We start from the raw sequence: 112,562 nt of genomic DNA, 5'->3' as shown, positions 1-112,562 counted from the left end.
AGGCGAACGCGGCCAGCGTCAGGTTGTAGTGCATCAGCACGCCGTAGATCAAGGCCGTGGGCACCATCAGGATCGCCATCATCAGGAACCAGCCCATGCGGCCGTGGCGTGGGTGGCCCGCGTTGAACCAGGTTTCCATCCGCATCGCCAGACTCTTGATCTCGGCGTAGATCGGGTTATCCGCACGCAGCGGTTTCATCTGTTCGATCAGCAGCGCGCAGAGTATGGAAAGAAAAGTCATCAAACGTCCTTTGTGTCAGCAATGCCGTAATGCCCGCTACGATAACGCAGTGCAGTGCCGGAATCAAACTTATTGCAAGATTGCCCCGCGGGTCAGGCGCGCAGGAAATGGAACAGGTTGCGCAACATGCCCGCCGTGGCGCCCCAGATGAAGAAGCGCTCGTACGGCATGGCGTAGAAGCTGCGCGCGCCACCGGGCAGTTGCACGGACAGGCGCTGGTGGTTGCGGCCATCCATCAGGAATTGCAGCGGTACTTCGAAGATCTCGGCCACCTCGGACGGGTCGGCCGTCAGCTCGAACGGCGGCAGCACCAGGCCCACCACGGGCGTGACGCGGTAGCCGGTGCCGGTCAGGTAGTCGGGCAAGGCGCCCAGCACGTCCACGTGGCGCCGGTGCAGGCCGATCTCCTCCTCCGATTCGCGCAGCGCCGTGGCCACGGCGTCGGCGTCGTAGTCCTCGGCGCGGCCACCGGGGAAGCTGATCTGGCCGGCATGGTCGGTCAGGTGGGCCGTGCGCTGGGTCAGCAGCAAGGTCAGGCCATCGTCGCGCTGCACCAGCGGCACCAGCACCGACGCTGGCGTGGGCTGAGGCCGGGCGATCAGCGATTCCTGCGCCGTCTCGGGCGTCCACACGGGCGGCGCGGCGAAGCGTGCGCGCAGCCACTGCGGCGACAGGCGCTCGGACGCGACGGCTGGCTCGCCGGCCACGCTGTCGACGGGCAGTTGCTGGGGATCGAACGGAAGCTGGGCCAAGAATCTTACCTCCACATGCAAAAAAGGGGCACCAGCGGCGCCCCTTCCATCCAAACACAAACGCGATTAAGCGTCTGCTTTCGCCGCTGCTGGGCGACGGTTTGGCAGTTTTTCCTTGATACGTGCCGATTTACCGGAACGATCACGCAGGTAGTACAGTTTAGCGCGACGTACGTCACCGCGGCGTTTCACTTCGATCGAAGCGATCAGCGGCGAGTACAGCTGGAAGGTACGCTCGACGCCTTCGCCGGACGAGATCTTGCGAACGATGAAGTTCGAGTTCAGGCCACGGTTGCGACGGGAGATCACGACGCCTTCGTAAGCCTGGGCGCGCTTGCGGGTGCCTTCGACTACGTTAACGTTGACGACCACGGTGTCACCAGGGGCGAAGTCAGGGATGCTCTTGCCCAGGCGAGCGATTTCTTCTTGCTCGAGTTGTTGAATCAGATCCATTTTAAACTCCAAAAACCATCGTGCTGGCGCGCAATGAGTGCTGTTCAGACACTCGCCCAGTAGAGGATGGGGTTAAACATGCGGGCAACATGCCCGCTAGCTACTTGCTACTACTTACTACTGCAGGTTTACAAACCTGCCAAAAACTGTTCGTCCTGCTTGCTCAGCAATCCTGCCGCGCGCGCGCGGACCAGCAATTCGGGGCGCTTGCGCGCCGTCGCCTCCAGCATGCGCTGGCGGCGCCATTTTTCGATCTCGGCGTGATTGCCGCCCAACAGCACGGCGGGCACCGTCACGCCTTCATACGTTTCCGGCCGCGTGTAATGCGGCGAATCGAGCAAGCCATTGACGAAGCTGTCCTCGACGGCCGACGCGTCCGTGTTGAGCACGCCGGGCAACTGGCGCACCACGGCATCCATCAGGGCCATGGCCGGCAACTCGCCACCGGACAGCACGAAGTCGCCCAGGCTGATCTCCTCATCGACGCAACGGTCGATCAGGCGCTGGTCGACCGCCTCGTAGCGGCCGCACAGGATCACCAGACCCGGCTCGGCTTTGAGCTGCATGACGCGCTCGTGCGTCAACGGCTTGCCCTGGGGCGACATGAACACCACGCGCGGCGCGGGCAGGCCGGCATCGGTCTGGCGCTGCCTGGCGGCGTTGATGGTCGCTTCCAGGGGTTTGGCCAGCATCACCATGCCGGGGCCGCCGCCATAGGGGCGGTCATCCACGGTGCGGTGATTGTCGGTCGTGAAATCACGGGGATTCCACAACGTCAGGCCCCACTTCTGTTGTTCAAACGCGCGCCGGGTCACGCCCGACTGCGTCAGCGCGGCAAACATTTCGGGGAACAGGGTCACGACATCAAATTGCATGGACCGTCCCTTCCGACTGTACCGTATGTACCGTATTGCACAGGTGAGTCTTAATAGTCCAGGCCCCAGTCGACGGTGATGCGCTTGGCGGCCTTGTCCACCGTGATCACATAGTGATCGACAAATGGAATCAGGCGCTCTTGCGCCGCTTCATCGTCGGGAGCGCTGTCGGCGGCGGTGGCCGGCGTGATGCGCAAGATCGACTGCGGACCATTGCTCATCATGTCGGTGACCTGCCCCAGGTGCTCACCCTGCAAGTTCACTACTTCCAAGCCGATCAGATCGGCCCAGTAAAATTCGTCGGTCGACAAGGCCGGGAAACGACTGCGCGGCACCGAGACGGCAGCGCCCTTGAGCGCTTCGGCCACGTTGCGATCGCTCACTCCCACCAACTGGGCAACGACGTCGCCGCCATGCAGTTTGACCTGCTTGACGTCCACGTCATGCACATTCGGCTTGTCGAGCCACCAGGTTTTCACCTTCAGCAATGCATCCGCATCTTCCGAGAAAGGTCTTACCCTCACCCAGCCAGCAACGCCATACGCGCCGTAGACAAAGCCCACTTGCGCCAAGTCGTCGGGGACTTTCACCCCGGATGCATGCTTATCGGTCAAACCAGAAACCAGACTTAGGCTGCTTTGTTAGCGGCAGCGACCAGACGGGCCACGGCAGGCGACAGTTGCGCGCCCACGGACTCCCAGTGCGCCAGGCGGTCAGCGGTAATGCGGAACGGCACTTCGCCACCAGCTGCCATCGGATTGTAGAAACCGATGCGCTCGATGAAACGGCCATCGCGACGATTGCGCGAGTCGGTTGCAACGATGTTGTAGAACGGACGCTTCTTGGCGCCTCCACGAGCTAAACGAATAACGACCATAATATTTCCAAAAAGTGTGCTGAGACGGAAAAAGCCGCAAATTATAGCGCGCCTTGCCACGTAGCAGCAAGCATTAATGCACATAATTGGGCGGGTTGGGGCAATCGATGATTATCCCCCGTTCCGGCGAACTGGGCAAGTGCCACGCGATCTCAAAAAAGATCCGCCGGGGGCCGTATTATGACCGATACTGCGTGCTTTCCCGCAATTTGTTAGCAAACCCATGGCCAATTTGCATCAAACGCAACACCATCCCCACAAGAACAAGACCGTGGCCACGCTGCTGGCCAGCGTGCTGGGCGGACTGGGCGGGCACCGGCTCTACCTGCGCGGCGCGCGCGACCGCTGGCTGTGGGTCCACCTGGCCAGCGTGCCGGCCGCCGCCGTGGTCGCGGCCGCCGCACCAGGCGCCGACTGGTTCTACAAGATCTTGCCGCTGGTGATCTCGGCGCTGGTTGGATTCCTCGAAGCGCTGGTGCTGGGCCTGATGCCGGACGAGAAATGGGATGCGCTCTACAACGCCCAATCGGGCCGGCAATCGGCCTCCCACTGGCCGCTGGCCCTGCTGCTGGTCCTCACCCTGATGGTGGGCGCAGGCATGCTCATCGCAACAATTTCCCGCCTGTTTGACTTGCTGTACACTGGCGGTGCGTATGGCTGATAAATAACTTTAGGAGAACACCATGACGAGTCGTCCCCTGATCCTGGCCCTGAGCCTGGCTGGCCTGATGAGCAGCGCCTGGGCCCAGGCGCCCGTGAGCGCGAAAGAACAGTACGCGATCGACAGCAAGCACGCTGCCACCCGCTACGCCGATGACAAGAAGCTGTGCTCCGAGGAGACTGATTCCAGCACCCGCATGCAATGCATGCGCGACGCCAAGTCCGAATACGACAAGAGCATCGCCCAGGCCAAGGCCGCGATGAAAGCCTCGCCCGCCAAGACTGGCGCCTGCATGAACGAGTGCGGCAAGGTGGTCAACGTCACCGTTACCGAAAAAGCCGGTGAAGGCAGCGCGCTGGGCCTGATCGCCGGCGGCGTGGCTGGCGCCCTGCTGGGCAACCAGGTGGGCAGCGGCCATGGCCGCGAACTGGCCACCGTGGCCGGCGCCGCCGGCGGCGCCTATGCGGGCAAGCAGATCGAGCAGAAAGCCAAGTCCACCAAGGTGTGGACCGTGGAAGTGCAATACAACAACGGCCAGCACGCCAGCTTCAACTTCGACCACGACCCCGGCCTGCTCGCTGGCGACCAGGTCCGCAACGCCAACGGCACCGTCGTGCGCAACTGAACACCCGCGGCGCGAAGACCGCACCGGCATCCCGGCAATGCCGTTCAGCGAGACTGAACGGCATTTTTTTTGGATGTCAGTTGCGGGCATCCTTCGGCCGGTCGCCCTTGGGCCAGTCCTTGGCCTTGCCGGCATAGACGGGACGTGGCTGGTGGGTGAAATATTCCGCCACATCGACCGCGTCCTGATCCGACAGCGTGCCACCCTGCCCCAACGGCATGTTGTACTTGACGAAGGCAGCCGCCGTGTAAGTGCGCGCCATGCCGGCGCCGTCATTGAACGAAGCCGGCCCCCACAGCGGCGGGAACGCATAGGCGGCGCCGTTCTTCAAGCCTTCGCCGCTGGCGCCATGACAACTGGCGCATTTCTCCCCATAGACCTGCTTGCCGTGCGTGCTGTCGGGCACCAGCTTCTGGTCGATCGGGCCGAAGCCGCGGCCCTTGACGCTGACGCCCGTCGGCACCCCGGCCGACAGCCATTGCATGTAGGCGAGGATGTTGTTCATCTCGTCGGAATTGAAGGCCAGCGGCTTGCCATTCATGGACCGCTCAAAGCAATCGTTGACGCGCTCCTGCAAGGAAATCAGGCGCCCGCTGCGCGCGCGGTATTCGGGGAACACGCCCCAGATACCCACCCATGGCGAAGCTTGCGCAATGGTGCCTCCCGTCATGTGGCAATTGGTGCAAGTGAGGCCATTACCCACGTTGCCGGGCAAACGCTGGTGGGTTTCACTCAACAGCAGCTTGCCGGCCGCGATGGCCGCGCCGCGCGGCCCCGATGGCATGCTCGCTTCCGATGGCGGCTTGAGCTCCGGCGCCGTCTGCGCACTGGCTGCACCGGCAGCCCACAGGGCGGCGAAAAGTATCGAACAACGCTGCGGCTTCATGTTGATCCCTCCTGGTGGATGGCCCGCCCTGGCCGGCGAGCGATGCAATCATTCTAGACCTGCCGGCGACTACATCCCTCGCAATTGTGGCGGCGGCTTGATTCCGTGGCCGTTCCCCGCTTCTTTCCCGGTTTCTTCATACGTAGCCGGTGGCCAGTGCGCGTGCCCAGTCCGTGCGGCCGTTGCGGCGCGCCAGGTCGGCCATGGCCGCGTGGCCGTACGGCACGGCGATCAAGTCGCACTGCCAGCCGCCATCGGCCTGTTCCACGATGGCGTAACGGGCGTCCGGCGAGCCATTCTGGATCACGTGGAAACAGGGGCGATGGTCGTCGTAGGCCGGCAAGCCCACGCTGCCCGGATTGACGATCAGCTGGCCCGTCGCCGAGCGCATGGCCCGTGGCACGTGGGTGTGGCCGCACACGATCAGCTCGGCGTCGCAGCCGGCCAGCCGGTCGTCGATCTCGGCCAGCGTGGCGGCCCGCACATGGGTGGGCTCGACGGACTCCAGGAAGTATTCGAAATCGCTGCGCGGCGTGCCATGGCACAGTTGCACTTGCGCGTCGAGCCGCAAGGCCGGCTCCAGCGTGGCCAGCCAGTCCAGCTCCGCCTGCCCCAGTTGGGCAAAAGCGAACGCATCCGACGCTTCGCGCCCGCGCGGCGTGCGCAACTGGCGCTCGTGGTTGCCCCCCAGGTGGATCCAGTCCCGCCGCGCCATCAGGAACTGGGCCGTCTCCTGCGGCAGCAAGGGGCCGGACACGCAATCGCCCAGGTTGATCACCCGGTCCACGCCGCGCCGCGCAATGTCGCGCACCACCGCCTGCAGGGCCGGCAAATTGCCGTGAATATCGGAAACGATGGCATAACGCATGGCGCAATCTCCCGTGCGGAAAAGGAGTCCCAGTGTAGCGCACCAGCGCCAGTTGTCGCATCGGCAAAAAAAAGGTGCCGGACGAAAAAACTGGCCACTTCGACAGTATTGTGAAAATACAACAAATTAATTTACATGCAGATTTTTCGCTGAATTACGAGCGCATGCTCGGTTTTTACACTTGATTTTGCAATACATTTAAGCGTAGTCCGCATTCCACAGAGACGCAGTCCACACATATAACCACACCAAGGAGACACTGCATGCCTACCCGTATTCGCCACTCGCTACGCACCCTGCTACCCCTGCTCGCCCTGCTCGCCGCCGGCGCCGAAGCGTCGGCCAGCACCCTGAACCAGAACGCCTCGTGGACCATCGACCGCGCCAACACCAGCACCAAGTACCGCGTGGTGGCCTACGGCGATTCCATCTATGCCGGCTATAACGGCTCCATCACCAGCGCCGCCAAGTACTCGGCGCCGACGGTGGACGCGGAATACATGTCCGCCCTGTGGGGCGCCGACATCGAGAGCGTGCGCCGCACCAAGTCCGGCGCCGTCGCTTCGGACGTGTACAACAACAAGATCGTGGCCGAGCGTTCCTACATGCAGGCCAGCAGCACGCGCGTGGTGACGTTCGAAATGTGCGGCAACGATGGCCTGCAGGCGCGCACCAGCTTCAAGAGCCAGAGCGGCACCTGCGACTACACGGTGCTCGACAACGCCGAAGCGAGCTGCAAGACCTACGTGGCGGCGGCCATGGACTACATCAACGCCAACGCCTATCCCGGCGTGAAGCTGAAGGTGATCTCCAACCTGCACTACCCTGGCTACGCGGCCGACAACGTGCAAAGCTCGTGCACCGACGCCAGCACCGGCCAGACCGTCAAGATGCAGGACCGCTTCCTGCTCTCGCTGGCGCGCATGAACTACATGATGTGCGACACGGCGCGCCAGAAAGGCTTCACCTGCGCCGACAACTTCGCGCAGTACATGGGCGGCGACTATGACAGCAACGGCGACGGCCAGATCGACTCCGACGCGCTGCGCTACGTGGCCGGCGAGAGCCAGGACAGCTACGTGAACCGCATCACCACCGCGCTGCGCTCCACCATCCGCGACGCCAACACGCACTTCGTCTCGTCGGGCAGCAGCTACGACTACATCCAGTCCGACGACACCCACCCGACCTACACCGGCAGCACCATCACCTCCGGCCTGTTCGGCTCTACCACGGGCAGCGGCGCGCCGCGCTACACCTCCTTCACCGGCGGCAAGAGCCCGATCTGGAACCAGTACGGCCATGAACGCATGGGCTGGGCCGTCTCGACCTTCAATCCGGCGACGCCTTAAGCACCAGAGCCGGACTGGCTCCGACCAGCGTTGACGATGCCACGTCGAACCGCGCCGACACCGGCCGGCGCCCGCCGCAACGGCGCCGGCCGCGCGCGGCAGCATGCGCGCGGCCACTTCAACATTGCGCTCCTGCTTGCGGTGGCGGGCCTCGCCTTGCTGTGCGGGCTGTGGTGGTGGTCAGCTTCGTCGGCCGCGCCGGACGAGCATGGCGGCGATGCGGGCTCGCCCGCGCCGCCATCCGGCGCCGGCGCCAAGCCGGCCTGGCTGGCGGCCCTGCCGGGCATGTCGTCCGCGCCGGAGCCGGAGCAGGCGCGCGCCCCCGAAGGCGACGCCGATCCCACGCGCGACCTGAAAAGCTACATTCCCCGTGGCGCCAATCCCGGCATGGCCGAAGTGATCGAGCGCCTGCACGAGCGCGGCATCTTCAGCGGGCTCGGTGCGTTCTCGCCGCCCGGCACCCGCCCGCCGCTGGTCGGCCTGGCCGTACCCGAAGACTTCGCGCTGCCCCAAGGTTATGTGCGCCACCATCAGGTCACTGACGACGGCCAGAGCATCGAAGCGATCCTCATGTTCGCACCCGACTTCCAGCTGTACGACGCGAACAACCAGCCAGTCGCCATGCCCAAGGACCGCGTCGTTCCGCCGGAACTGGCGCCGCCCGGATTGCCGCAGCGGCGCATCACCCTCCCCGCACCACGAGAGCCGGCAAGACCCGGCCAATAGAGACATGACCCTGACCCTTCCTGAAAAAATGCGCGTGCCGGCGGCGATCCTCGCCAGCGCGCTGATGTCCGCCCTGTATGCGCGCGGCGGCGCCGGCTGGCTGCTCGGCTTCGTACTGCTGGCGCCCTGCCTGCGCGCGCTCGACACCTGCCCCACGGTCACACGCGCCCTGCTGCGCGGCTGGGCCATGACCATCGGCTACACGGCCGGCGCCTTCGCCTGGTTCGGCATCGCCTTCGGCCACTACACGCAGATCGGCGGCGCGGCCGGGCTGGCGATCCTGCTGCTGGCCGCGCCGCTGTTCCAGCCGCAGTTCCTCAGCTTCGCCCTGGTGCGCCACCTCACGCGCCAGCGCTACGGCGCCGCACCCGGCGCGCTGGCCGGCGCGGCGGCCTGGGTGGCGACGGAATGGTTGCTGCCCAAATTCCTCGGCGATACGCTGGGCTATGGCCTCTATCCCTCCGTGCCGCTGCGCCAGGGCGCCGCTGTGGTGGGCACGGCCGGCCTGACACTGCTGCTGTTACTGGCCAACGAAGGCGTGGCGGCCGCAATGGCGCTGCGCACGGCGGGCCTGCGCGCCAGCGCCCGCCCGCTGGCGCTGGCCGCGCTGGCGCCGCTGCTGCTGGCCGGCCATGGCCAGTTCGCGCTGTCGTCCAGCCCCGCGCCGGACGGCAAGCCGTTGCGCGTGGGCCTGATCCAGTCCAACATCATCGACTACGAACGCCAGCGCCAGGAAAAAGGCACGGCGGCCTTCGTGCGCGAAGTGCTCGATACCCACTACGCGATGAGCTACGACGCCGTCGAGCGCCAGCACGTGGACGCGGTGCTGTGGTCGGAAACCGTCTACCCCACCACCTTCGGCCATCCGAAAAGCGCGGCCGGCGCGGCGCTCGATCGCGAGATCGTCGGCATCGTCAACGCGGCCGGCGTGCCGTTCGTGTTCGGCACCTACGACCGCGACGGCGCCGGCGAATACAACGCGGCCGCCTTCGTGCAACCGGGCGCCGGCCTGCTGGGCTTCTACCGCAAGACGCGCCTGTTCCCGTTCACGGAATACGTGCCCGCATGGCTGGACGGCCCGCTGCTGCGGCGTTTGCTGCCGTGGACCGGCAACTGGCAGCCCGGTAATGGCGCGCGCGTACTGCCGCTGCGGCTGGCCGATGGCCGCGAGATTCCCGTGCAGCCGCTGATCTGCTTCGACGACATGGATACCAGTCTCGCCATCGACGGCGTGCGCCTGGGCGCGCAAGCCATCCTCACCATGTCCAACGATTCCTGGTTCACGGCCGATCCGCTGGGCGCGCGATTGCACCAGGCGGCGGCCGCGTTCCGCAGCATCGAGACGCGGCTGCCGCAATTTCGCGTCACCAGCAACGGCTACAGCGGCGTGATCGACGCTACCGGCGCCATCCTCGCGGGCACGCGCATGGGTGAGCAGACGCTGGTAGTGGGCGCCCTGCCCGTACGCGCGCCCGCGCCCACGTTGATCGTGCGCTGGGGCGACTGGGTAGGCCGCATGGCGGCGGCATCGCTGGTGCTGCTGGGCGTGATGTCAGCCTTCCCGGCGTGGCGCACGACGCATGCGGGTGAAACGGCGGCCGAAGCGCCAGCCATCAGCCTGGCGGCGGCCTTGCCGGCCAGGGTAGCCGTACTGTCGCCAGCCACGCGCTTGCTGGCGGGCCTGTTGCGCACGTTTGCGCGCGGCAGCCTGCTGTGGATGTGCCTCGCCCTGCTGCTCAACGAGGCGCTGCGCACCAACACGCTGGCGCAGATCCGTCTGTTCTCGAGCATGTTCCTGCTGCCGGAAGCGGCCGCGTGGTGCGTGCTGGCCTTATGCTCAGCCCAGGCCATGGTCGTCGATGGCAAGCTGGCGCTCACACGCGGCGGGCGCCGGCGCGAACTGAAACTGAGCGAGATCGCGGAAGTGCAACTGTGGCGCCTGCCCATCCCCGGGCCCGGCCTGTCGCTGCGATTGCATACGGGCCGGCGCTGGCGCTACGGCCTGGCGCTGACCAATGCCGATGCGCGCGCCGCCGCGCGGGCCGCCACCGCGGGCCGCCCGGTTCAACAGAGCCTGCGCGCCGTGCCGCAGGTGTATGCGCAAACCAGCCTGGCGATCCGCCGTTCGCGGCTCGACCATCCGCTGCCCAAGTATATTTTGCTGCCGCTGGCGCTGGCGCTGCCGGCCTTCCACCTGTACCAGCACATCGCCTACGGCAGCGCGTTCGGCGAGTACTACAGTTTCGGCTTGAAAGCCTACCTGAGCGCGTTCGCCCTGTGGTGGGCTGCATGGTCGATTGGTGTCGTGTTGACTGAGACATTGGTGCGGGCAGCGATCAGCATCGCCACCTTGCTGGCGGCGCTGCTGCGCCCCGCGCGCGCGATCGCCATCCGGCGCTGGCTGGAACGGGCCGGCCACGTGGCGCTCTACCTGGGCATGCCGGGCTGGCTGCTGCTGACCATCTACCGCGCATAAAAAAAAGGACGTAACACAGTTGAATACCGTGTTACGTCCTCATTTGCCACCCAGCAAAACCGTGTTACGTCCCCGATTTTGCTGGGCAGAAAAATCGGGGACGTAACACGGTTTTTCCTGCGGCCATGTTGTGCCCCGATTCTTCGTTGTGGCGATGCTTAGAACTGGTCTTCCGTCAGTGCCAGCACGCCGGCGCTGCCTTCCACGATGGCGCTGCGCAGGCCGGAAGCTTGCGACAGGATGTGGTCGGCGAAGAAGCGCGCGGTGACGATCTTGGCCTGGTAGAAGCTGGCGTCGCCTTCGTTGGCGTCCAGTTTCTGCTTGGCGATCAGCGCGGCGCGCGCCATCTGCCAGCCCGCCACCACGATGCCGGCCAGCTTCAGGTACAGCACGCTGCCAGCGAACACGCCCTTGATGTCGCTCTTCATGTTGGCGACCACGTAGTCAACCACGGCTTCCAGGTCCTTGCTGCCAGCCGCCAGGTGCTTGGCGATGGCCTGGAATTCCGCGCCGCCCTGCGCCGTCAGTTGCGCTTCCGTGGCGCGGATCTGGGCGATGATGGCCTTGGCCACGGCGCCGCCGTCACGCACGGTCTTGCGGCCCACCAGGTCGTTGGCCTGGATGGCGGTGGTGCCTTCGTAGATGGTCAGGATCTTGACGTCGCGGTAGTGCTGGGCAGCGCCCGTCTCCTCGATGAAGCCCATGCCGCCGTGCACTTGCACGCCGTCGCGGGTCACGTCCTGCGCCATCTCCGTCGACCAGCCCTTGATCAGCGGGACCAGGAATTCGTAGGTGGCCAGGTTGGCGGCGCGCACGGCCGCATCCGGGTGGGTGTGGGCGATGTCGCTCAGGCCCGCGCCCACGTAGGCCAGCGCGCGCGCCGCCTCGATCTGGGAGCGCATCGACATCAGCATGCGGCGCACGTCCGGATGGTGGATGATCGAAACTGGACCGGCCGAACCGGCCAGGTCGCGCGACTGCACGCGGTCCTTGGCGAAGGCCACGGCGCGCTGGTACGAGCGCTCGGCCACGCCGATGCCCTGCAGGCCGACGCCGAAGCGGGCCGCGTTCATCATGATGAACATGTATTCCAGGCCGCGGTTCTCTTCGCCCACCAGGGTGCCGATGGCGCCGCCGTGGTCGCCGAATTGCAGCACGGCCGTGGGGCTGGCCTTGATGCCCAGCTTGTGCTCGATCGACACGCAGTGCGCGTCGTTGCGCGCGCCCAGCGAACCGTCGGCGTTGACCAGGAACTTGGGCACGATGAACAGCGAGATGCCTTTCACGCCCGGTGGCGCGTCCGGCGTGCGGGCCAGCACCAGGTGGATGATGTTCTCGGCCATGTCGTGCTCACCGTAGGTGATGAAGATCTTGGTGCCGAAAATCTTGTAGGTGCCGTCGCCTTGCGGCACGGCACGGCTGCGCACGGCGGCCAGGTCGGAACCGGCTTGCGGCTCGGTCAGGTTCATGGTGCCGGTCCATTTGCCCGACACCAGGTTTTCCAGGTAGATGGCTTTCTGCTCATCGCTGCCGGCCGTCAGCAGCGCTTCGATGGCGCCATCGGTCAGCAGCGGGCACAGGGCGAACGACACGTTCGACGAATTCAGCATCTCGATGCAAGGGGTCGCCAGCAGCTTGGGCAGGCCCTGGCCGCCGAATTCCACCGGGTGCTGCACGCCTTGCCAGCCGGCTTCGGCGAAGGCCTTGAAGGCTTCCTTGAAACCTTTGGAGGTCGTGACCTGGCCATCGTGCCAGTAGCTGGGCTCTTTGTCGGCGGGATTGTTCAGGGGGGCGACCACGTTGGCGCAGAACTTCGCGTTCTCTTCCAGCACGGCTTCGGCCGTGTCCGGGGTGGCGTCTTCATTGCCGGGCAGTGCGTTCACGGCGGCCAGGTCGGCCAGTTCGTTCATCACGAACAGCATGTCTTTTACGGGGGCTTGATACGGCATTCTCTATTCTCCAAGAAAAAAGCCACGTTGGACCGGCTATTGTGCCGGAACCAGCGTGGCTTGTAATTCAACTAGGCGCTAAACGGTTCAGCCCAGTTCTGCGACCAGTTGTGGTACCACTTCGAACAGGTCGCCCACGATGCCGTAGTCGGCCACCGAGAAGATCGGTGCTTCCGGATCCTTGTTGATGGCGACGATGGTCTTCGAGTCCTTCATACCAGCCAAGTGCTGGATGGCGCCCGAGATACCGACGGCGATGTACAGGGTAGGCGCGACGATCTTGCCGGTCTGGCCAACCTGCCAGTCGTTGGGCACGTAGCCTGCATCGACGGCGGCGCGCGAAGCACCCATGGCGGCGCCCAGCTTGTCGGCCAGCGGTTCCAGGATCTTGAACGCTTCGCCCGAGCCCATGCCACGGCCACCGGAGACGATGACTTTGGCGGCGGTCAGTTCAGGACGGTCCGACTTGGCCAGTTCGCGGCCCACGAAGGCCGACTTGCCCAGGTCGCCCACGGCGGCCACGGTTTCGGTGGCGGCCGAACCGCCGGTGGCGGCGGCGGCGTCGAAGCCGGTGGTACGCACGGTGATCACTTTGACCTTGTCGCCCGACTGCACGGTGGCGATGGCGTTACCGGCGTAGATGGGACGCTCGAAGGTGTCGGGCGAATCGACCTTGGTGATTTCCGAAATCTGGGCCACGTCCAGCTTGGCGGCCACGCGCGGGGCGATGTTCTTGCCGTAGGCGGTGGCGGGAGCCAGGATGTGGCTGTACGAACCGGCCAGGGCCAACACCTGCTCGGCCACGTTTTCGGCCAGGCCGTCGGCGAAGTGCGGCGCGTCGGCCAGGATCACTTTCGATACGCCGGCGATCTGCGCGGCGGCGGCGGCGGCAGCAGCGGCGTTGGCGCCGGCGACCAGGACGTGTACGTCACCACCGCACTGGGCGGCTGCGGTGACGGTGTGGTGGGTGCTGCCTTTCAGGCTAGCGTTGTCGTGTTCAGCGATAACTAATGCGACCATGATTCTTCCTCAAAAATGTGAACGGCCAGGCCGCGCTTAGATGACTTTGGCTTCGGTGCGCAGTTTTGCGACCAGGGTGGCGACGTCCGGAACCTTGATGCCGGCCGAACGCTTGGCTGGCTCGGCCACTTTCAGGGTCTTCAGACGCGGTGCCACGTCCACGCCCAGGTCTTCCGGCTTGACGGTGTCCAGCGGCTTCTTCTTGGCCTTCATGATGTTCGGCAGCGTCACATAGCGCGGCTCGTTCAGGCGCAGGTCGGTGGTGACGATCGCTGGCAGGGTCAGCGACAGGGTTTCCAGGCCGCCGTCCACTTCACGGGTCACGATGGCTTTGCCGTCTTCCAGCACCACTTTCGAGGCGAAGGTGGCTTGTGGCCAGCCCAGCAGGGCAGCCAGCATCTGGCCGGTCTGGTTGGAATCGTCGTCGATGGCTTGCTTGCCCAGGATGATCAGTTGTGGCTGTTCCTTGTCGGCCAGCGCCTTGAGCAGCTTGGCCACGCCCAGCGGTTCCAGCTCAACGCCCGTCTCCACCAGGATGCCGCGGTCAGCGCCGATGGCCATGCCGGTACGCAGGGTTTCCTGGCACTGGGTCACGCCGCACGACACGGCCACCACTTCGGTGACTTTGCCCGCTTCCTTCAGGCGCACGGCCTCTTCGATAGCGATCTCGTCGAATGGGTTCATCGACATTTTGACGTTGGCGATATCGACGCCGCTGCCGTCGGACTTGACGCGCACTTTGACGTTGTAGTCGACCACGCGTTTGACGGGTACCAAGACTTTCATAGCTGTGCCTTTGGGAAAAATAAAGAGTAACGGAACCTAAGTAGGGGAAGATTATATGAGAAATTTTCCGCCTACAAGAAATTTAAGCACGATCGTGCGATTTTTTGTTAGTGCAAAACACCTAAAAAAGACATTTACTGCCAAAACATTTCCAGGGGAGTAAGCACCGGGACGGGATTGCTGCCCCGGTTGCATAGGATACAAGGAATTACTTACGGCGCATCAAGAACACGAATTCCCGGCCATTCTGCACATGCGACAGCAAGGCGTTGCCGGTCTGCTTGGCGAAAGCCTGGAAATCCCGCACCGAACCAGGATCAGTCGCCATGATACGCAAAACTTCACCACTTTGCAGCTCGGCCAGTGCCTTCTTGGCTTTCAGGATCGGCAGCGGGCAATTGAGGCCCCGCGCGTCGAGCTCTTTGTGAAATTCCATGATTTCGTTGTCAAGTAGTGTGTCTGTCATCGCGATCCCGCTTCCAAATGTTCCGCTGGTTTCAGACATACTACCCCAAAATAGTGCGTTTGACGCGCTGCACCAAAATAGTTCATATATCGTTGTATGCTCACAACGAGAAATTCAGCGTGGTAACGGCCTGCACCGGGGCGCAGGCCGCACAGGCGCTTATTATGCCCGTTGTGCCACCCATGCTGCAACGCCCGCAAGCGCACCCGGCAGCGCCGCAGCATCCGTACCACCCGCCTGCGCCATATCGGGGCGTCCGCCACCCTTGCCGCCCACCTGCTGGGCCACAAAGTTGACCAGCTCGCCCGCCTTGACCTTGGACGTGGCGTCGGCCGTCACGCCGGCGATCAGGCTGACCTTGCCGTCGGCCACGCTGGCCAGCACGATGGCGGCCGTCTTCAGCTTGTCCTTGAGCTTGTCCATGGTTTCGCGCAGGCCGGCCACGTCGGCGCCTTCCAGGGTCGCGGCCAGCACCTTGATGCCATTCACGTCCACGGCCTGGGTGGCCAGTTCATCGCCCTGGCCGGCGGCCAGTTTCGATTTCAGGGCCGCCAGTTCCTTCTCCAGCGCCTTGGCGTTGTCCTGCATCTGCACGATGCGGGCCGTCAGTTCGTCCGGGGTCGCCTTCAGGGCTGCCGCTGCCTCCAGCAGGCGGCGGTTCATCGCTTGCACCAATGCCAGCGCGCCCTCGCCCGTCACCGCCTCGATACGGCGGATACCGGCCGCCACGCCGCCTTCGGCGACGATCTTGAACAGGCCGATGTCGCCGGTGCGGTGCACGTGCACGCCGCCGCACAGTTCCTTGGACGAGCCGATGTCCATCACCCGCACCACATCGCCGTACTTCTCGCCGAACAGCGCCATGGCGCCATGCTTGACGGCGTCGTCGAACGACATATTGTGCGACTGGGTGGCCACGTTGGCCAGGATTTCGCGGTTGACGATGGCTTCCACTTGCGCGATCTGCTCGGCCGTCACGGGCGCGTTGTGGCTGAAGTCGAAGCGGGCCTTGTCTGGATCAACCAGCGAGCCTTTCTGCGCCACGTGGGAACCGAGCACTTCGCGCAGGGCCTTGTGCATCAGGTGGGTGGCCGAGTGGTTGCGGATGGTGCGGCCGCGCAGGTGCTGGTCCACTTCCGCGCCCACGGCGTCGCCCACTTTCAGCACGCCGGAAGCGAGCACGCCGTGGTGGCCGAACACGTCCGCCTGGATCTTGAGCGTGTCTTCCACTTCGAACCTGGCGGTGGCGCCCTGGATCAGGCCCTGGTCGCCCACCTGGCCGCCCGACTCGGCGTAGAACGGCGTGGTGTCGAGCACCACGATGCCCTGCTCGCCGGCCTTCAGTTCCGTCACTGGCGCGCCGTTGGCGTACAGCGCGATCACTTTCGAGTTGTGCTGCAACTGGTCGTAGCCGACGAACTTGTTCTTCTCGCCGCTGTATTCGACGTTGGCGGCCATCTTGAACTTGCCGGCCGCGCGCGCGATCTTCTTCTGGTTTTCCATCGCCGCGTGGAAGCCTTCCTCATCCAGCGTCACGTTGCGTTCGCGGCAGATGTCGGCCGTCAGGTCCAGCGGGAAGCCGTAGGTGTCGTACAGCGTGAAGGCGGTGCCGCCGTCCAGGCGCGAAGCGTCCTTGGCCAGCTGCGCTTCCAGGATCTTCATGCCGTGTTCCAGCGTTTCGCCAAAGCGTTCTTCTTCGGCCTTCAGCGTCTGGGCCACGCGCTCCATGGCTTCCGTCAGTTCCGGATAGGCCGCGCCCATCTCGGTGTTGAGGTCGGCCACCAGCTTGTAGAAGAAGGGCTTGGCCTGGCCCAGCTTGTGGCCGTGGCGCAGCGCGCGGCGGATGATACGGCGCAGCACGTAGCCGTGGCCTTCCGAGCTCGGAATGATGCCGTCAACGATCAGGAAGGCGGCGGCGCGGATGTGGTCGGCAATCACGCGCAGCGATTTCGATTCCAGGTCGGTGGCGCCGGTTTCGCGCGCAGCGGCCTTGATCAGGTTCTGGAACAGGTCGATCTCGTAGTTGCTGTGCACGTGCTGCAGCACGGCGGCCAGGCGCTCCAGGCCCATGCCCGTGTCCACGCAAGGCTTGGGCAGCTTGTTCATGTTGCCCGCTTCGTCGCGGTTGAACTGCATGAACACCAGGTTCCAGATTTCGATGAAGCGGTCGCCGTCTTCCTCAGGCGAGCCCGGAGGACCACCCCAGATGTCCGGGCCGTGATCGTAGAAGATTTCCGTGCACGGGCCGCATGGGCCGATGTCGGCCATCTGCCAGAAGTTGTCCGACGCGTAGCGCGCACCCTTGTTGTCGCCGATGCGGATGATGCGCTCTTTCGGCACGCCGATCTCGTTGGCCCAGATGTCGTAGGCTTCGTCGTCCTCGAAGTAGACGGTGACGGTCAGCTTCTCGGCCGGCAGCAGGTAGACCTTGGTCAGCAGTTCCCATGCGTAGTGGATGGCGTCGCGCTTGAAATAGTCGCCGAAGCTGAAGTTACCCAGCATTTCGAAGAAGGTGTGGTGGCGCGCCGTGTAGCCCACGTTTTCCAGGTCGTTGTGCTTGCCGCCGGCGCGCACGCAGCGCTGCACGGTGGTCGCGCGCGAGTACGGGCGCGTGTCGAGGCCGAGGAACACGTCCTTGAATTGCACCATGCCGCTGTTGGTCAACAACATGGTCGGGTCGTTACCAGGCACCAATGGACTGGAACGGACGATAGCATGACCCTTGGATTCAAAAAACTTGAGGAATTTGTCGCGGATTTCAGATGATTTCATGTCGGTTGGCAGTGGTGGCTGGCATGTGCAAAGGGTTGATTATACGTGAAGAAATGGCCGGTAAATACCTGCCGGTGTAGGCGGCGGCCTCCAGGCGTGGCCGACGCGCCGCTCAAGCGAAGGCCGGGCCGATCAGGTCGATGCGGTCGGTGCAGAAGCCATCGACGCCCCAGGCCAGGATGTCGCGCGCCCGTTCCGGGGTGTTGACGGTGTAGCAAAATAGCCCCAGCCCCGTCTGTTTGACGGCCTGCGCCAGCGCCGGCGTCAGGTGCTGGTGGTTGGTGTGGATGGCAACGGCGTCCAGTGCGGCGGCCTGGCCTTGCCAGTCGGCGGGCAAGGTATCGAACAGGCAGCCGCGCGGCAGGGCCGGCACGGCGTCGCGCGCGGCGGCCAGCGCCGCCATGCTGAACGAGGACAGCAACGGCAGCCCGGCCGGGTCGCCAGCGGCCAGCGCAGCGGTGAACTTGTCGCGCGTGGCCTCGGCCACCCAGCGCCCCGTGGCCGCCTCGAACCCTTGCGCCGGTTTGATCTCGATGTTCATCCAGATCCGCTGCGCCTGGCAATATTCGACGAAGCCGGTGAAGGTCGGCACTGGCTCGCCCCGGAATTCCGGCCCGAACCAGCCGCCTGCATCCAGGCGCGCCAGGTCGGCCGCGTCCGTCGTGGGCACGCTGCCCAGGCCGGGCACGGTGCGGCCGAACTGCTCGTCATGCATGACCATGCCGATACCGTCGCGCGACAGCATGACGTCGAATTCCACGGCCCGGAAACCGTAGGCCAGCCCGCAGCGCAAGGCGGCGATGGTGTTTTCCGGCGCCAGCGTGCCGCCGCCCCGGTGCGCAACGATTCTAGGATAAGGCCACATGGCAAACGCCTCGCAAACGATGGTTGTTTCAACCTTACCATGCCTGCCTCGGACGCGGCGGAAAATGGCCGCGCCCCGTTCGCGCCCGCGGATATTATCGGAAGAAAATGCACCAAAAAGGTGCATTTTCTACACCACCGATGCTAGTGCAACTGATGCTTCAATGTCGACAATTCGTGGTGCATGTGGTTGACGGCGGTCTTCATTTGCGGCGTCAGGTCGGCGCCGCTGCTGCACACGCGCTTGGCGCGATCACCGAGCAGCTCCAGGTCGTTCACCATTTGGCGGATGCGGTTCTCGTCGTTGGACTGGAGCACGTCCTTCGCCATGTCGGCCTGCTTGTCCAGCCGTTCGATGCAATCGCGCAGTTCGCCCGGCACGTTGCGCTCGGCCGAACACGCTTGCGACGCTTGCCCGATCGCATGTTCCACACTGCTGAACCGCCGTTGAATCTCATTCGCTTGCAGCATGATGGTTCCCTCCAAAGTAGGTCGCGCGCACGATGCGCACGTCACCATTGGATGCGCTCGCGGGTGTCCCGGTTCCACTATGCCGCTTGAGCCAGCACAAGCGCGGCGAGGACGGCTTGCGCTATCGCGTCAGCCGCCGCACGCCGGCAAAGACAGTGCCTGCAGCACTTCGCCCCGCTCCGACTGCACGAACGCGCTCACACCCAGCCTGCCCGGCGCGGCGCCAGGCGGCAACGGCAGCGTGCGCGTGACGGTCGCCATGTTAATACCGGCTTTGTCGCCCGACGACAAAGGCACCGGCGCCAGCCACGTGCGCACCACATGGTCGTGACGCAGCAGGCGGCCGCTGTTTTCTCCGGCCGTCACCTTGCTGGCCAGCCCGCTTTCGACCAGCGCCACGAACAGCGTGCCGTCGCGGGCCGCGCTGGCGTTCACTTCCACCGGCAAGCCGGCCGCGCTGGCCTGCCCCAGCGAAATGCGGATATCGGCCTGCGCCGCCTGCGCGTTGATGCGCCTGACAGCAGCGGGCACACCGCCGGTCCAGCGCTCCACGCCGCCGCGCAGCTCCTGCCCCGCCACGAACAGTTCCGGCGTGTAGACCGTGCGCGAGCCGGCCAGCTTCGTCAGCCAGCGCTGGCGCGCACTGTACGCCGCCTGTGAGAACGGGTCTTTCCAGCCGATGTCGTTCCAGTAATCGACATGCAGCGCCAGCAGCACGGCCTGCTCCGGCGTAACGCCCGCCGCCCGCAAGCTGCCCATGTACTGGTCGGCCGGCGGACAACTGCTGCAACCTTCCGAGGTGTACAGCTCCAGCAGCGCGACCCGATGGCTGGGGCTGTGCTCGCTGCAACTGCCAGCGGCCAGCACGGGCGCGACGTTCAGCGCGGCGGCGGCGGTCAAGCCCAGGATCAACTGTTTCATGGCGCCTCCAATTTGTACGATATGTCCTCTTAGTCGGGCGGCCAAGGCCAACCTGACAGTACCTTGCAAATTGTTTCTACAAACGCAAAACATATCGAAAACTCAAGTTATCATGCCTGTCCGCTTCCATCCACTCCTATCGCATGGTCGACCTCGTAACGCGCGCTGCCCGCCGCTGGCCCGGCATGCTGCTGACAGCGCTCATTCACATCGCACTGATTTACGCCATGTGGCGCCAGTTGCCCGACCGCCCCGCCGAGCGGCGGCCGAATGACCGGCCAGCCATCCAGTGGCTGTTGCCGCTCGCGCCTCGGCCGGCACCGGCACGGCCTGTGCCGTCCACGCCCTCGCCCTCGCCAATCACGCCATTAATAAGCACGCAAGCGCCAGCCAGGCCCGGGGGCCCGCCTGTGGCGGCGCCAACCGCAACGCCCATCCAGCCGCAAGCGATCACCCCGCCCGAACAACCGCCGCCGGAGCCGGACTTCGGCCCGGCCCGCCCCAGCGCGGCCGACATCATGCGCCGCGCACAGCGTGACATCGCCGCCATCGACAAGCAATTGCGCAAGGAATATCCGACGCAGGATGTCGTGCCGCCGCCCGACAGCGTGCAGGCCCGGCTGACGCGCGGCATCAACGCCGCGCACGACGCCGTCGGCCCCAAGTGGTATGAAGGTGCGAGGATGGTGGAGCTGAGCCAGCCCGACAGCAAGACGCGCGTCTACAAGATCACGACGGCACTGGGCACCTATTGCTTCAGCCAGTACGAGGATGGGCGCAAGGCCTACACCAACTGCCCGCGCTAGCGCGGACCGCTCAGCCCGGCGCCAGCGCTGTCGCGGCGGGCGCCAGCGGCGTCAACTGGCGCAAGCGCAGTGCGATCAGCAACGCCCCGCCCAGTGCCGCACCGAGCACGGCCACCACGCCCGGCCAGCCGCCGCGCGCCCACACCATGCCGGTGGCCGAACCGACCACGCTGGAACCGAGGTAGTAGAAAAACAGGTACAGCGCGGATGCCAGCGCCCGGGGCGCCACAGCGCGCCGCCCGACCCAGCTGCTGGCCACGGAATGCGTGGCGAAAAACCCGAACGAGAACAGCGCCACGCCCGCCACGATCAGCGGCAACGCCTGGGACAAGGTCAGCAGCAAGCCGGCCAGCATCAACCCCATCACGCGCCACAGCACACCGCGCCGCCCCAGCCGGTCGGCCAGCCGGCCCGCCCACACGGAACTGTAGATGCCCAGCAGGTACAGCAAGGAAATGAGCCCCACCGAGGTCTGGCTGAGGCCATATGGCGCGGCCAGCAGCCGGTAGGCGATATAGTTGTACAGGCTGACGAAGCTGCCCATCAGCAAAAAGGCCAGCGCGAACAGCAGCGGCAGGCCGGCGTCCGTCAGGTGCCGGCGGCAGCCGTCGCGCATGGCGCGCCAGCCGCCGCGCGCGGGCGTGAAATGGCGCGACGCGGGCAGGCCACGCCAGAAATCCCAGGCCGCCAGCAAGCCAGCCACGCCCATCACGGCCAGCGCTACCCGCCACGAGAAATGGTCGCTCAGCAGCGAAGTGAGTAAGCGCCCGCTCATGCCGCCGAACGCGCTGCCGCTGATGTACAGTCCCATCGACAAGCCCAGCGAAGCCGGTTCGATTTCCTCGCCCAGGTAAGCCATGGCCACGGCCGGCATGCCGCCCAACACCAGCCCCAGCGTGGCACGCAGCACCAGCAGTTGCGGATAGTTGCGCGCCAGCGCGCACAACACCGTGAGCGCGGCCGCCAGCGCCATGGCCGCCACCATCATGGGCTTGCGCCCCAGCCGTTCCGACAGCGCGCTCGACAGCAACAGCGAAAACGCCAGCGCCGCCGTGGAGACCGACAGCACCAGGCTGCTTTGCGCCGGCGTGAGCGCAAACTGGTGCGACAGCACCGGCATCAGCGGTTGCACGCAATACAACAGCGCAAACGTGGAAAAGCCGCCGAAGAACAGCGCCCGGTTGGTGCGCCGGAAGGCCGGCGTACCGGCGGCGATGCGGGGAGTATCGGAGGCTGAGGCGGAGGCGGACATGATGACCTTGGGCAGGAACGATGTATCCATCTTAGGATTGCTCATTCATATCGTCCAATATATATTTAAGACATTAGTAATATATAGAAACGATTACTGGACATGGAACTTCGCCACCTGCGCTATTTCGTCGCCGTCGCCGAGGAGCTCAGTTTCACGCGCGCGGCGCAGCGCCTGCACATCGGCCAGCCGCCGCTGAGCCAGCAGATCCAGGCGCTGGAAGCGGAAGTGGGCGCTCGCCTGCTGGAGCGCAGCAAGCGCTGGGTACGCCTGACGGAAGCGGGCAAGCTGTTCCTCGACGATGCGCGCCGCGTGCTGGCCCTGTCCGAGCAAGCGATGCAGACGGCGCGCCGGGCCCAGCGCGGCGAAGCGGGCGAACTGCGCATCGGCTTCACCTTCTCGACCCCGTTCACGCCGCTGTTCGCCACCGTCATCAACCGCTACCGCCAGCGCTATCCGGGCGTCACGCTCACCTTGCACGAAATGGCCACCCTGCCCCAGATCGAAGCGCTGCCCGCGCGCACGCTGGACCTGGGCTTCGTGCGCCCGCCCGAAGTGGCCGTGCTGGACACCGTGCGCATGACCACTTTGCGCCAGGACCCGCTGCTGTTGGTGCTGCCCGTCGGCCATCCGCTGGCGCAGCAGGAGGTGGTGGCCGCGCGCGAGCTGCAAGGGCTGCCGTTCGTGATGTACCCGCCCACGGCGGGCACCGGCATCTACCACCAGATCCTGCGCCTGTGCCGCGCGGTGGGCTTCGAACCGCAAATCGCGATGGAGGCGGGTGAAGTGTCATCCATCATCGGCCTGGTGGCGGCCGGCTGCGGCATCTCCATCCTGCCCGGATCGTTCAACAGCATCCGGATGGAAGGCGTGTGCTACCGCGCGCTGGCCGAACCGGAAGCGACCACCACGCTGCTGCTGGCGCAGCGCAAGGACGAAACGTCGCCGCTGGTGGAAGCGTTCGTGGCGCTGGCGCTGGCGGCGGCGCAGGAGGAACAGCGGCGGACCTGAAACACCTGGAGAAGTGGCGCTCGCGGCGCCGGCTTAGTTCTGTCGCTTCAATCCGGCGTAAAAATTCTCGTGCGATCCCATGCTCAGCATGAGCACAGTAGTCGGCGCGGCCTTGTCAGGCTGAGGCTGGTACGCAACCAGAATCTCCTGCTTGTTGACCTTGAACTTATACACAAAGATACCAGCCAGATCGCCTTTTTTTTCCTCACCGATCATAGGGTCACCAGCAATCACCCTGACTGCCTCGTCAACGGCGATCTTATCCCTGGCGTGCAGCTTTTTGACGGCCCGCGCAAAAGTCGGCGTAACAAGGATGGAAAGCACTATCAGGCTCCGAATTCATAGGGGGTCAGCATGCCCGCCTTGGCTTCCTGGGCCGCCAGCAAGGTGTCCTTGATGAACTGCACAGGCAGATCGGGATTGTCATCGACCGCCTTGCCCAGGCGGGCCCAATATTCGATTTGCTTCGGAACCGAACGATGCTCTGCCGCGGCATGCGGCTTGGCCATTTCGACGAGTTCATCCGACAATTTCAACGCTGTTGACATATCAGCCTCTCCAATTTAATGGTGGAAGTTTGCGACATAATGCAACCTTTTGCAACCCTGCGTGGCATGTCGGCTGGCGCGACCGCTCTGGCGTACCAGCCCCAAAAGAAGAAAGGCCAGCCGTCCCGCGCTGGCGGAAGGGCTGGCCATTTAATCATCCGACTGGACGATCAGGCGTAATCGGCGTCCAGTTCCGAACCGGCGTAGTTTTCCAGTTCCGAGAACAACGTTTTCATGGCCGTGCGGCCACGGATGTGCTGCAGCACCGTGCAGGTGTTGCGGTAGCTCTCGATGCGGTCGAGCAGCACGGGATGGTGCTGCACCGGCACGGCGGCCACCAGCGCCGCCCAGCCCTCCTCAAAGTCCGGCTTGTTCTTGCGCACCGATTTGACGAAGCGTTCGAACTCCTTCTGCCCCGTGCGCGCCACCACCCTGCCCCCGCCTTCGACGGCGAAGATGATGGCCAGCGCGATCACGCCTTCCGCATTGAGGTCGGCGTCGCTGACCGGGCCTTCGCTGTTGTGCCGGCGCAGCCAGGAGGCCAGCCGCACGATGGCCTGCACCTCCTTGCGCTGCTTGAGTTGCTGGGCGTAGCGCTCGTAGCCGGACCAGTTCTGGTTCGGGTCAGCCTGGCAGATATCGATGAACAGTTCACGCAGGCGGCGCTGGGCGTACACCGGATCCTGGTCGTACTCGCCCACCAGCGCATCCTCAGGCAGGGCGGCCAATTCGCGGATCAGGCGGAAGCCGGCCTGGAACGCATGCTCGGCGCCATGCTCGACAAGGAAGTCCAGCGCGGCCTGGTCGCTCTCGGCCAACAGCACGCTCTCCAGGCCCAGCGAGACGCCGCCCACCGTCAGCTGCAGCGCCTTCTGGATGCCGTCGGCCGTGCGGTCGTTGGTGAACTTCTCGGCCACCATGGCCGTGATGCCCGTCAGCTCGTCGGCCAGGTTGACAGCGGCGTCGGGACGGCTGTCCGTGGCCAGGCACTTGATGGCGCGCGTCAGGCGCGGCAGGGTTTCTACAACAATTGCAGGCAGCATGTATCAGGCTTCCATCACGAGAAAATGCCGGTGCCCATGCTGCGGCGCGCGCCGGGCTTGGGTGCGCTGCGGGTGGACGGTACCTGCTTGCGCAAGCGGTACAGCAATTCCTTGGTCGAGCGCTGCAGGTGCTTGGGTTCCTCGTCCGGGTCGTCGCTGAATTCGGCGTCGGCCAGGTCGGCGCTGTGGCGGAATTCCGGGAACAGCTCGAACAGGGCGCGGTCCCAGCCATCCTCGGACGCCTGCGCCAGCGCCACGGCCAGCGGCACCACGTCGTTGTCGGACGAAGTCTGGCCCGTCAGGTAAGGCCCCTTGGAGATGATCTCGCCGGCCACTTCCAGGATTTCCTTGGGCGCCATCGAGAACAGGATGGCGAAGATGGTCGCCCCCCAGTCGGTGGCCGATGCTTCCGTCAGCAGCGCGTTGCGGCGGTCCTCGTCGTCGTTGGCGAACACCACGCCGTGCACGTGCGCGAACAGCGACTCGGCGATGCGCTCGGGATCGTCCTCGATCAGGTCATCGGGCCAGGTGGCGGCGAAGAAGGCCAGGCTGTCGGCCCAGGCCTTGGGCGGCACCAGCAAGGTGGCCAGCGACATCTTGCCGCCGTCAAAGCCGGCCATGTGCAGCGCCGTCACTTGCGGCGGGATGCTTTCCAATACTTCCACCACGGCCAGGTCGCCGTACTGGTCGGCTGCGTCCGCGAAGGCTTGCTCGGCGTGGCTCAGCGAGCCGGCCAGCACCAGTTCCGTCACCTGCTTGCGCAGCGCGGGCAGATTGCTTTTTTCCGACATGGTCACTCTCCTTCCTGATCGAACATTTGGGCGAAGTCGTCGCTCGCCTGGTCTTCCTCGTACTCGTCGTCGCCCTCGTCGTTGGCCGACAACTGCTCCAGCGACTGGTCATCGTCGTCCCACTTGCGCGGGTTCTTGTACAGGAAGGCCGTGATGATGGCCTGGCGCGCCAGGTCGGGGAAACTTTCTTCCAGCGCCGCGTACATCTTGGCCGCCTCCTCGCCCCGGCAGGAAGCCATGGCGAACACGCGCGACGGGTCGCCGAATTCATAGTCTTCCGCCTCGGCCAGCAAGCCCTTGGGATTGGAAAACTCGATGTGGTCGACCAGCGCGAAGGCCAGCATGTTCACATCCTCGATGCCGCCGCCGCTGGCGTATTCGGACACCAGGGCATCCACCATGTTCTTGTAGTTCTTGTGATCGGGCGGGTCGCCCAGAATGCCTTCGATCTGGCCGCCCAGTTCGCGCGACTGATAGGCAAATTCGGGGTGTACTTTTCTCATGGATTGCTTTCGTTCTTTTCTACTACTGATCTGGATGAAACGGCGCGCCGCATGGGCGCCGCGCGGTGGCCGCGGTGGGCCTCAGGCCGGCGGCAGCGTGGTGCCGTGCAGGTTGAAGACCGAGCGCCACAGCTGGTAAGCCTCCGCTTCCGGGTCGATGATGATGCGGTGGTTCACGCTCTGGTTGTATTCCTCGCGCTTGACCGGGTCGGACAGGATTTCATACGCCTTGGTGATGCTCTTGAACCGGACTTCCGCACCGGGCGCCTGGTTGCGGTCGGGGTGGAAGCGCATCGCCAGCGAGCGGTAAACCTTCTTGATTTCATCGTCCGTGGCGTTGGGCGCGACACCGAGCACATTGTATAAATTTTCCATTAGGAAATTCTCCGGGCCGAATGCCATAAACATTAAAGACGAATTATCCTATAGATCGGCCCCGCGCGTCCCGCTTTGGGTCCGCTTTGGGTCCGCTTTGGGTCCGCTTTTGGCCGCTTTCAGGCGCCATTGCGCCGCCATCGGCGTGCAAATCGCCCATGGCGTACCGTCCTCGCCGTCACAATGTTGCCGGTTCATCCATTTCGATGGCGCGCCGCAGCAAATCCCGCTCCATGGGGGGAGCGATACGGTAAAATGCCCGCTACTCGACACTTTGCAAAGCAACTTTTCAGATGAGCAACGATAAAAACAGCACCGCGCCGGCACTGGCCTCGAACTTCCTGCGCGCCATCGTCGAAGCGGACCTGGCGGCCGGCACCCACGTGCGCGAAGGCCTGCCGTCCGTGATCACCCGTTTCCCGCCCGAGCCGAACGGCTACCTGCACGTGGGCCACGCCAAGTCGATCTGCCTGAACTTCGGCCTGGCGCGCGACTACCAGGGCCGCTGCCATTTGCGCTTTGACGACACCAATCCCGAAAAGGAAGAACAGGAATACGTCGACACCATCATCGACAGCGTCAAGTGGCTGGGCTTCAGCTGGGACCACGCAGGCCCGAACGGCACCGAACACCACCTGCACTACGCCAGCGACTACTTCGAGCAGCTGTACGCGATGGCCGAATACCTGATCACCTCGGGCCACGCCTACGTGGACAGCCAGAGCGCCGAAGACATGGCGGCCAACCGCGGCAACTTCAGCACGCCGGGCAAGAACTCGCCGTTCCGCGACCGCCCGCGCGAAGAATCGCTGCAACTGTTCCGCGACATGCGCGCCGGTAAATTCCCGGACGGCGCCCACATCCTGCGCGCCAAGACCAGCGAAGACGCGATGGCCTCGCCCAACATGAACATGCGCGACCCGGCCATCTACCGCATCCGCCACGCGCACCACGTGCGCACCGGCGACGCCTGGTGCATCTACCCGATGTACGACTACACGCACCCGATCTCGGACGCGCTGGAACAGATCACCCATTCCATCTGCACCCTGGAATTCCAGGACCACCGGCCGTTCTACGACTGGCTGCTGGCCACGCTGGCCGAAGGCGGCTTCTTCCAGCAGCCGGTGCCGCGCCAGTACGAATTCTCGCGCCTGAACCTGACCTACGTGATCACCAGCAAGCGCAAGCTGCGCCAGCTGGTCGATGAAAAAATCGTCGACGGCTGGGACGATCCGCGCATGCCCACCATCGTCGGCCTGCGCCGGCGCGGTTACACGCCCGAAGCGATCCAGCTGTTCTGCGAGCGCATCGGCGTGACCAAGTCCGACGGCTGGATCGACATGAGCACGCTCGAAGGCTGTTTGCGCGAAGACCTGGACCCGAAGGCGCCGCGCGCCACCGCCGTGCTGCGCCCGCTCAAGCTGATCATCGACAACTTCGATGCCAACGCCAGCGAGGAGTGCAGCTCGCCCGTGCACCCGCACCACCCGGAGATGGGCGTGCGCAGCTTCCCCATCACGCGCGAACTGTGGATCGAGGAAGAAGACTTCATGGAAACGCCGAGCAAGGGCTACTTCCGCTACTACCCGCCGATCGGCGACGCGCCGGGCAGCCGGGTGCGCCTGCGCCACGGCTATGTGACCGAGTGCACGGGCTACGACAAGGACGAGAACGGCAAAGTGGTCGCCGTCCACGTCCAGTACTTCCCCGACAGTAAATCCGGCACCCCCGGTTCCGACAACTACAAGGTCAAGGGCAACATCCACTGGGTGTCGGCCGCCACCGCGCTGGAAGCGGAAGTGCGCCTGTACGACCGCCTGTTCACGGACCCGCAGCCCGATGGCGGCGGCAAGGACTTCATGCAGGCGCTCAACCCGAACGCCAAGGAAGTGATCACGGCCTACCTGGAGCCGGGCATGAAGGCGGCCCAGCCCGACCAGCGCTTCCAGTTCGAGCGCCACGGCTACTTCGTGGCCGACCGCGTCGACTCCACACCAGGCAAGCCGGTGTTCAACCGCATCGTCACGCTCAAGGATAGCTGGGTCGCCAAGTAAGCGCGCGCCCGCGACCAGCCGCCTTCGGGCGGCTTTTTTTATGCGCGCCGGGAACGGTCGCCACCATTTTGCATAGGACAAATAGCAATTTAACAAAATTGCTTGACGGACTGTGGGAACCGGTTTATAAATCAGGCAACAATTTTCCTGCCGACCCGGCCGTCATGCCACGCCCCGGCCCCACTTCCCTCTACCAGGAATTGTCCGGCGATCTTCCCCGATGCCCACCAACCCAGCGCACAAGAATTGGCTCTCCCACGCGGCCTCCGTGTGGTGGACAGGCGCGCTGTTGTCACTGGGCGTGGGACTGGCGCTGTACCTCGTTACGGCGCTGTCGATCGAGCATGACGCCCACCAGCGCTTCCAGAACCAGGCCCGCAACGCCCAGTACGCCATCGCCGCCCGCGTGCGGGCCTACACGGACGTGCTGCGCAGCGCCGCCAGCTTTTTCCAGGCGACCGAGCGCGTGGACCGCGCCAGTTTCCACCGTTACGTCAACGGCCTGCACCTGCCGCAGGAATTCGCCACCATCGACAACATCAACTTCGCCCAGTATGTGACCGATGGCCAGCGCGACCACTTTGAACGGGCCGTGCGCGCCAGCGCCCGCGCCGGCGACGGCTACCCGGCGTTCGCCATCGACCCGCCGGCGCGCCGCGCCGACTACGCCATCATCACGCTGATCGAGCCGGTCGACCAGTTCGGCGAGAAGCTGGGCGCGGACATCGCCGCCCGCCCGGCCGTGGCCCATGCGCTGGCACTGTCGCGCGACACGGGGGCGCCGGCCACCTCCGGCCAGCTGATCGCCGTGCCGGGCCAGCCGGGCCGCGCCAAGCTGGCCATGCGCATGCCCGTCTATCGCCAGGACATGGCGCTCGACAGTGTCTCGCACCGGCGCGCCGCCTACCTCGGTTCGGTCGGCATCGGCTTCAGCGTGCGCCGGCTGGTGCAGGCCGCGCTCGACGAGATCGGCGGCCACGACCTGCACCTGGCCCTGTACGACGACGGTGCGCTGGACGAGCCGCGCCCGCGCGGGGTGCCGGACACGCTGTTGTTCGCCAGCCCGGCCGGCGGCGCCGGCGGCGCGGCGGCGCGCGACAGCTTCACCACCACGCTGGCGGTCGAATGCGGCGGCCGCCTGTGGCAGGCCCAGTTCAGCGCGCCCAAGGCGGCCTGGCATTCCCGCGTGGACCGCTACCTGCCCTGGATAGCGCTGGACATGGGCAGCCTGGTCACACTGCTGCTGTACCTGCTGTTCCACACGCTGGCCACCTCGCGCCGGCGCGCCGTGCGCATGGCCAAGGGCATGACGCGCGAGCTGCGCGACAGCCAGGCCAGCCTGCAACGCTCGCATCACCAGCTGCGCCGCCTGGCCGCGCACGCGGATCGCATCAAGGAACAGGAGCGCAAGCGCATCGCGCGCGAAATCCATGACGACCTGGGCCAGAACCTGCTGGTACTGCGCATCGAAGCGGACCTGCTGGCCGCGCGCACCCGCCAGCGCCACCCGCGCCTGCACGCGCGCGCCCGCACCACGCTGGGCCAGATCGACCGCACCATCTGCAGCGTGCGCCACATCATCAACGACCTGCGCCCGGCCGTGCTGGACCTGGGCTTGTGCGCGGCCGTCGAGTGGCAGATCGAACAGTTCCGCCAGCATGCGGGCCTGGCGTGCGAGCTGGCTGTCGAGAATGACATCACCGTCGACGACCTGTGCGCCACCGCTTTCTTCCGCGTGCTACAAGAGTCACTCAGCAATGTACTGCAGCACGCCCACGCCAGCGCCGTGCGGGTGACGTTGCGCCAGCGGGACGGCATGCTGACCATGACGATCAGCGACAACGGGGTCGGCATCGCGCCCGGCGTACGCAACAAGCCTGGCTCGTTCGGCCTGGTCGGCATCGAGGAGCGCATCGGCCTGCTGGGCGGGCACTGCACGATCAGTGGCGGCCCCCTCCAGGGCACCACGGTGACCGTGTCGGTGCCGGTGGCCGGGCCGGCCGATGCGCCAGCGCCCCAGTCCGGAGGGAGCGAGCACTTGCCGCATGAAAAAAGCGCAGGTTCTTTGACAAATATCAACAGGGAGACCATTCCTTTGGAGAACAATCTTCCTTTCTAGCAACGCGCTGGAAGCGCCTGTCACGGTGCCCGGGGGCGCCGTCCAGACGCCGGACTTACTGTCATTTTGAAAGCCATTCTCATAGTGCACATTACCGACAAATTTTTGAATTTCATGTTGAAATCGGTGACGCGCCGAATATACTGGGGATGTTGATATGCATCAACTACCTGCTACCCGACCTCCGTAGCAGCACGGCCTGGGCAACACTGCATCACTGGCCGGCGTACGGGCCACCGCCCTTGGCGGACTGCCCCGCGGCGCCAGACACTTCGTTTTCAACTCACTCAAGGCAAAGGGATTTCATCCATGATTTCACATGACAGCTTTCAAGCAATCGCCGACCTGGACCTGGAACCAATCAAGGTCAAACTGATGCACGAAGAGTCCGGCGAAGGGTGGTCGCTGGAGCAGGTCAATGCGGTCGAGTTCGAGTACCGCCGCTTCCTGTACCTGATGAAAACCTTCCCACAGGAACAGACGGCGCCGCTGATGGACGTGGATATCTTCTGGCACTATCACATCCTCGACACGATGAAATACGCGGCCGACTGCGAAGCCGTGTTCGGCTACTTCCTGCACCACTTCCCCTACATCGGCCTGCGCGGCGAGGACGACGAGCAGGTGCACCACCGCGTTGGCGAGCGCATGCGCGAGCTGTATGAAGCGACCTTCGGCGAAAGCTATGACCGCAGCGCCCGTCCAGCCTACTCCGGCGCGGCCGTGCAGGCGGGCGGCGCGGAAACGGCTTATTCGGGCGCGGCCACCAAGCAAGCCAGTGAAACGGCCTACTCCGGCGCGGCGGTGGCCTACTCGGGCGCCGCCACCCAGCAGGCCAAGCAAACAGCTTACTCCGGTGCGGCGGTGGCCTATTCGGGCGCCGCCACCCAACAGGCCAAGCAAACGGCTTACTCCGGCGCGGCGGTGGCCTACTCGGGCGCCGCCACCCAGCAGGCCAAGCAAACGGCTTACTCCGGCGCGGCGGTCGCTTACTCGGGCGCCGCTACCCAGCAGGCCAAGGAGACGGCATATTCGGGCGCGCAGACCGTGGCCTACTCCGGCGCGGCGATTTCTGATGCGCACGCCAACAAAATGGCCTATTCTGGACTACAGGCAGACAAACAAACGGCCTACTCCGGCGCGGCGATCGCGCCCAAGGCGGACGGCATGTACACGGTACGGCCACGCCTGGGTGCCTGAACCTGAGCGCGCATGTGCTGGCGGCAACGCCGCCAGCCAATAATGCCGGGGTTCGAAAGGGCCGCCGGCATTTTTTATCATCCCCTGGAGGTCGCCATGACCGTCAACGCCGTCACCACCACCAGCAGCGCCGCCGTCCAGGCGCCGACCGCGCCGCAGCCCAAGCCGGCGCAAAAGCCCGCCGCCGAGCAGACGCCCGCCCCGCCACCGCCGCCACTACCGGCGCCGGCCGTCAACACGCAAGGCCAGAAGATAGGCACCACCATCAGCACCACGGCGTGACACGGGACGGCAGGGAGTAATGCTGGCCATCAGGCCACGCAAGGGCGCACGCCGGGCTATGCGGCATGGCGGCGAAACGGAACAACAACGGGTAAGAGACGGTACGCCGGACGGCGCCGTCATGCCAGGCCGGCGGCCTGGCGATCAGGGCAGCAACGGCGTAAGGCTGCGCTTACGCCGTGTGACGCGGCTGTTTAGGCAGCCATCAGCTCGCGCAGTTCGCGGATGCTGAAATCGCTGATCTCGTGCATGCGGATCAGGATGGTCGCGCCGATCGGCAGCGTGTTGTGGCGGATCTTGCTGATGACGGGCGGGGCCACTTCCAGCGCGCGCGACAGGGCCGCATCATTTTTCAGCTGCAGTTTCTCAATGATGGCGTCCAGCACACGGTTAGGGTTGTACGTGGGCGACGCGGTAATTTCTTTGATAGACATGGTGTTCACTCGGTTTCCGGCCGTCTCTTGGTAAGAAAACGACACTCAAATAAAAAATATTTAGCTTCATTACCTCGAACGCAGCCCCGAACGCCAGTTTTTCTCCTGACATCGGGCGCGCGGCCGGGATAATACACGCTTCCGTTAACGTAAGGCTAACTCATCAGACATTTCTGTGAGATTTAGAGAGATTTTACGCCTATTTCTTGTGGTAGGAACATTTTCCTTGCGAAATAAGTAAAAAACCTTAGCGTGTGCGGCTGAAACCTGCTGCGAGGAAACACCATTCGACGGCCAACAGCGTGGCCAGCTGGGCGATTGTGCCCGGGAGGAACAGGCCTTGGCCTGTGGAGAAGCCGCCACAATGCGATTCGCCGTACCAGCCCAGCTGGCGGCGGATCTCATCAGGGGTGGGAGGAGGACGGCGGTCGAATTCGCGCAAATGCATGTAAGCCCGGACCTGCTCCTTGGTTGGATGCAATGAGGTATGCATGTCGCCCTCCATCAAGTCGTCGCCATCTTGCGCCGGCGATATGGTCGTTAACGGCCAGCTAAGCGATTTCCGCAGCCGCCACGACGATTTTGCTCACCATATCGTATCATAGAGCCGCCTGATTGATGTACATCATGCAACTCGTCTTACAAGTGTGTCGGACCAAGCTTACACATAACTTGCAGCGTGGCGGCGACCCGCCGGCGGTGTTGCGCTAGAATGACGACCCCACCCGTCCATGAACGCAACAGATGCAAGCGCAGACCGCCATGACCTACGAAGAATTCCTCGATGAAGTAACCACCCTGCTCACCGAGCTGTACGACATGGCCGACGAGGCCGCCATCAAGCTGGTGATGGAGGCCCAGGCCGCCGATCATTTCGTCACCCACGACGACCTGCCCGAACTGCGCACCTTCGCCCAGGCCAAGCAGGAAGCCATCGCCCTGTACGACGCGCGACGCAACAAGCAGCAGACGCAGCAAAAACAACAGCAGCGCCTGCACCAGCAGCGCGTGCAGAAAAAACGCTGAGCCATCCGGGCGGCTCCGCCCGGTGCGGAACCGGGGCTACTGCTCAAGCGGCGCAGCCACACTGGCAACCGCAACCGCCGCCGCCCAGCGCATCGGCCACCGTCGGGTAGCGCAAGCGCACGCCCAGCTCCTGCTTCAAGCGCGTGTTGCGCATGCGCCGCGATTCGGACATGAACGACAGCAGCGTCGGCGTCACCACCCGCTCCAGCTCCGCCCGCGGCAGGCGCGGCGCGCGCGCCAGGCCATGGGCATCGGCCACCACGTCGAAGTACTGGCCCATCTTCATCTCACTGTCGTCGACCGCGTGGTAAACCCGGTTGGCCTGCCCCCGCAGCAGCGCGCGCGCCACGATGCGGGCCAGGTCGTCGGCGTGGATATGGTTGGTGTACACATCGTCGGCCTCGACCAGCGCGGGCGTGCCTTCGCGCAGCCGCTTGAGCGGCAGCCGGTCGCCCGCATAGATGCCGGGCACGCGCAGGATGGACAGCACGGCATCGCGGCGCACGGCCCAGGCCCGCAGCACCTGTTCCGCGTCGACCCGGCGCTGCGCGCGGCCGTTACGGGGCGCCACCGGCCGGCTCTCATCGATCAACGCGCCGCCACAATCGCCGTACACACCACTGGTACTGACATAAACCAGCCGCCCACGCTCAGGTAGAATGGCGGTCACATGGCGGGTGCGCACATCGCGCGGCCCGTCGGACTGGGGCGGCGCCAGGTGCACCACGTACTGCGCCAGGCCGCGCAGGCGGCGCAGCGTAGCCGGCTGGTCCAGGTCGGCCACCACGGGCACGGCGCCCAGCGCGCGCAGTTCGGCGCAGCGGGCCGGCTGGCTGGTGACGGCGAACACGCGGAACTGCGTCCGCAACAAGGGCAGCAAGCGCATGCCCACATCGCCGCAGCCAATGATCAGCAGGCGCGGCCGGTGGAATTTTCGAATAACGGTTTTTTTCATAAGAAAGATTGTATGACGTTTCAAATCACTGTACAGCCCAGCGGCCATCAATTCACCTGTGAGGAAGACGAAACCGTCCTGGCGGCCGCCATGCGCGCCGGAGTCGGCATTCCCTACGGTTGCAAGAACGGCGCCTGCAGCTCGTGCAAGGGCAAGGTCGTGTCGGGCAGCGTGAGCCACAAGTCCCACCAGCAAAAGGCCCTGACGCCGGAAGAGGAAAGCGCCGGCTGGTCGCTGTTCTGCTGCGCCACCGCCCACAGCGACCTGGTGATCGAGGCGCGCGAAGTGGCGGGCGGCAGCGACTACCCGGTCAAGAAAATGCCCTCGCGCGTGAGCACCATTGAAAAAGTGGCGCCGGACGTGGTGGTGATGACGCTGCAATTGCCGGCCAACGAGAAGCTCAAGTACCGCGCCGGCCAGTATATCGAATTCATGCTGCGCGACGGCAAGCGCCGCAGCTACAGCGTGGCCACGGCGCCGGACGCGGACCAGCCGCTGTCGCTGCACATCCGCCACATGCCGGGCGGCCTGTTCACGGAGCAGGTATTCACCACGCTCAAGGAACGCGACATCCTGCGCTTCGAAGGCCCGCTGGGCACCTTCTTCGTGCGCGACGACAGCGACAAGCCGATGGTGCTGCTGGCCTCGGGCACGGGCTTCGCGCCCATCAAGGCCATCGTTGAACACCTGGTGCAGCAAGGCTCGCAGCGCCCCATGACGCTGTACTGGGGCGGCCGCCGCCCGCAAGACCTGTACATGGACGCGCTGTGCCGCCAGTGGGCCGCGGACCTGCCCAACTTCCAGTACGAGCCGGTGGTATCGAACGCGCTGGCCGAGGACAACTGGCAAGGCCGCACCGGCTTCGTCCACCAGGCCGTGATGGCCGACTTGCCCGACCTGTCGGGCCACCAGGTGTATGCCTGCGGCGCGCCCATCATGGTCGATACGGCCCGCCAGGACTTCGTGGCGCAGTGCAAGTTGCCGGCCGACGAGTTCTACGCGGACGCCTTCACCACCGAAGCCGACATCAACCAGCCGTGACCGCGCGAGCCCGCTAACGATGCGCGTCCAACTGCCGCTGCGCGGCTTCGTCCGCAGCCGCCCGCACCTGGTTGGCGCCATCGCGCTCGGTGCGGCGGTGGCGCCGTTCCTGCCCGGCGCCTGGTCCTGGCTCACGCGCCTGCTGGTGGCGTGGAACGCCGGCACCTGGGGCTACCTGGTGACCATGGCGTGGATGATGATGCGGGCCGATCACCGCACGGTCAAGCGCATCGCGGCGCGCCAGGACGAGCGCTCGCCCGTGATCCTGTCCACCTTGTGCGTGGCCGCGCTGGCCAGCCTGGCGGCCATCGGGTCGCAACTGTCGACCTTGAAGGAGGTGGCCGCCGACGAGCGGGCCTGGCACTACGGCCTGGCCGTGCTCACCCTGCTCGGCTCGTGGTTCCTGGTGGGCGCCCTGTTCACCTTCCACTACGCCCACCTGTACTACACGGCGCCCGGCGGCGCGGCGCCGCTGGCCTTCCCGGACGGCGAACAGCAGCCCGATTACTGGGACTTCCTGTACTTCTCGTTCACCATCGCGGTGGCCGCGCAAACGTCGGACGTGACGGTGCGCGCGCCGCTGATGCGCAAGCTGGTGCTGGGCCAGTCCGTGCTCAGCTTCTTCTTCAACCTGGTCATCTTGGGGCTGTCGATCAATATTGCAGCAGGCATCATCAATACCTGAGATCAATACCTGAGCACGTCGTAGGGCCATGATCTGAAGTGGCTTTCGCGGTGGCTGAAAAGGAGTAAGATAAAACCGTGTGCAAGGCGATGAGGCCACCAGGTTTGGGTGCACACCGGCCGCGCCATCGGTGCCGGCCTCGAAGCGGATGCTTTGACCCTGCCTTCTTGTATAACCGGGAGTAAGCATATGCAGATCAATATCAACACCGATAAAACCATCGAACGTCATGCAGGGCTGGACGAACATGTGCAATCTGTCGTCAGCGCCGCCCTCAACCGGTTTGGCGAGCATATCAGCCGGGTCGAAGTCCACCTCAGCGACAACAACAGCCAGAAATCCGCCGACGGCGACAACCGCTGCCTGATGGAAGCGCGCGTGACCGGCTACCAGCCGATCGCCGTGAGCGACCATGCGGCCACGCTGCACCAGGCCATCAGCGGCTCCGCCGACAAGCTCAAGCGCGCCATCGACAGCGCCCTGGGCCGCCTGAATGACAGCAAACTGCGCGCCACCGTCCCGGACGGCGCCATCGAAGCGGCTGATTGATCCAGCCTGGACGGCCCGCCGCCGCATGTGGCGTGCGGCGCGCCGTCAGCGCTGCGCCAGCTGGCGCAAGTAGCGCAATCCCTGCAGCGACCGGCTGCCATACCACGACATCATTTCCCCATCGACCAGCAGCACCGGCTTGCCGATCTGGCGTTCCAGCGCGTCGCAATGGGCTTCCGTGAAACGGTACGGCTCGCTCGACAGCAGCACGCCATCGATGGCGGCCAGCAGTTCCGGCGTCCACGCGAAGCGCGGATAGCGCACCTCGCCCAGGTCCGGCACCTGCCAGCCTATCTCGGCCAGCATGTTGGCGATGTAGGTATCGCGCGACACACTCATCCACGGGTCTTGCCAGATGCAGTACAACATGGTTTGTGGCCCCGTCTTGGGCGCCGCCTGCAGCGCCGCATATTCCTGTTCGAACGCCGCGCACCACGCTTGCGCCTTGTCTTGCGCGCAGAACACGCCGCCCATCAGGCGCGCCAGCGCCACGTTGTCGTAGGGCTTGTTGGGATGGGTGACGACGATGTGGGGCACGAACTCGGCCAGCGCGTCCACCATGGGCTTTTCGTTCTCGTCGATATTGACCACCAGGTGGGTGGGCGCCAGCTGGCGGATCTTGTCCAGGTTGACATCCTTGGTGCCGCCGACCTTGGGGATGGCTTGCACCACCTCGGCCGGATGAATGCAAAAGCCGGTGCGGCCCACGATCTGGCCAGCCAGGCCCAGATCACACAACAGTTCCGTGATGGAGGGCACCAGCGAGACGATGCGGGCCTGCGGCGCGGCCGCATGCTGTTGGCCGATGGCGTCGATGTAGCTCATCCGATTTATCCCGGTAGCGAAGAATGGCGCTATTGAAACACGGGCCGCCACCGCGGTCAAAAGGCCATGGCAACATTGTTTGCGCTATGATAATGCCCAGGCTTGCATGTTGGCAGCCGCGTACCCCTGAAAGACGATCGTGAAACACATCAGCACCTTTGGCGCGTCCGGCCACCAGCTCAGCGAACTGCAACTGTTTCGCGGCTCCGATGACGCGCCCGCCATCGCCGGGCGCCTGGCCGGCTGCGCCGTCATGCGGGTGGAAACGGGCCAGCCCGTGGCGCATGGCCGCCAGGCCAGGCTCTACATCGTGCTGCGCGGCGCGCTGGCGGTGGCGGCCGACACCCGCACCGGCATGGCCGACGGCACCATCAGCAAGGTGCTGCCGGGCGAGAGCGTGGGCGAACAATCGGTGCTGGACGAGGAAGCCAACCTGGCGTCGATCACGGCGCTCGAGCAAAGCGACCTGCTGGTGATCGAGGCCGACCTCGTATGGCAGTTGATCGACGAATCGAACGCGCTGGCGCGCAACCTGCTGCGCCTGCTGTCGTTCCGCATCCGCGCCGCCAACGCCCAGTTGCGCCGGCGCCAGAAGCTCGGTGAATTCTACCGCCAGCTGTCCATGATCGACGGCCTCACGGGCCTGTACAACCGGGCCTGGCTCAACGACGTGCTGCCCACCATGGTGGCCACGGCGCACGGCGCCGGCACGCCACTGGCGCTGATCATGATCGACCTCGACCACTTCAAGAAATTCAACGACAGCCACGGCCACCTGGCCGGCGACCAGGCGCTGCGCACGGCGGCCCAGGTGCTGAGCGGCGCGCTGCGTCCCACCGATTGCGCGGTGCGCTACGGCGGCGAGGAAATGATGGTGCTGCTGCCCGACACCAGCGACAAGGTCGCGGCGGCCGTGGCCGAGCGGCTGTGCGAACGGATGCGGCAAGCCGTCGTGTTCGGCGACATGCGCCTGCCCCTGCCCCACATCACGGCCTCGCTGGGCGTGGCCAGCCTGCAGCCACAGCAGGACGAACACGCGCTGATCGCGGCCGCCGACGCCGCCCTCTACCGTGCCAAGGAAGCGGGCCGCAACCGCGTGGCCCTGCAAGAACAACCGGCCTGACGACTCACGTGTTGGCGCCGGCCGCCTGCGCGGCCACCACCGAGGCCTGCGCCGACACGGACGCCGTTGGCGTGACCGCCACCGTCGCCCGCGTGGCTGGCGCCGGCGTCGCTGGCGTGGCGGAGTCGGACGTGGCTGGCGCGGGCGTGGCCGATGATGCGGCGCTGGCCGCCTTGCGCTGGGCCGCCTCGAAGTCCGCGTACCCCTTTTGCACCAGTTCGTAGGTCTTGTCGACGTTGCTGGCGATATCCCCGTTCAGCACGTTCAGGCCAGTGAGAATGTCGCGCGCCTCCTTGAAGCCCTGCTCCATGCCGCCCTTGATGGTGGCCATGAAATTGCTCAACATCTGCTGCGGGTCTTCGCCCGCATGCTGCTTCTGGTAGGCGCCATAGAACGCGGTGGACAGCGACACGATACGCCCCGCCGTGCCTTCCGGCGTATTGTCCTGCGCCATGGCGTTCTGGATCGCGTTGTCACCGAACTGGCCGCGCAGCGCTTCGTTGATGCCGGTCAGCGCCGACTTGAGCAGCAAGGCCAGCGGATCGTCCTGGGCGCCGATCGACACCGTCAGCGACGCCTGCACGATGGAAGCGTTCAGCTGCAGCTTGGCCTGCGCGGCCGGCGCCGGTCCGGCCCCGGCCGTCTGCTGGCTGGCCGCCACGCCCGCGGGCGCGGTCGGCGCCGCCACGGTGGCGTTGACGGAAACGTGATTTGACATGATGGCGCTCCTTGCCCCAGCATACTGGACAGACTTGCTCAGCGCGCGGCCAGCGGCCATGCCGCCGGCGCGGGAGCGGACCGGGGGCGCGCGGCGCTGCTGGGCTGGCCGCCGGCGTAGTCCGACCTCTCACCTTATACTATCGGCCCGCGGCCAGAAAACTGCAGTATTTTCGACAATTCCATGACCTCCCATACCTTCCTTTGGCACGACTATGAAACCTTCGGCGCGCAAGCGCGCCGCGACCGCCCCGCCCAGTTCGCCGCCATCCGCACCGACGCCGACCTGAACGAGATCGGCGAGCCGATCATGCTGTACTGCAAGCCGGCCAACGATTTCCTGCCCGACCCGCAAGCATGCCTGATCACCGGCATCACGCCGCAGCAATGCCTGGAATGGGGCGTGCCGGAGCACCAGTTCGCCGCCACCATCGAACAGGCGTTTTCCAAGCCGGGCACGGTGGGCGTGGGCTACAACACCATCCGCTTCGACGACGAGGTCACCCGCTTCCTGTTCTGGCGCAACCTGATCGACCCCTACGCGCGCGAGTGGCAGCACCAGTGCGGCCGCTGGGATTTGCTGGACGTGGTGCGCATGACCTATGCGCTGCGCCCGGAAGGCATCGAGTGGCCGCTGCGCGAAGATGGCAAACCGAGCTTCCGCCTGGAACACCTGGCCGCCGCCAATGGCCTGCTGCATGAAGCCGCGCACGACGCGCTGTCGGACGTGCGCGCCACGATCGCGCTGGCCCGCCTGATCCGGCAAAAGCAGCCCAAGCTGTTCGATTTCTGCTTCGCGCTGCACAAGAAGGACCGCGTGGCCGACGAGATCGGCATGCATTTGGCGCCCGCGCTGCGCGCACCGTTCCTGCACGTGTCGGGCATGTTCCCGGCCGAGCGCGGCTGCCTGGGCATCGTGTGGCCGCTGGGCGTGCATCCGACCAACAAGAATGAAGTGCTGGTGTGGGATTGCAGCTACGACCCGCGCGAGCTGGCCACGCTGGACGCGGACACGATACGGCTGCGCCTGTTCAGCAGGGCCGACGCGCTGCCCGAAGGCATGACGCGCCTGCCCATCAAGAGCATCCACCTGAACAAATCGCCGATGCTGGTGTCCAACCTGAAGACGCTGTCGCCGGCCATGGCCGCGCGCTGGGGCATCGACGTGGAACAGTGCCGCGCCAATGCGGCGCTGGCGGCGGCCGCGCCGGACATGGCGGCCACCTGGGCCGCCGTGTTCCACCGGCCCGGCGCGCCGGCGCTGGACGTGGACGAGGACTTGTACAACGGCTTCGTGGGCACGGGCGACCGCCGCCTGCTCGAATCGCTGCGCAAGGAAAGCCCGGCCAAGCTGGCCACGCTGTCACCCGTGTTCGATGACGCGCGGCTGGCCGAACTGCTGTTCCGCTACCGCGCCCGCAACTTCCCCGACACGCTGTCGGCGGCGGAGATGGAACACTGGGAACAGCACCGGGCGGCCCGCCTGTTCGATGGCGAGGCCGGTGCGCGCACGGTCGATCAGCTGTTTACCGAGATCGACCAGCTGCAGGAGACGGCCGATGAGCGCGGCGAACACATCCTGGGTGAGTTGTACGACTATGCGGAGATGGTGGCGCCGGCGCGTTACTGACGCCGCGCCGGCAGCGGCGGCACGGCACGCGCAGTGTGCGCGCCGGCCGCCGGCGGTGGCACACCAAGCGGCCAGTGCTTGCGCACGGGCCCGCTTCGAGGTTGACACTTAACCGGCGCGGTACTGGTTGATGGCGTCGCGCGTGTCCAGCGCCACGCGGCGGGCGGCGGCGGCGAAGTCCTCGCCGGCCTGCTGCGGCGCGTAGAGGATGGCGCGCGAGGAATTGATCATCATGCCGTGGCCGCTGGCGGTACGGCCCGAACGCACGGTGGCCGCGATGTCGCCGCCCTGGGCGCCGATGCCCGGCACCAGCAGCGGCATGTCGCCGACGATGGCGCGCACCTGCGCCAGTTCCTCCGGGAAGGTGGCGCCCACCACCAGCGCGCACTGGCCGTTGCTGTTCCACTTCTCGGCCACCAGGCGCGCCACGTGCTGGTACAGCGGCTTGCCATCCACGTTCAGGAATTGCAGGTCCGAGCCGCCCGGATTGGAGGTGCGGCACAGGATGATGACGCCGCGCTCGCTCCACTCCATGTAGGGCTCGACCGAGTCCGAACCCATGTAGGGATTGACGGTGACGGCATCGGCGCCGTAGCGGTCGAACGCCTCGCGCGCGTACTGGCGCGCGGTGGCGCCGATGTCGCCGCGCTTGGCGTCCAGGATCAGCGGGATGTGCGGATAGTTGGCGCGCACGTAGGCACAGATCTGTTCCAGTTGCTGCTCGGCGCCCAGCGCCGCGAAATAGGCGATCTGCGGCTTGAACGAGCAGGCCAGGTCGGCGGTGGCATCGATGATCTCGCGGCAGAACTGGTAGATGCCGTCCGGCGCGGCCTGGAACCGGGCCGGCAGCTTGGCCATGTCGGGATCGAGGCCCACGCACAGCAGGGAGTCGTTGGCCGTCCAGGCGGCGGATAATTTATTGATGAAATTCACGACGGGCCCCTTTATTCGATTGCAAACCCTCAATTGTAACGCGGCCACCCGTCCGCCGCCCGAAATTGGCCGTCACGGTGGGGTAAAATCCGCTACACCGTCCCGATCCGGGCGCCACAAGCGCCCTCAACCTTCAGCATGGAAGCGAACCCGATGAAACTGACAAATAAAGTCGCGATAGTGACCGGCGCCACCCAAGGCATCGGCCTGGCCTGCGCCCAACGCCTGGTGGCCGAAGGGGCCAAGGTGATGCTGGTCGACATCAAGCAGGAAGGCGCCCAGGCCGCCGCCGCGCTGGGCGAACAGGCCCGCTTCTTCGCGGCCGACGTCAGCCAGAAGGCCGACGTGGACGCGCTGGTGGCCGCCACCCTGGCCGCGTTCGGCCAGATCGACATCCTGATCAACAACGCCGGCGTGACCCACGCCGCCGACTTCCTCGACCTGACCGAGGACGATTTCGACCGCGTGCTGCGCATCAACCTCAAGTCCATGTTCCTGTGCGGCCAGGCCGTGGCGCGCGAGATGGTCAAGCGCAACAGTGGCTGCATCATCAACATGTCCAGCGTCAATTCGGAACTGGCCATCCCCAACCAGGTGCCCTACGTCGTCTCCAAGGGCGGCATCAACCAGCTGACCAAGGTGATGGCGCTGAACCTGGCGCCGCATGGCGTGCGCGTGAACGGCATCGGCCCCGGCACCATCCTGACGGAACTGGCCAAGAAAGCCGTGCTGGGCAGCGCGGAAGCGCGCCACACCATCCTGTCGCGCACGCCCATGGGCCGCTGCGGCGAGCCGGAAGAAGTGGCATCCATCGCCGCCTTCCTGGCCAGCGACGACGCCAGCTACATGACGGGCCAGACCCTGTTCGTGGACGGCGGCCGCCTCGCGCTCAATTACACCGTTCCCGTCAAGGATTGAGTGTTTCCGGGGAGATATAACTCAAAGGCATGACTGGTATCCGAAACGACAATTAGACATATATAACGCATCGCAGCATAATTACACCTGTCTCCACTATTCTCCTCCAAGAAAATAGTTTTAAGCCCGCTTTCATCAGCGGGCTTTTTTTTCGCCGTGGAAAAACCGTGTTACGTCCCCGATTTTCCCATGGAGCAAAATCGGGGACGTAACACGGTTTTTCTTTGCTGCATCCTGTCATGCCCACGTCACATTCCCTCCCTATACTGGCCACATCTGCAATACATGCAACCGATACGCATGATTGCAGCCAGGCGCGCCGGACAGGTTCCGGCGCGCCACCTCCGGATTCCTGGCGCAGCCCGCTGGCGGCGCCCGTCACCTCTCTCTTGGCCCGCATGGGTTTTTTGCGCCCGCTTTGAATAGCGGGCTTTTTTTTCCTCCGGGCCGTGGTATCTTTCACATCATTTTTCCCCGGCCCAGCCCATGCCCGCCCTGCTCCACCAGATTTTCCTGACCGATACCCACGCCCGCCTGCGCTACTGGAGCGCCATCGTGCTCTACCTGCTGATCCTGGTGCTGGGCTCGATTCCTGGCGCCCGCAGCGATATCGGCGAAGTGGCCTCCGGCCTGGTACTGCATGCGTGCGCCTACGCCGGCCTGACCTTCCTGCTGTTCACCGGCGGCACGGGCGGCGCCGCGATGCGCGCCGCCAAGGCAGTGCTCACGATAGCGCTGATGGGCGCGCTCGACGAGTACGTGCAAAGCTTCTTCCCCTACCGCCATGCGGCCGTGTCGGACTGGCTGGTCGACTGCACGGCCGCCGTGGTGGCCGCCAGCGTGATGTGGCTGCTGTGGCGCCGCGGCAAGGGCCCGCTGGCGGGCTGAAACTGCAGGCGCCTGTCAGCGATCCTCCAGATCGCCATGCAGTGTGTCGGGCGTGTCGGGGGCGGGGCCATCGACGTGTTGGCCGCGCGGCACGCCGCCGCCGCCGTCGCGCGCCAGTTCCATCCCGATCTTGTGTAACAGCGCACGCGCCTGCTGCCTGCTGCTGTGGCCGGCATGGTGGGACGTGGCACGCTCCACGTCACTGCGTATCGCCAGCAATTGCTCGCACTTGGCCAGCCGCACCAGCCCGTGCAAAGCGTGCGCGAACACATGGCGCTGGCGGACATCGGCCGGATCGCCATAAGTTGCCTCAATTAGTTGCTCGATAATGTCATCTGTCGCGCGTGTCAACATTTGGCTGTCCTGTGAATGGCTACCCATCGATTATTGCGTGTCCGCGACAGCATTCTTTTGAGGTGAATCAACTCTTTCGCTGGAGGAATGAACGTAATAGTCAGACAATTATTTGCGCCAGATACAAGCTGGCCGCACCCTGGTTTGATCCCGCTCAATACGCCCTATCGCGCGCCGAACGAATGCCAGCATGGCTACTCTTACGTTGGCAGCCCATCGCAATCGCGGGCTTGCCCTGCCACCCCGGCATCACCGGGCGTCAACACCCCACAAGGAGAAGAGCATGAACAACAAACTACCAATACGCTGGATGGGTGCATTGTGCGTGCTGCTGGCCGCCTGCAGCAGCACGGACAGCAACCGCATGAGCTCGACAGATGGCACCAGCGGCAGCTATGGCACGCCCAGCAGCACAAGCAGCAGCACTGCCGACACCTCCGGCACCAGCACGACCATGGCGCAGACTTCCTACGGCGTGGTGCAAGCCATCGACCAGGTGATGCGCCAGGATGTGGGCGTGGGCGCCGTCGGCGCGGCGGCCGCCGGCGGCGCCATGGGCTCGCCCACGGACAAGGTCTACCGCGTCAAGCTGAGACTGGACGATGGCACGGAACAAACCGTCGTGGTGGACAGCATGCCCACTTACCAGGTGGGCGACCGTATCCGCTACAGCAACGGCACCGTCCAGCGCTATTGAGTGCACGCGGCCACCGCGTTGGGCACGGCCAGGCGGTGCGCCTAGTACAGCTGTTCGATGGCGTAACCGCGTTGCTTGAGCAATTGCGGCAAGCCGTTGGCGCCAGCCAGATGCAGCAGGCCCACGCCCACGAAGGCGACCCGGTCCTGCTGCAGGATGCGTTCGATGGCGCTGGCCATTTCCGGATTGCGCTTGCCCAGCAAGGTGGACTGCATGAACGTGGCGTTGATGGAGGAGCCCGCCGTGAACGCATGGAGCGCGGCATCGATGCGCGACGTATCGGCCGCGCGCCACGCTGCGATCAGGTCAAGTGAACGCTTGAGGGCGTTGCCGTCCGCAAGGTCGGCCAGATTCTCGCGCAAGTACTGTTCCTGCTGCGCGGCGTCGAGCGAGTCGAACATGGCCAGCTGGTAATCGGCGCTCTCCAGTTCGCGCACCGTCTTGTCCTGTTGCCTGGCCGCGGCCAGCAGCACGTATTCGGCGGCGCCGCTGCGCCGGTAGCCGTTGCGGTCCAGTTCCAGGCCTTGCAGCATGTTGCCGATCAACCAGGGCTTGTAGCGTTCCACGTCACGCAGCGGGATGCCGGCGCGCGCCAGCGCCTGCACCAGCTGGCGCAAGGTGGCCGGCGCCACGTGATGGACGATGCTGTCGCCCTCCGCATACATGCCGTGCTTGCCCAGGGCCGCCTGGAAGGCAGCGTTGGAACGGATGTCGAGTTCGACCACGACGCTGCTGGCGGAGGCCAGCGCGCGCGCCGCTTCCGGCGCCATCAGCGTTTCGTCGCCCTGGCCGACGTGGATGGTGCCATACAGGTAGCCCGTGTGGCCGTTATGGCTGATCCGGTACAACGCGCCGTGGCGCGGCGAGGCGGCCGCACCCGCGATGGCCGCGCCATCGGTCGGCAGGCTTTCGACGGCCGGCGCCGGGCCGGCGCAAAACAGGCTCACTACGGCCGGCAACACATAGGACAAGACAGACCAACGCAGGATAGGCAAACGCATACTTTCCCCTTGCCGCACCGGGTACGGTGCGGCGGGCGGATACATCAACATTAACGAGGAAGAAAGTGCGCCCAGGACGGGCATCACCGTTGCCTATGGTAAATCAGGAAGTGCCTGCGGGCAGCATTTATTTGAAGCGGCGAAACAAAAAAATGGCGCCTGTCCATGACGGGGAAACAGTCGTGGCGGCGCGCGCGCCGTTGCGGGCGCGCGCGTGGCATGGCGGGGCCTGGCAAGCCAGGCAAGCTGGTCAGCGCGCCATTTCCACCATGGCCGCCGTGTACATCTGCAAGTTCAGCAACAGCTGCTTTTCCGTGATGAACTCGTGCTCGGAGTGGCCCGTGTAGACGGTGTGCGGCATGGCGGGGCCGAAGCTGACGGCATGCGGGAACAGGCGCGAATTGGTACTGCCGCCGATGGCCACGGGATGCGCATCGCGCTGGCCCGTGTAATGGCCGAACACGGCCAGCAGCGTATCGAGCTGGGGCGCGCTGTCCTGCTGCCACGGCTCGCCGATCTCGGCCGTCAGCGTGGCTTGCGGCAAGTGCGCCGCCTTCCAGCCATCGAACGCTTGCCGCACCTGGGCTTCCAGTTCCTCCTTGCTCTTGCCGCGCGGGCGGCGCAGGTTGATGTTCAATTCCAGCCCTGCTTCATTCTGCTTGAGCACGGTAGGCGCCACCGTCATTGGCCCCATGAACGCGTCGCGGTAGGCGATGTGACCGAAGCGTTCGCCGTACAAGCCCGTCCCCACCAGCTCGTTGAGCAGGCTGACCATGGCGGCCGGCGCCGTCCCCTGCCACGGCCGCACTTGCAGCGCATCGGCCAGCATGCTGATGGCGTTGACGCCCGCCTCGGGCTTGGACGAATGGGCCGACAGGCCGCGCGCCGTGACCGTCAGCGTAGCGTCCTGCCAGGCGAACTGGTAACGCATGCCGGACTGGGCCGCGCCACGGGCGCGGATTTGCGCTTCCAGCGCCGGCGTCGCGTGGGTGATCACGGCGCTGGCGTCTTCCGGAATCTGGCTGCCGAAAAAGCCGCCCTTGAACGATTGCAGCACGGGGCCATCGCCGGCTGGCGCGGCTTGGGCCGGCATGGCGATCTTGAGCGCGCCCCAACCTTTTTCCGCCGTCACGGCCGGATATTCGGAGTCGAGCGTGATGTTCATCTGGGGCGGCGTGTGGTCCTTCAGGAAAGCCTGCAGCGGCGCCCAGTCCGATTCCTCGGCCATGTACACGTACAGCTCCAGCCGCTTGCTCAGCTGCACCTTGCGGTCCTGGATGGCCTTCATCGCATACATGGCTGTGGCGATCGGGCCCTTGTCGTCTTCCGTGCCACGGCCCAGCAGGCGGCCCGGCTCGCTGGTACGGTCCAGTTCGAACGGCGATTTGGCCCACTTCGAAGGATCGACCGGCTGCACGTCACCGTGCGTGATGATGCCGACCCGCTCGCTGCCACTGCCCAGGCCGATCACCATCACGTGGCCATAGTCGTGGAAGTCCAGCCCCAGCCGTTGTGCTTCGCCCTGCAGGTAGCGCTTGAACGCCTGCTGCTGCGGATTCTGTTCGAACGGTACGGCCGGATCGGCCACCGTGTTGTAGCGCACCATCTGTCCCAGCGTCTCGATCAGCGCGTCATGGTAGGTGGCCAGCGCGTAGGCGGCCGTGCCGGTGGCGCTCTGGCTCAGGGGTGCGGCCGACGCGGGGCCCAGCCATGGCGCCAGCAGCAATGGCAGCAGCACGAGTTTTTTCAACATGAGAATTTCACAAAGGTGATAATCGGGCAATGAGTCTAGCACGGGCCCGCCGGCCTTGCTGGGCACTGGCCGTTATTGGTAGCGGGCCGTGATGCGCGCCACTTCCCCGTCCTTGACGAGGTGTCCGATGGCCTTGTTGATGGCCTCCACGCTGACCTGTCCGCGCGGCGACACGGCGCATTGCCCCTGGTAGGACTTGACCAGCAACGGCGGATAGACGGACAGCCGCTCCCCCGTCTTCTGGTGATAGTCGAGCATGCTTTGCTGGGTGACGACATGGTGCAGCCGGCCCACGGCCATCTTGCGCAAATTGGCGGAACTGGAGGGGCCGTCTTCGCGCACGAAGCCAGGGCCCAGCAACCGCTCCAGTTCCGGGTGGAAGTAGCCCAGCACGGTGGCGATGGTTTGCCCCTTCAGGTCGGCCAGCCCGGCGGGCCGTGGCACGGTAGTGTCGGTCACCACCACCTCGCGCAGCGGGAAGAACGGCTGGCTCCAGTTGAAGTTGCCCGGCAACCAAGCGGGAATGTACATGCAGATCAGGTCCGCCTGACCCTGCTCCAGCGCCATCCCGATGCGCTTGCGGGGCAGGCCCAGGAACACGGCTTGCCGGCCCAGCGCGGCCGCCAGCGCCAGGCCGAGGTCGTGGTGCATGCCATCGACCAGCTGGTTCTCGCGAAACGCGGCCATGGGCATTTCCGTTCCCGTGTCCACCAGCACCACCAGCGACGGCGGCGCGGCCGCCGCACCTGCCGCGGCCACGGCCAGCGCCAGCATCAGGGCCGCCAGCCGCAGACGCACCGGCGGACGCGACGCGCGCGCGGCCGTGCCCCCCATTCCGCCCCGTCCTGTATTGTGATGTCCACCCATGATGGAATTATATGCGTTGTTGCGCGCCAGAATTTCCACCCCACATCAAACTGGGGCGCGCTCAGCAACAATCGGCGGGCGCCGGTAGAATGGCCGGCTACCGACTACCGGAGTCCGCCGTGACCACGACGCATCCACAACAAGACATCGCCCCGGCCATGGTGTGGCTGCTGGCCATCGCCACCGGCCTGATCGTGGCCAACCTGTACTACGCGCAAACCTTGGTTGGCCCCATCAGCCGCGACACCGGCATGGCGCCCGGCGCGGCCGGCCTGATCGTCACGCTGACGCAAATCGGCTACTGCCTGGGCCTGCTGTTCATCGTGCCGCTGGGCGACCTGCTGGAAAACCGGCGCCTGATCGTCACCGCCCTGCTGACCAGCGCGGCGGCCCTGCTGGCCGCGTCCGTGGCCGGCAGCGCGCCCGTGTTCCTGGCCGCCGCGCTGTGCATCGGCCTCGGTTCCGTCGCGGCCCAGGTGCTGGTGCCGTTCGCGGCCCACCTGTCCTTGCCCGAGACACGCGGCCAGACCGTGGGCAAGGTCATGAGCGGGCTGCTGCTGGGCATCATGCTGGCCCGGCCCGTGGCCAGCCTGGTGGCCGGCGCGCTGGGCTGGCACGCCATCTTCGTCGTGTCGGCCGTGGGCACGGCCGCGCTGGCGCTGCTGCTGCGGCGGCGCCTGCCGCTGCGCCAGCCGGTGGCCACGCTGCGTTATCCGGCACTGCTGGGATCGATGTGGCAGTTGCTGAAAACCACGCCCATCCTGCGCCGGCGCGCCGCCTACCAGGCTTGCATGTTCGGCGCCTTCAGCCTGTTCTGGACCACGGTGCCGCTGGCCCTGATGGGACCGTATTATCAGCTGGACCAGAACGGCGTGGCCCTGTTCGCGCTGGCCGGCGTGGCCGGCGCCATCGCCTCGCCCGTCGCCGGCCGCCTGGCCGACCGTGGCCACAGTCGCCCCACCACGGCGCTGGCGCTGACCCTGGGCGCGCTGGCGTTCGCCGCGCCGCTGCTGGTGCATGCGGGCCGGGTGGCCGATCTGGCCTTGCTGGTGGCCGCCTCCATCGTGCTCGACATGGGCGTCTCGGCCAGCCTGGTGGTGGGCCAGCGCGCCATCTTCGCGCTCGGCGCGGAGATCCGCAGCCGCCTGAACGGGCTGTACATGGCGCTGTTCTTCATGGGCGGCGCGGCCGGTTCGTCGCTGGGGGGATGGATGTTCGCCCACCATGGCTGGCACGGTGTGCTGCTGGCGGGGCTGGCTTTTCCCGCCCTGGCGCTGGGCGTGTTCGTGACCGAATACCTGGCGCCTGCCGCACAGCGCCAGCCGGCCTGAGGGGCGGGCGGTGCGTCAGACGATGCGCATGGTCGGTGCCCCCAAAGTCAATGCGACCATAGCCGCACCTGGCCTTGCAACGAGACGTTGCCGTTGATGTTCAGGCTGCCCAGGTTGCCCGTGACGGGCGCCGTCGGGTCGGTCTGCACGCTCAGCGATTCGAAGCCGAAATTGCCGTAGCGCACATAGCCGGGCAAGCCGATGGTGATGGTGTCGCCGCCGCCATCGCTGCGCTGCTGCACGCCAAGGCTGACGGCCCACATGTCGATGCTGCCGCGCAGGTTCTTGATCACCAGGTAGCGGTTCTGGCCATCGCCATTGAAGCCCAGCGACAAACGGCTGTCGGCCACGGCGCCCACCAGGGTGGGATCGTTGAGCACGATGTGGGCCGCGAAGCTGATGCCGTCGCCACCGGTCACGTTCGACATTTCCGTGTCTTCCAGCGGACGCAGGCCGCCGGCCAGGGCTTGGGTGCAGCCGGCCAGCGCCAGCAAGGTGAACCATAGACGTTTCATCGGTCAGCGCCTGAATTTGATGTCGAGATACTGGATCTGCATCGAGCCGATGCGCGAGGAACCCAGGTCCACCGTGGGCTGGTTGGGGCTGGCGAACGAGATGTTGTCGATCACCATGCCGCCGGTGGGCACCGTGCCATTGCCGTAGCGGCTGTCGGGCCAGTCGATGCCGATGTGCAGGCGCGGCCCGGTCTCGTCCGTCAGCGCGTTGATCACGCCGGGCTGGGCCGCCACGGCCGCGATGGTCCACGGCGTGTTGTTGAAGGCGCCGTTGGCGTCCACGGCGCCGATGTGGATGCCGCTCAGCGTCATCTGCTCGGTGGCGTCGTCGCGCCCGCGCGGACGCAGGGCCAGCTGGCCCACGTCCATGCGCAGCGCCGCGCCGAAGGCGATGCCATCGTTCACTTGCGGCGTGCTGAATTGCAGGCCGCCGCCGTACAGCACCATGTCCTTCACCACCACGCTGCCGGCATTGCGGGCGATGCCGTCGCCCGTCACGCCCCAGTCCCAGGCGAACTGCCAGCGCTGGTCGGCGTTGGCGTTGATGGGAAAGCGCAAATCGATCACGTCGGCCAGGCCGCTCGCGCCGGGCACGATGTCGAGCCGGTAAGGGTCGGAATACGGCAGCGGATTGTCGCTGCGCGAGGCGCTGAATTTTTCCACCCACAGGCTGCGGCCGTCGGGCGAGGTGTAGGTCAGGCGGGCGTCGCCGCCCATCGAGAAACCGTTGAGGTCGAAGCTCACGCCATCGCCGCCGCGCACGGACGACAGGGCATGGTCCGTCAATGGCTGCATGGCGCCGGCGCTGTGCCAGTACAGCAGGCCCAGCAGGAGGAACAGGCAGCGGCGGGGCGTCATGTCAGCGCACCTTGGGCAGGTTGGGCGGCGTCACGCCGTTGGTGCTGATGGCTTGCAGCTTGTCGCGCCAGTTCAGCCAGATGCCGGCCTGGGCCGCGTCGGGCAGCTGCGTGCTGCCGGACGGGGCCTGGAATTGCACGCCCGTCTTCAACACGGAAATCCAGAAGTCGCGGCTGGGGCCGTTCGCGTCGCCGGCCGTCACGCCGCCGAGGTTGGCCAGCGTCAGGCACGGCGCCGTGCAGCTGCCATCCCAGCGCTTGCCGCCCCCCGTGGTGTCGGTGTGGCTGTCGAGCGTGATGGCGCTGCCGTCGGCGGCCTGGCCCTGCACCAGCATGGAACCGGACAGGGTGCTCAGCTTCAGGCCCACGTCGCCGCTGATGGCGTCGAAACCGAAGCGCATGCCGATCACTTCGCGCGCGGCGTTGTCGCCCGCGTTGCGATAGACGAATTCGAAATAGGGATTACTGATGTGCACCAGGCGCTGGGCCTCGGTGCCGTCGCTGCGGCCAAACTGCAGCAGCGACATGTCGATGTCGGCGCCGGTGCCATTGCGGGGCGCGTAGTTGTATTCGCCCAGGCGCAGGTTCTTGAAATTGGCGCTCAACGTGATGTCCGCATCCAGTGCCACCCTGGTGAAATCGAAGCCGCCATAGCTGCTGTTGCTCATGGCCATCAAGCCCTGGGCGTGCGTGGCCGACAGCTCATCTTCGCTCAGCGGGCGCATCTGGGCCGTCGCCAGTTGCGCCGTCAGGCCGGCCGTCAGCAGCACAGCCGTGCGGCACAGGCGGGCGCGCAAGCCCGGCTGGAATGGGAAGGATTTCAACATCGGTTCGATCGTGCAGTGGAGGGACACGCCGTGTCCGGACTGGATGAACAGGATGCCGGCGCCGGGGCGCCCGCATCTTGCAATGTGACGGCCGCACACGCGGCCGTTTTGGTCAGCAGGCAGGAGCGATCAGTGCGCCCAGATCCACACCTGGGTGCCGCGCAGGTCAACCTGGTTCATGGCGACCGAGCCGAACGAAGCGGCGTTGTTGCCCATCTTGATCGAGTCGACCGAGATGTTGAGCAGCTTGCCAGCGCCCACTTGCACGTCGGCCGGGATGGCGATCTGCACCACGTCACCGCCCGTGGTTGGGCTGTAGAAGGTGCCTGGGTTGGTCACGCCAGCGGCGCCGGCAGCGGCCAGGAAGGAGTTTTTCGACAGGATGTCGATGCTGGCAGCGATCAGGCCCTTCACTTTGATGCCGTTGAAGCTCACGGAACCACCACCCATGCCGTTGGCGTCGAGCGCGTCGGTGTCGGTGTAGACGAAGGAATCCATCTTGATGTTCAGGTTGGCGGCGATCGACACGCCGTCCTGGCCGCTCACAGCGCTCAGCTCGGTATCTTGAATCGGGGTCATGGCCGATGCGGACAGGGCCAGGGTTGCCAGAGCGGCTGCGACTGCGGTTTTGATGATTTGCATTTGGTAGTCTCCCAAAAATTTTTGTTTTGTATGGTTTTTTTCGTTGCGTGGCGGCGCCGCGGGGACGCCGCCCTATCGGATATCCGTCAGGCCGGCGCGGCCGGGGCCGCGTCAGTCAAGGCCGGATTAGTGTGCCCAGATCCACACTTGGGTGCCGCGCAGGTCAACCTGGTTCATGGCGACCGAGCCGAACGAAGCGGCGTTGTTGCCCATCTTGATCGAGTCGACCGAGATGTTGAGCAGCTTGCCAGCGCCCACTTGCACGTCGGCCGGGATGGCGATCTGCACCACGTCACCGCCCGTGGTTGGGCTGTAGAAGGTGCCTGGGTTGGTCACGCCAGCGGCGCCGGCAGCGGCCAGGAAGGAGTTTTTCGACAGGATGTCGATGCTGGCAGCGATCAGGCCCTTCACTTTGATGCCGTTGAAGCTCACGGAACCGCCACCCATGCCGTTGGCGTCGAGCGCGTCGGTGTCGGTGTAGACGAAGGAATCCATCTTGATGTTCAGGTTGGCGGCGATCGACACGCCGTCTTGACCGCTAACAGCGCTCAGTTCGGTATCTTGAATCGGGGTCATGGCCGATGCGGACAGGGCCAGGGTTGCCAGAGCGGCTGCGACTGCGGCTTTAACGATTTGCATTTGATGGTCTCCGAAAAGTAGTTTTGGTTTTGTGCTTATAGTTGTGTGTTGCGGGCGGCGCCGGGCCGGCGCCGCCTTGTTGCGTCGCGTTCAGACCGTACCGGCCAGAGCCGGTGCGGTCAGGAACGGATTAGTGTGCCCAGATCCACACTTGGGTGCCGCGCAGGTCAACCTGGTTCATGGCGACCGAGCCGAACGAAGCGGCGTTGTTGCCCATCTTGATCGAGTCAACCGAGATGTTGAGCAGCTTGCCAGCGGCCACTTGCACGTCGGCAGGGATAGCGATCTGCACCACGTCGCCGCCCGATGCTGGGTTGTAGAAGGTGCCTGGGTTGGTCACGCCAGCGGCGCCAGCGGCTGCCAGGAAGGAGTTTTTCGACAGGATGTCGATGCTGGCGGCGATCAGGCCTTGGACCTTGATGCCGTTGAAGCTGACCGAACCGCCACCCATGCCGTTGGCGTCCAGCGCGTCGGTATCGGTGTAGACGAAGGAATCCATCTTGATGTTCAGGTTGGCGGCGATCGACACGCCGTCTTGACCGCTAACAGCGCTCAGCTCGGTATCCTGGATCGGGGTCATGGCCGATGCGGACAGGGCCAGGGTGGCCAGAGCGGCTGCGACTGCGGTTTTGATGATTTGCATTTGGTAGTCTCCGAAAGTTTGGTTTTAATTAAGAGGTATTTCTATTTTTTTAAGGTTGCAGGACCATGTTAGGCACTGCCGCCGGGTCCGTCCAGCTTGCTGCGCTGACTTTGCAGGCCAACCAAACGGCCTGGGAAGCCAGCGCAGAGGGCGCCGGATTAGTGGGCCCAGATCCACACTTGGGTGCCACGCAGGTCAACCTGGTTCATGGCGACCGAGCCGTACGAAGCGGCGTTGTTGCCCATCTTGATCGAGTCCACCGAGATGTTCAGCAGCTTGCCGGCGGCCACTTGCACGTCGGCCGGGATGGCGATCTGCACCACGTCGCCGCCCGATGCCGGGTTGTAGAAGGTGCCTGGGTTGGTCACGCCAGCGGCGCCAGCGGCGGCCAGGAAGGAGTTCTTCGACAGGATGTCGATGCTGGCGGCGATCAGGCCCTGGACCTTGATGCCGTTGAAGCTCACCGAACCGCCACCCATGCCGTTGGCGTCGAGCGCGTCGGTGTCGGTGTAGACGAAGGAATCCATCTTGATGTTCAGGTTGGCGGCGATCGACACGCCGTCCTGGCCGCTCACAGCGCTCAGTTCGGTATCCTGGATCGGGGTCATGGCCGATGCGGACAGGGCCAGGGTAGCCAGTGCTGCTGCGACTGCGGATTTGATCACTTGCATGTTGTTCTCCAAGATTAAGTTATTTAAAAATTATGTGTTCTTGCCATGACCACCAGGCCCGTGGCCCCGGATAAAGGGCCACTGTGCGGAAATTGCCGCCTGTCTACCGCAATTCCCAACTGCGACGCAGCGGGCGGGATCGCCATGAACTCTTAATATTTAAATATTAATTAAATTTATGATATGGGCCGGTCTTGGCCCCGGTCTACTGTCTCGCATTGACTCGCAAAGCCAACCGCTTGACCTCGCGAGCCACCCAGAGGGAAGCGGGTGTTGTGCGGCTGTTGCTTGCGATAGCATAAGTTTTAGGCCGCATGTTAGAAGTTACTTTCTAAAAAAACAGATGCTGATCCTGCTCAAAAATGCGTTAATAAGTTACAAAAAAACAAAGAACAGTTGTTGCCTTAATAAAGCACGATCGTTCTAATCGAGATAACTTGGAGAAACGATGGAAGCAGTCATGGGACTCGGGGAAGCGCCTGCCCCCTCACCGCGCGTGCGGCTGATCTGGTTCGCCACCCGCTAGGGGGACGGTCCCATGCTGATGATCTTGCTGGGCGTGGTCGCCGCCCTGATCGGTGGCGCCGGCGCCATGTCGCGCCACGAACCGCTGGACCGCCCCAAGGGCCAGCTGGAAATGCCGCAAGCCCTGCTCGGGGGCGGCCATTACAACCAGACGCTGGACGTCGAGCCCTACTCCGAGCTCAAATACCACAACATCGTGCACCAGGCGTATGACTTCAGCTGCGGCTCGGCCGCACTGGTCACGCTGCTGACCTATCACCTGGGCCTGAACGTGACGGAACAGCAAGCCATGGAAGGCATGCTGGAAAAAGGCGAGAAGGAAAAGATCATCGAACGGCGCGGTTTCTCGCTGCTCGACATGAAACGCTACGTGGCCTCGCTGGGCGCCTCGGGCGCCGGCTACCGGGCCGAGATCGCCGACCTGCTGACGCTGACGGAACCGGGCATCGTGCCGATCGACTTCGGCACCAAGCACTTCGTGGTGCTGCGCGGCATCCGCAAGGACGTGGTCTACATCGCCGACCCTTCGCGCGGCAACCTGGTGTTCTCGCTCGACGAGTTCGCCAAGCTGTGGGACAAGAACGCCCTGTTCATCATCAGCCCCGGCAAAGGCAAGACGGCCGCCGGCAAGCTGGCCCTGACGGACAAGGAACTGGGCCTGCTCGACATGGACCAGGTCACCAACCATGGGCGCCTCGACGCGCTCAACAATTCCGCCCACCTGCTGGAACGGGCCGTCAATTCAGGCGCCGCCGGCACCTGGATGCACCGCCAGTAACGGCAAGGCAAGCCCCCCATCTATCTGCCCCAACTTTCGCCAGAGGATTGTTCATGATTGCACGCACCACGCCCTTCGCCCGCCACGCCCTCGCCGGCGCCATCGCGTCCGCCCTGCTGCTGGCCATGCCAGCCCACGCCCAGCAAACCACGCCCAGCGACGCCACCACCAAGCCGGCCGACGCGGCCGCCGTGCGCGAGGCGCTGGCCAAGAAGGAAGGCGAAGGCGACCAGAGCAAGCTGCTGAAGGAAACCCTCACTTCGGTCGACAAGCAATACACGCTGATCCGCCACAACCAGTTCCAGTTCAGCTACGACCTCACCTACAGCTACATCGGCCAGGAAAAGATCGTCACCGACCTGGCCGGCGGCGGCGTGTCGCTGTTTAGCATCGAGAACACCAGCTCGCACACCATCACCAACACCTTCTCGGCCGACTATGGCCTGCGCGACAACCTGACGGGCAACGTGACCTTGCCGGTGCTGTCGCGTTATTCCGACAGCGGCTCGGCCAGCGGCGTGTCGAACTCGCTGGGCGATATTTCCGTGGGCGGGCGCTTCCAGCCGTTCGAGGCCAAGCGCGACGCGCCCGGCATGACGCTGACGGGCAACGTGCGCCTGCCCACGGGCCGCAGCCCGTTCAAGATCATCGCCGGCAGCGGCCAGGCCACGGGCAGCGGCGTGACGGCCTTCTCGGCCGGCCTGAACCTGAACCGCATCGTCGATCCGGTGGCCCTGTTTGGCTCCATCAACGGTACGCTGAGCCTGCCGGCCGCCCATTTGTACCAGGTCAACGGCACCCGCATCCTGACCAAGGTGCAGCCGGGCGCCTCGGTCGGCTTCGGCATGGGCTTCGCCTACGCGCTGTCGTATGACATTTCCACCACGATGTCGTTCCAGGAAGCCATCTCGGCCGGCTCCAAGCTGCACTTCGCCGACGGCCTGGTGGCCAAGACCACCATGCAGACCTCGGCCATCCTGAACATGGGCCTCGGTTACAAGGTCTCGCCCAAGACCACCGTCAACCTGTCGGTGGGCATCGGCCTGACGGCCGACTCGCCCAATATCACGGTGGGCATGAACTTGCCGCTGTCGTTCTAAATGGCAGCCCGTACGACTTCCGGACCGCTGCGGCGGCTGCGGCGGCTGGTCATGGCCAGCGCCGTAGCCGCCGCCTGCGCGCCCGCCGCGCACGCGGCGCTGACCGAGAACCTGACCACCAACGTCACGGCCATGGCGCTCGGTAACGCCGTCACGGCCGACCCGCCCGGCATCGGCTCGGTCCACTTCAACCCGGCCGGCCTGGCCCGGCTCGAAGGCGACAGCGAAACCATCCACAACTGGGCCGCCTCGATCCGCACCAGCGCCAGCTTCCACCAGCCGGCCGGCTTCGACGTGGGCGGCTGGACCGAAGACCCGCTGAACGGCAAGAGCACGGGCCCGGTGCGCCAGATCATGTACGTGCCCGGCTACGGCATGCCGGGCTGGCGCCTGCCCGGCGTGGCGGTGCCGGGCCTGGGCATGGCCTGGAACAAGAAGGGTTCGCCGTGGACCTTCGCCACCGACAGCTATATGTCGCAGGCGATGAGCCTGGACCGTACCACGGACGTGAACGACCCCGGCCAGTACGCGGGCCGCCAGATCCAGATCCAGCGCCTGGTCTACCTGTCGCCCTCGGTCGGCTACAAATACTCGGACACGCTGCGCTTCGGCGCGGCCGTGCCGATCGCCCACGCCGCCTTCGTGGTCGACACCAACATGCGCTTCCCCAACGAACTGCTGGGCGTGTTCGGCAAGCTGCAGCAGGGCTGGTGCCCCGAGAACGGCGGCAACATCATCGACACCTTCGGCTTTGGCGTGTGCGGTGGCGGCAAGGATGGCATGGTCAGCCCGTTCAAGACGGCGGCCAACATGCGGCTGGAAATGACGGCCCCGGTCGACCCCACGCTGAACCTGGGCGTGCTGTGGGAACCGAAGCCATGGTTCGCGTTCGGCGCCGTCTACCAGGGTGGCTCCAAGACCCACTACACGGGCAGCTACCAGTTCAACACGGAACCGATGCTGCGCAACTTCGTGCGCGGCCTCAATTCCAGCCTGCTGGGCCCGATCGCCGGCGCCGTGCTCGGTTTCCCTTCGTCGATACCGGCCATCCAGAAGGGCAACATGAGCGCCACCATTCCCTTCCCCTACCACGTGCAGGTGGGCATCAAGCTGCGCCCGGTGCAGATGGTGCAGCTGAACGTGGACGCCAGCTATGCCAACTGGAATGAATGGAACGCGCTCACGTTCCAGTTCGACCAGAGCATCAAGCTGCTGGAAGTGGCGCGCCTGTACGGCATTCCTGATTCAAGCAAGCTGACCATCCCGCGCGGCTACAAGAGCCTCGTCAACTTCGGCTATGGCCTGCAACTGTTCCCGCACGAGCGCGTCACCTTGCGCTTTGGCTACGAGCCGCGCAAGACGTCGGTGCCGTCGGACAAGGTGGACTTGATCGCGCCGCTGCCCAACACCAAGCTGCTCAGCGCCGGCCTCAACCTCAAGCTCAGCAAGACCATGGACTTGAGCCTGACGGGCTCCTACATGAAGGGCAAGTTCAGCACCCCGGCCAACACCGACTGCAATATGAACTGCAACACGTTTTTGAACATTATTTACAACCCGTATGCCGGCCTGGACGTCAATGCCGACATCCACGTGCGCTATTTCGGCTTCGAGCTGACCAAGCGCTTCTGAGCACGGCGCGACGGATTTTTGGAGGAGGAACCATGCAAGCAAACATCAAGACCACCATCGCGGCGCTGGCCCTGTGCGGCGCCAGCCTGAGCGCGCTGGCCGCCACGGCCGCCCCGGCGCCGGCCCCGGCCGCCGCCGCGCCGGCCGCCGCCATCAGCCCCGCCAAGCAGGCGTTGATCGACAAGATTTTGAAACTGTGGAATATCGACAGCATCGGCCAGTCCATGCTGCAAGCGCCCGTGGCCGACGCCGTGCAGCAGGCGCGCGCCATGCTGCAAGGCCGCGCCTCGGTGGAAAAACGCGACGCGGCCATGACCGACATCGTGGCCGAAGCGCGCAAGTTCATGGAGGAAGCCACGCCCATCACGCGCGCCAGCGCCGACAAGCTGATCCCCACCACGGTGGCGCCCATCCTGGCCGAGCGCTTCAACGAAGAGGAGCTGCGCCAGCTGGTGGCCATCCTCGAATCGCCCGTCAAGAAGAAATTCGAGGCGCTGGTGCCGGAAATGCAACGCAAGCTTGGCGAGGGCGTGGCCGCTGACAGCCGCCCCGTGATCGACGCCAAGATGAAGGGCTTGACGGAAAAGATCGGCCTGCGCCTGCGCGCGGCCGTCACGCCTTGAAGCGGTGATGCCGCGCCCCCGCATCCCCGTCTTGATGTTTTCACAGTGGTGACATACAGGAGGTCTACCTTGTCCACGTACACTGCCCCCGCCCCGGCCCGCGCCCCCGCCACCCTGCCGGAGGTGACGCCATGACCTATTCTTCCGCCCTGCACCTGGTGCGCGGCGTCAAGTCGCGCCTGGCCCAGTCCGGCGTCGAGGCCGACGCCCTGTTCGCCGAGGCCGGTCTGAACGAAGGCGACGGCCTCGCCTGCGACGCGCTGACGCTGTCCGACAAGCTCAGCCACCTGTGGGAATTGCTGGTCGAGAAATCCGGCGATCCCCTGCTGGGCTTGAAAGTGTCCACCCCGCACCGGCTCGGCTGGCTGGGCGTGATGGGCCACATCATGCTGGTCTCGCCCACCGTGCAAAGCACGATCGAGCGCTGCCACGGCCACACCCGGGTCGGCCTGGTGCTGCCCGGCGCGCGCCGCCATGTGCCCCAGCAGCGCTACGACTTCGTCTGGTGCGTGCTGCTGCGCACCTTGCGCTGCGCGGCCGGGCGTGACGACGCCACCCCGGTGGTGGTGGAATACGCGTTCCCGCAGCCGGCCAACGCCCACGTGTACGAGGAAACGTTCGGCTGCCCCGTCAAGTTCGACATGCCGCACAACGTGATGGAGTTCGCCGACGCCGACCTGGTGATGGCGCTGCCGCCCAACCCGCCGCTGCAGGATGGCGGCGGCCAGCGCGTGCTGGCCAGCCTGGCGCGGGCCGAGCCGCCCACGTTCTCGGCCAAGGTGCAAGGCTTGCTGGCCACGCTCTTGCCCAAGGGCCCGCCGCACCGCGACGACGTGGCGGCCCAGCTGATGATGAGCGAGCGCACGCTGCAACGGCGGCTGGCCGAGGAAGGCACCAGCTTCACCACGCTGGTGGACGACACCCGGCGCGAGCTGGCGCGCCAGTCGCTGTGCGCCGGCGAGCTGTCGCTCAAGATGCTGAGTTTCCAGCTGGGCTTTTCCGAGCCCAGCGCGTTCTACCGGGCCTGCAAACGCTGGTTCGGCATGGCGCCGTCCGACATCGTGCACCTGGCCCACCAGCCGGGGCCGCAGGTGCCGGCCATGCTGCCGCCGCTGCGCGAAACGGCCTGAGGGGAGACTAGTGGACGGTCACGCTCGAATCGGTAGTGCCTGCCGCTGGCACGTCCTTCACTCCCGATTCTCCCGTGACAGTCCACTGGCCGCGCGCAGTTTTGTTGATTCACTCTACTAACCACGACGAAGGGGAGTACGCCATGGGATGGCTGTCCACCAACCACCACAAATCAATGTTCGGTCAGCTGCTCGTCAAGAAGAAGCTGATTACGCAGGAACAGCTGGACCGCGCTATCGAACACCAGCGCAACACGGGCCAGCGCCTCGGTGACATTTTCGCCGAGTGGGACATCATCACCCATGAGCACATCAACGACATTCTGCGCACCCAGCGCAACTTGCGGATGGCTGCGGCCATCGCCACGTCGTTGCTGGCGCCGCTGGAAACCTACGCGGCCGAAGTGTTGCCCACGCTGGCCGTGACCACGCCCGTCACGCTGCGCAAGGAACAGTCAGGGCTGCAGATGCTGACCGAGGATGAACTGAGCGACACGGCCGCCCAGGGCTTGAGCGAGGACCTGGTGGCCCAGGTGAAGAGCTCGGTCAAGACCAACGGCCTGGAGATCATTGGCGACATGGCCAAGATCGTCAACCCCGTGCTGGGTTTCCTGGAGTCGGACGTGACGATGAAGAACGTGCTGTACGATCCAAGCAAGGCGGCCGCCACCATCAACAAGGATGGCTCGCTCACGCTGAGCCTGCCCACCTCGATCGGCGAGATGAACTTCAACAACATCCGCATCCGCGGCTCGGACGGCCCCAGCTTCGGCAGCATCGCCATCAAGGGCATCGACCTGACGGGCACGGTGATCTCGCTCTCCTTCCACCACTAACAGTTCCCGCAACGCAAAATCGGGGACGTAACACGGTTTTCCTTGTCGGAAAAACCGTGTTACGTCCCCGATTTTGCTTGGGGGTAGCGGCTTGGTCAGTTAGCCGCGCGCGCCTTGCCGAACGCGTCGCCGGAGCGCCATGCTGGCATCTTGGGCCCGTTGGCCACCAGCCGGCCCAGGTTGAGCGTGAACTGGGCTTGCTGGGTCATGCCCGACAAATCCCAGCTGGGGTCATACTCGTCCGTCACCTGGTGGTAGCGCTGCTGGTAGGCGTCGACCTTGGCCCTGGAGCCGGCCGGGTCGTGAATGAACTCGCGGCCCGCGTCGATCGAGAACGCCGGCACGCCAGCCTTGGCGAAGTTGAAGTGGTCGCTGCGGAAGTAGCCGCCGATCAGGTCCGGTTCCGTCTCGGCGATATGCATGCCCATGCCCTTGGCGGCCATGGCGGCCAGCCGGCCCAGTTCCGTGCGCTCGCTGCCCTGGGCGCCGATGTCGCGCGTCTGGCCGACAAAATTCAGGCTGTCCAGGTTCAGGTTGGCGGCCGTTTTCGCCAAGGGCCACAACGGCGCCACGGCGTACGCTTCACTGCCCAGCAAGCCTTGCTCCTCGGCCGCCACCCACAGGAACATCTGGCTGCGCTTGGCCGGCGCCTGCACGGCCGCCTTGGCCATGGCCAGCAACGCGGCCGAACCGGAGGCGTTGTCGACGGCGCCGTTGTAGATGGTGTCGCCGCTGTCGCCATGCTTGCCCAGGTGGTCCCAGTGGGCGCTGTAGATCACCACTTCATCCTTCAATTTGGGATCGCTGCCCGGCACCACGCCGGCGATGTTGAACTGCTCGACCTTGCGCACGGCCGCCTGCATGTCGCCATCGAGCGAGGCGTTCAGGGCCACCGGCTGGAAGTCCTTGCGCTCGGCGGCCGCGCGCAGCTGGTCCAGGTCCTGGCCGGCCGCCTTGAACAGGGCGCGCGCGGAGGCGTCCGTCAGCCAGCCTTGCAGCGCCGTGCCGTGGGCGCCTTCGGCCAGCTGGAAGCGCTCCACGCCGGCCCAGCTGTGCTGCACCACGCTCCAGCCGTAGGTGGCGCTGGCGTCCGTGTGGATCAGCAGCACGCCGGCCGCGCCGCGGCGCTTGGCTTCCTCGAACTTGTAGGTCCAGCGGCCGTAATAGGTCAGGCCCTTGCCGGCGAAGCGGTTGGGCTGCTCGGCTGTCGGCTGCGGGTCGTTGACCATCATCACCAGCAGCTTGCCTGTCATGTCCTGGCCCTTGTAGTCGTCCCAGCCTTCCTCCGGCGCCGTGGCGCCATAGCCGACGAACACCAGCGGCGCGTTGAACGCGTGCGTGGCCTGGGCGTCGCCGGGCGCCCATACCCAATCCTGGCCGTAGGCCAGCGCCAGTGGCTGGCCGCCGGCCGTCAGGTGCAGCGAGCTCTGGTCGGGCAGGCCGACCACGCCGGCGATCTTGACGGACTGGCGGTAGCTGTCGCCGTTGGCCGGCTTCAGGCCGGCCGCCAGCGCCTGGGTTTCCAGGTAGGCCACGGTGAGGTCGGCGCCACGCTGGCCGGTGCCGCGGCCTTCGAGCACATCGTTGGAAAGGAACGCGAGGTGGGCGCGCAACGGGGCTTCCTGCAGCAGCGGCGCGCTTGTGGCGCTGCCGGCATGGGCGGGAAAGGCCAGCGCCAGGCCGAGGGCCAGGGCGGTGGCGGCGAACGATGGGGTCATTTTCTGCATGGGATCCTGTGGGGGTAGTAAGGATAAGTGCGAAGGATAAGTGCAAAGGTCAGTGCGGTCCGGGTGTGCCGCGCGCACATTGTAAGGCAACTGGCCGCGCTCGTTATTGCGCGGCGCAACAATAGCAAAAAGTCAAGCAAACAGCAGGTGGGCCGCCGTGCGCAGCGCGATGCCGGTCAGCGCGCCGAACGCGGCCGGCCGCCACACGGCCGCCACCCGCCGGCCGGACGAGATCAGGATGGCCACGCCGGGCAAGTCGAAGGGGTTGAGCAGGAAGCCGGCGCTGCGGTTGAGCATGGCCGCGCTGGCCGCACCGCGCCGTATCATTTCATCCATCACGCCCATCCACGCGGTGGCGCCGCCAAGGAACTTGGTCACGGCCGGCAGGATCATGGCCGGGTCCAGCCGCAGCCAGGCCATGGGCGCGGCCAGTGCGCGCGTGAGCAGGTCGATGGCGCCGGCCGAGCGCAGCATGGTCACGGCCACCAGCGACAGGATCAGCATGGGCAGCGCGGCCACGGCGATGCGGAACGATTCGGCGCCGGCCCGGTTGATCACGTCCAGCACACCCTTGGCGTCTTCCGCCACCGGATGGGGCACGGACTGGTCCACGACGAGTTCGGCGCCGTTCAGGTGGCGCCCATACACGTAGTAGGCCGAGGCGGACGCGGCCAGCCCGCCAGCGAGCGCGCACAGCAAGGTGAAGCCGAAGTGCAGGCCCATGGCCGTCATCGGGATCGAGATATTGGCCTGGGCCGCGGCCAGCACCAGCGCCAGCGTGGCGGCCAGGTGGCGGTCGGACGCGCCGCGCTGGTCCATCATGGCCAGCGTGGCGATGGGCGCGGCGAAGCTCACGAAGCTGATCTGCAGCAGGGCGAAGATGGACAGGCCCGTCAGGCCCAGCGGGCGCAGCAGCGGCGCCAGCCGCGCCACCAGCCAGTCCAGGATGCCTTTCGCCTCGAGCAGGCGCATCAGCGACAGCATCACCACCATCACGGGCAGCAGGATGAAGAAGGCCAGTTCCACGGCCGATTTGCCGGCCCGCAGGATGATGTCGGTGAGCAGTTCCATGGCCGCTATCTTAACCGCTGACACGCTTTCCGGCCCGGACAAACAAGTTTATTATTTCTCAACTCGCATTTTCCACCCGTTCAAGGAGCACGCATGAAGCTGGTATGGCTGGGTTTGATATTGATGGCAATGACCGTGGCGCGGGCAGAGACGCCAGCCGCGCCCGCCGCGCCACCGGCAGCGCCCGATGCCGCACAAGTGGCCAGGGACGCCGCCAACTACCGCAAGGCCAGGCAGGTGGTGGCCGACCTGGAAAAGATCAGCGCCCCGTCCGGCATCCAGGAAACCTACAAGACCACCATCGGCGGGGTAGCCCAGTGGCTCAACGTGCGCGGCCAGGACCGCGACCAGCCCATGATCCTGTTCGTGCACGGCGGCCCCGCCTCGCCAGCCATGCCCACCATCTGGCAGTACCAGCGCCCGATCGAGGAATACTTCACGGTCGTCAACTGGGACCAGCGCGGCGCCGGCAAGAGCTACGCCGAGGCCGACCCGCATACCGTGGGCGACACCATCCACATCCCCCGCTACATCGACGACGCCATCGAGGTGGCCGAATTCCTGCGCAAGAAGTACCACAAGGACAAGCTGATCCTGATGGGGCACAGCTGGGGCACGGTGGTGGCCATGGGCGCCGCCCTCAAGCGGCCCGACCTGTTCTATGCCTACGTGGGCATGGGCCAGGTGATCAACGTGCGCGAGAATGAGCGGGTCAGCTACGACTATGCGCTGCGCGAGGCCCAGGCCCGCAACGACACGGAAGCGCTGAAGGAGTTGCAATCGATCGCGCCCTACCCCGGCGACCAGCCGATCACCCGCGAGCGCATCATCCTGGCCCGCAAATGGCCCCAGTACTACGGCGGCATGACGGCCTACCGCAGCGAGTCGGATTACTATTTCGACGGCCCCCTGCTGTCGCCCGAGTACACGGCCGATGACGTGCACAACATCGACCAGGGCAACCTGCTGACGCTGGGCCGCTTGCTGCCCGAGTTCGTCCAGGTCGACTATTCGCACGTGCACAGCTTCCCCATCCCCGTCCTCATGTTCATGGGCCGCCACGACTACACCACGCCATCCGAACCGACCGCGCGATGGCTGGCCCAGGTCAAGGCGCCGTACAAGCAAGGCGTGTGGTTCGAGCACGCCTCGCACATGATTCCATGGGAGGAGCCGGGCAAGGTACTGGTCAGCCTGCTGCGCTATGTGCGGCCGCTGGCCGATAAGGCGCGCGGGAAATAGCGGGCGGCATGCCGTGGCGGGCGGCCTGGCGCCGTGTGGAATTCCTTCTGCTTCCGCTTCTGCATTCTTCTGCTTTCTTCTGTTTTGGCCGGCAATCAGCATGCAGGACCGAACAGGGGAAAGCAGAAGAAAATAGAAGCGAAAACAGAACGTTTGCCACACGGTCCCGGCACACCGAACAAGGCCTGCATGGCGGCCGCCACGCGACCGGCGCGGCAGGCGCTAAAATTGCGGTATGACAGTTTCCGCATCCCCCTACATCGGCCGCTTCGCGCCCTCGCCCACCGGCCCGCTGCACCTCGGTTCGCTGGTGGCCGCCATGGCCAGCTACCTGGACGCGCGCGCCCACGGCGGCCTGTGGCTGGTCCGCATCGAAGACGTGGACGGCGACCGCAACGTGGACGGCGCCGACCGCCACATCCTTGCCTCGCTGCAGCGCTGCGGCATGCAGTGGGACGGCGAGGTGACGTGGCAAAGCCAGCGCACCGCCCTGTACGAGGCGGCGCTGCGCCAGCTCGAAGCGGCCGGTGCCGTCTATCCCTGCGGCTGCTCGCGCAAGGAGATCGCCGATTCCCAACTGAGCCTGAGCGGCAAGCAGGCGCAGGCCAACATCTACCCCGGCACCTGCCGCCACGGCCTCGCGCCCGGCAAGACGGCGCGCGCGCTGCGGCTCAAGGTGCCGCAATCACCGCACTGCGTGATCGGCTTCCAGGACCGCTGGGCCGGCTATGTGAGTCAGGACCTGACGGATGAAGTGGGCGACTTCGTCATCAAGCGCGCCGACGGCTACTGGGCCTACCAGCTGGCCGTGGTGGTGGACGACGGCGCCCAGCACATCACCGACATCGTGCGCGGCGCCGACCTGCTCGACTCCACGCCGCGCCAGATCTACCTGCAACAGCTGCTTGGCCTGCCGCAGCCGCGCTACCTGCACGTGCCCGTGGTCGTCAACGAGCGCGGCGAAAAGCTGTCCAAGCAAACGGGCGCGCAAGCGTTCGACACGGGCGCCGCGCCCGACCAGCTGCTGCGCGAGGCGATGCTGCCGGCGGCCCGCTTCCTCGGCCTGGACCTGCGGGCCGACACGCTGGACGCCTTCTGGCGCGCCGCCGTGCCGGCGTGGCAAACGCTGCGCCATCAAGGCTGAACGCGGCATGCGACCATCGGGGACAAATTCATCTACACTGGAACACTACCGCGCATGCGAGCCCATGATGGAAGTCGAACTGAAACTGCTGCTTGACCCGGCCGACAACGGCAAGCTGGTCCGGCATCCGCTGCTGGCCGCGCACGCGCGCGCGCGCCAGCGCAAGGCGCGCCTCACGGCCCGCTATTTCGACACCCCCGGCCTGCACCTGCTGCGCCATGGGGCGGGCCTGCGCGTGCGCCAGGTGGAAGGGCAATGGATACAGACCATGAAGGCCGGCGGCAGCGTGCAAGGCGGCCTGCATGCGCGGCTGGAGTGGGAAGGTCCGGTGCCGGACGAGCTGCCCCGGCTGGGCAAGCTGCGCAAGCTGATCGGCGACGACGCGCACTGGCTGGCCGTGCTGGACGCGCCCGGCCTCAGGCAGCAACTGGCGCCGCTGTTTTCGGTCGAAGTGGAACGCAGCACGTGGGAGCTCGATTACGACGGCAGCATCATCGAACTGGTGCTCGACGAAGGGCACATCAGCCGCCAGGGCCGGCACCTGCCTATCAATGAAATCGAGCTGGAACTGAAAGCCGGCCATCCGGCCAGCCTGTTCGCGTGCGCGCTGGGCTTGCTGGACAGCCTGCCGCTCCAGGTCAGCAACGTCAACAAGGCCGAACGGGGCTACGCGCTGTGCCTGGAGCGGCCGCTGGCCGCCGTCAAGGCCGCGCCCCTCACGCTCGCACGCGACGCCACCACGGGCCAGGCATTGCAGGCCGTGCTGGCCAACTGCCTGCGCCACATGCAGGACAACGAAGCGGCCGTGATCCACGGCCACGACAGCGAAAGCCTGCACCAGCTGCGGGTGGGCACGCGCCGCCTGCGTTCCGCGCTGCGGCTGTTCGACGCCTGCGCGCCCTGTCCCGCCGCGCTGCTGGCCGACCTCGCGTGGCTGGGCCAGCAACTGGGCGCGGCCCGCGACTGGGACGTGCTGGCCACGGCCACGCTGCCGCGGGCGCAGGACGCGCAGGACGATACCGTGGACCTGGCGCCGTTGCGGGATCACCTGATCCACGCCGCGCACACCCGTCGCCGTGCCGCCGCGCACGCCCTGCAGTCGCCCCGCTACGCACGGCTGATGCTGGGCCTGAACCTGTGGCTGCAGCAGTTGCAACTGGCCGCCATCAGCGCGCCATCGAAGCACAATCCGCTGGCCCGTCCCGCCGCCACGTTCGCGCGGCGCACCCTGGGCCAGCTGCACCGCAAGCTGCTGCGCCGCGCCGCGACCGCACGCAAGGCGCTCAGTGCCGGCGCCGGCGCCGGTGCCGGTGCGCCCGCCACCAGTGGCGTGGCTTCCGCAGCGAACGAATTGGCCGGCGACAGCGCGCGCGACGCCACCGCCCGCGCCGTGCACCGGCTGCGCATCGCCGGCAAACGCTGCCGCTACGGGGTGGAATTCTTCGCCTCGCTGCTGCGCCCCGGCGCCACGCGGCGCTACCTCGACCACCTATCCGCCATGCAGGACGAACTGGGACGCGACAACGACCTGGTGGTGGCCGAGCGCCTGCTGCGGCAATGCCAGCACGATGCCGCAGCGCTGGGCGCCGCGCTGCCTTTCGCGCGCGGCTACCTGCACGCCTTGCGCGTGCAGGACGCGTCGGCGCTGCATGCGGCGTGCGACGCCGTGCGGAGCTACGCGCTGCCCAAGCTGGCCTGAGCGGCCCGGCGCTTTGCCGGTCCTTGCGGGTCCTACGCTAGTCGGCCGCCGCCGCGCCGCCCGCGCGCGGCTTGCGCTGCCGGCCCAGCTGCTTGTACAGCCCTTCCAGCTCGCGCCGCACCAGCTCCTGGCCGTGCTCGATCACGTAGTCCTGGAACGCCGCCGCCACTTTCGGTATCGGCTGGTCGGTCAGGTGCATCACGTGCCAGTCCGCCTCCACCGGATGCTCCTGCATCGGCAGGATGGCCAGCAAGCCCGCCTCGAACTCCAGCCCGCACGCGTGCACGGACAAAAAGCCGATGCCCAGCCCGGCCGACACCATGCGCTTGATTGCCTCGTTGCTCGACACTTCGGAACCGAAGTTGAGCGGATGACCGGCCTCGCGGAACAGCCGCTCGATGGCCGTGCGCGTGCCCGAGCCGCGCTCGCGCACCAGCAGGTTGGCCCCCATCACGTCGTCCAGCGTGAGCTTCTTTTTCTTCATCAGCTTGTGCGACGGACTGGCCACGAACGCCATCGGGTGGCGCGCGAAACGGGCCGCGTTGGTGCGCAGTTCGCGCGGCGGCGTGCCCATGATGGCCAGGTCGATCTCATGCCGTGCCAGCATGTTGACGATCTCGGCCCGGTTGCCCACCTGGAGCTTCAGGCGCACGTCGGGGCGCTCCATGGTGAACGGCACCAGCAACGGCGGCAGCAGGTGCTCGGCCGTCGTCACGGCGCCGATGCGCAGCGTACCGCTGGTCACGCCGCGCAGGGCCGCCAGCTCGTCGGCGGCCTGCTCCCACAGCCGCAGGATGCGTTCGGAGAATTCCACCATCACCTCGCCGGCGGCCGTCAACTGGATGTTGCGGCCCACCTTGCGGGTGAGCGCGATGCCCGTGATGTCCTCCAATGTGCGGATTTGCAACGAAATGGCGGGCTGGGTCACATGCAGCGCGTCCGCCGCGCGCGACACGCTTTCATGCCGCGCCACGAGTGTCAGCGCCTCCAACTGGCGAAAACTGGCGTGATGCATAAGCTTTTCCTTATCAATTATCGAAAATCTTTAATTTTTCTTTTGTTCATTCTACCCCTATATTGACACTCATCTAACGTGACGCATCTAACGTTACCCTCCCACTGCGACCTAACCAGAAAGCGCGATATGAGCATCGACGTCATCTTCCTCGGCCTGGACGGTGTGCTGTTCGACACCGAAGCCCTGCACCTTGCAGCCTGCAACGCCGCCTTCGCGGAGGCGGAACTGTCACTGCGCTGGACCCTGCCGGCCCTGCGCGCGGCCGCCGCCAGCCACGGCTACGCCAACGCCATCACGGCCGCCGTGTCCAGCGCGGGCTTGCGTGACAAGGCCGCCGTGGCCGCGCTGCACGCCGGGAAGCACCGTCAATTCCAGCTGGCCGTGGCGGCCAATCCACCCAAGGCTTCGCCAGCCGCGCAGGCCCTGATCGAGGACGCGCTGGCGGCCGGCTGCAAGCTGGCCGTGCTGTCGGACCTGCCCGCGCCGGTGGCCGCCGCCCTGCTCGAACACTGCTTCGGCGCCGACGTCACCAGCCTGTTCGCCGTGGTGGCCGGCGGTGTCAGCTTCGACGGCCAGGCCGGCCCCGGCCCCTTCGGCCACGCGCTGCATGCGATGGGCATCGAGGCGCAAGCGGCCATCGCCATCGACACGGTGGCGCCAGCCCTGAAGGCGGCGCAACAGAGCGGCCTGTGGACCGTCTCGGTGGCGCCGTACGGGGCCGACGTCGTACGCCCGCAGCAGTTCATCACCTTCGACGCGCTGCGTGAATTGCGAACCAGCCCGTTCACAGCCAATCCGCAGGAAGCGGACAGCCTGGCAGCATGACGTAACGAAGCACGGACGGCGGGCGCCGGACGCCTGCCGCCGGCAGGCGCAGCACCAGCGACGCGGTCACACCTTTTCTTCAACCACTTGGGAGATGACAGCATGGAGACCATCGTTATCGTAGGAGGCGGCGCCGGGGGACTGGAACTGGCCACGCGCCTGGGCGACACCCTGGGCAAAAGCGGACGCGCACGCGTGCTGCTGATCGACCGCGCACCGGGCCACTTCTGGAAGCCCCTGCTGCACACGGTCGCCTCGGGCAAGTGCGACCCGCAGGTGACGCAGGTGGAATTCGCGGCCCAGGCGGCGGCCCACCATTTCGACTTCGTGCAAGGTGAGGTGATGGCGGTGGACCGCGCCGGCCGCAGCATCGAACTGGCGCCCCGTTGCAGCGACGGGCTGGAAGTGCAGCCGCGCCGCCGCCTGCCGTACGACAAGCTGGTGCTGGCCCTCGGTTCGGTCACCAATTTCTTCAATGTGCCCGGCGCGGCCGAACACGTGCTCACGCTGGAAAACGTCAATCAGGCCGAAGCGTTCCGCAAGCGCTTCGTGGCCGCCTGCATCCATGCCAGCGAGCGCAAGGCCCGCGGCGACGCCGCGCGCGGCCAGGTCCACGTGGTGATCGTGGGAGGCGGCGCCACCGGCGTCGAGCTGGCGGCGGAATTGAGCCACAGCGCCCGCGCGCTGGCCCAGTACAAGGTGCATGCGCTGGACCCGCTGCAGGACGTGCGCATCAGCGTGATCGAACGGGGCAAGTTCCTGCTGCCGCATTTGCATCCGCGCCAGTCGGTGCGGGCCGCGCGCCACCTGGCATCGCTGGGTATCGAGGTGCTGACGGAAACGGCCGTGGCCAGCGTCTCGCCGCACGCCGTGCATGACGCGGCCGGCCACGCGCACCGCGCCGACCTCACGTTGTGGGCGGCCGGCGTGGAAGGCCCGGCCCTGTGCGGCACGCTGGGCCTGCCCGTGAACCGGATCAACCAGATCGTGGTGGACGCCACCTTGCGCGCGCCCGGCGACGCGGCCATCTACGCGCTGGGCGACTGCGCCAGCTACACCTGTCCCGTCAAGGGCGCGGTGCCGCCGCGGGCCCAGGTGGCGCACCAGCAGGCCATGTTCCTGGCCGACCTGCTGGCGCGGCGCGACGCGCCCGGCGGCACGGACTTCCGCTATCGCGACTATGGTTCGCTGGTCTCGCTCGGCCCGCTGGCCGCCGTGGGCGTGCTGTCGGGCGCGGTGACGGGACGCCGCATCCAGGTCAGCGGCGCCACGGCCCGGCTGCTGTACCGGCTGATGTACCAGAAGCACCTGCTGGCCCTGCACGGCATGGCCCGCATGGCCGTCCACACGCTGGTGGACTGGCTGCGCGCCAAGCTGGTGCCGCCCGTCAAACTGTACTAATCCCCCCGGCGCGCGGCCAGCTACTGGTCGCGCGCCTCATCCGCCTTGCGCAGGCAGGCGATCAGCACCAGGTTGACGACGATGCTGGCACCCAAGCCCACAATTCCTACCACTGCCAGTAATTCGCTCATGGCGCTCCCCCTGAACCTTGCAATTGCCCGCGCGGCCGCCACTGACGGCACGCCGCGGCCTTTACTGTAGCCGAATTTGCAATTTCCCGCTGAAGGCGGGACAATCTGTCATCCCACTCCCTGGAGCACCGCATGAGCTTGAGCGAAAACCTGATCCTGCTGGCCGACTACAACGCGGCCATGAACCAACGCATGTACGAGGCGGCGGTCCAGCTGCCGGAGGAAGAACTGCTGGCCGACCGGCGCGCCTTCTTCGGCTCCATCCTCGGCACCCTGAACCACCTGGTGGTGGGCGACACGCTGTGGCTGCAACGTTTTTCCCACCATCCGGCCAACTTCGCCGCGCTGGCGCCCATGCGCGCCATGCCCGCGCCCACGGCCCTGTCGCAGATGCAGTTCTATGAGCTGGGCCACTGGCATCCGCACCGCATGGAGCTGGACGCCATCATCAACGCCTGGGTGCGCGAAGTGCGCGAGGAACACCTGGGCCATGTGCTCGAATACACCAACACCAAGGGCGTGGTGGCGCGCAAGCGCATGTCCAGCCTGGTGCTGCACTTCTTCAACCACCAGACCCACCACCGTGGCCAGGTGACGACCATGCTGTCGCAGGCCGGCATCGAATTCGGCGTCACCGACCTGCTGGCCGGCATCCCCGACGAGTAAGTGCCTGTCAGTACCAAGCCAGCACCGGCCGCCACCCACCCACCCGCCTTCCATGCAGATCGCCATCTACAGCACCCAGCCCTACGACCGCCGCTTCCTGGACGAAGCGCTGGCCCATCACCCGGCCCACGCCGACGTCACACTGCGCTATTACGACGTCGCGCTGACGGCCGACACGGTGCCGCTGGCCCAGGACTGCCAGGCCGTGTGCGTGTTCGTCAACGACATCCTGGACGCGCCCGTGCTGGACGCCTTGCACGGGCTGGGGGTGCGCGCCGTGCTGCTGCGCTGCGCGGGCTTTAACAACCTTGATGTGCAGGCGGCCGGGCGGCTGGGCATGTTCGCGGCCCGCGTGCCGGCCTACGCACCCGAAGCTGTGGCCGAGCACACGCTGGCGCTGGTGCAGACGCTGAACCGCCACACCCACCGCGCCTACAACCGCGTCCGCGAGGGCAACTTCGCGCTCGACGGCCTGCTGGGCGTGACCTTGCACGGCAAGACGGTGGGCATCGTCGGCCTGGGCCAGATCGGCCTGGCCACGGCCCGCATCTTCCACGGCCTCGGTTGCCGCGTGCTGGGCCACGATCCGGCGCCCGATCCCCATTTCGCCACGCTGGGCAAGGTGGTGGCGCTGCCAGCCCTGCTGGCCGCCTCCGACATCGTCACCCTGCATTGCCCGCTGCTGGAGAGCACGCGCCACATGATCAACCAAGCCAGCCTGGCGCGCATGAAACCGGGCGCCATGCTGGTCAACACCTCGCGCGGCGGCCTGATCGAAACGGCGGCCGTGATCGACGCTCTCAAGTCGCGCCACCTGGGCGCGCTGGCCATCGACGTGTACGAGCAGGAGAGCGCGCTGTTCTTCCGCGACCGCTTGGGCGACATCCTCGACGACGACGTGTTCCAGCTGCTGCTGACCTTCCCCAACGTGCTGGTGACGGGCCACCAGGGCTTCTTCACGGTGGAAGCCATGCGCGAGATCGCCGCCACCACCTGGCACAACCTCGATTGCTACCTGCGCGGCGCGCCGTGCGCCAACCGCATCAGCTGCTGAGGTTCAGCTGTTGAGGGGCAGGGTCAGCACGAAGCGCGTGCCCTGGCCCAGCGTGCTGTCCACTTCGATGCGCCCGCGCAGCAAGCCATACACGATGTTGTAGACGATGTTGAGCCCCAGCCCGGAGCCGCCCTTGCCCAGCTTGGTGGTGAAGAACGGGTCGTAGATGCGGCCCATGTGCTCGGGCGCGATGCCGCAGCCGTTGTCGCGCACCGTCACCTCGACCGAATCGGGCGCCAGCGGGCGGGCGCCAACGACAATCTCGCCATCCGCGCGGCCTTCGAACGCGTGCGTCAGGGCGTTGTTGATCAGGTTGATGAGCACCTGGCCGAACGGCCCCGGATAACTGTTCATGGCGATCCCCGGCGGAATCTCCTGGCGCACCTTGATGCCGGTCTTTTTGACCGTGGGCACCAGCACCAGCAAAATCTCGGCCGTCAGTTCATCGAGCAGGAACGGCCGGCACTGCGACGTGGTGCGGTCCACCGCCACCTGCTTGAAGCTGGCCACCAGGTCCACGGCCCGGTGCAGGTTGCGCAGCACGATCTCGCCGCCCGCGTTGACGTCGTCGATAAAGTGATGCAGCGTGGAGCGCTTGATGCCTTCCTCGACCCGCTTGGCGAAGATGCGGGTCTGGTCGATCAGGGTGCTGACGGCCAGCAGGCTGTTGCCGATCGGCGTATTGAGTTCGTGCGCCACGCCGGCCACCAGCGAACCGAGCGCGGCCAGCTTCTCGCTGCGCACCAGTTCATCCTGGGCCCGCTGCAGCGTGGCCAGCGAATCGGCCAGTTCCCGGTTCACCCCCTGCATCTGGGCCGTGCGCAACTGCACCAGTTCCTCCAGCCGGTCGCGGTAATGCATCAGTTCCAGTTCGCCCTTCTTGCGCTCGCTGATGTCGGTCGACACGCCGCCCACGGCCCAGGCGTTGCCGTCGCCGTCGATCAGGGGGAACTTCTCGGAGATGTAGGTGCGCGCCGCACCGCTGGCGTCGGGCACGTCCTCCTCGTAGGTGTAGGACTGGCCGGAGACGAGCACGCCGTGGTCGGCCTCGCGGATCACCCGCACCACGTCCGGCGCGAACAGGTCGGCGTCCACGTGGCCCACGGGATCGGGCGCGCCGGCCGGCAGGATGTCGCGAAAGCGCTGGTTGACCATCAGGTAGCGCCCGTCCCGGTCCTTGATGTAGATGATGGCCGAGGACTTGTCGATGATGTTGCTGAGCAGGGACTGGCTGACCCGCAGCGCGTGCTCGCGCGCCGAGATGGTGGCCAGCATGGTGTTGAACGCCTCGGCCAGCCGGCCCATCTCGTCGTGCGCCTGCACCGGAGCCCGCAAGTCATAACGTTGCTCGCGCGTGACGCGGTCGGCCACGCGCGACAGGGCCAGCACGGGCTGGGTGACCAGACGGCGCAGCGTGAGCGCATACAACACCCCGCCCACCACCAGCGTCATCAACACCACGGCCAGCACCAGGCCATATTGGCGCATCCGTTCGGCCAGCGGCGGCAAGGCATATTCCACCTGCAGGTAACCGACCACCTCGTGCTCGAAGCGCACCGGCGCCAGCATGGTCAGCAGGTCGCCATGGAAGCGGTGGCCGCCGGCCACCTGCTCGCCTGGCCAGTCGCACAGCGGCGTGCCGGCCCGCGCGTAGCGCGCGAACATGCGCTGGCGCGCGTCGAACAGGCAGGCGCTGTCGATGTCGCGCGTGCCGCGCAGGGCCGCCAGCGTGCGCTCGGCGGCGGCCCGGTCGCCGAAGTTCAAGTCCACGTCCAGGTTGAGCGACACCAGGTCCATGCGGCTGGCCAGGTCCTGCACCAGGCGCGGACGCACCACCAGCAAGTCGTAGCTCACCAGCGCCAGCAGCGCCACCAGCATGGCCACCAGCGTCGTCAGCACCGACATCAGGAGCAGCTTGCGCGGCAGCGCCAGGTCGCGCAGCAGCGCGCGCCACGCCGTCATTTGGCCGCTCCGCCCAGCACCCGCTCGGCCAGCGCCAGCACGCGCGGGTTGAGGCTCATGCCGGAACGCTTGGCGGCCGCCAGGTTCACTTCGAACCGGATGGTGCCGTCCACCAGCATCAGGTTGATCATGCCGCCGTCAGCCAGGAACGAGGTGGAGTCGCCGATGGTGAGGATGGCCTGGTCGCGCAAGCGCGCCAGCAGCGCCCCCTGGCGCGCCTTCTCCGAGGCGCCGATGTAGAGCGCGTGGCAGGCGTCGCCCTCCTCGTTGCGGGTGATGGTGCGCAGCTCCAGCGGATGGCTGCCGGCGGCCCGGCTTTGCAGGCGGCGCGCGATATCGCCGGCGTCCTGCCCGATCACGCACACCACCAGCGGCGCGCGCGGGTCAGCCAGGGTGGCGGGCGGCCAGCTGGCGTAGCGGGTGAAGTTGAGGATGTAGGCGGCCTTGACCTGCTGTTCCGGCAAGGGCGTGTCGTCGGCCGCCAGCGCGCATGGCAGCAGCGATGACAGCGACAACAGGCTGGCACCCCAGCCAAAGCTGCCGAACCATTGCCACCACCGGCCACGTCGTTTCATCACCCCGCCCCTTTTGCGCCCATCCGGACGGCTTGCTCCGACCCGGCTTGCTCCGGCCCGCCCAGGGGCGCACCAGTTTGCTGTATATCAAATTTATTCTATCCCAAGCGCCGCGCGGCACACGGCATTTTTTGACCCGCGCGTGACGCGGCGGCCATCACCGGGCAAGCCGTCGCCACCGCACCGCCGTTGCGAATTTCTCACACTTTCAAGCCCGTCATTTCACAATCTCCCCGGTCCGCCACGGGAGCGCCGGCGGCGCCACCCTGCCGGTGTGCCCGCCCCATGCCAAGGCGCTTGTGGCGCCGTCCGAATTCGGGAATACTGGCCAGCAGGGGACGTCCCCGCCGACCATGAAGGGAAAGCCAGCCTGGCCATGCCTTACCCACCGCACCCACCGCACTCACCTCGCCCGCCGCGTTCCCCGGCGCCCTGCGACCCGTACGCCGAACGCCGAACGCATCGGTCGCGCCCGGCCGCCGGGCTGGCGGCGCTGTGGCTGGTGCTGGCTGCGGGCACGAGCCCGCATTGCGCGGCCAGCCAGGACGACACCGTGTTCGAACTGAGCCTGGACCAGCTGCGCAGCGTCAAGGTGCAGACGGCCACCAAGACCGCCACCCCGCTGTACGCCACGCCCGCCGTCGTCACGCTGGTCACGGCCGACGACCTGGCCCGCTACGGCTACCAGAGCGTGGCCGAAGCCCTGTCTCACGTGGCCGGCCTGGTCGAAAGCGACGATGGCCTGAACCACAACTTCGGCGTGCGCGGCATCAACGCCGGCGCCCAGGCGGCCAGCCGCGGCATCAAGATCCTGCTCGACGGCCAGCCGATCGCGTTCCGCAGCACCCAGCAGCAGTGGACGGGACTGGAGTTGCTCCCCATGAGCATGATCGAACGCATCGAGATCGTGCGCGGCCCCGTGTCCGTGCTGTACGGGGCCGACGCGCTGCTGGGCGCCGTCAACGTCATCACGCGCCGCACCGGCACCGAACAGCGCCTGGGCCTGAGCCACGAATGGGACAAGGATGGACGCAACGTCACTATCGCCAGCGGCAGCGGCGCCGTCCAGCATGGGCCATGGTGGGGCGCATGGGGCGTGCAGGGCGCGCGGCTGGAGCGGGGCGGCCAGAGCCTGCCCCGCATCTCGCCCGACTACCAGCGCTACGCGGCCGTGGCCACCAGCCCGGACGACGACAGCGCCCCGGGCACGCTCTACCTGCGCGGCGGCTGGCAAGGAGAACGCGACGAATTTGGCGCCAGCCTGTACTGGCAGCGCCAGGACAGCGACAACGTTTACGCCAGCCTCAATCCCCTGCTGCGCCCACCGAGCCACGTGCAACTGGAGCAGGGCTTTGTGCGCCTGAACTACACGGGCCGGCTCGATGCGCGCAACACGCTGCGCGCCAGCGCCAGCTACGGCCAGGGTGAACCGGGCAACGCGGACCGGGTGCGCACCGGCGCCAGCGACTACTACCTGCTGCGCGACTTCGGCTACCACGCGCTGGACGCCAGCGCCGAGTGGCTGTGGCAGCCCGGCGAGAACAGCAGCGTGCTGCTGGGCGCGGACGTGCTGCGCGACCGCGAGACGCTGGAGTCGTTCCAGCGCTACCGCATCGCCGATGGCAACCTGTTCCAGCTCAGCGAACCGGGCCAGCGCACGCTGCGCAACACGGGCCTGTACCTGCAATGGCAGTTCCCGCTGGCCGCGGCGTGGCAAGCCATCGCCGGCGCGCGCGCCGACCACCACTCCGTGTATGGCACCCAGAGCTCGCTGCGCGCCGGCGTGGTCGGCCGCGTGCGCGACTGGGGCGTCAAGCTGCTGGGCGGTACGGCGTTCCAGGCGCCGTCGGCCGAGCTGCTGTACCGCACGGCCGTGCAGCCGGGCGACATCACGGGCAACCCGGCGCTGGCACCGCAACAGGCGCGCACGGTGGAGGCGCAACTGAGCACGCCGGCCGCGCCGCACTGGAACGGCACGCTGACGGCCTACCACACGCGGGTGCGCGACCTGGTCACGCTGGAACAGGCGTTCTTCAACCTGGTGGCCCGCAACAGCAGCGACAGCACCGTCAACGGCGTGGAGCTGGAGCTGCGCTACCAGCACGAAGGCTTCAACGGCTACGCCAACGTCAGCCGCGCCAACAACCGGCGCAGCTTGAACCGCTACACCCTGGCGCCGCTGGCCCAGCGTCCCGGCGGCGAACTGTTCCCCGCCAACAGCGCCAACTTCGGCGCCAGCGTCGGCCTGTACGACCAGCGCTTGCTCGTCAGCCTGGACAACCGCTACGTGGGCGCGCGCCCGGCCGCCACTGCCAACGTGCTGCTGGCCAACCAGGATTATCAGTTGTCCGGCTACGTGGACAGTACGCTGACGGCGCGCTGGACCATCAACCACCATGGGCAACTGCGGTTGCAATTGCGCGACCTGTGGAACAGCCGCTATGTCGATCCCGGCGTGGGCGGCATCGACTACCCCTCGGCCGGACGGCGCTTCGGAGTCCAGTATGAATACCGCTTCTGATCACGCCACGCGGTGCGCCGCCGGCACGGCCGGCGAGGCCGGCCAGCGTCTCCGCGCCGTCCCCTCGGCCGGCCGGCGCGCGGCCTGCCTGTCGCTGCTGGCCATGCTGACATTATCCGCCTGCGGTGGCGGCGGCACGGGCGACGCCACCACGGCGCTGCCGTCCCAACCCATCCTGGCCATGATCGATCCGGCCGCCATCAACATCGGCTCCGTGGGCTGGCGCACCTCCACCCGCGACGCCTTCCTGCTGGCGGCCAAGCAGATCAACGACGCCGGCGGCGTGCTGGGCAAGCGCCTGAACGCGATCGCGCTGGTGGCGCGCGACAACGCCGAAGCGCAGGCCATGGGCCAGCAACTGCTGGACGCGGGCGTGACCATCCTCAACGTGTCCACCTCCACCCGCGTGCTCAACCTGCTGCCGCAGGCGAAGCTCAAGGCGGTGCCGATCCTGACGGAATCGAGTTCCTCGCCCACCCTGAGCACCATCGCCGACGACGACCTGATCTTCCGCATCGGCGTCTCCGACGTGGACGCCACGCCCGTGCTGGCGCGGCTGGCCTGGGACGCCGGCAAGCGCCGCGCCGTGGTGCTGGTGAACGCGGGCGACGCGTTCGGCGCCGGCCTGGCCAGCCTGTTTACGCCCGCGTTCCAGGCCCTGGGCGGCCAGGTGGTGCAGACCGTCACCATCCCGTTCGGCCAGAAGAACGGTTTCGACAGCTACCTCAAGCAGGTGTACGACGCCCGGCCGGACGTGATCCTGAACGGCATCCTGGCGGCCGACATTTCCGCCAATGTGCTCAACGAAGCGCTGCCCTACCAGAACCGCGCCCTGTGGCTGCTGCCCGGCACGGCGGCCGGCAACCAGACCTTCCTCGACAACCTGGCCGACCCGGCCCGCATCGTGGGCGGCGCCATCGGCGCGGCCGCCACCATCGGCGCCTACGACAATCCGTCCTACCAGGGCTTCCGCGCGCGCTACCTGGCCCAGTACGGCGCCGAGCCGCAGGACTTCACGGCCCCCGTGTACGACATCGTGATGGTGATGGCGCTGGCCATCGAGCGGGCCGGCCTGCTCAACCGGACAGCCAGCCCGACCGGCGCCATGGTGCGCGCCGCGCTGCGCGACGTGATGAACGCGCCGGGCCAGACCGTGCGCCCGGACGATATCGGCGCCGCGCTGGCCCTGGTACGCCAGGGCCAGGACGTCAACTACAGCGGCGCCTACGCCGACGTGGACTGGGACAGCCATGGCGACATCGTGGGCCAGGTCCCGTTCACCGTGTTCCGGCTCGACACGGCCGCCGGCACGTGGGACGCCTCGCAACAGCTGACCGTCACCGTGCCGCGCTGATTTGCGGCGCCGCCGGCAAGCTCGCTCGCCACCTCGCTTGCAACGTTGTATAGACAGTCGCGCCATCGCGCGGTTGTGCCCGTTTGGGCGGGCCGATATACTGCTTCGCAACCATCCATCCGACTTTCCTGGGGCGCCCATGTCCGACGCTTACCGCGACCATACCGACTTCGCCAAACTCAATCATGCCCTGCGCGTGCCGCTCGCAGCCGAGATCCATTCGCGCCCCTTCCTCAAGCTCGAAGCGCCGGAAACGCTGACCCATTTCGCACTGTACGCGCCGCAGGAGGGCGCGCCCGGCGCCAACCACCGCGCGGCCCAGCATGCGATCCTGCAGGAGTTGTGCCGCCACTTCGGGGTGGCCGTGCCGCATGCGCAGGCGCGCTACTTCTACCACGACTTCGGCCGCTTCCGCCTCAAGTGGGAATGCCACACGGAGTTCGCCACCTACACCTTCGTCGAACAGGCGCAGGCCGGGGCCGACTGGCGCCAGGCGTTCGGCCACCCGCCGCTGCGCCATGTGCCGCAGGAATGGCTGGCCAGCCTGCACGGCAAGATCATCGTGGCGGCCCACGTGGTGCTGACCAACAGCGACGCCGACCAGCCGGCCGACGTGGCGGCCATGCGCGAACTATTCCAGGGCAACCTGGTGGGCAGCGGCGTGGAACACGGCGGCGAGATCTGGACCGACTTTTTGATCCAGCCGGACGGCTTCTCGCGCTTCGTGGTGCGCGACCGGACACTGCGCGAATCGCAGGCCGGGCGCCTGGTGGGCAAGCTGCTGGAAATCGAAACCTACCGCATGATGGCGCTGCTGGCCCTGCCCCAGGCGGAATCGACCCAGCCGGCACTGAACGCGGTGGAAAATGAACTGGCCGGGCTGACGGCCACCCTGGTGCAAAGCGACCATGACGTCTCCACCGCGGCCGTGGCCCGCGACAGCAAGGAGGAGCAGCTGCTGCTGCACCGCATCACCAGCCTGGCCGCGCGGGTGGAAGAACTGTCGGTCAACAACAGCTACCGCTTCGGCGCCGCGCAAGCGTATTTCAGCCTGGTGCAGGCCCGCATCCAGGAGCTGCGCGAAGTGCGCATCGAAGGCATGCCCACGCTGGAGGAATTCATGGGCCGGCGGCTGGCGCCGGCCATGCACACCTGCACCTCGGTGGCGCGCCGGCAGGAAGCGCTGGCCACCCGTATCGCGCGCAGCAACGACCTGCTGCGCACCCGGGTCGGCATCGAGCAGGAACGCCAGAACCGCCAGATCCTGCAATCGCTGGACACCCGCTCGGCCCAGCAACTGCGGCTGCAGCAGGCCGTGGAAGGCTTGTCGGTGATGGCCATTTCCTACTATTCGCTGGGACTGGTCGGCTACGCGGGCAAGGCGCTGAAAGCGGCCAACCTGCCCGTCAATCCGGAGCTGCTGACCGGGCTGATGGTGCCGCTGGTGATGGCCGGGGTCTGGCTGTTCCTGCGCAAGCTGCACAAGCAGTTGCACACGGCGCGCCACTGAGCGCGCCCCGCCTTAGTGGGCGCGCAGCGGCACGGCCGCGCCGTCCTGCACCTGGGTCAGGTAGACCCGGCTCCAGCCCTGGTGGTCGTGCGCGCTGAACGCGACGGGATTTTCGCCCAGCGTCATTTTCAACTGCTCCAACGCCTTCAGCAGGCGCGCCCGAGTCGGCTCATTGCCGCAGCGGCGCAGCGCCTCCACCAGCAGCATGGCGTCCGCATAGCCTTCCAGCGAACCGTAGTTGCGCGCGGCCGGCACCACGTCGGCCTGGTACTGGCGCACCAGCGGATCGCTGGCGTCGGCCGGCGACGGCATCACCTGGCTCAGGATCACGCCCTCGCCATCGACACCCGCATGCTTGATCAATTCGCTCGTGCCGGTGAAGGACACGGCCATGAAACGCGACTTCAGCCCGGCCGAGCGGGCGCGCCGCAGCAACATGGCCAGCGGACGGTAGGTGCCGATGAAGATCACCGTGTCCGGCGGCTGGCGCAGCAGCTTGTCCAGCCCCGCGCTCACGTCGATGGTATTGCGCTGGAAGCGCACTTCCTGCGCCAGTTTCAGGTTGCGCTTTTGCAGCGCGCGCAGCACGCCGGCCTTGCCCGCCTCGCCGAATTCGTCATCCTGCAGGAATATGGCGATGCGCGCGTCCGCATGGCCGGCCGTGGCCTGGGCCACCAGCGCTTCCGCTTCGTCGTAATACGAGGCGCGCAGGTTGAACACCACCGGCTGCACGGGATGGCGCAGGAACTCGGCGCCGGAGAATGGAAACAGATAGGGCACGCCACGCTGGGCGGCCAGCGGCACGGCGGCGGCGGAGGTGGGCGTGCCCACGTAGCCGAACAGGGCGAACACCTTGTGCACGTCCAGCAGGGTGCGGGTGGCGGCCACGGTCTGCCGGGGATCGTAGCTATCGTCCATGCTGACGAGGGTGATGCGGCGGCCGTTGACGCCGCCGGCCGCGTTGATCTTGTCGAGATAGGCGTGGGCGCCGGCCCGCAGTTGCAGTCCCAGGCCGGCGGCCGGGCCGCTGAGGGCATTGGCCATGCCGATCCGGATCGCACCCGGGTCCACACCGTCGTCGGCACGGCAAGCGGCGCACGCGGCGACCAGCATCCATGCCACCAACAGCCGCCATCGTCCCATCGCTCGCCTCGCCAGTCTCGTTATATCCTGAGAGTATCATCAAGGCAGCGAAGGTTGTCAAACGCCAATTTTTTTTCAGGCTGGCGGCCGGGCACGGGCCGCCAGCCGCCGTTGCGTGCCTGAGACAGGTGGCCACGGTGCCGCCCGCCCTGTTCAGGACAGCCGCCCCGCCGCGCCGATGGCCAGCAGCCGCTGCACCAGGCAGAACAGGAACAGCAGCGCGCCGATCACGATCCGGGTCCACCAGGAGCTGAGCGTGCCGTCGAAGGCGATCAGGGTCTGGATCGTGCCCAGCACCAGCACACCGGACAGCGCGCCGGCCACGTAGCCGTAACCACCGCTGAGCAAGGCGCCGCCGATGACGACGGCCGCGATCGCATCGAGCTCCGTGCCCTGCGCGTGCAAGCCATAACCGGACAGCATGTAGAACGCGAACAGCACCCCGGCCAGCGCCGCGCACGCGCCGCTGCCCGCGTAAATCAGCACCTTGGTGCGCGCCACGGGCAAGCCCATCATCCGGGCCGACTGCTCGTTGCCCCCGATGGCGTACACGGTGCGGCCGAACGCCGTGAAATGGGCCAGCCAGATGGCCAGCGCCAGCACCAGCAAGGCCACCACCACGCCAGGCGAGATGGTGCCGCCAGGGACAGCCAGCTGGGTGCGCGACATCAGCACGAACAGCGGGTCGTCGATGGTGATCGAGTTAATGCTGATCAGGTAGCACAGGCCGCGGGCCAGGAACATGCCGGCCAGCGTGACGATGAACGGCTGCAGCCGGAAATAATGGATCAACGCCCCCATGGCCGCGCCCAGGCCCGCGCCCAGCGCCAGCACCAGCGCGATCACCAGCAGCGGATGCACATGCCAGCGATGCAGCAGCGTGGCGGCCACCATGGTGCCCAGCGCCAGCACGGAACCGACGGACAGGTCGATCCCGCCGGACAGGATCACGAAGCTCATGCCCACGGCGATCACCAGCAGGAAGGCGTTGTCGATCAACAGGTTGAGCAGCACCTGCGGCGCCAGCAGGCCCGGATACGCCACGCCGCCGGCGCCCAGCAGCAGCACCAGCAACAGCAGCGTGGCCACGGAAGTGAAGTACGGCGACGCCAGCACGGCGCGCCCGCGCCAGGACAGCTTGCTCATGCCGCACCTCCGCTCGCGCGGCGCGGAAAGAGGCGCCGCCACAGCCTGCCCGCTTGCGGCGACTGCGACAGGCACACCATGAACACCACCACCGACTTGAGCACCATGTTCACTTCCGGCGGCCAGCCCAGCGAATAGATGGTGTAGGTCAGGGTCTGGATGATGAGCGCGCCGAGCACTCCGCCCGGCAGGCTGAATTTGCCGCCGGCCAGCGAGGTGCCGCCCAGCGTGACGGCCAGGATGGCGTCCAGCTCCAGCAGCATGCCGGCATTGTTGGCGTCCGCGCTCTTGATGTTGGAACTGATCATCAGCCCGGCCAGTCCGGCGCAAGCGGAGCAGAACAGGTAGACGAAGAACACCAGCGTGGCCGTGCGCACCCCGGCCAGCCGCGCCGCCACCGGGTTGATGCCGACGGCCTCGATGAACAGGCCCAGCGCCGTCTTGCGCATCAACAGGGCCGTGACGATATACACGGCCGCCACCAGGTACAACGCGAACGGCAAGCCAAGCAGGTAGCCGCCGCCGATGAAGAAGAACGGCTGGTAGTAGACGGTGACGATCTGCCCGTCCGTGAGCAGCTGCGCCAGGCCGCGCCCCGCCACCATCAGGATCAGCGTGGCCACGATCGGTTGCAGGCCCAGCCCCGCCACCAGCAAGCCATTCCAGGCGCCGCACAACAGGGCTGCGCCCATGGCCAGGCACAGCGCCCACGCCATCGGCATATTGCTCACGTAACGGGGCACGCCGTGGTCTATCGTCAGCGTGCCGCCGATCAGCATGGCCGCTACCGTGCCGCTGATGGCGACCACGGCGCCCACGGAAATGTCGATGCCGCGCGTGGCGATCACCAGCGTCATGCCCAGTGCCGCCAGCATCAGCGGCGCGGCGCGGTTGACGATGTCGATCACGCTGCCGTACAGGTGGCCGTCGCGCAGTGTGAGCCGGAAGAAGTCCGGCACCAGCAGCAGGTCGAGCAGCAACAACAGCGCCAGCGCGGCGGCCGGACGCGCCAGCGGGTGACGAACCAACCTCGCCACCACCGACGACAGGGCCGAGATGGCCGAAGGGGCGATGCGCTGGCCACGCGCTGCCAGCAGGCGCGCTTCGGCCGCTGGCGGATTCAAGGTTTCATGCACAATGTTCTCCCGCCGCGATCACTTGCAGCACTGAGGTTTCGTCCAGCGCACCGCGCTGGTATTCGCCGCACGCCTTGCGGTCGCGCATGACGAGCACGCGGTCGCTGTAGCGCAGCACTTCCGGCAGTTCGGAGGAGATGAACAGGATGGCCATGCCCTTGCGGCACAGCGCGGCCACGTAGTCCATGATCTCCTGCTTGGCGCGCACGTCGATACCGCGGGTGGGCTCGTCCAGAATCAGCATCTTGGGCGCCGTGGCCAGCCAGCGCGCCAGCAAGACCTTTTGCTGGTTGCCGCCGGAGAGCAAGCCTATCGGCGTCTCGATGCTGGCCGTCTTCACGCCCAGCGCCCGCACGTATTGCCTGGCCAGCGCCTGCTGGCGTGGCAAGGGAATGGGACGCAGCAGCCCGCCGCGCGCCTGCAGGGCCAGCGCGATGTTCTCGCGCACGCTCAGGTCGAGGATCGCGCCTTCATGCTTGCGGTCTTCGGAACAGAATCCCACGCCGGCCGCGATGGCATCGCGCGGGGAATGAAAGCTGCGCGCCTTGCCGTCGACGGCGATGGCGCCGCTGTCGGCCCGGTCGGCGCCAAACAGCAACCGTGCCGCTTCCGTGCGGCCGGAGCCGAGCAGGCCGCACAGGCCCAGCATCTGGCCCTGGTGCAGGTCGATGTCGAGCGGCGCCAGCGCGCCCTTGCGGCCCAGCCCACGCGCGCGCAGGAAGGGCGTGCCGCCAGCCGGGATTGGTGCGACGGCAGCCTCGTTGGCATCGTCCGCCGCATTGGTGCCGGTGTCCGCTGGCGCGCCCACCATCTTGTTCACCAGCGCCAGCCGTGACAGCTCGGAACAGGCATACTCCCCTTCCCGTTCACCATTGCGCATGACAGTGATGCGGTCCGAGATGGCGTAGGTCTGGTCCAGGAAGTGGGTGACGAACAGGATCGCCATGCCTTGCGCGCGCAAGTTGCGCAGCACGGCGAACAGCAGGTCGACCTCGCATTCGTCCAGGCTGGACGTGGGTTCGTCCAGGATCAGCACCCGCGCCGACACGCTGATGGCGCGCGAGATGGCCACCATCTGCTGGATCGCCAGCGGATAGCGGGCCAGCGGCGCCGTCACGTCCACCTCGATCTGCAAGCGCTTGAGCAGTTCCGCCGCCTGCCGCCGCATGGTGCCCCAGTCGACCGCGCCCCACTTGCGCGGATAGCGGCCGATGAAGATGTTCTCCGCCACCGACAGGTTGGGGCACAGGTTCACTTCCTGGTACACGGTGCTGATGCCCAGCTGCTGGGCGTCCAGCGTGGAGGCCGGGTGGATGGGGCGGCCGTCGAGCAGGATCTCGCCCTGGTCGGGTGTGTACACGCCGGTCAGCACCTTGATCAGGGTCGACTTGCCGGCCCCGTTCTGGCCCATCAGCGTGTGCACTTCGCCCGGATACAGGCGCAGCGCGACATCGTTGAGGGCTTTCACGCCGGGGAAGGACAGGCAGATGCCGCGCAGCTCCAGCACCGGCGCGCGCGGCGGCGTCGCTGGCGCTGCAGCGGCGGCGCCCGTGTCACTGAGGGTCAAGCTCATGGCGCGTCAGTATTTGCGGTTCGGGAATTCCCGCGCCGCGATTTCAGCCGGGAACACGCCTTCCTGCGTGGTGATGCGTTTCGGGACCGGCTTGGCGGCCACCACGTCGGCCGCGATCTGCATCAGCTGTGGCCCCAGCAAGGGGCTGCATTCCACGGTGACGTTGAGCTTCCCGGCCATCATGGCCTCGAACGCGCCCTTGACGCCGTCGATCGAGACGATGGTGATGTCCACGCCCGGCTTCAGGCCCGCTTCCTCGATCGCCTGAATCGCGCCGATGGCCATGTCGTCATTGTGGGCGTAGAGCACATTGATCTTCTTGCCCTCCGCTTTCAGGAACGCTTCCATCACCTCCTTGCCCTTGGCGCGGGTGAAGTCGCCCGTCTGCGAACGGATGATCTTGAACTTGGGATTGGCGGCGATGACTTCCTCGAAGCCCTTCTTGCGGTCGATGGCCGGCGCGGAACCGACCGTGCCTTGCAGCTCGACGATGTTGACGGTGCCATCCGGCGCGGCATTCTTCGCGTGCTCGAGCAACCACTTGCCGGCGCGCCGGCCTTCCTCCACGAAGTCCGAACCGATGAAGGTGACGTACAGCGTATCGTCCGTCACGCTGACGGCGCGGTCGGTCAGGATGACGGGGATCTTGGCGGCCTTGGCCTCGCGCAGCACCGTGTCCCAGCCCGATTCCACCACCGGCGAGAACGCGATCACGTCAACCTTTTGCGCGATGAAGGAGCGGATCGCCTTGACCTGGTTTTCCTGCTTCTGCTGGGCGTCCGCGAACTTGAGCGTCACGCCGGCCTTCCTGGCGGCGTCCTTGATCGAGACGGTATTGGCGGTGCGCCATTCGCTCTCCGCGCCCACTTGCGAAAAGCCGATCACCAGGGGCTTGGCCGCCAACGCGGTCAACGGGGAAGCGGCGCAGGCGGCGAGGATGGCCGTGGCCAGGATGGTTCTGCGGGTGAATTTCATACCAGTCTCCTTGAAGTTTTTGGTACCACTTTTGGCGCCGCCAACGGGATCGTCGGGCACGCCGCCGGCCTGTATCGGCCGTTACTGTTCAGAGATGGTAGGAGAAAGGCAAATGTCGTACTAATGACATTTATTTCAAAATTGATATTGATTTCGGTATGGCAGGCGGGCGCGTATAATGCCCGCTTTGTTTTTTCACCCGCACCTGATGATCACCACCGCCCTGCCGCCGGACGCGCGGCCCGCCCTCGTCCTGCTCCACAGCTCCATGAGTTCCCGCGCCCAGTGGGCCGACCTGATGGCCAGCCTGGAAGCGGGCTTCCGCTGCATCGCCGTCGACCTGCTCGGTTACGGCAAATCGCCCTTCCCCGCCGTGGACGGCCCCTATACGCTGGGTCACGAGGTGGACGCCATCAACGCCGCCATCGCCGCGCGGCTGACGCCGGGCGAAGCGTTCCACCTGGTGGGGCATTCATATGGCGGCGCCACGGCCCTGCGCCTGGCGCGCCAGATGCCGCAACGGGTGCTGTCGCTGACCGTGTTCGAGCCGGTGGCCTTCCACCTGCTGCCGCCAACCGACCCGGCGCGGCGCGAGATCGTAGCCGTGGTGGACGCCATCGAGCGCGCCGCCAGTCCGCACGATGCGACGCGCGTGTTCATCGATTACTGGAACCGGGAAGGCGTGTTCGACACGCTGCCGGCCGCGCAGCAGCAGCGCTTCACGTCGCAGATCGCCAAGGTCAGGCTGGATTTCGAAGCCTTGCTGGGCGAGCCGGCCACGCTGGCCGACCTGCAGGCGCTGACGATGCCGGCGCTGGTCATGTCCGGCGCCGCCAGCCCCGCGTCCACCCGCCGCCTGGCCGCCGAATTGGCTGCCGCCCTGCCCAACGCGGCCGCCGCCCAGACCAAGGGTGGCCACATGGCGCCGCTCACCCATGCAGCCATTGTCAACGAGATGATCGCCGGCTTCCTGGCTGGCGCCGAGGTTGACGCCTGACCCGAGCAACGCTCAAAGGTAGCCGCAGCGCGCCAGCATGGCGTCCGCCTGCGGCCAGGCCGCCGCCAGCCGCGTGCCCAGCGTTCGCAACGCGGACGGCTGGAAGCCAAACAGGCTGGCTAGCGCCAGCCAGTCCTCATCGGATGCGCCGGCGCGGGACGCCACGCCATCGTTCCGTGGCGCGATGCAGGGCACCAGTTCAAGCGGCGCCTGCGCCAGCCACTGTGCCACCTCCTCCACCACATCCACAGGATGCGCCCCATGCGCCGCGTTTGCGCCGCCGGCCGCCGCGCGCCACGCCCGCGCCAGCGGGTCGAACACGGCCCAACGGGCGCAGCGCAGGCTGGACGCGGTGCGCAACTCCGGCCCCAGCCCGCGCAGCAGTGGCGAGGCGGCTGCCGGCAACGCGCGGCCCGTCGCCAGCGCGTCGAGCATTTCCACCAGCAAGGCGCTGCCGACGTAACGGGGACAGGCGGCGGCCAGCGCCCGCGCCGCCCGCCTGGACGCCTCGCCGCGCCCGTCGAAGGCCAGCGCGCCGGCCAGGCTGTACCAGGCCAGCAGCGGCCGCACCACGGCCAGCAGCACGGCCCGCCGCGCCAGCACGTCGCCTTCGATGCGGTTGGCGATGGCGGGACTGAACTGGGCGTATTCCGCATACACGACATCGATCAGCCGCGCCGCCAGCACGGAGCGCGCCGCCACGCGCGCGCGCAACTGGCGCAGCGCGTGTACTTCGTCCGACTGGGCCGAGCCGGTGGCGGCCGAGACGACGAAGCACACGGTCGTGGTACCGGCCGCGCAGCCACCCGGCGGCGGGCCGCTATCGGGGCCGCCGTCGTTGCCGCCGCAATCGCTGCCATCGCCGCAGCCGCCCTCGTGGTCGTTCACGTTGCGCAGGCACTGGCCCAGCTGGGCGCGCAGCACGTTCTCGTCGCCGATCACGCTCGACTCCACGTCGGGCTGATGGTTCACTTCCAGGAACACGTGCGCCATCTCGTGGTACAGCAGCACGGGATTGGGCACGGTGATGTTGTCGCCGTTGTTGTTGCGCGCCACGATGCCCTTGCCACAGCACTGGCTCACGTCATACACGATGCGGATCACCAGGTGGCCGGGGCTGTGGTCCGTGTAGGCTTGGGCGTTGCCTGTGATGTCGTTGCCCTTGTACGGATCGTTGCCGCCATTGAGCGCCGTGACGATGATGGGTGCGCCGAAGTCGGTGTTGGCCAGCGCGCTCAAGCGGTCCGCCGTGGGCAACTGGCCGCTCACGTCGTCGTAGGTGAGCTGCTTCATGGTGGCGTCGCCCACCACGTCCAGCAGACCCACGCCGCCGCTCTGGCCGGACACCACGTCGAAGTTGTTGAAGGCGGTGGCCGTCTGGCCCGCCAGGTCGAGAAAGATGGTCATGCGCGGACTCCCGCGGGCTGGCGGCCAGGTTGGCTCGTGTTGGCTAGTTAATGCCGGGCGGACGATTGCCGTCGCCGCCCACCTTGGGCAGATCCGGCATCCTGGCCCGCTCCACTTTCGGGCATGGCTGGTAGGTGCAGGCCGGCGGCGTTTGCTCCGGCGGGCAGCAGCGCTCGATCTCGGCCTGCAGCGCGGCCAGGCGCGCACGCTCCAGCGCCGCCGCGGGCTGCCCGGCTTCCTCCATGGCGCGGACCGCGTCCAGGTCGTCGGCCATGCGTCGTTGAAGCTGCGTCTGGATGGTCATCTGGGTCAGCATGGCGCAGGTGTTGCGCGAGATGTTCTCCAGCGCGCAGATCACCGTGTCGGTCTGCTGCGTCAGGTGGAACAGCAGCTTGACCGCCTCGATGTCGATCAGCGCGATCGTGGTCAGGCCATTGACGGTGGCGTTGAAGCCGGCCTTGACGTCGGCATCGACCGTGTCGACGCTGCTCTTGACCTGGTTGGTGGCGTTGGTCTCGGCGATGCCGTCCGCATGCAGCGTGGACAGGTTGGTGTTGACCGCCTGGAGTTGGTGGAATACGTCGTCGATCGATGCCATGATGCTTACTCCTTCGTTCCGGTGGGACTGATGGTGGCCCGCGCAAGCTCGCCCTGCGTGCGCAGGCGCTGGCGGTGTTCCTCGGGCGTGGCGCCGGCCGGCTTGTCGAACGGCGTGTCCGCGAACTGGATGTGCAGCTCGACCTGGTCGATCCGCGTGATGGCTTGCTCCACGAACGCCATGCCCAGCCCCTTGGCCGGAACCCGGCGCCGGATCACGGCCGGCACGCCCAGTTCCAGCGTGGCGCGGCTGTGCGGGGGCACCTCGACCTGGCTGGGCGTGCGCGGATGGTCGGAAATCATCTTGATGGTGTCGGGCAGCGCCGGCGTGCGTTCCGTCAGGTACAGCGTGAGCACGCCGCTGGCCGCGTCGTACTCGTAGGCGCGGCGGCTGGTCCACACGTGCAGCGGCACGCCGCCCGGATTGTCCACTTCCACCAGCAGCTGGCGCGGCTCGCGGTCGCACGGAGCGGCCGCGCTCAGCGCCTCGGCGCTGCGGCGCCGCAGTTCGGCGCCAAGTATGTTCAACGGTTGGGTCGTCATATGCACCTCGGTTCAAATGAAACCATGCCGCGCCAGCGCGCTGATGGCTTGCGGCCAGGCCTGGGTCAGGCGCGCGCCCAGCGCGCGCCGCGCTTCGGGACGGAAATCGAACAGGCCGGCCAGCGCCGACAACTCGCCGTCCAGCATGGCGTCGGCCGGCTGTGCCAGCTTGTCGAGCGGCGCATCGGCCAGCCATTGCGCCACCTCGGCCCGCACGTCGCGCCGCGCGCCGGCCGCGCCCCAGGCCCGCGCCAGCGGATCGAGGATGGCCCAGCCCGCATGGGGCAGCGCGGCGGCCTTGCGCACATCTTCCGCGAACGAATGCAGCAACGGCGGCATCTTGTCAGGCAGCGGCTTCCCGGCGCGCAGGCCGGCCAGCACGCCGGCCACCGAGGTGCGGCCCAGGTAGCGTGGGCAAGCGCGCTCCAGGTCGCGCATGGCCTGCTCGGCGCCAAACCCTTCGCCATCGAAGGCAAGCACGCCGGCCAGCGTGTACCAGGCCAGCAGCGGCCGCACGGCCACCAGCAGCACGGCCTGGCGCGCCAGCGCGTCCTGTCCCAGGCGGCCCGCGATGGCGGGGCTGAACTGGTAATACTCCTCGTAGATACGGTCGATCAGCGTGGCGCCCAGTTGCGTGGTGCCGGCCACCAGTTCGCGCAACGCCCGCAACCGCCGCACTTCCTCCGATTCGGGCGAACCCGTGGTGGCCGAGACGATGAAGCAGCCGTTGACGGTGCCGCCGCACGTGTCGCCGGCGCCGCAGCCGCCGCCGTGGTTGTTCACGTCACGCAGGCACAGTCCTTCCTGGCTGCGCAGCACATTCTCGTCCGTCTCGGCCGGAATCTCGTCGTTGGTCTGGGTGGTGCCGGTGGCCGCCCGCAGCGCATGCGACAGTTCGTGGTACAGGATCACGGGGCCGGGAAAGCTGATCTGCTTGCCGTTCACGTCGAACGCGAAAAAGCCGGAACCGAGGCACTGGCTCGAATCGTACACGACGCGCACGATGGCGCTGCCGCTGCTGCTGTCGATATAGGTTTCGCCGGCCACCGTCTTGAGGTCGATGCCGGTGATGGGATCGGTGCCGTCGTTGAGCGCGCTGATCACGATCGGCACGCCGAAGTCCGTGTTGACCAGCTGGTTGATCCGGTCCGCCGTGGCCGGCGCGCCGGCCGTTTCGATGTAGGTGACCTGGAACACGGTGCTGTCAGTGGGGACGTTGATTTCACCGAGGCCGCTGTCGCTGCCGGTGGCCGTGAACAGGTCGCCGAACGCGATATCGGGCGTCCCGCTGGTATCGATAAAGACGGTCATGGCCAGCCCTCCCGCAACGGTGCCGCCCACCCCGGACGGGATGCCGTCGCGGCCACCATGGAGACATGCTAGGCCGCTGGCGAGCACTGCCTTTGATCTGCCGCAGCGTTCGGCGTGGCGCGACACACCATCGCACACCGCCTGTTACCGCTGGTCGGTTATGATGCGGCGCGCCTGTTGTAACGTGCCCACAATGCGCGCGCCGCACGCACTCCATGCTCGCCCCCGGCGTGGCTTGCGCGGCCATGCGGTTGGCCTGCCGCGAACGGCCGTGCGCGCCGGAGGCCTGGCGCATTCGTGTTGAAATCAGCTCACCCGAAACACAAACGAAAATATGGAGACCAACATGATGCGAAGGATCGTAGTGCAGGCAGCGGGCCACGTGGCGCAACTGACGATCGCGGCGGCCTGCCTGGCCATGCCGCAAGCGCAGGCCGCCAACAACTATCCGGTGGTGATGGTGCACGGCTTCCTCGGCTTCGGCACGGATGAACTGCAAGGCACGGGCTTCCTGTACTGGGGCGGCAGCAACGACATCGCCGGCCACCTGAGCGGCGCCAACCACCAGGTCTACGTGGCCGGCGTGGGGCCGGTCAGCTCGAACTGGGACCGCGCGGTGGAGCTGTACTACCAGATCAAGGGCGGCTGCGCCGACTATGGCGCCAAGCACACGGCCGCCTACGCCGCCTTCGGCGCGATTCAAACGCCGTCCGGTAAATGCTGGGCCGCTGATCCGAACAACAATCCCAACCACTATCCGCTGGCCCTGTATCCGGCGTGGGACGCCAACCACCCGATACACCTGATCTCGCACAGCCAGGGTGGCCAGACGGTGCGCACGCTGATCCAGCTGATGGAAAACGGTTCGCCCAACGGTAACGAAGGCGGCGGCGACCTGTACACGGGCGGCAAGGTGGGCTGGGTCAAGAGCGCCACCACCATCGCCACGCCGCACAACGGCACCACGCTGCGCGATGTGATCGTGGACTACGTGCCCAAGGTGTCGGAACTGGCGGGCCAGATCGTGCAGGTGGCGGGACTGGGCGGCAGCACCAACCCGGTCTACAAGTTCCGGCTGGAGCAGTTCGGCCTGGCGCAGGGTCCGAGCGAATCGATCAGCGACTTCATCTCGCGCACCCAGGGCGCGCCGTTCTGGCAACTGGCCAACCACGATTCGGCCCAGTGGGACCTGGGTCCCGATGGCGCGCGCGAACTCAATACCTGGGTGCAGACCTCGCCCAACGTCTACTACTACTCGATCGGCAGCGACGCCACGGAACAAGGCAGCTGGTGCTGCAACGGCACCGACCGCATCATCGCACCGTTCCAGAGCAGCAGCTACCAGTACGCGCGCGATGACATGATCTTCTTCACCAAGAACACGGCCGGCGAATGGGTGGTGCCGTCCATCCTCCAGCGCGGCATGGGCTCGTACACGCAGACCGACCCGAGCCGCGTGCTGATCGACAGCAGCTGGTTCGCCAACGACGGCGTGGTCAATACGGTGAGCATGAAGGCACCGGCCGGCCAGCCGGTGCGCAACTACAACGGCAGCTCCGTGCGCGGCACGTGGAACTACCTGGGCTACTACGGCGCCTACGACCACTTCGACGTGATCGGCTGGCTGCAGCCCGCTTCCGGTGTTTATCCGATCTACGACAACATCGCCGGCATCATCTTCGGGCTGTAACCATGCGCCCCGGCCCAGACTTGCGCCACGCCTGCGCCGGGGCGACCGTCCTGGCTGTGCTGCTGTATGCGGCATGGCCAGCGGCGGCGCCCGAACGCACGGTCGTGGTGGATCACGATAACTACTTCGCCTTCGTCAAGGCTACGCCAGCCGCGGCGGCGGCGGTGGCGCCAGCTTCCAGCGCTGGCGTGCAGCGGAATGGCGCTGCAAATGACGCGGCCGACTTGCCAGCCTCGCCAACGACGCTGTCACACATGGAGGCCGAGGTGCAAATGCTGCGCCAACAGGGCGCGGACGAGCAAGCCGTGTACCGCTTGCGCGCGCACCGCGTCAACGCGCAGATGGCGGCGCAACTGGCCGAACGCGAACAGGCGGAGACGGCATGGCAGCGTCGCGTGCAGGCGTACCGCACCGAGCGTGACGTTGTGGCCAGGTCCGGCCACGATGGGAGCGGTGACGCGCCGGGCAACGGGGACGGACAAGCGGCCCAGGTTCGCCTGCGCGCGCAGCGCTTCACGCCGGATGAACAGGCGCGGCTCGACGCCAGCCTGCCGCCAGCCCAGCCGCAGTTGCGGCTCGATTGAACGGATCGGCATCAGCGCCGCGTTGCATCGTCGTCCGCACGGTCGTAGCGCAGCCACCACGGCAACCGCCGCTTGCGGCGCTTGACGGTGGTGGATTGCTCCTGTCCGGCCCGAAGCGCCGGCGGTGGCGCAACCGGCAAGGGAAAGCCGACAAACACCATCACCAGCAAGACGGGCAGCAGCAGGTAGAACAGGGGACGCTTCCAGTTCAGTTTGTCTTTTATCATCTTCCGCACATGGGGATGGGTGGACCGGGTGCAAGGCGTTGGGCAAAAACACAACAAGCGCGAACAGTCGGATGCCGTCTCGCCAAATTCAAACCAGGCGTCCACATTCAATTATCCGCAATACTTGATTTGCCTGCTTGTCGTATGGCGCGCACGACGCCACCATGATTGCGCAGACGGGCCGAATTTCCTCGGCCACGACGGAACGTGACATGAAAGCAGACCTGCTTCCCCCGCACGATTTACCTGGCGAGAGCCCGCACTACATCCGCGCCGTGACGGAGATGGGCAACACGCGGGAAGTGCTGGTCAGCGCCGACATCTATGCCAGCAACGGCATGAAACTGCTGGCCAAGGGCGCCAGGGTAGACAGCCGGCAATATGCCCGCCTCACCCGCCATCGCCTGTCCGCGCCGCTCGACAACATGCTGACGACGGATCGCCCCGTCGACGGCAATATCCTTGCGCTCGAAGTGGACCGCATCATCGCCCAGGATGCCATCTACCGCCGCATCGTCACCCGTGCCGGCGACCCGCGCATGCTCAAGCACAGCCTGGCCGGCCTGCCCCTGCCCCCACCGGTGCAGTTGCGCCTGACGGTGATGAGCGAGCAGTGCAAGGCAATCTACCAACACTGCCTGCGCGTGGCCGTCATCGCTTTTGCCGTGGCGCAGCGATTGCGCCTGCCGGAGGAGCACGCCACCATCTTGCTCGCCGCCCTGTGCCACGACATGGGCGAAATGCATACCGATCCGGAGATCCTGGAGCTGACCCACAGCATCACCGCCGAGGAACGCCGCTTCATCCATGTCCACCCGATCACGGGCTATGTGCTGCTGCATGAGCTGCCCGGTTTTCCCGCCGCGGCAGCGCAGGCCATCCTGCAACACCATGAGCGGCTGGACGGCAGCGGCTATCCGCACGCGCTGTCCGGCAACAGTATCAGTACGCTGGGCAAATTGCTGGGCGTGGCCGATGTGGCGGAGGCGGCCATCAAGCGCTTTGACTTGCCGCGCGTCGACATGCTGTTCAGGATCAACCGCGCCCGTTTCGCGCCCGCCATGCTCGACGCGCTGCGCGACTTGCTGCATGTGACGGCAAGCGATGAGCACAACGTGCCCAGCGAGAACGACACGGCGGCGCAACTGCAGCATCTGGGCGAACTGCTGCATGCCTGGTTCAGCCTGCGCGCCATGCTGGTGGGCCAGCAGGCGCCCGCCCCCGGCGACCAGGCGCCGCTGGCTTTCCTGTTCGAGCGCATGGCGCAGATCCGCTCCGTCGTGCTGCAGGCCGGCATGGACCCAGACAATATGGGCAGCATGCTGGCGATGACGCAGGATGCGCCGGAATTACGGGTGGAATTGCACGCCATGCTGGATGAGATGGACTGGCTGCTGCGCGACCTGGCCAACGAAATCGACCGCCGCTCGCCCGAGCTGAGCGGCCTGTCGCACGGGGCGCTCAAGGATTGGCAATTGCAGTTGCGGCAGCCGGAGATGGCGGTGGCGCATTGAAGGTCAGACAGTTGGGCTACTCGAATGTGATGGCCCGGTTCAAGCGCTCAATGATCTCGTCCGGCACCTGCTTGCTGCACATGATGTATCGTTTCTCGCCGGCCGGCATGTCGCTGAACCTGAGCAGATGGAAATCCCCGCTGCCCGCCGTCGCATTCGCATTCGCCAGCAGATAATCCGCCTCCTCCTCGGCCATGAACATCAAGTCGGCCCGCCCCTTCCGTATCATCTCGACCATGAGCGCGTTCTCCGCGGTCGTATGGGTGAGGTGAGGCATGAACCTGGCGATACTGTTGTCAATGAAGGGGCCGTAGGAGAAATTCTCCTTGAGCAGCACGCGTATGCCGCGCGTAGCGAGGACCCGCTCCAGCGTATCGTACTGGCTGACCTGGAATCCCTTGTTGGCCAGCGCGACGGCCGGCCTGTCGCGATAGATCGCCTTGGTGAACTGCGCGAACTGTTCGCGCTCGGGATTCTTGAACCAGCCCACCGCACACTCCATCGCCTTGTTCTGCTTGATGGAGGCGAGCTGGCGGTTGGTCGGGGTCTTGGCCCATATGAAGGGAATGCCAGCCGCTGCGAACGCGCGCCCGGCTGGCGTGCCGGTCAGGCCTGAAACCGAGCCGTCCGGCGCCGCGATCAGGTAGGGAGGACGCTCGTTGTAGAACACGGTGATGTTTGCCGTCGCGGCGGCGGGGCCGGCGAGGGCCAGCCCCAACAGAAGCGCTCGTCGCGCATGCGCGATGGCTTGCATAAGGTCCCCTTGCGGCGGCATCCCTGCGGGCAGGGGGTTGCCCTACTTGATCTTCTTCTCCGCGATGGCCTTGTTCAATTTGGCGATGACGTCGTCCGATACCTGCTTGCTGCACATGATGTAGCGGTAATCGCCCTTGGGCATGTCGCTCATGTGCAACTGCTTGAAACTCTGGGCACCCAGGCCCGATTGCTCCACCAGGTATTGGGCTTCCTCTTCCGAGACAAACATGAAGTCGACCGAGTTGGCGCCGACCAGCTGCAGCATCTGCGTCGAGGTGCCGTTCGAGACGGTGGTGGCTGGCTTGTATTTCTCCAGCGCGCTGTCGATGAACGGGCCGTAGGAAAAATGCTCCTTGATCAGCACGCGCACGCCTTTGCTGCCCAGGATGTCACCGAGCTTGTCGCCATCTTTGCCCTTGAAACTGGGGTTGGCCAGCAGGATGGTGGGCTTGTCGCGGTAGATCGGTTTGGTGAATTTGGCAAATTGCTCGCGTTCGGCCGTCTTGTACCAGCCGATCGCGCAATGGGGCCCGCCTTCCTTGATCACCACGAGCTGGTGGTTGGGCGGCACCTTGCTCCAGGCGACCTCGATGCCCGCTTTTTTGAACGCTTCCGCCGCCGGCGTGCCGGTCAGGCCGGTCGCGGCCCCGCTGGCGTCGGCGATCAGGTAGGGCGGCCGCTCATTGAAGCTGAGCGTGATCTTGTCGTTGGCCAGCACGGGCGCCGATGCCAGCATTGCCGCGCTGGCCAGGACCGGTATCCATCGTTCTCTGTGCGACATATTGATTCTCCCGTTTGATCAGATGGGGGTTCAGGCAGATTACACCATGAAGGGGTGGACCATCGGCCGACGGTCGGAGAAATGGCGGGTTGTAGTCGTGGAACAACGCGGCGGTGGCGCCGGCGCCCGCTTCCGCCGCTGGCGCGCAGCGGGCAGGCGCAGCCGGCCTGCCAGCCTCCGCCACGCCTTGAGCAATGCGCAGTTCCCCGGCGCAGCGTCGTAGGCCACGCCAAAACGCTCAGCCAAGTGGAGACGGTGCAGGCCCAGCGGCCATCGCAGCACGCCCGGCGTGATCAAGGTCGACGATAGCAAGATCAGGTCGATAAGTCCGCATCCCCTCAACCGATTCACGCCCGATGAACGCCATCGTCTCACGCACACTCGCGTGCTGGACCATTTGTAGCCGTCCCATGTCACGCAAGGTTCGCGCCCTCGGCGCTGGCGGTGTACCGCAGGCAATCTCACCGATGATCATGGGATGGGTGAGCGCCATATCCCGGTCGAGCAGGATTGCCAGCGCAGCGTTATGGTGCCGAAAGTGGTCGACCCAGACGGAGGTATCGACCAGCACGCCATTCATTGAGCGGTTCCGGTTCGACGACGAGGTATGTCAGCCATCTCCGGCGCCGGGCTGCCAGCACGCGCACGAAGGTCTTGACGGCCTCGCGGAACAGGTCGGCTTTGTCCATGATTCGGTGTCATGATTCGGTGTCAGGTCTGACATTTGGACATTTTTGAACTTTTGCGCGCGTCAATTGTCGTGCGTTTCTTGCTGAGCTTGCCTGGGTGACACCTGAAGTGAGGACGAAACGCGCGCCCTCGGCGCGCGGGGCCGCCGCGCTGCGGCGGCAATTGGGCGATTCGGAGCGGCTCGCCCCTGCAGGGGCGATGCCTTCGAATCCCCCGCGTGAGCCCCGCAGGGGGCTCACTTCTCTCCGCCAAGCCCAAAAACAAAAAGCCGCCCAGCGGGCGGCTTTTCATTTTTGTTCTTGGCGGAGAGAGGGGGATTCGAACCCCCGATAGGCTATGAACCTATACACGCTTTCCAGGCGTGCGACTTCAACCACTCATCCATCTCTCCTGCTTCTCCCCATTCAGGGAGCGGCAGATTATAGCAAGGATTTTGGAAACCACCAACATTATTTGCCGGCAACCCCGCCACCCGGCGGACAACCAGCATCACCCGGCCATCCGCCTATCATCCCACTTAGGACGCTTCCTTCAACTGCTCCAGAATCGCCGGATTTTCCAGCGTGGAGACGTCCTGGGTGATGGTCTCGCCCTTGGCCAGCACGCGCAGCAGACGGCGCATGATCTTGCCCGAACGCGTCTTCGGCAAGTTGTCGCCGAAACGGATTTCCTTCGGCTTGGCGATCGGACCAATCTCCTTGCCCACCCAGTTACGCAGCTCCAGCGCCAGCCGCTTGGCCTCGTCGCCCGTCGGACGCGCCTGCTTGAGCACCACGAACGCGCAAATCGATTCGCCCGTCGTGTCGTCCGGCTTGCCCACCACGGCCGCCTCGGCCACCAGCGGATTGGCCACCAGCGCCGATTCGATCTCCATCGTGCCCATGCGGTGACCCGACACGTTCAGCACGTCGTCGATACGGCCGGTGATGGTGAAGTAGCCGGTGTCCTTGTTGCGGATGGCGCCGTCGCCAGCCAGGTACATCTTGCCGCCCAGTTCCTCGGGGAAGTAGCCCGATTTGAAGCGCTCCGGATTGCCCCAGATGGTGCGGATCATCGATGGCCATGGGCGCTTGACGACCAAAATACCGCCCTGCCCGTTCGGCACGTCATGACCGGCTTCGTCGACGATGGCGGCCATGATGCCCGGCAGCGGCAGCGTGCACGAACCCGGCACCATCGGCGTGGCGCCCGGCAGCGGGGTGATCATGTGGCCACCCGTCTCCGTCTGCCAGAAGGTGTCGACGATGGGGCACTTCTCGCGGCCCACATTGTTGTAGTACCACATCCAGGCTTCTGGATTGATGGGCTCGCCCACCGTGCCCAGCAAACGCAGCGTGGACAGGTCGAAGTTGTTCGGATGAACTTTCGGGTCCACGTCCGAGGCCTTGATCAGCGAGCGGATCGCCGTCGGCGCCGTGTAGAAGATGCTGACCTTGTGCTTGGCGATGGTGTCCCAGAACCGGCCTGCGTTCGGGTAGGTCGGGATGCCTTCGAACACCACTTGCGTGGCGCCCACGGCCAGCGGGCCATAGGCGATGTACGAGTGGCCCGTCACCCAGCCGATGTCGGCCGTGCACCAGAACACGTCGTTCGGCTTGATGTCGAAGCTCCACTTCATCGTCAGCGCGGCCCACAGCAGGTAGCCGCCGCTCGAGTGCTGCACGCCTTTCGGGGTGCCCGTCGAGCCGGACGTGTAGAGGATGAACAGCGGATGCTCGGCGCTCACCCATTCCGGTTCGCATTCAGCCGACTGCTGGTCGACCAGGTCGCTCAGCCACATGTCGCGGCCGGCCACCATGTTGATGTTGCCGCCCGTGCGCTTGTAGACGATCACGTCCTTCACGGTCTCGCAGCCGCCCAGTGCCAGCGCTTCGTCGACGATGGCTTTCAGTGGCAGTTGCTTGCCGCCGCGCAGTTGCTCGTCGCCCGTGATGATGGCCACGGCGCCGGCGTCGATAATGCGCTCCTGTAGCGACTTGGCCGAGAAGCCGCCGAACACGACGGAGTGGGTGGCGCCGATACGGGCGCAGGCTTGCATGGCGGCCACGCCTTCGACCGACATCGACATGTAGATGATGACGCGGTCGCCTTTCTTGATGCCGCGCGATTTCAGGCCGTTGGCGAACTTGCACACTTTTTCGTGCAGCTGGCGATAGCTGACCGGGGTGCTGGTGCCGTCGTCCGCTTCGAAGATGATGGCGGTCTTGTCGGCGTTGCCGTTCTGCAGGTTGCGGTCCAGGCAGTTGTACGACACGTTCAGGTGGCCGTCTTCGAACCATTTGTAGAACGGCGCGTCATCTTCATTGAGCACGCGGGTGAACGGTTTTTGCCAGACCAGGTTTTCCTTGGCCAAGCGGCCCCAGAAACCTTCGTAGTCGGCGGCCGCTTCGGCGCACAGTGCCTCGTAGGCGGCCATGCCCGATACTGCGGCCTGGTCCGCGAACGCCGCCGGCGGTGCGAAGATGCGGGATTCTTGTGGGCCCTGCTGTTGGGCGCTTTGTGCTTGGCTTGCGGTGCTGGTCATGCTGATCTCCAGTGTAGTAATCGTTTGATAACAACATTAAACTTGATCGCTTACTGAGTCCTTACAGGCATTCCCCGGCGGAGGATTTGATGCGCGTACCCGTTGCAATCGCGCCTGTTGTGCCATTTTACCAATCATTTAAATCCAGCACAGCTGACGCATCCAGCCGCCGCACGGATGCGATTGCCGATCAGCACGTGTAGAATGTCGGCAGTTCTCATCTGCCTGCTAGCATACCGGAGTCCCGTCCCGATGACCTGTTTGTCTTTCCGACCACCCGCGCCACGCTGCTGGCCGCCGTGCGTCGTGCGGGCATCGCGTGCCCCCGCCCCGCCATCGCCAGGCCGCTGTTCCGCTTTCCGCATCACTCCTCGTTCTTTTCGAATTTAACCACGCGAGTTCACCATGACCATCATCAAGCAAGAAGACCTGATCGAATCCGTCGCCGCCGCGCTGCAGTACATCAGCTACTACCATCCAGCCGATTACATCGAGCACCTGGCGCGCGCCTACGAGGCCGAACAGAGCCCGGCCGCCAAGGACGCCATCGCGCAGATCCTGACCAACTCGCGCATGTGCGCCGAAGGCAAGCGTCCGATCTGCCAGGATACCGGCATCGTCAACGTGTTCCTGAAGATCGGCATGGGCGTGCGCTTCGAAGGCTTCACCGGCACGGTCACCGACGCCGTCAACGAGGGCGTGCGCCGGGCCTACAACTACGATGACAACAAGCTGCGCGCGTCCATCGTGGCAGACCCGCTGTTCGAGCGCAAGAACACCAAGGACAACACGCCTGCCGTGGTGCACATGGAGCTGGTGGAAGGCAACACGGTCGACGTGAAAGTGGCGGCCAAGGGCGGCGGCTCGGAGAACAAGTCGAAGATGATCATGATGAACCCGTCCGACTCGCTGGTGGACTGGGTGCTCAAGACCGTGCCGACCATGGGCGCCGGCTGGTGCCCGCCCGGCATGCTGGGCATCGGTGTCGGCGGCACGGCCGAGAAGGCCATGATGATGGCCAAGGAAGTGCTGATGGACGACATCGACATGTACGAACTGAAGCAGCGCGGCCCCAAGAACAAGCTGGAAGAACTGCGGATCGAACTGTGCGACAAGATCAACGCGCTCGGCATCGGCGCCCAGGGCCTGGGCGGCCTGACCACGGTGCTGGACGTGAAGATCATGATGCACCCGACCCACGCGGCCTCCAAGCCGGTGGCCATGATTCCGAACTGCGCGGCCACCCGCCACGGCCACTTCGTGCTCGACGGCTCGGGCCCGGCCTACATGACGCCGCCACCGCTGTCGACCTGGCCGAACGTGAGCTGGGCGCCGGACACGGAGAAGTCCACCCGCGTCAACCTGGACACGCTGACCAAGGAAGAAGTGGCGTCGTGGAAGCCGGGCCAGACCCTGCTGCTGAACGGCAAAATGCTGACCGGCCGCGACGCCGCCCACAAGCGCATCCAGGACATGCTGGCCAAGGGCGAGCCACTGCCGGTGGACTTCAAGAACCGCGTGATCTACTACGTTGGCCCGGTCGATCCGGTGCGCGACGAAGTGGTGGGCCCGGCCGGTCCGACGACCGCTACCCGCATGGACAAGTTCACCGAGATGATGCTGGAGAAGACCGGCCTGATCGCCATGATCGGCAAGGCCGAGCGCGGCCCGGTCGCCATCGAGGCTATCCAGAAGCACAAGTCGGCTTACCTGATGGCCGTCGGCGGCGCCGCTTACCTGGTGTCCAAGGCCATCAAGGGCGCCAAGGTGCTGGGCTTCGAGGACATGGGCATGGAAGCGATCTATGAGTTCGACGTGGTCGACATGCCCGTCACCGTGGCCGTCGACGCGGCCGGCACTTCCGTGCACAACACGGGTCCAAAAGAGTGGCAAGCCAAGATCGAGCAGCTGAGCAGCGTGGGCAAGATTCCCGTCACCGTCGCTTAAGCTCTTCCCTTGCCGCCCCGCTGTCGCAAGGCCGCGGGGCGGTTGCCGTTTACCGAGACGAACTTGATGAATCCTATCCCTGCTATCTCGACCGCCCCGGACGCGCCCATCGGCGTGTTCGATTCCGGCGTGGGCGGCCTGTCCGTGCTGCGCCACATCCGCGCCCAGCTGCCGCATGAGCACCTGACGTATTTCGCCGACATCGGCTACGCGCCCTACGGCGACAAGCCGGAAGCCGTGGTCACGGCGCGCGCGCTGGCGGTGGCGGACTTCCTCGTCACGCAGGGCGTCAAGGGATTGGTGGTGGCCTGCAACACGGCCACCGTGGCCGCCATCAAGGCCATCCGCGCCCGTTATCCGCTGCTGCCCGTGGTGGGCGTGGAGCCCGGCTTGAAGCCAGCCGTGGCGGCCAGCCACAACGGCAAGATCGGCGTGCTGGCCACGGACCGCACGCTGTCGGGCGAAAAATTCCTGCAATTGCGCCAGCAGATCAGCGCCAACAGCGGCGCCGAATTCGTGCTGATGCCCTGCATCGGCCTGGCCGACCAGATCAACCTCGGCGAGCTCGACACGCCGGCCACGCAAGCGCTGCTGCAACGCTACGTGGCGCCGCTGATCGCGCAAGGCGTCGATACGCTGGTGCTCGGCTGCACCCATTACGTGTTCGTCCAGCCCGGTATCGAGCAGGTGGTCGAGCGCACCAGCGCCCACCCGGTCGCCATCATCGACACGGGCGATGCCGTGGCGCGCCAGATCGCCCGCCTGCTGCATGCGGCAGGGCTGGCGCGCACGCCGGCCGAAGGCGATGCCCCGGCGCGCCTGCAAGGCTACACGAGCGCCAGCGCGGCCGAACTGTCGGCCGCGTTCAGCAATTTGCTGGGCCTGAACCCGCCCGTGCACAGCGTGACCTTCTGACCACGACCGGCGTGCGGACGGGGCCAGGCGTTGACTATCTGTGCATTTAGATTTGCACGTTTCAACACTGGCTTGTATAATTCGGGGCCTGTCCCGGAAACACCGGGACAAACGTAAGACCAGTGGTGGCTGTAGCTCAGTTGGTAGAGTCCAGGATTGTGATTCCTGTTGTCGTGGGTTCGAGCCCCATCAGCCACCCCACCGGATTCGTTGTACACATCAGGCCATAAGTTCAAGCTTGTGGCTTTTTTGTTTTAGAAGTAACACGTGTCGTCGCGCATGCGCGGCGGCCGTTGCAAGTCAGTGGTGGCTGTAGCTCAGTTGGTAGAGTCCAGGATTGTGATTCCTGTTGTCGTGGGTTCGAGCCCCATCAGCCACCCCAAAACATCGGCAGCACGCGAAAGCCACAAACACACGTTTGTGGCTTTTTGCTTTGTGGCGCGGACGGGTATGATGGAGCTGCCGCGCCCGCGACTAAAACGCGCTCCTCCCTCCTGCTCCTGGCCGATACGATTGCCGATGCGCTCTTTGCTTGCCAGTATCCTCACCGTTGCCGCCCTGGCCGCCCCCGATGCACGCGCCGCCTGCGCGCCGCTCCGCTTCGGTTACCCCGACCAGGCAGTCGAACCGTATTACCGGGGCAGCGGCCGGCAGGAAGCCGATCCGCCCGGCGCCAGCGTGGAACTGATGCGCGCCCTCGCCGCCAGCGCCGGCTGCCCCCTCGAATCCGTGCGGCTGCCGGCGGCGCGGCTGCTGCTTAGCCTGAACAATGGCGTGATCGATGCGACGCCATTCAGCATAGGGGAGCTACAGGGCGGCAATATCGTCTATCCGCGCGACAAGAAAGGCAAGATCGACCGCAACCGGGGCCTGACGCTGTACACGGTCGTGTTCGTGCGGGCCAGCGACAACGTGGGCCGCGACGTCGATACGGCCAGCTATCTACGCGGCCGCCGGCTCGGCGTGCTTCACGGCGTGCCTTACGCGGCCACCTTCCGCCAGGCCGGCTACGAGGTCGACGACGGCGCGCGCGACGTGCACAGCAATGTCGAAAAACTGCGCTTGGGCCGCATCGACGGCTTTGCCATTTCGCTGGCCGGCCGGGCCGACCTGGACGGGGAAATAGCCGCCAGCTTTGGCGGCGCCATCGTGCGCCTGGAGCAGCCGCTACGGGTCGGCACGATCTGGTTGCTGCTGAACAAAGATTACTACGAGCACAACCGGGAAGCCGCCGAAGCCATGTGGACCTGGCTCGGCGAGCACGGACAAAGCCGCTTCACGGCGTTGCTGAAAAAATATGACAAGGCGCCCTGACCGGGCAGCCGGGCGTGCAACTGCGCAGGCCAGCAGGCAGACGACGGCGGCGCCACGGCAGGCGCCACAAAATCTCGGGAGCCGTTGCCCGATAGAACATCTTTGACGCTACAATGGCGTGTCGTCCCGCACCGTGTGCGGGCCACCAAACCAGCAGCAATCCGGGCCGAATCGCCGCCCCTGCACTCCATCAACACTGAACAGGAATGCCCCGCCGTCACAGGCAGGAGGCGCATGAGTATATGTCTGAAGAAATCTCCAACCAGGAAGTCACCACCTACGGCAAGGACACGCCCGTGGGCCGGCCCGATATCGATGGCCGCGCCGGTGTGTTCGTGCCCACCAGCGCGTTTGACCTGGAAAACACCACCACTATCCGCAAAGGCGCCGGCGTGGTCGGCTTTGGCAACCCGGACGGTTCGCTGACCGTCTACTTCGAAGCCAACCGCTTCGACGACAGCAGCTTGCACAAGTGGGAAAACAAGGCCCGCAAGGCCTATGACCGCATGGTCATGAATGCCCCCACCGTGTCCAAGACCAAGATCGACGCCCGCATGCTGGAACAGATCGGCACGATCGATGGGATGGGCATCCATCTCAAGCACCCGGAACGGTTGCAGCAGTGGCTGGAACTGTCCAACGCGCTCGACACGGCGCCGGCCGGCCCGGTAGTGCTGTGGCGCACTAAGTAAGCCCGCCCGTGAGCCATCGTCCTACAACAGCGGGGACGATGGACCGATGGCAGTTCCTGCGTTCATGCACTAGACTGAACGCATGAACCTCTCACACCACATCCCATTGCACGTTCCCGAAGCCACGCTGGCGCATATGCGCCAGGTCGCCTGGGGCGCACTCCTGCTGGGCTTGGCGGGCACTTCCGCTTACCTGCTGTGCTCGGAAATGGCGATGCTCGACAACGGCACGCTGTACATGCTGCCCTAGTCCGCCCGCTTGCGCGCACGAGAAAAAGCCCGCCGCGCCTGTGAGGCGCAACGGGCTTGTCATGCCGGCCGTACAGTCATGTCAGCGGTGGCGGTAATACCCCCTGCCGCCCCAGCGGTGACCACAGCACCAGTTGCCAAACACAAAATCCAACCCTATCGTCACCGGCGGATAGTAATAGGACGGCGCAGGTGCGGCGTACACGGGGGCCGCATAGACTGGCGCCGCGTACACGGGCGGCGGCGCGTAGACCGGCGCCGGCGCATACACGGGCTCGCTGCTGTACTCCACGCGCGTAGCGCCAGCCGGTTCCACCGACACCGTATGCCACTGGTAGGGGTCCACCGGCGCGGCGCGGCCACCGTAATAGACGGGCGCCGGCGGCGCCACCGCGCAGCCGCCCAGGGCCGCCACTGCCAGCACTGCCAGAATCGTTTTCATCGCATCTTCCTCCTGTTCGTACTATAGGGAAAATTGACGCCCCGCGCTGCGGATTTACAGCTTGTTACACCCGTTGGGATAACGGAAAAACCACACGCAGTAATAAAAAAAAACCGGCGCCAGGCCGGTTTTTTGGGGGATGCGGGTGCCGCTCAGTCCAGCTTCCAGGCGTAATCGACCTTGGTCCAGGTTTCGGCCGGCGCGCCATCCTTGGTGCCCGGCTTGAACTTGCAGGCGCTGATGGCCTTGATGGCGGCCTTGTCCAGGTTCTTGAAACCACTCGATTTTTCCACTTTGGAGTCTGCCACCGTCCCGTCGGCCTTGACCAGGAACATCATCGACACGGTGCCCTGCTCCTCGTTCATCAACGATGCCTTCGGATATTCCGCCTTGCAGTTCTTGGCGTCGAAACTGGCCGGCACTTCGCCCGCGTACGCCACCGCCGCGCCCGACATGAGCACCGCCGCAAACACACTCAACCAACGCTTATTTGTAGACATCTGATTTCCCCAAGTGGCTAATTCTTGCTCAAGTTTCCGGCGCCAGGCGCCGCGCGCGCGTTATTACAGTTTCCAGTCGTAATCGACCGTGGTCCAGGTCTGGGCCACGGCGCCATCCTTGGTACCCGGCTTGAACTTGCAGGCGCTGATGGCCTTGATGGCGGCCTTGTCCAGGTTCTTGTAGCCGCTCGATTTTTCGACCTTGGAATCGACCACGGTGCCATCGGCTGCCACCAGGAATGCCATCGACACGTTGCCCTGTTCTTCATTCATCAGGGATGCCCTGGGGTATTCCGCACGGCAGTTCTTGGCGTCGAACGTGGCTGGCACTTCACCGGCGAAGGCGGCGGCGCTGGCGCCGGACAGGAGGATGGCTGCGATGATGCTGGTCGAAACTTTGTTCATATTGTCGTTATTCCCACTACGTTTATTATTAATAACTATCGGTGGCGCGCACAGCCTGGCCATGCGCGTCCGCCGCGTGCAACTGAAGCGATTAAAACTCTTCCCACTCATCTTCTGCCTGGGCGGCGGCCACCACTTTCTTCGGCTTGGCGGCAGGCGCGGCGGCCAGCTTGCGCACCGGCGCGGCCGGACGGCTCACGGCGGCCGGCCGCGCCACAGCTACCGGGGCGACATAGGCCACGGGCGCAACGCGCTCCTCGCCTTCGACCAGCTTGAAGATGCTGACCACACGCGCCAGTTCGGCGGCCTGGTCCTGCAGGCTCTGGGCGGCGGCGGCGGCCTCTTCCACCAGCGCCGCGTTCTGCTGGGTCATGCTGTCCATCTCGATGATGGAATGGTTGACCTGCTCGATGCCGGCGCTCTGCTCCTGGCTGGCGTTGGCGATCTCGCTCATGATGTCCGTCACGCGGCGCACGGAGGCGACCACCTCGTCCATCGTCACACCGGCCTGGCCCACCAGCTTGGTGCCGGCGCCCACTTTTTCCACCGAATCATCGATCAGCGACTTGATTTCCTTGGCGGCGCCAGCGGAACGCTGGGCCAGGTTGCGCACTTCCGACGCCACCACGGCGAAGCCGCGGCCCTGCTCGCCCGCACGGGCCGCTTCCACGGCCGCGTTCAGCGCCAGGATGTTGGTCTGGAAGGCGATGCCGTCGATCACGCCGATGATGTCCACGATCTTCTTGGCCGACGCGTCGATCGAGCTCATGGTGTCGACCACTTGCGACACCACGGCGCCGCCCTTGATGGCCACGTCCGACGCGGTGGCGGCCAGCTGGTTCGCCTCGCGGGCGTTGTCCGCGTTCTGCTTCACGGTGGCGGTCAGTTCCTCCATGGCCGTGGCCGTTTTCTCCAGCGAGCTGGCCTGCATTTCCGTGCGCGAGGACAGGTCGATGTTGCCGGCCGCGATTTCACGCGAGGCCGTGCCGATGGTTTCCGTGCCGTTGCGCACCTGGCCCACGATGTCGACCAGGCTGTTGCGCATCTCCTTCATCTCGGCCAGCAGGCTGTCCTGGTCGCGGCTGTCGGTATCGATCATGACGGACAGGTCGCCCTTGGCGATGCTGCCGGCGATGCTGGCGGTGTAATCAGGTTCGCCGCCCAGCTGCTTGAGCAGGCCGCGGGTGATGACGACGGCGGCCAGCACGCTGATGGCCACGGCCAATGCGCCGAGCACGATCATGAAGGTGCGGGCGTTGGAGAAGCCAGCGGCGGCGTCGGTCTGCACCTGGGTATTCAACTTGTCCTCCAGGGTGACCAACTGCTCCAGCGCGGCCATCCATTTCTTCTGCACCGGACGGATTTCCTTGATCATGACCTTGGTGGCATCCTCAGCCTTGTTGGCCAGCCACAGATCGGATGCCTTGGCGATGGCGGGCATGGCGGCCGCCTCGAGCTCCTTGATCTGGCCCAGCAAGGCTTTTTCTTCCGGGGTCGCTTCCTGAGCGAACTGAGCGCTCAGTTTCTTTTCCGATTCGCCGTACTTGGCCGCCAGATCCTTAACGCGGTTCATTTCCGGTTCCAGGTCCGAGCCTTCCGGCATCAGGGTCAGGATGCGCAGCGCGGTGATGCGGTCGCTGACGTTGGCACGCATATCGATCACCAGGCGGGTGACGACGTTATTGACGCCCACCACGTGGTCCAGGCGGTCCTGGATCTGCGCCATGCGGGCGATGCCAACGGCGGTCACGGCCACCAGGAACAGCAGCACCAAGGCGAACCCGAGCGCCAGTCGCGTACCAACTTTCATTTTTGCTAAATTCATTTCGTCTCTTCGTAAGTGACACTATTGATAAAGAATTTGCCCTGGAAGCCAGGCGTTGTGCGCTTGGCGATCCACCCGGCCCGTGCTGCTAAGGCGTGCGACAGTAGCAAACAATGACTGCGAATGCAAAATGAGCGGCTCCACCAGCAGCTCGCATTACCTGAAGTGCAATACACAAACTGAATTCGGTGGATTTGTGTGAGTATTCAGGAATTATAGATGTGAAATTTGCCTCAAAGCAAGCAAAACCTGCCTCAATTTTACGCAAGCGAACTTTCTGCGAGGAAATTGAGTTGCCGCCAACAATTACATGGCAAAAGCAGGCTTATGGCGTGGAATGGCGCAGCCGGGCGGCCGCTTCCAGCAGTAAACGTGGGTCGCCGGCGGCCAGTTTTTTCGAGTCCGACAGGGTCTGGCGGAACAACTTTGCACCGGGCAAACCCTGCATCAAACCGAGCATGTGGCGGGTGATGGAATTGAGTTTGAGGCCGCGCCCGCCCTCTTGTTTAAGCTGGGCTTCGATGTAGGGCACCATGGCCGCCAGCACCTGTTCGCGCGTGGGGCGCTCGGCCGTGTCGCCGTAGTAGCGCTGGTCGAAACCGGCCATCATGAACGGGTTGTGGTAAGCCTCGCGGCCCAGCATCACGCCGTCCACGTGCTGCAAATGCAGGTCGATCTCGGCCTCGGTCTTGATGCCGCCGTTGATCAGGATTTCGAAATCGGGGAAGTCGCGCTTGAGGCGGTAGGCGTATTCGTACTTGAGCGGCGGAATCTCGCGGTTCTCCTTGGGCGACAAGCCCTTCAGGATGGCGTTACGGGCATGCACGATGAAGGTGCGGCAGCCGGCGTCGGCCACCGTGCCCACGAAGTCGCGCACGAAGTCATAGCTTTCCGTGTCGTTGATGCCGATGCGGTGCTTGACGGTCACGTCGATGGTGACGGCGTCGCGCATGGCCTTCACGCAATCGGCCACCAGTTGCGGTTCGGCCATCAGGCAGGCGCCGAACGCGCCTTTCTGCACCCGCTCCGACGGGCAACCGCAGTTGAGGTTGATCTCATCGTAGCCCCAGTCCTGGCCCTTCTTCGCGCTCACGGCCAGGTCGGCCGGATCGCTGCCACCCAGTTGCAGGGCGACCGGATGCTCCTCCTCGCTGAAGCGCAGGTGGCGCTCGACGTCGCCATACACCAGCGCGCCCGTGGTCACCATCTCCGTGTACAGCCAGGTGTGGCGCGTGATCTGGCGGTGGAACACGCGGCAGTGGCGGTCGGTCCAGTCCATCATGGGGGCGACGGACAGGCGGCGGGAAGGCAGGATCTTGGTAGTCACGATATTACTCACACAACTTGCAGGTCTGAAAACGTCAAACCCGCTGTGCCTGCATCACTGGTCAAAGTCATGCAGGCACAGCGGGCCTGGGCCGCGCGCCGGGTAGCGCGCGGGGTCAAGCGATGGCGATTACGCCTCGCGCGAAGCGCGCTTGCGCTCGTGCTCTTTCAGGTAACGCTTGCGCAGGCGGATCGATTTCGGCGTGATTTCGACCAGCTCATCGTCCTCGATGAACTCGACCGCGTATTCCAGCGACAGCTGGACTGGCGGCACCAGGCGCACGGCTTCGTCGGTGCCGGAAGCGCGCACGTTGGTCAGCTGCTTGCCCTTGATCGGGTTGACCACCAGGTCGTTGTCGCGCGAGTGGATACCGATGATCATGCCTTCGTACACAGGGTCGTTGTGCACCACGAACATGCGGCCGCGGTCCTGCAGCTTCCACAGGGCGTAGGCCACGGCGGCGCCGTCGTCCTGCGAGATCAGCACGCCGTTGCGGCGGCCGGCCATTTCGCCTTTCGACGTATCGACCGGGGCGTAGGCATCGAACACGTGGCTCATCAGGCCGGTGCCGCGGGTCAGGGTCATGAACTCGCCCTGGAAGCCGATCAGGCCACGGGCCGGGATGCGGTATTCCAGACGCACACGGCCTTTGCCGTCCGATTCCATGTTCTGCAGGTCGCCACGGCGGCGGCCCAGTTCTTCCATCACGCCGCCCTGGTTGGCTTCTTCCACGTCGACGCTCAGCATTTCGTACGGCTCTTCGCGCACGCCGTTGACCATCTTGAACACCACGCGCGGACGCGACACGGCCAGCTCGAAGCCTTCACGGCGCATGTTTTCCAGCAGAATGGTCAGGTGCAGTTCGCCGCGGCCCGACACTTCGAACACGGTGTCGTCGTCGGTCGGCGTCACGCGCAGCGCCACGTTCGATTTCAGTTCCTTGTCCAGGCGGTCGCGCAGCTGGCGCGAGGTGACGAACTTGCCTTCGCGGCCAGCCAGCGGCGAGGTGTTGACCATGAAGTTCATGGTCAGGGTCGGTTCGTCCACGGTCAGCATCGGCAGCGCTTCCGGGGTGTCCGGTGCGCACACGGTCGAGCCGATGCCGATGTCTTCGATACCGTTGATCAGGATGATGTCGCCGGCCACGGCTTCATCGACCAGCACGCGCTCCAGGCCCTTGAAGTTCAGCACCTGGTTGATGCGGCCCTTGGTCGGAGTGTCGCCAGGACCATTCAGGAATACCACATCCTGGCCAGGCTTGACGCGGCCACGCGAGACGCGGCCGATACCGATCTTGCCCACGTAGGACGAGTAGTCCAGCGAGGTGATCTGCATCTGCAGGGGACCGTCCGGGTCGTCGTTACGCACCGGCACGTATTTCAGGATGGCTTCGAACAGCGGCTTCATGTCGCCGTCGCGCACGTCTTCGGTCAGGCCGGCGTAGCCGTTCAGGCCCGAAGCGTAGACGATAGGGAAGTCCAGCTGCTCGTCGGTGGCGCCCAGCTTGTCGAACAGTTCGAAGGTCTGGTTGATGGCCCAGTCAGCGCGCGCGCCCGGACGGTCGATCTTGTTGACCACCACGATAGGCTTCAGGCCCAGGGCCAGCGCCTTGCGGGTCACGAAACGGGTCTGCGGCATCGGGCCTTCCTGGGCGTCGATCAGCAGCAGCACCGAGTCGACCATCGACAGCACGCGCTCCACTTCGCCGCCGAAGTCGGCGTGGCCCGGGGTGTCGACGATGTTGATGTGGGTGCCTTCGTACTCGACCGCGCAGTTCTTCGACAGAATCGTAATGCCGCGCTCTTTTTCGAGGTCGTTCGAGTCCATGACGCGGGTATCGACCTGCTGGTTTTCACGGAAGGTACCCGACTGGCGCAGCAGTTGGTCCACCAGGGTGGTCTTGCCGTGGTCAACGTGGGCGATGATAGCGATGTTGCGAATTGCGCGTTTAGTATTAGACATAGTCGTTATATTTTGCTGAAAAACTGCGGGGGGCGTACGGGGGTGTACGAGGCGTTACAGTGCTTGCCAATTTCTGGAACCGCGTAGTATAGCATGGTGCGTTGCAACTCTCCTTGAAATTCCTAATATTTTCAAGGAGTTGTCCGGGGTCAGGTCCGGCATTCTGCCATTTCGCTTGCGAAATGGCAGAATGCCGGACCTGATAATCATCTAGCCAACCTCCCTCCGGCATACGCCGGGGGTACAGTAAGCATTCAATGTCGAGTTGAACTTACGTACAGGGAGGCTGGTATGAGCAAGTATAGCGGTATCGATCT

110 protein-coding genes, 3 tRNA genes and 1 pseudogene (1 of these 114 running past the window's edge) are annotated in these 112,562 nt (G+C 65.8%); 48 read left to right on the top strand and 66 right to left on the bottom strand.

Annotated elements, in window-relative coordinates:
• The 6 genes from H3H36_RS08060 to rpsP all read right to left on the bottom strand — a co-directional run.
• Positions 1-241: the start of a CobD/CbiB family protein gene (locus H3H36_RS08060; RefSeq protein ID WP_182161188.1), read on the bottom strand. 719 nt of this gene lie to the left of the window's left edge; only the first 241 of its 960 coding nucleotides appear in the window; its start codon is at positions 239-241; the stop codon falls past the left edge of the window.
• A gap of 92 nt (positions 242-333) precedes the next feature.
• Positions 334-993: a CoA pyrophosphatase gene (locus H3H36_RS08055; protein ID WP_182216074.1), complete on the bottom strand. Its 660-nt coding sequence runs from the start codon at positions 991-993 to the stop codon at positions 334-336.
• Positions 994-1,059: 66 nt separating this feature from the next.
• Positions 1,060-1,446 (bottom strand): 50S ribosomal protein L19, encoded by a 387-nt coding sequence (rplS, locus tag H3H36_RS08050; RefSeq protein WP_182216073.1) that lies wholly within the window; start codon positions 1,444-1,446, stop codon positions 1,060-1,062.
• A 128-nt stretch (positions 1,447-1,574) separates the two neighbouring features.
• Positions 1,575-2,321 (bottom strand): tRNA (guanosine(37)-N1)-methyltransferase TrmD, encoded by a 747-nt coding sequence (trmD, locus tag H3H36_RS08045; RefSeq protein ID WP_182216072.1) that lies wholly within the window; start codon positions 2,319-2,321, stop codon positions 1,575-1,577.
• Between the two features lie 50 nt (positions 2,322-2,371).
• The gene (gene rimM / locus H3H36_RS08040) at positions 2,372-2,935 is read right to left on the bottom strand and encodes a ribosome maturation factor RimM (RefSeq protein WP_220459684.1); all 564 of its coding nucleotides are present in this window, start codon (positions 2,933-2,935) and stop codon (positions 2,372-2,374) included.
• 14 nt (positions 2,936-2,949) lie between these two features.
• Positions 2,950-3,198: a 30S ribosomal protein S16 gene (gene rpsP, locus H3H36_RS08035; protein WP_182216071.1), complete on the bottom strand. Its 249-nt coding sequence runs from the start codon at positions 3,196-3,198 to the stop codon at positions 2,950-2,952.
• 223 nt (positions 3,199-3,421) lie between these two features.
• Here rpsP and H3H36_RS08030 point away from each other — a divergent pair, with 223 nt between their 5' ends.
• Together H3H36_RS08030 and H3H36_RS08025 are read left to right on the top strand one after the other, a co-directional pair.
• Positions 3,422-3,859, top strand: coding sequence for a TM2 domain-containing protein (locus tag H3H36_RS08030; RefSeq protein WP_182216070.1), 438 nt, complete (start codon positions 3,422-3,424; stop codon positions 3,857-3,859).
• A 22-nt stretch (positions 3,860-3,881) separates the two neighbouring features.
• Positions 3,882-4,484, top strand: a complete 603-nt coding sequence (locus H3H36_RS08025) for an outer membrane lipoprotein (protein WP_182216069.1) — start codon at positions 3,882-3,884, stop codon at positions 4,482-4,484.
• Positions 4,485-4,560: 76 nt separating this feature from the next.
• On the opposite strand, the gene H3H36_RS08020 is transcribed toward H3H36_RS08025, so the two are convergent.
• Positions 4,561-5,370, bottom strand: coding sequence for a c-type cytochrome (locus H3H36_RS08020; protein WP_182216068.1), 810 nt, complete (start codon positions 5,368-5,370; stop codon positions 4,561-4,563).
• A gap of 136 nt (positions 5,371-5,506) precedes the next feature.
• On the bottom strand, positions 5,507-6,238 hold the full coding sequence (locus H3H36_RS08015) for a metallophosphoesterase family protein (RefSeq protein WP_182216067.1): 732 nt from the start codon (positions 6,236-6,238) through the stop codon (positions 5,507-5,509).
• Positions 6,239-6,501: 263 nt separating this feature from the next.
• Here H3H36_RS08015 and H3H36_RS08010 point away from each other — a divergent pair, with 263 nt between their 5' ends.
• The 3 genes from H3H36_RS08010 to lnt are packed head-to-tail and all read left to right on the top strand — an operon-like array spanning position 6,502 to position 10,792.
• The gene (locus tag H3H36_RS08010; RefSeq protein ID WP_182216066.1) at positions 6,502-7,590 is read left to right on the top strand and encodes an SGNH/GDSL hydrolase family protein; all 1,089 of its coding nucleotides are present in this window, start codon (positions 6,502-6,504) and stop codon (positions 7,588-7,590) included.
• 36 nt (positions 7,591-7,626) lie between these two features.
• Complete coding sequence (locus H3H36_RS08005; protein WP_229219809.1) at positions 7,627-8,316, top strand: hypothetical protein; 690 nt, start codon at positions 7,627-7,629, stop codon at positions 8,314-8,316.
• A gap of 4 nt (positions 8,317-8,320) precedes the next feature.
• On the top strand, positions 8,321-10,792 hold the full coding sequence (lnt, locus tag H3H36_RS08000; protein WP_229219808.1) for an apolipoprotein N-acyltransferase: 2,472 nt from the start codon (positions 8,321-8,323) through the stop codon (positions 10,790-10,792).
• A 158-nt stretch (positions 10,793-10,950) separates the two neighbouring features.
• Here lnt and H3H36_RS07995 read toward each other — a convergent pair whose 3' ends face one another.
• From H3H36_RS07995 to H3H36_RS07960, 8 genes are all read right to left on the bottom strand, one after another.
• Entirely contained in the window at positions 10,951-12,741 is a 1,791-nt protein-coding gene (locus tag H3H36_RS07995; protein ID WP_182216065.1) for an acyl-CoA dehydrogenase, read from the bottom strand.
• An 87-nt stretch (positions 12,742-12,828) separates the two neighbouring features.
• On the bottom strand, positions 12,829-13,761 hold the full coding sequence (locus tag H3H36_RS07990) for an electron transfer flavoprotein subunit alpha/FixB family protein (RefSeq protein WP_182216064.1): 933 nt from the start codon (positions 13,759-13,761) through the stop codon (positions 12,829-12,831).
• A 36-nt stretch (positions 13,762-13,797) separates the two neighbouring features.
• Positions 13,798-14,547, bottom strand: coding sequence for an electron transfer flavoprotein subunit beta/FixA family protein (locus H3H36_RS07985; RefSeq protein ID WP_182216062.1), 750 nt, complete (start codon positions 14,545-14,547; stop codon positions 13,798-13,800).
• A 208-nt stretch (positions 14,548-14,755) separates the two neighbouring features.
• Positions 14,756-14,983, bottom strand: coding sequence for a sulfurtransferase TusA family protein (locus H3H36_RS07980; protein ID WP_182156115.1), 228 nt, complete (start codon positions 14,981-14,983; stop codon positions 14,756-14,758).
• Between the two features lie 192 nt (positions 14,984-15,175).
• Entirely contained in the window at positions 15,176-17,785 is a 2,610-nt protein-coding gene (alaS, locus tag H3H36_RS07975; RefSeq protein ID WP_182216060.1) for an alanine--tRNA ligase, read from the bottom strand.
• A 112-nt stretch (positions 17,786-17,897) separates the two neighbouring features.
• Positions 17,898-18,650 carry a glycerophosphodiester phosphodiesterase gene (ugpQ, locus tag H3H36_RS07970; RefSeq protein WP_182216058.1) on the bottom strand — a complete coding sequence of 251 codons (753 nt, stop codon included), beginning with the start codon at positions 18,648-18,650 and terminating at the stop codon, positions 17,898-17,900.
• Between the two features lie 143 nt (positions 18,651-18,793).
• Positions 18,794-19,120, bottom strand: a complete 327-nt coding sequence (locus tag H3H36_RS07965) for a hypothetical protein (protein WP_182216056.1) — start codon at positions 19,118-19,120, stop codon at positions 18,794-18,796.
• A gap of 129 nt (positions 19,121-19,249) precedes the next feature.
• Entirely contained in the window at positions 19,250-20,041 is a 792-nt protein-coding gene (locus tag H3H36_RS07960; RefSeq protein WP_182216053.1) for a DUF1223 domain-containing protein, read from the bottom strand.
• Between the two features lie 410 nt (positions 20,042-20,451).
• Here H3H36_RS07960 and H3H36_RS07955 point away from each other — a divergent pair, with 410 nt between their 5' ends.
• On the top strand, positions 20,452-20,847 hold the full coding sequence (locus H3H36_RS07955; protein WP_182216051.1) for a hypothetical protein: 396 nt from the start codon (positions 20,452-20,454) through the stop codon (positions 20,845-20,847).
• Between the two features lie 10 nt (positions 20,848-20,857).
• Here H3H36_RS07955 and H3H36_RS07950 read toward each other — a convergent pair whose 3' ends face one another.
• Complete coding sequence (locus tag H3H36_RS07950; RefSeq protein ID WP_182216285.1) at positions 20,858-22,099, bottom strand: MFS transporter; 1,242 nt, start codon at positions 22,097-22,099, stop codon at positions 20,858-20,860.
• Between the two features lie 102 nt (positions 22,100-22,201).
• On the opposite strand from H3H36_RS07950, the gene H3H36_RS07945 reads away from it, so the two are divergent.
• Complete coding sequence (locus tag H3H36_RS07945) at positions 22,202-23,110, top strand: LysR substrate-binding domain-containing protein (RefSeq protein ID WP_182216049.1); 909 nt, start codon at positions 22,202-22,204, stop codon at positions 23,108-23,110.
• 33 nt (positions 23,111-23,143) lie between these two features.
• Here H3H36_RS07945 and H3H36_RS07940 read toward each other — a convergent pair whose 3' ends face one another.
• The 6 genes from H3H36_RS07940 to H3H36_RS07915 form a co-directional block, all read right to left on the bottom strand.
• The gene (locus H3H36_RS07940; RefSeq protein ID WP_311196602.1) at positions 23,144-23,434 is read right to left on the bottom strand and encodes a type II toxin-antitoxin system RelE/ParE family toxin; all 291 of its coding nucleotides are present in this window, start codon (positions 23,432-23,434) and stop codon (positions 23,144-23,146) included.
• Positions 23,435-23,436: 2 nt separating this feature from the next.
• Positions 23,437-23,658, bottom strand: coding sequence for a TA system antitoxin ParD family protein (locus H3H36_RS07935; RefSeq protein WP_182216047.1), 222 nt, complete (start codon positions 23,656-23,658; stop codon positions 23,437-23,439).
• A gap of 170 nt (positions 23,659-23,828) precedes the next feature.
• The gene (locus H3H36_RS07930) at positions 23,829-24,701 is read right to left on the bottom strand and encodes a hypothetical protein (RefSeq protein WP_182216045.1); all 873 of its coding nucleotides are present in this window, start codon (positions 24,699-24,701) and stop codon (positions 23,829-23,831) included.
• A 14-nt stretch (positions 24,702-24,715) separates the two neighbouring features.
• On the bottom strand, positions 24,716-25,492 hold the full coding sequence (locus tag H3H36_RS07925) for a hypothetical protein (protein ID WP_182216043.1): 777 nt from the start codon (positions 25,490-25,492) through the stop codon (positions 24,716-24,718).
• 2 nt (positions 25,493-25,494) lie between these two features.
• Positions 25,495-25,995 (bottom strand): hypothetical protein, encoded by a 501-nt coding sequence (locus tag H3H36_RS07920; protein WP_182216041.1) that lies wholly within the window; start codon positions 25,993-25,995, stop codon positions 25,495-25,497.
• An 81-nt stretch (positions 25,996-26,076) separates the two neighbouring features.
• Positions 26,077-26,370 (bottom strand): DnaJ domain-containing protein, encoded by a 294-nt coding sequence (locus tag H3H36_RS07915; protein WP_182216039.1) that lies wholly within the window; start codon positions 26,368-26,370, stop codon positions 26,077-26,079.
• A 293-nt stretch (positions 26,371-26,663) separates the two neighbouring features.
• Here H3H36_RS07915 and H3H36_RS07910 point away from each other — a divergent pair, with 293 nt between their 5' ends.
• The 4 genes from H3H36_RS07910 (at position 26,664) to H3H36_RS07895 (ending at position 32,028) form a co-directional block, all read left to right on the top strand.
• On the top strand, positions 26,664-28,427 hold the full coding sequence (locus H3H36_RS07910) for a glutamine--tRNA ligase/YqeY domain fusion protein (RefSeq protein ID WP_182216037.1): 1,764 nt from the start codon (positions 26,664-26,666) through the stop codon (positions 28,425-28,427).
• Between the two features lie 220 nt (positions 28,428-28,647).
• On the top strand, positions 28,648-30,546 hold the full coding sequence (locus H3H36_RS07905; RefSeq protein WP_182216035.1) for a CHASE domain-containing protein: 1,899 nt from the start codon (positions 28,648-28,650) through the stop codon (positions 30,544-30,546).
• Between the two features lie 309 nt (positions 30,547-30,855).
• Positions 30,856-31,746, top strand: a complete 891-nt coding sequence (locus H3H36_RS07900; RefSeq protein WP_182216033.1) for a UCP032817 domain-containing protein — start codon at positions 30,856-30,858, stop codon at positions 31,744-31,746.
• 96 nt (positions 31,747-31,842) lie between these two features.
• The gene (locus H3H36_RS07895) at positions 31,843-32,028 is read left to right on the top strand and encodes a hypothetical protein (protein ID WP_182216031.1); all 186 of its coding nucleotides are present in this window, start codon (positions 31,843-31,845) and stop codon (positions 32,026-32,028) included.
• Positions 32,029-32,222: 194 nt separating this feature from the next.
• Here the strand turns inward: H3H36_RS07895 and H3H36_RS07890 are convergent, their stop codons facing one another.
• Together H3H36_RS07890 and H3H36_RS07885 are read right to left on the bottom strand one after the other, a co-directional pair.
• Positions 32,223-32,462, bottom strand: a complete 240-nt coding sequence (locus H3H36_RS07890) for a hypothetical protein (protein ID WP_008445950.1) — start codon at positions 32,460-32,462, stop codon at positions 32,223-32,225.
• 247 nt (positions 32,463-32,709) lie between these two features.
• A complete protein-coding gene (locus H3H36_RS07885; protein ID WP_182216029.1) occupies positions 32,710-32,955 on the bottom strand; it encodes a hypothetical protein in 246 nt (81 codons plus the stop codon).
• A gap of 251 nt (positions 32,956-33,206) precedes the next feature.
• Here H3H36_RS07885 and H3H36_RS07880 point away from each other — a divergent pair, with 251 nt between their 5' ends.
• Complete coding sequence (locus tag H3H36_RS07880; RefSeq protein WP_311196601.1) at positions 33,207-33,488, top strand: hypothetical protein; 282 nt, start codon at positions 33,207-33,209, stop codon at positions 33,486-33,488.
• Positions 33,489-33,531: 43 nt separating this feature from the next.
• Here H3H36_RS07880 and H3H36_RS07875 read toward each other — a convergent pair whose 3' ends face one another.
• Positions 33,532-34,443, bottom strand: coding sequence for an SDR family oxidoreductase (locus tag H3H36_RS07875; protein WP_182216027.1), 912 nt, complete (start codon positions 34,441-34,443; stop codon positions 33,532-33,534).
• A 12-nt stretch (positions 34,444-34,455) separates the two neighbouring features.
• On the opposite strand from H3H36_RS07875, the gene H3H36_RS07870 reads away from it, so the two are divergent.
• The 3 genes from H3H36_RS07870 to H3H36_RS07860 all read left to right on the top strand — a co-directional run bounded on the left by H3H36_RS07870 (position 34,456) and on the right by H3H36_RS07860 (position 36,718).
• Positions 34,456-35,484, top strand: coding sequence for a CDP-6-deoxy-delta-3,4-glucoseen reductase (locus H3H36_RS07870; RefSeq protein WP_182216025.1), 1,029 nt, complete (start codon positions 34,456-34,458; stop codon positions 35,482-35,484).
• A 19-nt stretch (positions 35,485-35,503) separates the two neighbouring features.
• Positions 35,504-36,169 (top strand): DUF1345 domain-containing protein, encoded by a 666-nt coding sequence (locus tag H3H36_RS07865; protein ID WP_182216023.1) that lies wholly within the window; start codon positions 35,504-35,506, stop codon positions 36,167-36,169.
• Between the two features lie 189 nt (positions 36,170-36,358).
• A complete protein-coding gene (locus tag H3H36_RS07860) occupies positions 36,359-36,718 on the top strand; it encodes an HPF/RaiA family ribosome-associated protein (RefSeq protein WP_182216020.1) in 360 nt (119 codons plus the stop codon).
• Between the two features lie 45 nt (positions 36,719-36,763).
• Here H3H36_RS07860 and H3H36_RS07855 read toward each other — a convergent pair whose 3' ends face one another.
• Positions 36,764-37,543: a helical backbone metal receptor gene (locus H3H36_RS07855; protein ID WP_182216018.1), complete on the bottom strand. Its 780-nt coding sequence runs from the start codon at positions 37,541-37,543 to the stop codon at positions 36,764-36,766.
• Between the two features lie 139 nt (positions 37,544-37,682).
• Between H3H36_RS07855 and H3H36_RS07850 the strand changes: the two genes are divergently transcribed.
• A complete protein-coding gene (locus tag H3H36_RS07850; RefSeq protein WP_182216015.1) occupies positions 37,683-38,666 on the top strand; it encodes a GGDEF domain-containing protein in 984 nt (327 codons plus the stop codon).
• Positions 38,667-38,670: 4 nt separating this feature from the next.
• Here H3H36_RS07850 and H3H36_RS07845 read toward each other — a convergent pair whose 3' ends face one another.
• A complete protein-coding gene (locus H3H36_RS07845; RefSeq protein ID WP_182216013.1) occupies positions 38,671-39,384 on the bottom strand; it encodes a DUF5610 domain-containing protein in 714 nt (237 codons plus the stop codon).
• A gap of 183 nt (positions 39,385-39,567) precedes the next feature.
• Between H3H36_RS07845 and sbcB the strand changes: the two genes are divergently transcribed.
• Complete coding sequence (gene sbcB, locus H3H36_RS07840; RefSeq protein ID WP_182216010.1) at positions 39,568-41,013, top strand: exodeoxyribonuclease I; 1,446 nt, start codon at positions 39,568-39,570, stop codon at positions 41,011-41,013.
• 108 nt (positions 41,014-41,121) lie between these two features.
• Here sbcB and pyrF read toward each other — a convergent pair whose 3' ends face one another.
• Entirely contained in the window at positions 41,122-41,946 is an 825-nt protein-coding gene (pyrF, locus tag H3H36_RS07835) for an orotidine-5'-phosphate decarboxylase (RefSeq protein WP_182216007.1), read from the bottom strand.
• Between the two features lie 153 nt (positions 41,947-42,099).
• On the opposite strand from pyrF, the gene H3H36_RS07830 reads away from it, so the two are divergent.
• Positions 42,100-42,864, top strand: coding sequence for an SDR family NAD(P)-dependent oxidoreductase (locus H3H36_RS07830; RefSeq protein ID WP_182216005.1), 765 nt, complete (start codon positions 42,100-42,102; stop codon positions 42,862-42,864).
• Between the two features lie 486 nt (positions 42,865-43,350).
• Complete coding sequence (locus tag H3H36_RS07825) at positions 43,351-43,752, top strand: VanZ family protein (RefSeq protein ID WP_182216002.1); 402 nt, start codon at positions 43,351-43,353, stop codon at positions 43,750-43,752.
• Between the two features lie 15 nt (positions 43,753-43,767).
• Here H3H36_RS07825 and H3H36_RS07820 read toward each other — a convergent pair whose 3' ends face one another.
• Complete coding sequence (locus H3H36_RS07820; protein ID WP_182215999.1) at positions 43,768-44,106, bottom strand: hypothetical protein; 339 nt, start codon at positions 44,104-44,106, stop codon at positions 43,768-43,770.
• A 283-nt stretch (positions 44,107-44,389) separates the two neighbouring features.
• On the opposite strand from H3H36_RS07820, the gene H3H36_RS07815 reads away from it, so the two are divergent.
• Positions 44,390-44,803, top strand: a complete 414-nt coding sequence (locus tag H3H36_RS07815; RefSeq protein ID WP_229219807.1) for a hypothetical protein — start codon at positions 44,390-44,392, stop codon at positions 44,801-44,803.
• A 41-nt stretch (positions 44,804-44,844) separates the two neighbouring features.
• Here H3H36_RS07815 and H3H36_RS07810 read toward each other — a convergent pair whose 3' ends face one another.
• From H3H36_RS07810 to H3H36_RS07800, 3 genes are all read right to left on the bottom strand, one after another.
• Positions 44,845-45,804, bottom strand: coding sequence for a TraB/GumN family protein (locus H3H36_RS07810; RefSeq protein ID WP_182215996.1), 960 nt, complete (start codon positions 45,802-45,804; stop codon positions 44,845-44,847).
• A gap of 250 nt (positions 45,805-46,054) precedes the next feature.
• A complete protein-coding gene (locus H3H36_RS07805; protein WP_182215994.1) occupies positions 46,055-47,557 on the bottom strand; it encodes a dipeptidase in 1,503 nt (500 codons plus the stop codon).
• Positions 47,558-47,629: 72 nt separating this feature from the next.
• Positions 47,630-48,391 (bottom strand): substrate-binding periplasmic protein, encoded by a 762-nt coding sequence (locus tag H3H36_RS07800; RefSeq protein ID WP_182215992.1) that lies wholly within the window; start codon positions 48,389-48,391, stop codon positions 47,630-47,632.
• Between the two features lie 191 nt (positions 48,392-48,582).
• Between H3H36_RS07800 and H3H36_RS07795 the strand changes: the two genes are divergently transcribed.
• Complete coding sequence (locus H3H36_RS07795; RefSeq protein ID WP_182216277.1) at positions 48,583-49,755, top strand: MFS transporter; 1,173 nt, start codon at positions 48,583-48,585, stop codon at positions 49,753-49,755.
• Positions 49,756-49,802: 47 nt separating this feature from the next.
• On the opposite strand, the gene H3H36_RS07790 is transcribed toward H3H36_RS07795, so the two are convergent.
• From H3H36_RS07790 to H3H36_RS07760, 7 genes are all read right to left on the bottom strand, one after another.
• On the bottom strand, positions 49,803-50,270 hold the full coding sequence (locus tag H3H36_RS07790; RefSeq protein WP_229219806.1) for a hypothetical protein: 468 nt from the start codon (positions 50,268-50,270) through the stop codon (positions 49,803-49,805).
• Positions 50,271-50,273: 3 nt separating this feature from the next.
• Positions 50,274-51,128 carry a hypothetical protein gene (locus H3H36_RS07785; protein ID WP_182215990.1) on the bottom strand — a complete coding sequence of 285 codons (855 nt, stop codon included), beginning with the start codon at positions 51,126-51,128 and terminating at the stop codon, positions 50,274-50,276.
• Between the two features lies 1 nt (position 51,129).
• Entirely contained in the window at positions 51,130-51,954 is an 825-nt protein-coding gene (locus H3H36_RS07780; RefSeq protein ID WP_182215987.1) for a hypothetical protein, read from the bottom strand.
• 129 nt (positions 51,955-52,083) lie between these two features.
• Positions 52,084-52,596: a DUF6160 family protein gene (locus H3H36_RS07775; RefSeq protein ID WP_182215985.1), complete on the bottom strand. Its 513-nt coding sequence runs from the start codon at positions 52,594-52,596 to the stop codon at positions 52,084-52,086.
• Between the two features lie 126 nt (positions 52,597-52,722).
• The gene (locus tag H3H36_RS07770) at positions 52,723-53,235 is read right to left on the bottom strand and encodes a DUF6160 family protein (protein WP_182215983.1); all 513 of its coding nucleotides are present in this window, start codon (positions 53,233-53,235) and stop codon (positions 52,723-52,725) included.
• 130 nt (positions 53,236-53,365) lie between these two features.
• Positions 53,366-53,878: a DUF6160 family protein gene (locus H3H36_RS07765; RefSeq protein ID WP_182215980.1), complete on the bottom strand. Its 513-nt coding sequence runs from the start codon at positions 53,876-53,878 to the stop codon at positions 53,366-53,368.
• 158 nt (positions 53,879-54,036) lie between these two features.
• On the bottom strand, positions 54,037-54,549 hold the full coding sequence (locus H3H36_RS07760) for a DUF6160 family protein (protein ID WP_182215977.1): 513 nt from the start codon (positions 54,547-54,549) through the stop codon (positions 54,037-54,039).
• Positions 54,550-55,087: 538 nt separating this feature from the next.
• Between H3H36_RS07760 and H3H36_RS07755 the strand changes: the two genes are divergently transcribed.
• The 6 genes from H3H36_RS07755 to H3H36_RS07730 all read left to right on the top strand — a co-directional run bounded on the left by H3H36_RS07755 (position 55,088) and on the right by H3H36_RS07730 (position 61,173).
• A complete protein-coding gene (locus tag H3H36_RS07755) occupies positions 55,088-55,852 on the top strand; it encodes a C39 family peptidase (protein ID WP_182215975.1) in 765 nt (254 codons plus the stop codon).
• A gap of 53 nt (positions 55,853-55,905) precedes the next feature.
• Positions 55,906-56,952 (top strand): transporter, encoded by a 1,047-nt coding sequence (locus H3H36_RS07750; protein WP_182215972.1) that lies wholly within the window; start codon positions 55,906-55,908, stop codon positions 56,950-56,952.
• Between the two features lie 51 nt (positions 56,953-57,003).
• Positions 57,004-58,584, top strand: a complete 1,581-nt coding sequence (locus H3H36_RS07745) for an OmpP1/FadL family transporter (protein ID WP_229219805.1) — start codon at positions 57,004-57,006, stop codon at positions 58,582-58,584.
• A 32-nt stretch (positions 58,585-58,616) separates the two neighbouring features.
• Positions 58,617-59,207: a DUF2059 domain-containing protein gene (locus tag H3H36_RS07740; protein ID WP_182215967.1), complete on the top strand. Its 591-nt coding sequence runs from the start codon at positions 58,617-58,619 to the stop codon at positions 59,205-59,207.
• A 131-nt stretch (positions 59,208-59,338) separates the two neighbouring features.
• Positions 59,339-60,337 (top strand): AraC family transcriptional regulator, encoded by a 999-nt coding sequence (locus H3H36_RS07735; RefSeq protein WP_182215964.1) that lies wholly within the window; start codon positions 59,339-59,341, stop codon positions 60,335-60,337.
• A gap of 143 nt (positions 60,338-60,480) precedes the next feature.
• Positions 60,481-61,173, top strand: coding sequence for a cyclic di-GMP-binding domain-containing protein, MshE-related (locus tag H3H36_RS07730; RefSeq protein ID WP_182215962.1), 693 nt, complete (start codon positions 60,481-60,483; stop codon positions 61,171-61,173).
• 95 nt (positions 61,174-61,268) lie between these two features.
• Here H3H36_RS07730 and H3H36_RS07725 read toward each other — a convergent pair whose 3' ends face one another.
• Together H3H36_RS07725 and H3H36_RS26920 are read right to left on the bottom strand one after the other, a co-directional pair.
• Complete coding sequence (locus H3H36_RS07725; protein ID WP_182215960.1) at positions 61,269-62,900, bottom strand: M28 family peptidase; 1,632 nt, start codon at positions 62,898-62,900, stop codon at positions 61,269-61,271.
• Positions 62,901-63,032: 132 nt separating this feature from the next.
• A complete protein-coding gene (locus H3H36_RS26920; protein WP_182215958.1) occupies positions 63,033-63,971 on the bottom strand; it encodes a nucleoside recognition domain-containing protein in 939 nt (312 codons plus the stop codon).
• A gap of 93 nt (positions 63,972-64,064) precedes the next feature.
• Here H3H36_RS26920 and H3H36_RS07715 point away from each other — a divergent pair, with 93 nt between their 5' ends.
• The 3 genes from H3H36_RS07715 to H3H36_RS07705 all read left to right on the top strand — a co-directional run bounded on the left by H3H36_RS07715 (position 64,065) and on the right by H3H36_RS07705 (position 68,056).
• Positions 64,065-65,213, top strand: a complete 1,149-nt coding sequence (locus H3H36_RS07715) for an alpha/beta fold hydrolase (protein WP_229219804.1) — start codon at positions 64,065-64,067, stop codon at positions 65,211-65,213.
• 235 nt (positions 65,214-65,448) lie between these two features.
• Complete coding sequence (gene gluQRS / locus H3H36_RS07710) at positions 65,449-66,357, top strand: tRNA glutamyl-Q(34) synthetase GluQRS (protein ID WP_182215956.1); 909 nt, start codon at positions 65,449-65,451, stop codon at positions 66,355-66,357.
• 64 nt (positions 66,358-66,421) lie between these two features.
• Positions 66,422-68,056: a CYTH and CHAD domain-containing protein gene (locus H3H36_RS07705; protein WP_229219803.1), complete on the top strand. Its 1,635-nt coding sequence runs from the start codon at positions 66,422-66,424 to the stop codon at positions 68,054-68,056.
• A 37-nt stretch (positions 68,057-68,093) separates the two neighbouring features.
• Here the strand turns inward: H3H36_RS07705 and H3H36_RS07700 are convergent, their stop codons facing one another.
• Positions 68,094-69,071: a LysR substrate-binding domain-containing protein gene (locus H3H36_RS07700; protein WP_182215954.1), complete on the bottom strand. Its 978-nt coding sequence runs from the start codon at positions 69,069-69,071 to the stop codon at positions 68,094-68,096.
• A 129-nt stretch (positions 69,072-69,200) separates the two neighbouring features.
• Between H3H36_RS07700 and H3H36_RS07695 the strand changes: the two genes are divergently transcribed.
• The 4 genes from H3H36_RS07695 to H3H36_RS07680 all read left to right on the top strand — a co-directional run bounded on the left by H3H36_RS07695 (position 69,201) and on the right by H3H36_RS07680 (position 73,151).
• Entirely contained in the window at positions 69,201-69,899 is a 699-nt protein-coding gene (locus tag H3H36_RS07695) for an HAD family hydrolase (RefSeq protein WP_182215952.1), read from the top strand.
• A 102-nt stretch (positions 69,900-70,001) separates the two neighbouring features.
• On the top strand, positions 70,002-71,300 hold the full coding sequence (locus H3H36_RS07690) for an NAD(P)/FAD-dependent oxidoreductase (protein ID WP_182215949.1): 1,299 nt from the start codon (positions 70,002-70,004) through the stop codon (positions 71,298-71,300).
• Positions 71,301-71,563: 263 nt separating this feature from the next.
• Complete coding sequence (locus H3H36_RS07685) at positions 71,564-72,097, top strand: DinB family protein (RefSeq protein ID WP_182215947.1); 534 nt, start codon at positions 71,564-71,566, stop codon at positions 72,095-72,097.
• A gap of 52 nt (positions 72,098-72,149) precedes the next feature.
• Positions 72,150-73,151, top strand: a complete 1,002-nt coding sequence (locus H3H36_RS07680; protein ID WP_182215945.1) for a 2-hydroxyacid dehydrogenase — start codon at positions 72,150-72,152, stop codon at positions 73,149-73,151.
• Positions 73,152-73,154: 3 nt separating this feature from the next.
• Here the strand turns inward: H3H36_RS07680 and H3H36_RS07675 are convergent, their stop codons facing one another.
• Positions 73,155-75,113, bottom strand: a complete 1,959-nt coding sequence (locus H3H36_RS07675) for an ATP-binding protein (RefSeq protein ID WP_182215942.1) — start codon at positions 75,111-75,113, stop codon at positions 73,155-73,157.
• On the bottom strand, positions 75,110-75,688 hold the full coding sequence (locus tag H3H36_RS07670; protein ID WP_182215940.1) for a TOL_0243 family YfiR-like periplasmic protein: 579 nt from the start codon (positions 75,686-75,688) through the stop codon (positions 75,110-75,112). The genes H3H36_RS07675 and H3H36_RS07670 overlap by 4 nt, the downstream gene beginning before the upstream one ends.
• A 553-nt stretch (positions 75,689-76,241) precedes the next feature.
• On the opposite strand from H3H36_RS07670, the gene H3H36_RS07665 reads away from it, so the two are divergent.
• The 3 genes from H3H36_RS07665 to H3H36_RS07655 all read left to right on the top strand — a co-directional run bounded on the left by H3H36_RS07665 (position 76,242) and on the right by H3H36_RS07655 (position 81,073).
• Entirely contained in the window at positions 76,242-78,209 is a 1,968-nt protein-coding gene (locus tag H3H36_RS07665) for a TonB-dependent receptor plug domain-containing protein (protein WP_311196600.1), read from the top strand.
• A complete protein-coding gene (locus tag H3H36_RS07660; RefSeq protein WP_182215935.1) occupies positions 78,193-79,563 on the top strand; it encodes an ABC transporter substrate-binding protein in 1,371 nt (456 codons plus the stop codon). Before H3H36_RS07665 ends, H3H36_RS07660 begins: the two co-directional genes overlap by 17 nt.
• 139 nt (positions 79,564-79,702) lie before the next feature.
• Positions 79,703-81,073 (top strand): DUF3422 family protein, encoded by a 1,371-nt coding sequence (locus H3H36_RS07655; RefSeq protein WP_182215933.1) that lies wholly within the window; start codon positions 79,703-79,705, stop codon positions 81,071-81,073.
• A gap of 12 nt (positions 81,074-81,085) precedes the next feature.
• Here the strand turns inward: H3H36_RS07655 and H3H36_RS07650 are convergent, their stop codons facing one another.
• From H3H36_RS07650 to H3H36_RS07630, 5 genes are all read right to left on the bottom strand, one after another.
• The gene (locus H3H36_RS07650) at positions 81,086-82,216 is read right to left on the bottom strand and encodes an ABC transporter substrate-binding protein (protein ID WP_182215931.1); all 1,131 of its coding nucleotides are present in this window, start codon (positions 82,214-82,216) and stop codon (positions 81,086-81,088) included.
• A 153-nt stretch (positions 82,217-82,369) separates the two neighbouring features.
• A complete protein-coding gene (gene yjfF / locus H3H36_RS07645) occupies positions 82,370-83,362 on the bottom strand; it encodes a galactofuranose ABC transporter, permease protein YjfF (protein ID WP_182215929.1) in 993 nt (330 codons plus the stop codon).
• Positions 83,359-84,435, bottom strand: a complete 1,077-nt coding sequence (locus H3H36_RS07640) for an ABC transporter permease (protein ID WP_311196610.1) — start codon at positions 84,433-84,435, stop codon at positions 83,359-83,361. Before H3H36_RS07640 ends, yjfF begins: the two co-directional genes overlap by 4 nt.
• Positions 84,436-84,490: 55 nt before the next feature.
• Complete coding sequence (locus H3H36_RS07635) at positions 84,491-86,071, bottom strand: sugar ABC transporter ATP-binding protein (RefSeq protein ID WP_182215927.1); 1,581 nt, start codon at positions 86,069-86,071, stop codon at positions 84,491-84,493.
• Positions 86,072-86,077: 6 nt separating this feature from the next.
• Positions 86,078-87,046, bottom strand: coding sequence for an ABC transporter substrate-binding protein (locus H3H36_RS07630; protein WP_182215925.1), 969 nt, complete (start codon positions 87,044-87,046; stop codon positions 86,078-86,080).
• Between the two features lie 208 nt (positions 87,047-87,254).
• Between H3H36_RS07630 and H3H36_RS07625 the strand changes: the two genes are divergently transcribed.
• Positions 87,255-88,043: an alpha/beta fold hydrolase gene (locus tag H3H36_RS07625; RefSeq protein ID WP_182215923.1), complete on the top strand. Its 789-nt coding sequence runs from the start codon at positions 87,255-87,257 to the stop codon at positions 88,041-88,043.
• Between the two features lie 12 nt (positions 88,044-88,055).
• Here H3H36_RS07625 and H3H36_RS07620 read toward each other — a convergent pair whose 3' ends face one another.
• From H3H36_RS07620 to H3H36_RS07605, 4 genes are read right to left on the bottom strand one after another with little or no spacing between them, the layout of a single operon-like run.
• Entirely contained in the window at positions 88,056-89,450 is a 1,395-nt protein-coding gene (locus H3H36_RS07620) for a hypothetical protein (RefSeq protein ID WP_182215921.1), read from the bottom strand.
• A 43-nt stretch (positions 89,451-89,493) separates the two neighbouring features.
• Complete coding sequence (locus tag H3H36_RS07615) at positions 89,494-90,048, bottom strand: hypothetical protein (protein ID WP_182215919.1); 555 nt, start codon at positions 90,046-90,048, stop codon at positions 89,494-89,496.
• Positions 90,049-90,053: 5 nt separating this feature from the next.
• Complete coding sequence (locus tag H3H36_RS07610) at positions 90,054-90,590, bottom strand: hypothetical protein (protein ID WP_182215917.1); 537 nt, start codon at positions 90,588-90,590, stop codon at positions 90,054-90,056.
• A 12-nt stretch (positions 90,591-90,602) separates the two neighbouring features.
• Positions 90,603-91,901 (bottom strand): hypothetical protein, encoded by a 1,299-nt coding sequence (locus tag H3H36_RS07605; protein WP_182215915.1) that lies wholly within the window; start codon positions 91,899-91,901, stop codon positions 90,603-90,605.
• A gap of 346 nt (positions 91,902-92,247) precedes the next feature.
• Between H3H36_RS07605 and H3H36_RS07600 the strand changes: the two genes are divergently transcribed.
• Both H3H36_RS07600 and H3H36_RS07595 read left to right on the top strand, forming a co-directional pair.
• Positions 92,248-93,591 carry an esterase/lipase family protein gene (locus H3H36_RS07600; RefSeq protein WP_182215913.1) on the top strand — a complete coding sequence of 448 codons (1,344 nt, stop codon included), beginning with the start codon at positions 92,248-92,250 and terminating at the stop codon, positions 93,589-93,591.
• Positions 93,592-93,593: 2 nt separating this feature from the next.
• Entirely contained in the window at positions 93,594-94,175 is a 582-nt protein-coding gene (locus tag H3H36_RS07595) for a lipase secretion chaperone (protein ID WP_182215911.1), read from the top strand.
• A gap of 11 nt (positions 94,176-94,186) precedes the next feature.
• Here H3H36_RS07595 and H3H36_RS07590 read toward each other — a convergent pair whose 3' ends face one another.
• Positions 94,187-94,402, bottom strand: a complete 216-nt coding sequence (locus tag H3H36_RS07590) for a hypothetical protein (RefSeq protein ID WP_182215908.1) — start codon at positions 94,400-94,402, stop codon at positions 94,187-94,189.
• Between the two features lie 212 nt (positions 94,403-94,614).
• Between H3H36_RS07590 and H3H36_RS07585 the strand changes: the two genes are divergently transcribed.
• A complete protein-coding gene (locus H3H36_RS07585; protein ID WP_182215905.1) occupies positions 94,615-95,916 on the top strand; it encodes an HD-GYP domain-containing protein in 1,302 nt (433 codons plus the stop codon).
• A gap of 16 nt (positions 95,917-95,932) precedes the next feature.
• Here the strand turns inward: H3H36_RS07585 and H3H36_RS07580 are convergent, their stop codons facing one another.
• The 5 genes and pseudogenes from H3H36_RS07580 to acs all read right to left on the bottom strand — a co-directional run bounded on the left by H3H36_RS07580 (position 95,933) and on the right by acs (position 100,667).
• A complete protein-coding gene (locus H3H36_RS07580; RefSeq protein ID WP_182215903.1) occupies positions 95,933-96,670 on the bottom strand; it encodes a substrate-binding periplasmic protein in 738 nt (245 codons plus the stop codon).
• Between the two features lie 42 nt (positions 96,671-96,712).
• Positions 96,713-97,453, bottom strand: a complete 741-nt coding sequence (locus H3H36_RS07575; RefSeq protein ID WP_220459682.1) for a substrate-binding periplasmic protein — start codon at positions 97,451-97,453, stop codon at positions 96,713-96,715.
• Between the two features lie 219 nt (positions 97,454-97,672).
• Positions 97,673-98,033: pseudogene (locus H3H36_RS07570) on the bottom strand (PIN domain-containing protein); the annotation flags it as partial.
• 410 nt (positions 98,034-98,443) lie between these two features.
• Positions 98,444-98,534 (bottom strand) — tRNA-Ser (locus H3H36_RS07565).
• A 126-nt stretch (positions 98,535-98,660) separates the two neighbouring features.
• Positions 98,661-100,667, bottom strand: a complete 2,007-nt coding sequence (acs, locus tag H3H36_RS07560; protein ID WP_182215901.1) for an acetate--CoA ligase — start codon at positions 100,665-100,667, stop codon at positions 98,661-98,663.
• 405 nt (positions 100,668-101,072) lie between these two features.
• Here acs and H3H36_RS07555 point away from each other — a divergent pair, with 405 nt between their 5' ends.
• The 7 genes from H3H36_RS07555 to H3H36_RS07525 all read left to right on the top strand — a co-directional run bounded on the left by H3H36_RS07555 (position 101,073) and on the right by H3H36_RS07525 (position 105,785).
• Positions 101,073-102,614, top strand: coding sequence for a fumarate hydratase (locus tag H3H36_RS07555; protein ID WP_182215899.1), 1,542 nt, complete (start codon positions 101,073-101,075; stop codon positions 102,612-102,614).
• A gap of 66 nt (positions 102,615-102,680) precedes the next feature.
• Positions 102,681-103,529 carry a glutamate racemase gene (gene murI / locus H3H36_RS07550; protein ID WP_182215897.1) on the top strand — a complete coding sequence of 283 codons (849 nt, stop codon included), beginning with the start codon at positions 102,681-102,683 and terminating at the stop codon, positions 103,527-103,529.
• A gap of 125 nt (positions 103,530-103,654) precedes the next feature.
• Positions 103,655-103,730: transfer RNA gene (locus H3H36_RS07545), tRNA-His, on the top strand.
• A 105-nt stretch (positions 103,731-103,835) separates the two neighbouring features.
• A tRNA-His gene (locus H3H36_RS07540) sits at positions 103,836-103,911 on the top strand.
• A 137-nt stretch (positions 103,912-104,048) separates the two neighbouring features.
• Positions 104,049-104,843, top strand: a complete 795-nt coding sequence (locus tag H3H36_RS07535) for a substrate-binding periplasmic protein (RefSeq protein WP_182215895.1) — start codon at positions 104,049-104,051, stop codon at positions 104,841-104,843.
• Positions 104,844-105,085: 242 nt separating this feature from the next.
• Positions 105,086-105,535, top strand: a complete 450-nt coding sequence (locus H3H36_RS07530; protein ID WP_182215893.1) for a hypothetical protein — start codon at positions 105,086-105,088, stop codon at positions 105,533-105,535.
• A gap of 82 nt (positions 105,536-105,617) precedes the next feature.
• A complete protein-coding gene (locus H3H36_RS07525; RefSeq protein ID WP_182216318.1) occupies positions 105,618-105,785 on the top strand; it encodes a hypothetical protein in 168 nt (55 codons plus the stop codon).
• 81 nt (positions 105,786-105,866) lie between these two features.
• Here H3H36_RS07525 and H3H36_RS07520 read toward each other — a convergent pair whose 3' ends face one another.
• The 6 genes from H3H36_RS07520 to typA form a co-directional block, all read right to left on the bottom strand.
• Positions 105,867-106,226 carry a hypothetical protein gene (locus tag H3H36_RS07520; protein ID WP_182215891.1) on the bottom strand — a complete coding sequence of 120 codons (360 nt, stop codon included), beginning with the start codon at positions 106,224-106,226 and terminating at the stop codon, positions 105,867-105,869.
• A gap of 152 nt (positions 106,227-106,378) precedes the next feature.
• Positions 106,379-106,726: an energy transducer TonB gene (locus tag H3H36_RS07515; RefSeq protein WP_182215889.1), complete on the bottom strand. Its 348-nt coding sequence runs from the start codon at positions 106,724-106,726 to the stop codon at positions 106,379-106,381.
• Between the two features lie 63 nt (positions 106,727-106,789).
• Positions 106,790-107,131 (bottom strand): energy transducer TonB, encoded by a 342-nt coding sequence (locus H3H36_RS07510; RefSeq protein ID WP_182215887.1) that lies wholly within the window; start codon positions 107,129-107,131, stop codon positions 106,790-106,792.
• Positions 107,132-107,222: 91 nt separating this feature from the next.
• Positions 107,223-108,956, bottom strand: a complete 1,734-nt coding sequence (locus tag H3H36_RS07505) for a methyl-accepting chemotaxis protein (protein ID WP_229219802.1) — start codon at positions 108,954-108,956, stop codon at positions 107,223-107,225.
• Between the two features lie 325 nt (positions 108,957-109,281).
• A complete protein-coding gene (gene dusA, locus H3H36_RS07500) occupies positions 109,282-110,283 on the bottom strand; it encodes a tRNA dihydrouridine(20/20a) synthase DusA (protein ID WP_311196597.1) in 1,002 nt (333 codons plus the stop codon).
• 129 nt (positions 110,284-110,412) lie between these two features.
• The gene (gene typA / locus H3H36_RS07495) at positions 110,413-112,245 is read right to left on the bottom strand and encodes a translational GTPase TypA (RefSeq protein ID WP_182215885.1); all 1,833 of its coding nucleotides are present in this window, start codon (positions 112,243-112,245) and stop codon (positions 110,413-110,415) included.
• Positions 112,246-112,562: the final 317 nt, after the last annotated feature.

This window comes from Rugamonas fusca (assembly GCF_014042365.1).
Lineage (GTDB): Bacteria > Pseudomonadota > Gammaproteobacteria > Burkholderiales > Burkholderiaceae_D > Rugamonas > Rugamonas fusca.
This window is presented reverse-complemented; position numbering and strand designations above follow the sequence as displayed.

Coding starts and splice junctions, on each gene's coding strand:
- H3H36_RS07875 (WP_182216027.1), bottom strand. CDS start 34,443: ATGAAAAAAACCGTTATTCGAAAATTCCACCGGCCGCGCCTGCTGATC.
- rplS (WP_182216073.1), bottom strand. CDS start 1,446: ATGGATCTGATTCAACAACTCGAGCAAGAAGAAATCGCTCGCCTGGGC.
- H3H36_RS07880 (WP_311196601.1), top strand. CDS start 33,207: ATGCAAGCGCAGACCGCCATGACCTACGAAGAATTCCTCGATGAAGTA.
- H3H36_RS07900 (WP_182216033.1), top strand. CDS start 30,856: ATGATTTCACATGACAGCTTTCAAGCAATCGCCGACCTGGACCTGGAA.
- H3H36_RS07725 (WP_182215960.1), bottom strand. CDS start 62,900: ATGCAGAAAATGACCCCATCGTTCGCCGCCACCGCCCTGGCCCTCGGC.
- H3H36_RS07655 (WP_182215933.1), top strand. CDS start 79,703: ATGTCCGACGCTTACCGCGACCATACCGACTTCGCCAAACTCAATCAT.
- H3H36_RS07535 (WP_182215895.1), top strand. CDS start 104,049: ATGCGCTCTTTGCTTGCCAGTATCCTCACCGTTGCCGCCCTGGCCGCC.
- H3H36_RS07870 (WP_182216025.1), top strand. CDS start 34,456: ATGACGTTTCAAATCACTGTACAGCCCAGCGGCCATCAATTCACCTGT.
- H3H36_RS26920 (WP_182215958.1), bottom strand. CDS start 63,971: ATGGAACTGCTCACCGACATCATCCTGCGGGCCGGCAAATCGGCCGTG.
- H3H36_RS07770 (WP_182215983.1), bottom strand. CDS start 53,235: ATGCAAATCGTTAAAGCCGCAGTCGCAGCCGCTCTGGCAACCCTGGCC.
- H3H36_RS07980 (WP_182156115.1), bottom strand. CDS start 14,983: ATGGAATTTCACAAAGAGCTCGACGCGCGGGGCCTCAATTGCCCGCTG.
- H3H36_RS07895 (WP_182216031.1), top strand. CDS start 31,843: ATGACCGTCAACGCCGTCACCACCACCAGCAGCGCCGCCGTCCAGGCG.
- H3H36_RS07610 (WP_182215917.1), bottom strand. CDS start 90,590: ATGACGACCCAACCGTTGAACATACTTGGCGCCGAACTGCGGCGCCGC.
- H3H36_RS07760 (WP_182215977.1), bottom strand. CDS start 54,549: ATGCAAGTGATCAAATCCGCAGTCGCAGCAGCACTGGCTACCCTGGCC.
- H3H36_RS07935 (WP_182216047.1), bottom strand. CDS start 23,658: ATGTCAACAGCGTTGAAATTGTCGGATGAACTCGTCGAAATGGCCAAG.
- H3H36_RS07825 (WP_182216002.1), top strand. CDS start 43,351: ATGCCCGCCCTGCTCCACCAGATTTTCCTGACCGATACCCACGCCCGC.
- H3H36_RS07885 (WP_182216029.1), bottom strand. CDS start 32,955: ATGCATACCTCATTGCATCCAACCAAGGAGCAGGTCCGGGCTTACATG.
- H3H36_RS07700 (WP_182215954.1), bottom strand. CDS start 69,071: ATGCATCACGCCAGTTTTCGCCAGTTGGAGGCGCTGACACTCGTGGCG.
- H3H36_RS08030 (WP_182216070.1), top strand. CDS start 3,422: ATGGCCAATTTGCATCAAACGCAACACCATCCCCACAAGAACAAGACC.
- H3H36_RS07815 (WP_229219807.1), top strand. CDS start 44,390: ATGAACAACAAACTACCAATACGCTGGATGGGTGCATTGTGCGTGCTG.
- H3H36_RS07780 (WP_182215987.1), bottom strand. CDS start 51,954: ATGTTGAAATCCTTCCCATTCCAGCCGGGCTTGCGCGCCCGCCTGTGC.
- H3H36_RS07765 (WP_182215980.1), bottom strand. CDS start 53,878: ATGCAAATCATCAAAACCGCAGTCGCAGCCGCTCTGGCCACCCTGGCC.
- H3H36_RS07675 (WP_182215942.1), bottom strand. CDS start 75,113: ATGACGGCGTGGCGCGCGCTGCTGCGCGACCTGGCGCTGCCGCGCAAG.
- H3H36_RS07510 (WP_182215887.1), bottom strand. CDS start 107,131: ATGAACAAAGTTTCGACCAGCATCATCGCAGCCATCCTCCTGTCCGGC.
- H3H36_RS07745 (WP_229219805.1), top strand. CDS start 57,004: ATGGCCAGCGCCGTAGCCGCCGCCTGCGCGCCCGCCGCGCACGCGGCG.
- H3H36_RS07555 (WP_182215899.1), top strand. CDS start 101,073: ATGACCATCATCAAGCAAGAAGACCTGATCGAATCCGTCGCCGCCGCG.
- H3H36_RS07750 (WP_182215972.1), top strand. CDS start 55,906: ATGATTGCACGCACCACGCCCTTCGCCCGCCACGCCCTCGCCGGCGCC.
- H3H36_RS07705 (WP_229219803.1), top strand. CDS start 66,422: ATGATGGAAGTCGAACTGAAACTGCTGCTTGACCCGGCCGACAACGGC.
- H3H36_RS07620 (WP_182215921.1), bottom strand. CDS start 89,450: ATGACCATCTTTCTCGACCTGGCGGGCCAGACGGCCACCGCCTTCAAC.
- H3H36_RS07690 (WP_182215949.1), top strand. CDS start 70,002: ATGGAGACCATCGTTATCGTAGGAGGCGGCGCCGGGGGACTGGAACTG.
- yjfF (WP_182215929.1), bottom strand. CDS start 83,362: ATGAGCAAGCTGTCCTGGCGCGGGCGCGCCGTGCTGGCGTCGCCGTAC.
- H3H36_RS07680 (WP_182215945.1), top strand. CDS start 72,150: ATGCAGATCGCCATCTACAGCACCCAGCCCTACGACCGCCGCTTCCTG.
- H3H36_RS07890 (WP_008445950.1), bottom strand. CDS start 32,462: ATGTCTATCAAAGAAATTACCGCGTCGCCCACGTACAACCCTAACCGT.
- H3H36_RS07830 (WP_182216005.1), top strand. CDS start 42,100: ATGAAACTGACAAATAAAGTCGCGATAGTGACCGGCGCCACCCAAGGC.
- H3H36_RS07865 (WP_182216023.1), top strand. CDS start 35,504: ATGCGCGTCCAACTGCCGCTGCGCGGCTTCGTCCGCAGCCGCCCGCAC.
- H3H36_RS07915 (WP_182216039.1), bottom strand. CDS start 26,370: ATGGAAAATTTATACAATGTGCTCGGTGTCGCGCCCAACGCCACGGAC.
- H3H36_RS07985 (WP_182216062.1), bottom strand. CDS start 14,547: ATGAAAGTCTTGGTACCCGTCAAACGCGTGGTCGACTACAACGTCAAA.
- H3H36_RS08025 (WP_182216069.1), top strand. CDS start 3,882: ATGACGAGTCGTCCCCTGATCCTGGCCCTGAGCCTGGCTGGCCTGATG.
- H3H36_RS07790 (WP_229219806.1), bottom strand. CDS start 50,270: ATGAAACGTCTATGGTTCACCTTGCTGGCGCTGGCCGGCTGCACCCAA.
- H3H36_RS07990 (WP_182216064.1), bottom strand. CDS start 13,761: ATGGTCGCATTAGTTATCGCTGAACACGACAACGCTAGCCTGAAAGGC.
- H3H36_RS07600 (WP_182215913.1), top strand. CDS start 92,248: ATGATGCGAAGGATCGTAGTGCAGGCAGCGGGCCACGTGGCGCAACTG.
- H3H36_RS07685 (WP_182215947.1), top strand. CDS start 71,564: ATGAGCTTGAGCGAAAACCTGATCCTGCTGGCCGACTACAACGCGGCC.
- H3H36_RS07695 (WP_182215952.1), top strand. CDS start 69,201: ATGAGCATCGACGTCATCTTCCTCGGCCTGGACGGTGTGCTGTTCGAC.
- H3H36_RS07995 (WP_182216065.1), bottom strand. CDS start 12,741: ATGCCGTATCAAGCCCCCGTAAAAGACATGCTGTTCGTGATGAACGAA.
- H3H36_RS07580 (WP_182215903.1), bottom strand. CDS start 96,670: ATGCAAGCCATCGCGCATGCGCGACGAGCGCTTCTGTTGGGGCTGGCC.
- H3H36_RS07785 (WP_182215990.1), bottom strand. CDS start 51,128: ATGACGCCCCGCCGCTGCCTGTTCCTCCTGCTGGGCCTGCTGTACTGG.
- H3H36_RS07925 (WP_182216043.1), bottom strand. CDS start 25,492: ATGTCGGAAAAAAGCAATCTGCCCGCGCTGCGCAAGCAGGTGACGGAA.
- H3H36_RS07735 (WP_182215964.1), top strand. CDS start 59,339: ATGACCTATTCTTCCGCCCTGCACCTGGTGCGCGGCGTCAAGTCGCGC.
- H3H36_RS07615 (WP_182215919.1), bottom strand. CDS start 90,048: ATGGCATCGATCGACGACGTATTCCACCAACTCCAGGCGGTCAACACC.
- H3H36_RS07660 (WP_182215935.1), top strand. CDS start 78,193: ATGAATACCGCTTCTGATCACGCCACGCGGTGCGCCGCCGGCACGGCC.
- lnt (WP_229219808.1), top strand. CDS start 8,321: ATGACCCTGACCCTTCCTGAAAAAATGCGCGTGCCGGCGGCGATCCTC.
- murI (WP_182215897.1), top strand. CDS start 102,681: ATGAATCCTATCCCTGCTATCTCGACCGCCCCGGACGCGCCCATCGGC.
- H3H36_RS07630 (WP_182215925.1), bottom strand. CDS start 87,046: ATGAAATTCACCCGCAGAACCATCCTGGCCACGGCCATCCTCGCCGCC.
- H3H36_RS07855 (WP_182216018.1), bottom strand. CDS start 37,543: ATGAGCTACATCGACGCCATCGGCCAACAGCATGCGGCCGCGCCGCAG.
- H3H36_RS07740 (WP_182215967.1), top strand. CDS start 58,617: ATGCAAGCAAACATCAAGACCACCATCGCGGCGCTGGCCCTGTGCGGC.
- ugpQ (WP_182216058.1), bottom strand. CDS start 18,650: ATGTGGCCTTATCCTAGAATCGTTGCGCACCGGGGCGGCGGCACGCTG.
- gluQRS (WP_182215956.1), top strand. CDS start 65,449: ATGACAGTTTCCGCATCCCCCTACATCGGCCGCTTCGCGCCCTCGCCC.
- H3H36_RS08020 (WP_182216068.1), bottom strand. CDS start 5,370: ATGAAGCCGCAGCGTTGTTCGATACTTTTCGCCGCCCTGTGGGCTGCC.
- rpsP (WP_182216071.1), bottom strand. CDS start 3,198: ATGGTCGTTATTCGTTTAGCTCGTGGAGGCGCCAAGAAGCGTCCGTTC.
- H3H36_RS07585 (WP_182215905.1), top strand. CDS start 94,615: ATGAAAGCAGACCTGCTTCCCCCGCACGATTTACCTGGCGAGAGCCCG.
- H3H36_RS07575 (WP_220459682.1), bottom strand. CDS start 97,453: ATGTCGCACAGAGAACGATGGATACCGGTCCTGGCCAGCGCGGCAATG.
- H3H36_RS07625 (WP_182215923.1), top strand. CDS start 87,255: ATGATCACCACCGCCCTGCCGCCGGACGCGCGGCCCGCCCTCGTCCTG.
- H3H36_RS08005 (WP_229219809.1), top strand. CDS start 7,627: ATGCCACGTCGAACCGCGCCGACACCGGCCGGCGCCCGCCGCAACGGC.
- H3H36_RS08015 (WP_182216067.1), bottom strand. CDS start 6,238: ATGCGTTATGCCATCGTTTCCGATATTCACGGCAATTTGCCGGCCCTG.
- H3H36_RS07755 (WP_182215975.1), top strand. CDS start 55,088: ATGCTGATGATCTTGCTGGGCGTGGTCGCCGCCCTGATCGGTGGCGCC.
- trmD (WP_182216072.1), bottom strand. CDS start 2,321: ATGCAATTTGATGTCGTGACCCTGTTCCCCGAAATGTTTGCCGCGCTG.
- H3H36_RS07930 (WP_182216045.1), bottom strand. CDS start 24,701: ATGCTGCCTGCAATTGTTGTAGAAACCCTGCCGCGCCTGACGCGCGCC.
- H3H36_RS07650 (WP_182215931.1), bottom strand. CDS start 82,216: ATGGGACGATGGCGGCTGTTGGTGGCATGGATGCTGGTCGCCGCGTGC.
- H3H36_RS07605 (WP_182215915.1), bottom strand. CDS start 91,901: ATGACCGTCTTTATCGATACCAGCGGGACGCCCGATATCGCGTTCGGC.
- H3H36_RS07960 (WP_182216053.1), bottom strand. CDS start 20,041: ATGAAACAGTTGATCCTGGGCTTGACCGCCGCCGCCGCGCTGAACGTC.
- H3H36_RS07820 (WP_182215999.1), bottom strand. CDS start 44,106: ATGTTGACACGCGCGACAGATGACATTATCGAGCAACTAATTGAGGCA.
- H3H36_RS07805 (WP_182215994.1), bottom strand. CDS start 47,557: ATGTTGAAAAAACTCGTGCTGCTGCCATTGCTGCTGGCGCCATGGCTG.
- H3H36_RS07810 (WP_182215996.1), bottom strand. CDS start 45,804: ATGCGTTTGCCTATCCTGCGTTGGTCTGTCTTGTCCTATGTGTTGCCG.
- acs (WP_182215901.1), bottom strand. CDS start 100,667: ATGACCAGCACCGCAAGCCAAGCACAAAGCGCCCAACAGCAGGGCCCA.
- H3H36_RS07525 (WP_182216318.1), top strand. CDS start 105,618: ATGAACCTCTCACACCACATCCCATTGCACGTTCCCGAAGCCACGCTG.
- H3H36_RS07670 (WP_182215940.1), bottom strand. CDS start 75,688: ATGAAACGACGTGGCCGGTGGTGGCAATGGTTCGGCAGCTTTGGCTGG.
- H3H36_RS07730 (WP_182215962.1), top strand. CDS start 60,481: ATGGGATGGCTGTCCACCAACCACCACAAATCAATGTTCGGTCAGCTG.
- H3H36_RS07505 (WP_229219802.1), bottom strand. CDS start 108,956: ATGAATTTAGCAAAAATGAAAGTTGGTACGCGACTGGCGCTCGGGTTC.
- alaS (WP_182216060.1), bottom strand. CDS start 17,785: ATGAAATCATCTGAAATCCGCGACAAATTCCTCAAGTTTTTTGAATCC.
- H3H36_RS07800 (WP_182215992.1), bottom strand. CDS start 48,391: ATGGGGGGCACGGCCGCGCGCGCGTCGCGTCCGCCGGTGCGTCTGCGG.
- H3H36_RS07595 (WP_182215911.1), top strand. CDS start 93,594: ATGCGCCCCGGCCCAGACTTGCGCCACGCCTGCGCCGGGGCGACCGTC.
- H3H36_RS07635 (WP_182215927.1), bottom strand. CDS start 86,071: ATGAGCTTGACCCTCAGTGACACGGGCGCCGCCGCTGCAGCGCCAGCG.
- H3H36_RS07845 (WP_182216013.1), bottom strand. CDS start 39,384: ATGTCAAATCACGTTTCCGTCAACGCCACCGTGGCGGCGCCGACCGCG.
- H3H36_RS07515 (WP_182215889.1), bottom strand. CDS start 106,726: ATGTCTACAAATAAGCGTTGGTTGAGTGTGTTTGCGGCGGTGCTCATG.
- sbcB (WP_182216010.1), top strand. CDS start 39,568: ATGACCTCCCATACCTTCCTTTGGCACGACTATGAAACCTTCGGCGCG.
- H3H36_RS07905 (WP_182216035.1), top strand. CDS start 28,648: ATGCCCACCAACCCAGCGCACAAGAATTGGCTCTCCCACGCGGCCTCC.
- H3H36_RS07945 (WP_182216049.1), top strand. CDS start 22,202: ATGGAACTTCGCCACCTGCGCTATTTCGTCGCCGTCGCCGAGGAGCTC.
- H3H36_RS07715 (WP_229219804.1), top strand. CDS start 64,065: ATGAAGCTGGTATGGCTGGGTTTGATATTGATGGCAATGACCGTGGCG.
- H3H36_RS08010 (WP_182216066.1), top strand. CDS start 6,502: ATGCCTACCCGTATTCGCCACTCGCTACGCACCCTGCTACCCCTGCTC.
- H3H36_RS07520 (WP_182215891.1), bottom strand. CDS start 106,226: ATGAAAACGATTCTGGCAGTGCTGGCAGTGGCGGCCCTGGGCGGCTGC.
- H3H36_RS07965 (WP_182216056.1), bottom strand. CDS start 19,120: ATGCTGCAAGCGAATGAGATTCAACGGCGGTTCAGCAGTGTGGAACAT.
- H3H36_RS07590 (WP_182215908.1), bottom strand. CDS start 94,402: ATGATAAAAGACAAACTGAACTGGAAGCGTCCCCTGTTCTACCTGCTG.
- H3H36_RS07530 (WP_182215893.1), top strand. CDS start 105,086: ATGTCTGAAGAAATCTCCAACCAGGAAGTCACCACCTACGGCAAGGAC.
- H3H36_RS07920 (WP_182216041.1), bottom strand. CDS start 25,995: ATGAGAAAAGTACACCCCGAATTTGCCTATCAGTCGCGCGAACTGGGC.
- H3H36_RS07775 (WP_182215985.1), bottom strand. CDS start 52,596: ATGCAAATCATCAAAACCGCAGTCGCAGCCGCTCTGGCAACCCTGGCC.
- H3H36_RS07950 (WP_182216285.1), bottom strand. CDS start 22,099: ATGTCCGCCTCCGCCTCAGCCTCCGATACTCCCCGCATCGCCGCCGGT.
- H3H36_RS07795 (WP_182216277.1), top strand. CDS start 48,583: ATGGTGTGGCTGCTGGCCATCGCCACCGGCCTGATCGTGGCCAACCTG.
- typA (WP_182215885.1), bottom strand. CDS start 112,245: ATGTCTAATACTAAACGCGCAATTCGCAACATCGCTATCATCGCCCAC.
- H3H36_RS07860 (WP_182216020.1), top strand. CDS start 36,359: ATGCAGATCAATATCAACACCGATAAAACCATCGAACGTCATGCAGGG.
- H3H36_RS07910 (WP_182216037.1), top strand. CDS start 26,664: ATGAGCAACGATAAAAACAGCACCGCGCCGGCACTGGCCTCGAACTTC.